General features: G+C 70.7%; 91 protein-coding genes and 4 pseudogenes (1 of these 95 cut by a window edge). 42 read left to right on the top strand and 53 right to left on the bottom strand.

Annotation, left to right across the window (positions count from 1 at the left end; translation table 11 throughout):
* Positions 1-128: 128 nt before the first annotated feature.
* Complete coding sequence (locus tag ACH4YL_RS25755) at positions 129-434, bottom strand: 4a-hydroxytetrahydrobiopterin dehydratase (RefSeq protein ID WP_398509787.1); 306 nt, start codon at positions 432-434, stop codon at positions 129-131.
* Between the two features lie 86 nt (positions 435-520).
* Here ACH4YL_RS25755 and ACH4YL_RS25750 point away from each other — a divergent pair, with 86 nt between their 5' ends.
* Entirely contained in the window at positions 521-1,027 is a 507-nt protein-coding gene (locus ACH4YL_RS25750; RefSeq protein WP_398509786.1) for an FBP domain-containing protein, read from the top strand.
* A 9-nt stretch (positions 1,028-1,036) separates the two neighbouring features.
* Here the strand turns inward: ACH4YL_RS25750 and ACH4YL_RS25745 are convergent, their stop codons facing one another.
* A complete protein-coding gene (locus ACH4YL_RS25745; RefSeq protein WP_398509785.1) occupies positions 1,037-2,575 on the bottom strand; it encodes an ATP-dependent DNA ligase in 1,539 nt (512 codons plus the stop codon).
* A 188-nt stretch (positions 2,576-2,763) separates the two neighbouring features.
* On the opposite strand from ACH4YL_RS25745, the gene ACH4YL_RS25740 reads away from it, so the two are divergent.
* The 3 genes from ACH4YL_RS25740 (at position 2,764) to ACH4YL_RS25730 (ending at position 5,407) form a co-directional block, all read left to right on the top strand.
* Positions 2,764-3,828 carry a phosphatidylinositol-specific phospholipase C domain-containing protein gene (locus ACH4YL_RS25740; RefSeq protein WP_398509784.1) on the top strand — a complete coding sequence of 355 codons (1,065 nt, stop codon included), beginning with the start codon at positions 2,764-2,766 and terminating at the stop codon, positions 3,826-3,828.
* A 273-nt stretch (positions 3,829-4,101) separates the two neighbouring features.
* A complete protein-coding gene (locus ACH4YL_RS25735) occupies positions 4,102-4,521 on the top strand; it encodes an SsgA family sporulation/cell division regulator (RefSeq protein WP_398509783.1) in 420 nt (139 codons plus the stop codon).
* A 52-nt stretch (positions 4,522-4,573) separates the two neighbouring features.
* Positions 4,574-5,407, top strand: a complete 834-nt coding sequence (locus ACH4YL_RS25730) for a helix-turn-helix domain-containing protein (RefSeq protein WP_398509782.1) — start codon at positions 4,574-4,576, stop codon at positions 5,405-5,407.
* Between the two features lie 160 nt (positions 5,408-5,567).
* Here ACH4YL_RS25730 and ACH4YL_RS25725 read toward each other — a convergent pair whose 3' ends face one another.
* The gene (locus tag ACH4YL_RS25725; RefSeq protein WP_361814219.1) at positions 5,568-6,407 is read right to left on the bottom strand and encodes an IclR family transcriptional regulator; all 840 of its coding nucleotides are present in this window, start codon (positions 6,405-6,407) and stop codon (positions 5,568-5,570) included.
* Positions 6,408-6,692: 285 nt separating this feature from the next.
* Between ACH4YL_RS25725 and ACH4YL_RS25720 the strand changes: the two genes are divergently transcribed.
* A complete protein-coding gene (locus ACH4YL_RS25720; protein WP_361814217.1) occupies positions 6,693-7,004 on the top strand; it encodes a hypothetical protein in 312 nt (103 codons plus the stop codon).
* A gap of 132 nt (positions 7,005-7,136) precedes the next feature.
* Here the strand turns inward: ACH4YL_RS25720 and ACH4YL_RS25715 are convergent, their stop codons facing one another.
* Positions 7,137-8,015, bottom strand: a complete 879-nt coding sequence (locus ACH4YL_RS25715; protein ID WP_361814215.1) for an IS5 family transposase — start codon at positions 8,013-8,015, stop codon at positions 7,137-7,139.
* A 64-nt stretch (positions 8,016-8,079) separates the two neighbouring features.
* Positions 8,080-8,484: pseudogene (locus ACH4YL_RS25710) on the bottom strand (hypothetical protein); the annotation flags it as partial.
* A gap of 278 nt (positions 8,485-8,762) precedes the next feature.
* Between ACH4YL_RS25710 and ACH4YL_RS25705 the strand changes: the two are divergent.
* The gene (locus ACH4YL_RS25705; RefSeq protein ID WP_398509781.1) at positions 8,763-9,233 is read left to right on the top strand and encodes a hypothetical protein; all 471 of its coding nucleotides are present in this window, start codon (positions 8,763-8,765) and stop codon (positions 9,231-9,233) included.
* Positions 9,217-9,702 carry a peroxiredoxin gene (locus tag ACH4YL_RS25700; RefSeq protein WP_398509780.1) on the top strand — a complete coding sequence of 162 codons (486 nt, stop codon included), beginning with the start codon at positions 9,217-9,219 and terminating at the stop codon, positions 9,700-9,702. Before ACH4YL_RS25705 ends, ACH4YL_RS25700 begins: the two co-directional genes overlap by 17 nt.
* A 36-nt stretch (positions 9,703-9,738) precedes the next feature.
* Here ACH4YL_RS25700 and ACH4YL_RS25695 read toward each other — a convergent pair whose 3' ends face one another.
* From ACH4YL_RS25695 to ACH4YL_RS25685, 3 genes are all read right to left on the bottom strand, one after another.
* Entirely contained in the window at positions 9,739-10,779 is a 1,041-nt protein-coding gene (locus ACH4YL_RS25695; protein ID WP_398509779.1) for a zinc-dependent alcohol dehydrogenase family protein, read from the bottom strand.
* Positions 10,780-10,860: 81 nt separating this feature from the next.
* The gene (locus ACH4YL_RS25690; protein ID WP_398509778.1) at positions 10,861-12,957 is read right to left on the bottom strand and encodes a phage holin family protein; all 2,097 of its coding nucleotides are present in this window, start codon (positions 12,955-12,957) and stop codon (positions 10,861-10,863) included.
* A 57-nt stretch (positions 12,958-13,014) separates the two neighbouring features.
* The gene (locus ACH4YL_RS25685; RefSeq protein ID WP_398509777.1) at positions 13,015-13,419 is read right to left on the bottom strand and encodes a hypothetical protein; all 405 of its coding nucleotides are present in this window, start codon (positions 13,417-13,419) and stop codon (positions 13,015-13,017) included.
* A gap of 327 nt (positions 13,420-13,746) precedes the next feature.
* Here ACH4YL_RS25685 and ACH4YL_RS25680 point away from each other — a divergent pair, with 327 nt between their 5' ends.
* Positions 13,747-14,517 (top strand): MBL fold metallo-hydrolase, encoded by a 771-nt coding sequence (locus ACH4YL_RS25680; protein WP_398509776.1) that lies wholly within the window; start codon positions 13,747-13,749, stop codon positions 14,515-14,517.
* Entirely contained in the window at positions 14,514-15,179 is a 666-nt protein-coding gene (locus ACH4YL_RS25675; protein ID WP_398509775.1) for a DedA family protein, read from the top strand. Before ACH4YL_RS25680 ends, ACH4YL_RS25675 begins: the two co-directional genes overlap by 4 nt.
* Here the strand turns inward: ACH4YL_RS25675 and ACH4YL_RS25670 are convergent.
* The 3 genes from ACH4YL_RS25670 to ACH4YL_RS25660 all read right to left on the bottom strand — a co-directional run bounded on the left by ACH4YL_RS25670 (position 15,159) and on the right by ACH4YL_RS25660 (position 18,937).
* A complete protein-coding gene (locus ACH4YL_RS25670; RefSeq protein ID WP_398509795.1) occupies positions 15,159-16,172 on the bottom strand; it encodes an MBL fold metallo-hydrolase in 1,014 nt (337 codons plus the stop codon). The two genes, ACH4YL_RS25675 and ACH4YL_RS25670, sit on opposite strands and share 21 nt — an antisense overlap.
* Before the next feature lie 177 nt (positions 16,173-16,349).
* On the bottom strand, positions 16,350-17,567 hold the full coding sequence (locus tag ACH4YL_RS25665; RefSeq protein ID WP_398509774.1) for an aminotransferase class I/II-fold pyridoxal phosphate-dependent enzyme: 1,218 nt from the start codon (positions 17,565-17,567) through the stop codon (positions 16,350-16,352).
* A gap of 143 nt (positions 17,568-17,710) precedes the next feature.
* Positions 17,711-18,937 carry a sulfite oxidase gene (locus ACH4YL_RS25660; protein WP_398509773.1) on the bottom strand — a complete coding sequence of 409 codons (1,227 nt, stop codon included), beginning with the start codon at positions 18,935-18,937 and terminating at the stop codon, positions 17,711-17,713.
* Positions 18,938-19,231: 294 nt separating this feature from the next.
* Here ACH4YL_RS25660 and ACH4YL_RS25655 point away from each other — a divergent pair, with 294 nt between their 5' ends.
* The 3 genes from ACH4YL_RS25655 to ACH4YL_RS25645 all read left to right on the top strand — a co-directional run bounded on the left by ACH4YL_RS25655 (position 19,232) and on the right by ACH4YL_RS25645 (position 22,091).
* Entirely contained in the window at positions 19,232-20,761 is a 1,530-nt protein-coding gene (locus ACH4YL_RS25655; RefSeq protein WP_398509772.1) for a bifunctional phosphatase PAP2/diacylglycerol kinase family protein, read from the top strand.
* Positions 20,762-20,852: 91 nt separating this feature from the next.
* Positions 20,853-21,662 carry a methyltransferase domain-containing protein gene (locus ACH4YL_RS25650; protein ID WP_398509771.1) on the top strand — a complete coding sequence of 270 codons (810 nt, stop codon included), beginning with the start codon at positions 20,853-20,855 and terminating at the stop codon, positions 21,660-21,662.
* Positions 21,663-21,737: 75 nt separating this feature from the next.
* The gene (locus tag ACH4YL_RS25645) at positions 21,738-22,091 is read left to right on the top strand and encodes a VOC family protein (RefSeq protein WP_398509770.1); all 354 of its coding nucleotides are present in this window, start codon (positions 21,738-21,740) and stop codon (positions 22,089-22,091) included.
* Between the two features lie 37 nt (positions 22,092-22,128).
* On the opposite strand, the gene ACH4YL_RS25640 is transcribed toward ACH4YL_RS25645, so the two are convergent.
* The 3 genes from ACH4YL_RS25640 to ACH4YL_RS25630 form a co-directional block, all read right to left on the bottom strand.
* The gene (locus tag ACH4YL_RS25640; RefSeq protein WP_398509769.1) at positions 22,129-24,102 is read right to left on the bottom strand and encodes a DUF5107 domain-containing protein; all 1,974 of its coding nucleotides are present in this window, start codon (positions 24,100-24,102) and stop codon (positions 22,129-22,131) included.
* A 93-nt stretch (positions 24,103-24,195) separates the two neighbouring features.
* The gene (locus ACH4YL_RS25635; RefSeq protein ID WP_398509768.1) at positions 24,196-25,080 is read right to left on the bottom strand and encodes an arginase family protein; all 885 of its coding nucleotides are present in this window, start codon (positions 25,078-25,080) and stop codon (positions 24,196-24,198) included.
* Positions 25,081-25,212: 132 nt separating this feature from the next.
* A complete protein-coding gene (locus ACH4YL_RS25630; protein ID WP_398509767.1) occupies positions 25,213-25,767 on the bottom strand; it encodes a GNAT family N-acetyltransferase in 555 nt (184 codons plus the stop codon).
* A gap of 462 nt (positions 25,768-26,229) precedes the next feature.
* On the opposite strand from ACH4YL_RS25630, the gene ACH4YL_RS25625 reads away from it, so the two are divergent.
* Positions 26,230-26,976: a GntR family transcriptional regulator gene (locus tag ACH4YL_RS25625; protein ID WP_398509766.1), complete on the top strand. Its 747-nt coding sequence runs from the start codon at positions 26,230-26,232 to the stop codon at positions 26,974-26,976.
* A 42-nt stretch (positions 26,977-27,018) separates the two neighbouring features.
* Entirely contained in the window at positions 27,019-28,098 is a 1,080-nt protein-coding gene (locus ACH4YL_RS25620) for an adenosine deaminase (RefSeq protein ID WP_398509765.1), read from the top strand.
* A 96-nt stretch (positions 28,099-28,194) separates the two neighbouring features.
* On the opposite strand, the gene ACH4YL_RS25615 is transcribed toward ACH4YL_RS25620, so the two are convergent.
* The 11 genes from ACH4YL_RS25615 to ACH4YL_RS25565 all read right to left on the bottom strand — a co-directional run bounded on the left by ACH4YL_RS25615 (position 28,195) and on the right by ACH4YL_RS25565 (position 42,904).
* Entirely contained in the window at positions 28,195-29,127 is a 933-nt protein-coding gene (locus tag ACH4YL_RS25615; RefSeq protein ID WP_398509764.1) for an LD-carboxypeptidase, read from the bottom strand.
* Entirely contained in the window at positions 29,124-31,148 is a 2,025-nt protein-coding gene (locus ACH4YL_RS25610; protein ID WP_398509763.1) for a S9 family peptidase, read from the bottom strand. Before ACH4YL_RS25610 ends, ACH4YL_RS25615 begins: the two co-directional genes overlap by 4 nt.
* 12 nt (positions 31,149-31,160) lie before the next feature.
* On the bottom strand, positions 31,161-32,513 hold the full coding sequence (locus tag ACH4YL_RS25605; protein ID WP_398509762.1) for a M20/M25/M40 family metallo-hydrolase: 1,353 nt from the start codon (positions 32,511-32,513) through the stop codon (positions 31,161-31,163).
* Positions 32,506-33,339, bottom strand: a complete 834-nt coding sequence (locus ACH4YL_RS25600; RefSeq protein ID WP_398509761.1) for a M55 family metallopeptidase — start codon at positions 33,337-33,339, stop codon at positions 32,506-32,508. The genes ACH4YL_RS25605 and ACH4YL_RS25600 overlap by 8 nt, the downstream gene beginning before the upstream one ends.
* Before the next feature lie 188 nt (positions 33,340-33,527).
* Complete coding sequence (locus ACH4YL_RS25595; RefSeq protein WP_398509760.1) at positions 33,528-34,280, bottom strand: PIG-L deacetylase family protein; 753 nt, start codon at positions 34,278-34,280, stop codon at positions 33,528-33,530.
* A 30-nt stretch (positions 34,281-34,310) separates the two neighbouring features.
* Positions 34,311-34,931, bottom strand: coding sequence for a papain-like cysteine peptidase (locus ACH4YL_RS25590; RefSeq protein ID WP_398509759.1), 621 nt, complete (start codon positions 34,929-34,931; stop codon positions 34,311-34,313).
* A gap of 22 nt (positions 34,932-34,953) precedes the next feature.
* The gene (locus tag ACH4YL_RS25585; RefSeq protein WP_398509758.1) at positions 34,954-36,111 is read right to left on the bottom strand and encodes an SAM-dependent methyltransferase; all 1,158 of its coding nucleotides are present in this window, start codon (positions 36,109-36,111) and stop codon (positions 34,954-34,956) included.
* A gap of 153 nt (positions 36,112-36,264) precedes the next feature.
* Positions 36,265-37,011, bottom strand: a complete 747-nt coding sequence (locus ACH4YL_RS25580; protein ID WP_398509757.1) for a class I SAM-dependent methyltransferase — start codon at positions 37,009-37,011, stop codon at positions 36,265-36,267.
* A 290-nt stretch (positions 37,012-37,301) separates the two neighbouring features.
* The gene (locus tag ACH4YL_RS25575; protein ID WP_398509756.1) at positions 37,302-39,701 is read right to left on the bottom strand and encodes a SpoIIE family protein phosphatase; all 2,400 of its coding nucleotides are present in this window, start codon (positions 39,699-39,701) and stop codon (positions 37,302-37,304) included.
* Between the two features lie 122 nt (positions 39,702-39,823).
* Positions 39,824-42,217, bottom strand: a complete 2,394-nt coding sequence (locus ACH4YL_RS25570) for an MFS transporter (protein WP_398509794.1) — start codon at positions 42,215-42,217, stop codon at positions 39,824-39,826.
* Between the two features lie 243 nt (positions 42,218-42,460).
* A complete protein-coding gene (locus ACH4YL_RS25565; RefSeq protein WP_398509755.1) occupies positions 42,461-42,904 on the bottom strand; it encodes an SRPBCC family protein in 444 nt (147 codons plus the stop codon).
* Positions 42,905-43,226: 322 nt separating this feature from the next.
* Between ACH4YL_RS25565 and ACH4YL_RS25560 the strand changes: the two genes are divergently transcribed.
* From ACH4YL_RS25560 to ACH4YL_RS25550, 3 genes and pseudogenes are all read left to right on the top strand, one after another.
* Complete coding sequence (locus ACH4YL_RS25560) at positions 43,227-44,267, top strand: Rv2578c family radical SAM protein (RefSeq protein ID WP_398509754.1); 1,041 nt, start codon at positions 43,227-43,229, stop codon at positions 44,265-44,267.
* A gap of 109 nt (positions 44,268-44,376) precedes the next feature.
* Positions 44,377-44,790 (top strand): RidA family protein, encoded by a 414-nt coding sequence (locus tag ACH4YL_RS25555; protein WP_398509753.1) that lies wholly within the window; start codon positions 44,377-44,379, stop codon positions 44,788-44,790.
* A 3-nt stretch (positions 44,791-44,793) separates the two neighbouring features.
* A pseudogene (locus tag ACH4YL_RS25550) lies at positions 44,794-45,261 on the top strand (GNAT family N-acetyltransferase); the annotation flags it as partial.
* 147 nt (positions 45,262-45,408) lie between these two features.
* Here the strand turns inward: ACH4YL_RS25550 and ACH4YL_RS25545 are convergent.
* Positions 45,409-45,975 carry an adenylosuccinate lyase gene (locus tag ACH4YL_RS25545; protein WP_398509793.1) on the bottom strand — a complete coding sequence of 189 codons (567 nt, stop codon included), beginning with the start codon at positions 45,973-45,975 and terminating at the stop codon, positions 45,409-45,411.
* 339 nt (positions 45,976-46,314) lie between these two features.
* Here ACH4YL_RS25545 and ACH4YL_RS25540 point away from each other — a divergent pair, with 339 nt between their 5' ends.
* The 12 genes from ACH4YL_RS25540 to ACH4YL_RS25485 all read left to right on the top strand — a co-directional run bounded on the left by ACH4YL_RS25540 (position 46,315) and on the right by ACH4YL_RS25485 (position 64,082).
* Positions 46,315-48,099 carry a 3-hydroxyacyl-CoA dehydrogenase family protein gene (locus ACH4YL_RS25540; RefSeq protein ID WP_398509752.1) on the top strand — a complete coding sequence of 595 codons (1,785 nt, stop codon included), beginning with the start codon at positions 46,315-46,317 and terminating at the stop codon, positions 48,097-48,099.
* Between the two features lie 121 nt (positions 48,100-48,220).
* Entirely contained in the window at positions 48,221-49,066 is an 846-nt protein-coding gene (locus ACH4YL_RS25535; RefSeq protein WP_398509751.1) for a TetR family transcriptional regulator, read from the top strand.
* Between the two features lie 148 nt (positions 49,067-49,214).
* A complete protein-coding gene (locus ACH4YL_RS25530; protein WP_398509750.1) occupies positions 49,215-50,891 on the top strand; it encodes a hypothetical protein in 1,677 nt (558 codons plus the stop codon).
* 225 nt (positions 50,892-51,116) lie between these two features.
* A complete protein-coding gene (locus ACH4YL_RS25525) occupies positions 51,117-54,005 on the top strand; it encodes a glycosyl hydrolase family 95 catalytic domain-containing protein (protein ID WP_398509749.1) in 2,889 nt (962 codons plus the stop codon).
* A 371-nt stretch (positions 54,006-54,376) separates the two neighbouring features.
* Positions 54,377-55,714 carry a crotonyl-CoA carboxylase/reductase gene (gene ccrA / locus ACH4YL_RS25520; protein WP_398509748.1) on the top strand — a complete coding sequence of 446 codons (1,338 nt, stop codon included), beginning with the start codon at positions 54,377-54,379 and terminating at the stop codon, positions 55,712-55,714.
* A 10-nt stretch (positions 55,715-55,724) separates the two neighbouring features.
* Positions 55,725-57,737 (top strand): protein meaA, encoded by a 2,013-nt coding sequence (locus ACH4YL_RS25515; RefSeq protein ID WP_398509747.1) that lies wholly within the window; start codon positions 55,725-55,727, stop codon positions 57,735-57,737.
* A complete protein-coding gene (locus ACH4YL_RS25510) occupies positions 57,734-58,753 on the top strand; it encodes an HpcH/HpaI aldolase/citrate lyase family protein (RefSeq protein WP_398509746.1) in 1,020 nt (339 codons plus the stop codon). The genes ACH4YL_RS25515 and ACH4YL_RS25510 overlap by 4 nt, the downstream gene beginning before the upstream one ends.
* A 2-nt stretch (positions 58,754-58,755) precedes the next feature.
* Positions 58,756-59,280: a MaoC family dehydratase gene (locus ACH4YL_RS25505; RefSeq protein WP_398509745.1), complete on the top strand. Its 525-nt coding sequence runs from the start codon at positions 58,756-58,758 to the stop codon at positions 59,278-59,280.
* A gap of 2 nt (positions 59,281-59,282) precedes the next feature.
* A complete protein-coding gene (locus ACH4YL_RS25500; RefSeq protein ID WP_398509744.1) occupies positions 59,283-60,488 on the top strand; it encodes an acyl-CoA dehydrogenase family protein in 1,206 nt (401 codons plus the stop codon).
* 180 nt (positions 60,489-60,668) lie between these two features.
* Positions 60,669-61,316 (top strand): phosphatidylserine decarboxylase, encoded by a 648-nt coding sequence (locus ACH4YL_RS25495; RefSeq protein ID WP_398509743.1) that lies wholly within the window; start codon positions 60,669-60,671, stop codon positions 61,314-61,316.
* Entirely contained in the window at positions 61,303-62,163 is an 861-nt protein-coding gene (pssA, locus tag ACH4YL_RS25490) for a CDP-diacylglycerol--serine O-phosphatidyltransferase (RefSeq protein WP_398509742.1), read from the top strand. The genes ACH4YL_RS25495 and pssA overlap by 14 nt, the downstream gene beginning before the upstream one ends.
* 89 nt (positions 62,164-62,252) lie before the next feature.
* Positions 62,253-64,082: an AMP-binding protein gene (locus ACH4YL_RS25485; RefSeq protein ID WP_398509741.1), complete on the top strand. Its 1,830-nt coding sequence runs from the start codon at positions 62,253-62,255 to the stop codon at positions 64,080-64,082.
* 1,248 nt (positions 64,083-65,330) lie between these two features.
* Here the strand turns inward: ACH4YL_RS25485 and ACH4YL_RS25480 are convergent.
* The 6 genes and pseudogenes from ACH4YL_RS25480 to ACH4YL_RS25455 form a co-directional block, all read right to left on the bottom strand.
* A pseudogene (locus tag ACH4YL_RS25480) lies at positions 65,331-65,759 on the bottom strand (GNAT family N-acetyltransferase); the annotation flags it as partial.
* A 48-nt stretch (positions 65,760-65,807) separates the two neighbouring features.
* Complete coding sequence (locus tag ACH4YL_RS25475) at positions 65,808-67,076, bottom strand: ABC transporter substrate-binding protein (protein WP_398509740.1); 1,269 nt, start codon at positions 67,074-67,076, stop codon at positions 65,808-65,810.
* 2 nt (positions 67,077-67,078) lie between these two features.
* Positions 67,079-68,149: a branched-chain amino acid ABC transporter permease gene (locus ACH4YL_RS25470; RefSeq protein ID WP_398509792.1), complete on the bottom strand. Its 1,071-nt coding sequence runs from the start codon at positions 68,147-68,149 to the stop codon at positions 67,079-67,081.
* A 49-nt stretch (positions 68,150-68,198) separates the two neighbouring features.
* On the bottom strand, positions 68,199-69,089 hold the full coding sequence (locus tag ACH4YL_RS25465; RefSeq protein ID WP_398509739.1) for a branched-chain amino acid ABC transporter permease: 891 nt from the start codon (positions 69,087-69,089) through the stop codon (positions 68,199-68,201).
* Positions 69,086-69,865 carry an ABC transporter ATP-binding protein gene (locus tag ACH4YL_RS25460; protein WP_398509738.1) on the bottom strand — a complete coding sequence of 260 codons (780 nt, stop codon included), beginning with the start codon at positions 69,863-69,865 and terminating at the stop codon, positions 69,086-69,088. Before ACH4YL_RS25460 ends, ACH4YL_RS25465 begins: the two co-directional genes overlap by 4 nt.
* On the bottom strand, positions 69,862-70,671 hold the full coding sequence (locus tag ACH4YL_RS25455; protein WP_398509737.1) for an ABC transporter ATP-binding protein: 810 nt from the start codon (positions 70,669-70,671) through the stop codon (positions 69,862-69,864). The genes ACH4YL_RS25460 and ACH4YL_RS25455 overlap by 4 nt, the downstream gene beginning before the upstream one ends.
* 148 nt (positions 70,672-70,819) lie before the next feature.
* On the opposite strand from ACH4YL_RS25455, the gene ACH4YL_RS25450 reads away from it, so the two are divergent.
* Positions 70,820-72,016 carry a PucR family transcriptional regulator gene (locus ACH4YL_RS25450; RefSeq protein ID WP_398509736.1) on the top strand — a complete coding sequence of 399 codons (1,197 nt, stop codon included), beginning with the start codon at positions 70,820-70,822 and terminating at the stop codon, positions 72,014-72,016.
* Positions 72,017-72,117: 101 nt separating this feature from the next.
* On the opposite strand, the gene ACH4YL_RS25445 is transcribed toward ACH4YL_RS25450, so the two are convergent.
* Positions 72,118-73,251, bottom strand: a complete 1,134-nt coding sequence (locus tag ACH4YL_RS25445; protein ID WP_398509735.1) for a glycerate kinase — start codon at positions 73,249-73,251, stop codon at positions 72,118-72,120.
* 179 nt (positions 73,252-73,430) lie between these two features.
* Here ACH4YL_RS25445 and ACH4YL_RS25440 point away from each other — a divergent pair, with 179 nt between their 5' ends.
* From ACH4YL_RS25440 to ACH4YL_RS25430, 3 genes are all read left to right on the top strand, one after another.
* On the top strand, positions 73,431-74,528 hold the full coding sequence (locus ACH4YL_RS25440; protein ID WP_398509734.1) for an ADP-ribosylglycohydrolase family protein: 1,098 nt from the start codon (positions 73,431-73,433) through the stop codon (positions 74,526-74,528).
* 9 nt (positions 74,529-74,537) lie between these two features.
* Positions 74,538-75,029 carry an NUDIX domain-containing protein gene (locus ACH4YL_RS25435; RefSeq protein WP_398509733.1) on the top strand — a complete coding sequence of 164 codons (492 nt, stop codon included), beginning with the start codon at positions 74,538-74,540 and terminating at the stop codon, positions 75,027-75,029.
* A 65-nt stretch (positions 75,030-75,094) separates the two neighbouring features.
* Complete coding sequence (locus tag ACH4YL_RS25430) at positions 75,095-75,820, top strand: SIR2 family NAD-dependent protein deacylase (RefSeq protein ID WP_398509732.1); 726 nt, start codon at positions 75,095-75,097, stop codon at positions 75,818-75,820.
* On the opposite strand, the gene ACH4YL_RS25425 is transcribed toward ACH4YL_RS25430, so the two are convergent.
* The 4 genes from ACH4YL_RS25425 to ACH4YL_RS25410 all read right to left on the bottom strand — a co-directional run bounded on the left by ACH4YL_RS25425 (position 75,817) and on the right by ACH4YL_RS25410 (position 79,881).
* Entirely contained in the window at positions 75,817-76,311 is a 495-nt protein-coding gene (locus tag ACH4YL_RS25425) for a methylated-DNA--[protein]-cysteine S-methyltransferase (protein WP_398509731.1), read from the bottom strand. The genes ACH4YL_RS25430 and ACH4YL_RS25425 overlap by 4 nt on opposite strands.
* A 12-nt stretch (positions 76,312-76,323) precedes the next feature.
* Positions 76,324-77,799: an AlkA N-terminal domain-containing protein gene (locus ACH4YL_RS25420; protein ID WP_398509730.1), complete on the bottom strand. Its 1,476-nt coding sequence runs from the start codon at positions 77,797-77,799 to the stop codon at positions 76,324-76,326.
* Positions 77,800-77,848: 49 nt separating this feature from the next.
* Positions 77,849-78,385 carry an O-acetyl-ADP-ribose deacetylase gene (locus tag ACH4YL_RS25415; protein WP_398509729.1) on the bottom strand — a complete coding sequence of 179 codons (537 nt, stop codon included), beginning with the start codon at positions 78,383-78,385 and terminating at the stop codon, positions 77,849-77,851.
* Between the two features lie 77 nt (positions 78,386-78,462).
* Entirely contained in the window at positions 78,463-79,881 is a 1,419-nt protein-coding gene (locus ACH4YL_RS25410; RefSeq protein WP_398509728.1) for a phytoene desaturase family protein, read from the bottom strand.
* Positions 79,882-79,987: 106 nt separating this feature from the next.
* On the opposite strand from ACH4YL_RS25410, the gene ACH4YL_RS25405 reads away from it, so the two are divergent.
* Positions 79,988-80,761, top strand: a complete 774-nt coding sequence (locus tag ACH4YL_RS25405; RefSeq protein WP_398509791.1) for a nucleotidyltransferase domain-containing protein — start codon at positions 79,988-79,990, stop codon at positions 80,759-80,761.
* Positions 80,762-80,822: 61 nt separating this feature from the next.
* On the opposite strand, the gene ACH4YL_RS25400 is transcribed toward ACH4YL_RS25405, so the two are convergent.
* On the bottom strand, positions 80,823-81,647 hold the full coding sequence (locus ACH4YL_RS25400) for an inositol monophosphatase family protein (protein ID WP_398509727.1): 825 nt from the start codon (positions 81,645-81,647) through the stop codon (positions 80,823-80,825).
* 41 nt (positions 81,648-81,688) lie between these two features.
* Positions 81,689-83,548 (bottom strand): gamma-glutamyltransferase family protein, encoded by a 1,860-nt coding sequence (locus tag ACH4YL_RS25395; protein ID WP_398509726.1) that lies wholly within the window; start codon positions 83,546-83,548, stop codon positions 81,689-81,691.
* A 121-nt stretch (positions 83,549-83,669) separates the two neighbouring features.
* Between ACH4YL_RS25395 and ACH4YL_RS25390 the strand changes: the two genes are divergently transcribed.
* The 3 genes from ACH4YL_RS25390 (at position 83,670) to ACH4YL_RS25380 (ending at position 87,013) form a co-directional block, all read left to right on the top strand.
* A complete protein-coding gene (locus tag ACH4YL_RS25390) occupies positions 83,670-84,455 on the top strand; it encodes a TIGR02569 family protein (protein ID WP_398509725.1) in 786 nt (261 codons plus the stop codon).
* Positions 84,456-84,529: 74 nt separating this feature from the next.
* On the top strand, positions 84,530-85,588 hold the full coding sequence (locus tag ACH4YL_RS25385; protein ID WP_398509724.1) for a biotin/lipoate A/B protein ligase family protein: 1,059 nt from the start codon (positions 84,530-84,532) through the stop codon (positions 85,586-85,588).
* Positions 85,589-85,717: 129 nt separating this feature from the next.
* Complete coding sequence (locus ACH4YL_RS25380; RefSeq protein WP_398509723.1) at positions 85,718-87,013, top strand: FAD-dependent oxidoreductase; 1,296 nt, start codon at positions 85,718-85,720, stop codon at positions 87,011-87,013.
* A gap of 10 nt (positions 87,014-87,023) precedes the next feature.
* Here the strand turns inward: ACH4YL_RS25380 and ACH4YL_RS25375 are convergent, their stop codons facing one another.
* Together ACH4YL_RS25375 and ACH4YL_RS25370 are read right to left on the bottom strand one after the other, a co-directional pair.
* Positions 87,024-87,614 (bottom strand): TetR/AcrR family transcriptional regulator, encoded by a 591-nt coding sequence (locus ACH4YL_RS25375; protein ID WP_398509722.1) that lies wholly within the window; start codon positions 87,612-87,614, stop codon positions 87,024-87,026.
* 5 nt (positions 87,615-87,619) lie between these two features.
* Positions 87,620-89,050 (bottom strand): amidase, encoded by a 1,431-nt coding sequence (locus ACH4YL_RS25370; RefSeq protein ID WP_398509721.1) that lies wholly within the window; start codon positions 89,048-89,050, stop codon positions 87,620-87,622.
* A gap of 55 nt (positions 89,051-89,105) precedes the next feature.
* On the opposite strand from ACH4YL_RS25370, the gene ACH4YL_RS25365 reads away from it, so the two are divergent.
* Positions 89,106-89,897, top strand: coding sequence for an SDR family NAD(P)-dependent oxidoreductase (locus ACH4YL_RS25365; RefSeq protein WP_398509720.1), 792 nt, complete (start codon positions 89,106-89,108; stop codon positions 89,895-89,897).
* Positions 89,898-90,125: 228 nt separating this feature from the next.
* On the opposite strand, the gene ACH4YL_RS25360 is transcribed toward ACH4YL_RS25365, so the two are convergent.
* The 9 genes from ACH4YL_RS25360 to ACH4YL_RS25320 form a co-directional block, all read right to left on the bottom strand.
* Positions 90,126-91,664, bottom strand: coding sequence for an NCS1 family nucleobase:cation symporter-1 (locus ACH4YL_RS25360; protein WP_398509719.1), 1,539 nt, complete (start codon positions 91,662-91,664; stop codon positions 90,126-90,128).
* 11 nt (positions 91,665-91,675) lie between these two features.
* A complete protein-coding gene (locus ACH4YL_RS25355; RefSeq protein ID WP_398509718.1) occupies positions 91,676-92,677 on the bottom strand; it encodes a TIGR03842 family LLM class F420-dependent oxidoreductase in 1,002 nt (333 codons plus the stop codon).
* Positions 92,678-92,689: 12 nt separating this feature from the next.
* Entirely contained in the window at positions 92,690-94,096 is a 1,407-nt protein-coding gene (gene hydA, locus ACH4YL_RS25350; RefSeq protein ID WP_398509717.1) for a dihydropyrimidinase, read from the bottom strand.
* Positions 94,097-94,122: 26 nt separating this feature from the next.
* Positions 94,123-95,406 (bottom strand): aspartate aminotransferase family protein, encoded by a 1,284-nt coding sequence (locus ACH4YL_RS25345; protein WP_398509716.1) that lies wholly within the window; start codon positions 95,404-95,406, stop codon positions 94,123-94,125.
* Positions 95,403-96,245: a nitrilase-related carbon-nitrogen hydrolase gene (locus ACH4YL_RS25340; protein ID WP_398509715.1), complete on the bottom strand. Its 843-nt coding sequence runs from the start codon at positions 96,243-96,245 to the stop codon at positions 95,403-95,405. Before ACH4YL_RS25340 ends, ACH4YL_RS25345 begins: the two co-directional genes overlap by 4 nt.
* A 157-nt stretch (positions 96,246-96,402) precedes the next feature.
* A complete protein-coding gene (locus ACH4YL_RS25335; protein WP_398509714.1) occupies positions 96,403-97,884 on the bottom strand; it encodes a hypothetical protein in 1,482 nt (493 codons plus the stop codon).
* 83 nt (positions 97,885-97,967) lie between these two features.
* A complete protein-coding gene (locus tag ACH4YL_RS25330) occupies positions 97,968-98,348 on the bottom strand; it encodes a PPOX class F420-dependent oxidoreductase (protein ID WP_398509713.1) in 381 nt (126 codons plus the stop codon).
* A gap of 105 nt (positions 98,349-98,453) precedes the next feature.
* A complete protein-coding gene (locus tag ACH4YL_RS25325) occupies positions 98,454-98,711 on the bottom strand; it encodes a hypothetical protein (RefSeq protein WP_398509712.1) in 258 nt (85 codons plus the stop codon).
* Positions 98,705-98,941: a hypothetical protein gene (locus tag ACH4YL_RS25320; RefSeq protein ID WP_398509790.1), complete on the bottom strand. Its 237-nt coding sequence runs from the start codon at positions 98,939-98,941 to the stop codon at positions 98,705-98,707. Before ACH4YL_RS25320 ends, ACH4YL_RS25325 begins: the two co-directional genes overlap by 7 nt.
* 241 nt (positions 98,942-99,182) lie before the next feature.
* On the opposite strand from ACH4YL_RS25320, the pseudogene ACH4YL_RS25315 reads away from it, so the two are divergent.
* The 4 genes and pseudogenes from ACH4YL_RS25315 (at position 99,183) to ACH4YL_RS25300 (ending at position 102,319) form a co-directional block, all read left to right on the top strand.
* Positions 99,183-99,889: pseudogene (locus ACH4YL_RS25315) on the top strand (flavodoxin family protein).
* A gap of 84 nt (positions 99,890-99,973) precedes the next feature.
* Positions 99,974-100,912 carry a hypothetical protein gene (locus tag ACH4YL_RS25310; protein ID WP_398509711.1) on the top strand — a complete coding sequence of 313 codons (939 nt, stop codon included), beginning with the start codon at positions 99,974-99,976 and terminating at the stop codon, positions 100,910-100,912.
* 110 nt (positions 100,913-101,022) lie between these two features.
* Positions 101,023-101,526: a DM13 domain-containing protein gene (locus ACH4YL_RS25305; protein WP_398509710.1), complete on the top strand. Its 504-nt coding sequence runs from the start codon at positions 101,023-101,025 to the stop codon at positions 101,524-101,526.
* Positions 101,527-101,929: 403 nt separating this feature from the next.
* A complete protein-coding gene (locus ACH4YL_RS25300; protein WP_398509709.1) occupies positions 101,930-102,319 on the top strand; it encodes a hypothetical protein in 390 nt (129 codons plus the stop codon).
* Between the two features lie 307 nt (positions 102,320-102,626).
* On the opposite strand, the gene ACH4YL_RS25295 is transcribed toward ACH4YL_RS25300, so the two are convergent.
* The 3 genes in view from ACH4YL_RS25295 to ACH4YL_RS25285 are tightly spaced (at most 52 nt apart) and all read right to left on the bottom strand, a layout consistent with a single transcriptional unit that may run on beyond the window.
* Positions 102,627-102,851: a hypothetical protein gene (locus ACH4YL_RS25295; protein WP_398509708.1), complete on the bottom strand. Its 225-nt coding sequence runs from the start codon at positions 102,849-102,851 to the stop codon at positions 102,627-102,629.
* The gene (locus ACH4YL_RS25290; RefSeq protein ID WP_398509707.1) at positions 102,827-103,390 is read right to left on the bottom strand and encodes a hypothetical protein; all 564 of its coding nucleotides are present in this window, start codon (positions 103,388-103,390) and stop codon (positions 102,827-102,829) included. The genes ACH4YL_RS25295 and ACH4YL_RS25290 overlap by 25 nt, the downstream gene beginning before the upstream one ends.
* Positions 103,391-103,442: 52 nt before the next feature.
* Positions 103,443-103,715, bottom strand: partial view of a hypothetical protein gene (locus ACH4YL_RS25285; protein WP_398509706.1) — the 3' portion only. The gene runs 252 nt beyond the window's last position; 273 of the gene's 525 nt are visible here — the last part of the coding sequence; its start codon lies beyond the right edge, outside the window — the gene reads right to left on this strand; its stop codon occupies positions 103,443-103,445.

Raw genomic sequence — 103,715 nt, 5'->3', positions numbered from 1 at the left:
CGACAACACCAAGCCCGCCTCAGTCACTACAAACGACGCGGACACAGCCCATAAAAACTGCCCAACCGTCACGGCAAACACCGTTGCAGTACTAGTGCGCCGGGCCCCGGTCCGACACCGCGAGGGTGTCAGCTCGCGCCGTGGCCCGGGGCCAGGGCCTCCACCCGGGTCGCCAGGTCGAAGTCCTTCTCCGTCACCGCGCCACCCGCGTCGTGCGTGTGCACCGAGAGGGCCAGCGTGTTGTAGCCGAGCGTCAGGTCCGAGTGGTGGTTCAGCTCCTCCTGGACCTGGGCGATGTGCACGACCATCGCGGTCGCCGCGAAATGCGAGGAGAGACGGTACGAGCGGGCGATCCGGTCGCCCTCCAGCGACCAGCCGGGGAGCTCCCGCAACCGGTCCTCGATCTCCTTCTGCGACAACGGCTCTGTGGGCATGAGCAGGGTCCCTTCACGAAACGGCAGCGACTGCCGCCACCATAAATGGGATGCCCACCCGACGGCGCTCTGTGTACGTTCCACCGGTGGAAGCACTGACCGAAAAGCAGATACGCGGATCCTTCGTGAACTGTACGAAGGGCGAGGCGACCCGGCTGAAGCTGCCCGCCGACTTCGGCGAACTGCCGTGGGAGGACCTCGACTTCCTCGGCTGGACCGATCCGGGCGCGCCGCTGCGGGCGCATATCGTCCTGCCGCGACAGGACAAGCCGGTCGGAATCACGCTGAGAGTGCCTTCCGCCGGACGGACCAGTGCCATCAAGTCGAGCATGTGTCAGGTCTGCCTCACTCCGCACGCATCGTCCGGCGTGACCCTGTTCGCCGCCCCGCTGGCCGGCGCGGCGGGACGGGAGGGAAACACCGTGGGCAGCTATCTGTGCGCGGACCTCGCCTGCTCCCTCTACGTCCGCGGCAGGAGGCAGCCCAAGCTGCGGGCCGGTCTCCATGAGGAGACCCTCACCGTGGACGAGAAGATCACCCGCACGCTCGGCAATCTCACGGCCTTCACCGACAAGGTGATGGGACTGCGCTGACCTGCCGACTCAGGTGCGGGTCTCAAGGACCTGTTCGATCGTGTCGGCCTCCTGCGCGGACTTGTCGGGGCGGTGGCGCAGCACGCGGGCGAAGCGCAGCGCGATCCCGGCCGGGTAGCGGGAAGAGCGCTGCACTCCGTCGTAGGCGATCTCCACGACGAGTTCGGGTCGGACGTTCACGGTGAACCCGTCGTCGTCGACGGCCAGTTCACGCAGCCGCTCCGTCTGCCAGCGCAGCATCTCGTCGGTGAGCCCCTTGAACGTCTTGCCGAGCATCACGAACGTACCGTCGGCGGCGCGGGCTCCCAGGTGGAGGTTGGAGAGCAGGCCGGTGCGCCGGCCGTGGCCCCATTCGACGGCCAGGACGACGAGGTCGAGCGTGTGGACGGGTTTGACCTTGAGCCACGAGCGGCCGCGGCGGCCCGCGACATACGGTGCGTCCAGCGCCTTGACCAGGACGCCCTCGTGTCCGCGGCGCAGCGTCTCGGCGAAGAACTCCTCGGCGGCCGCGATCTGTTCGGCGTCCTGTGGATCGGTGACGACCGTACGGCGGACCCGCATCGGTTTCGGGACGAGACGGGCGAGAACGGCGTGCCGCTCGGCGCCGGAGCGGTCGAGGGTGTCCTCACCGTCGGCGGCGAGGACGTCGAAGAAGACCGGTGACAGCGGAAGCGTGGCACGGGCGGCGTCCACGTCGACACGCGAGCCGACGCGGGAGGCGATCTCCTGGAACGTGACGGGCCGTCCCGTGTCGTCGAGAGCGATGACCTCGCCGTCCAGGATGAACCGGTCGCCCGTCATCCGGCCTGCCGCCGCGGTCACTTCGGGCAGCCGGTCGGTGATGTCGTCGAGCGAGCGGGTGAAGATCCGGATCTCGTCGCCGCGCCGGTGGACCTGCACCCGGATGCCGTCGAGCTTCTCCTCGACCACGCACGGCGCGTCGAGCGTCCGGACGGCCTCGGTGACGGACTTCGCGGTGTGGGCGAGCATCGGGAGCACGGGGCTGCCGACGCGGAGCCGGAACTGCTCCAGCGTGGCGGGTCCGTCGGCGAGCAGCGCGGTGGCCACCCGGGGCAGCGAACCGTCGAGCATCACGGCCCGCCGTACGTCCTCGGCGGGCGCGCCGGCGGCTCTGGCGACGGCCTCCAGCGCGATGGCGTCGAGAGCGCCCTGCCGTACTTCGCCCATCAGCAGCCGCATCAGAAACTGCTGCTCCTCGGCGGTCGCCGCGGCCATCAGCTCCTGCACCAGGCGCCTGCGCCCGGTCTGCGAGCCGGGGCCCTGGAGCTCGGCGAGACGGGTGAGCGCGGCGTCGGTGGCGGAGACGGTGAGGGTCGGGGTGGAGGCAGGGGCCGGGGGCTCCTTGAGCGCGCTCCAGCCGATGCCGATACGGCCCTGAGGCAGCCGGCCCGCGAGATAGGAGATGACGAGGGCGACATGCTCGGGCCGGGTGTCCCCGAACAGCTCGGCGAGCATGGCGATCTTCCGCGACCGCGCGGAGGTGGCGGCGACGTCCCGTGACACGTCGGCAAGTCGACCGAGCAACATGCGGCCATGGTGCACCGCGGGGAGGCGCGGCGCATGTGCTGGACCCGAGCCGCTGGACCCGAGCCCGCAACCGGCGCGTCCGCGACGGCCGGGTCCAGTCTCCCCAAGGTTCACTCAACTCCCTTACTCTTCCTCCGACTTGATCGAAGCGGCGTCGTCGACGCCCTCGACACAGAGGCAGGGGACCCATGGGGAAGCTTTCGCGCGCGGCCGTGACGACGACAGTCGCGGCCGGTCTGCTCGGCGTCGTCGCACTCGCACCGGCTCAGGCGTCCGCCGCCCAGGCTCCGGACCCGGCGCAGCTGCCGTACTCCTCCTCGACCGGGGTCGGCGTCCACAACGCCTACGAGAAGGCGAAGTACACGTACTTCGCCGATGCCCTCGACTCCGGTGCGGGCATGCTCGAACTCGACGTATGGACCAATGTGTTCGGCAGCGGATGGCGTGTCTCGCACAACAACCCGCTCGGCAACAACAACAACTGCGAGAACGCGGCGAACGCTGGCGAGCTGCGCACCAAGTCACGGAACCAGAGCCTGAGCGGCTGTCTCGCCGACATGAAGGCCTGGCACGACGCCCACCCCGGCCACCGCCCGATCCTCGTCAAGGTCGAGATGAAGGACGGCTTCCAGGGCAAGAACGGCCGCGGCCCGGCCGCGTTCGACGCCCTGCTCTCCGCGCGCCTCGGCGACGCGCTGTTCCGTCCGGCCGACCTCGCGGGCGGCCACGCCGACCTCGACACGGCCGTACGGACGAACGGCTGGCCCGCGCGCTCGGCCCTCGCGGGCAAGTTCGTGTTCGAGCTCATCCCTGGCACGGTCGAGGAGGGCAACCCCCTGGACACGCTGTGGACGGACCGTGAGTACGCGAGCTATCTGCGCGATCTCGCGGCGGCGGGCCGGCTCCGTGAGGCGGCCGCCTTCCCTGCGGTCCACCGGGCGGCGGCCGGGGACCCGCGCAGCCGGTACGCCGACGCGGGCATCAGGCCGTGGTTCGTGCTCTTCGACGGAGACGCGGGCACGTACACGGGCGGGTCCATCGACACCGGCTGGTACGACCGGAACCACTACCTCGTCGTGATGACCGACGCGCACAATGTCGCGCCCGCGATCGACGGCACGAACCCGACGGAGACGCAGGCGCGGGACCGCGTCGGGCTGCTCGCGGGCAAGGGCGCGAGCGTGGTCTCGGCGGACTGGTATCCGCTGCCGTCCGTGCTGGCGACGGTGGTGCCGCGGGGCGCCGCGCAGTAGCCGCCGTGGCGCGCGCGTTGCGCACATCACAGCGGACGGAGCGGATTACGCGGAACGTTCCGTGATGGTTTACCGTTCATCTACATGTGGGGCGTGAAGCTGACCGCCCACCGTGTGCCGCCCCGGCCGGATTCCCCCGTCCGGCCGGGGCTTCCTCTTCTTCGTGACGCAGGTCACATCACTCATCGGCGGTTTTCGCGTACTCGCGCGGCACCGCGCTGCGTCGTAGTGGCCAAAGGAGCTGAACCGCACAGCAGCCAAGGAGCCGCTCACATGTTCCCGACCGTTGCACAGTCCGTCCCGGCGAGACTCATCAGCGATGCGCCGCGTGCCAGAGCGATGCAGGTGAGCCTGACGTACAACGCCGACGATCCGCTCGCCGTCCGCATGGTCTTCCCGCCCACGGTGTCACTCAACGGCACCGGCGTGACCTGGACGTTTGCCCGGAGCCTGCTCGACTCGGGGCTGCACACACCGTCCGGCGCCGGAGATGTGCACATCTGGCCGTGCGGCCGGACGCAGACGATGGTCGAGCTGCGTTCGCCCGACGGGGTGGCGCTGCTCCAGTTCGACACGGCCCGACTGCGGCGTTTCCTGCTCCACACGTACGCCACCGTTCCGAAGGAACTGGAGACGCGTGCGATCGACATGGAGCACGGCCTGGCGACACTGCTGCGCGAAGCCCAGGGCTGAGCCCTCGGGCTCGCGGCGGCACACCTGCGACGTGCCGTATTACGGTCTTCGTATGACAACTGTCTCGTCGGGCACGGGAGTAGGTCCGCTGCTGCGCCGCTGGCGCGAGCGGCGGAAGCTGAGCCAGCTGGAGCTGGCGATGCGCGCCGACTCCTCGTCCCGGCACATCAGCTTTGTCGAGACGGGCCGTTCCCGGCCGAGCGAGGAGATGGTCCTGCGCCTCGCGGAGCACCTCGATGTGCCCGTACGGGAGCGCAACGCGCTGCTGCTGGCGGCCGGTTACGCGCCCCGGTACGCGGAGACCTCGCTCGACGATCCCGCCATGGAGTCCCTGCGCGAAGGAATCGAGCGGCTGCTCCAGGGCTATGAGCCGTATCCCGCCGTCGTCGTCGACGGCACGTACACGGTGCTGGCGGCGAACCGCGGCATCGCGATGCTGCTGGACGGCCTGCCGGAACATCTGCTCAGCCCGCCGCTGAACGCCATGCGGATCACGCTCCACCCCGAGGGCCTGTCGCAGCGGATCCGCAATCTGCGGGAGTGGCGCGGTCATCTGCTGGCCCAGATGGAGCGCCAGATCGCGCTCGCCCGCTCCGACGCGCTGCGCGAGCTGTACGACGAGGTCGCCGCATATCCCCTGCCGGAGCCCGCACCGGAGTCCGCCGCGAACACCGCTGCCGACGACGACGGCCTCGAAGTCCCGGCCGCGACCCCGTACTTCGCGCTTCCGCTGCAGATCGAGCACGACGGACGGGTGTTGTCCTTCGTCTCGTCCATCTCCACCTTCAACACACCGATGGATGTGACGGTCGCCGAACTGGCCATCGAGACCTTCCTCCCGGCCGACCCGGCGACGGTCAAGTACCTCCAGTCGCTCACGCCCTAGGGCGTGTCCGATGGGTCCGGTGACAGTCTGGCGCGTGGTTCATACTTGTCGTCGTGCCTCAGTGAAGCGGCCAGGGCCCAGGGCTGATTCAACGTCGTGGTGATTTTGCTGCGGTGCTGGGGTCACCTGACGTCCAGGTGCTTGAGTGGGCGACCTGAAATCACCGCAACTCCCGGCCCTGGGGCGGAATGGTTTCGGTGGCCATGGCTCGGGTGATGGCGCGTGCCACGGCGACGACGGCGGGGATGTGCGTCTCCGGTTGGTTCTGCTCGGACGGGGTGATGACCGAGATGGCGGCGATGGTGGTGTCGTTTCGGTCGAGGATGGGTGCGGCGACGCCGGTCATGTGGGTGTCCCATTGGGGGCGTGAGAAGACCGCGTAGCGGTCGCGGCGGATGGCCGCGAGCCTGGGCCGTAGCGCGTCGGCCGTTTCGTTCGGGTTGTTCTCGTCGGCTGGGTGGTCGGCGGTGAGGAAGTCTTCTTGGACCTGGGTGGGGGCGAACGCCAGCAGGACGAGCCCGGGAGCGGTGGCGTGCAGGGGGAGCCGGCCGCCGACCCGGTACATCACGCGCGGGGCATCTCGTGCGGACAGCCTCTCGACCAGGACGCCTTCCAGGCCCTCGCGCACGACCAGTTGTACGTGCTGGCGGGTGGCGTGCCAGAGGTCTTGCAGGTAGGGCAGGGCGATGGTGCGCAGACCGTGTCCGCGTGGTGCCACGGTGGCGATTTCCAGCAGTCGTAGGCCGATGGTGTAGTGACCGGACTCGGTGCGTTCCAGCGCGCCCTGCTGGGCGAGTTGGCGGGCGATGCGCAGCGCGGTGGCCTTGGGCAGGTCCGCCCGTGCTGCGAGGGCGGTCAGGGACAGCGCCGGTGTGTCCGGACGGAAGCAGGCGAGCATGCGAAAGGCCCGGTCCAGGAGGGGTTCGCCGTGGGCTGGACGGCGTCCCCGGACGGGGGAGTGTTCCTCGTTCCTGCCGTTGCCGTCGTGCGAGCTTTTCACGCCGAGCCCCTGTGGTTCGCGCCGGGTGGGTCCACTCAATGAAACCAGGGGTGCCTCGTCACCGTGACCCGAGCACCGCGGAGTTCCCACCCTTCGTGGCGGCCTCGTCGCGGTATGTCGTAGGCGCGTCACGGGCTCGTCACGCCGCTGTCCCGAAGCACTCGCGGCGGTCCATTCAATGAAACTCCGGGTGGCTGACGGGAGTTGGGGCGGCAAGTATCCCCGTGTCGGCCGCACAGCCCACCGGGCGACGCGGCACCCGCAAAGACAGGAAGGTGAAGTGCCATGCAGAAGCGAGCGAAGATCGGCACCGCTGTTGCCGGAATGATCGCGGCTCTCGCGGTCGCTGGAGCGGTGGCGCCGGCGGCCCATGCCGCGGACGGCGCCCAGCAGCGGTGCTACGCGAACTTGACTGCCAACGCAACGGAGCAGCACACCAGGGCGCACGAACTCGTCCGCGTGGTCCAGGAGCCTCAGCCAGATCCGCGGGAGATCGAGATGGCACAGGCACACCTGACCATGCTGCGCGCGGTAGGGGCGATGATGCGTGAATTCGCCAACCAGGGTTATTGGGAAGAGTGCGCTCGCGTGCGGTGACGCACCCGCCGGCCCATGTCACCGGGCCGCAGTTGCAAGAGACTGGAAGGAGCCGCTTGCGGCTCGTCCCACTCGGCGTACAACGGGTGCTAATCGTTGGCGAGTTCGGCTCAGAGACTATCTGGTAGATCGTCAGCGAAGCCAGAGTCGGATCGAGGCAAGGACGACCGTGCCCTGGAAGACATATGCTCTCTTGTCGTATCTGGTTGCTACGGCCCGGAAACCCTTGAGGGCGTTGATGGATCGCTCGACTTCGTTCCTACGGACGTAGCGGGTCCGGTCGAAGCCGGTGGGTCGGCCGCCGCGGCTTCTACGCCGTTGGCGGTTGGCCCGCTGGTCCCGGCGTTCAGGGATCGTGTGCCGGATCTGCCGTCGTCGCAGGTAACGGCGGTTGCGGCGGGAACTGTACGCCTTATCCCCGCAGAGATGGTCCGGGCGTGTTCGCGGATGGCCTCCAGCCGGTCGCGGGACGCGAATACGGTCCAGAACCGGGATCATCTGCGGGGCGTCACCCCACTGCCCAGGGGTGACCAGGACGGCCAGCGGACGGCGGCCGCCGTCGCTCGCCAGGTGAATCTTGGTGGTGAGTCCGCCGCGCGAGCGGCCGATCGCCTCATCGGGCCGGTGATGGGCAGGCCGCGCGCGTCGGCCTGGTACCCGCGCCGGGCGGTGGTGGGCTCCGGCGGCATGCTGATGGGCGCGGCAGGACGTGGAATCGACGCCGACCATGGACCAGTCGATCCGTCCCTCCGCATCGGCAATGGCCTGAACACCCCGCAGGATCCGCTCCCACGTGCCATCAGCTGACCATCTGCGATGCCGGTCATGAACTGTCTTCCACTTCCCGAACCGTGTCGGCAGGTCCCGCCATGGAATGCCAGTGCGCAGCCGAAACAGGATCCCGTTGATCACTCTGCGGTGACACGACCACCGCCCGCCCCGGCCAGTGTTCTTGGGCAAGTGCGGCTCAAGCCTGGCCCACTCCCGATCCGACAGATCCCCTCGACCCACGCCGACCGGAACGACACCAGCACCGCTCGGTCACGCGACTCGTCGGACACGCCTTAGTACTCGCCGCCCGCAGCGAGGACCACTGGACGAGCGCGAATCCGGCGACGATCAGTGCCTGCAGCCCGATCCAGACGGCGCCGGCGGCCGTCGGCTCGAACCAGAACGCGAGCGAAACGACGCTGAGGACGGCCCAGAGGAGGTTGACGTCGATGACGGCCTTCACGGGCGTCACCGGCGGCTGCGGACGCGAGGCGAGCCAGCCCACGCCGGCCCCGTACAGCGCCAGGAGAATGCCGAGTTCGAGCAGCAGCGTGTCGTCGACACCGAGCAGCCGTCCGACGGGGCCGGCGGCCACGGCGTACGCCACTCCGTTGACGCCGGTGACAACGGCGTCGAGAGCGAGAAAGCGGCGCAGCATCGTGCGCGGCTCGGTGGTGCGGGAGATTCCGGCGAGCAGGGTGGCGGACATGGCGGATCAGCCTCCATCGAGGTCGTCAGGCCTGGTCGGGTGAGCCGGAGCTCGGACGGTGTGCGCCGTCCGAGTTCCGGTGACGCAAGACTGGCGCGAGGTGACGGGTGCGGTCGATTACGCCGGAGGTAATGGCGGCGGCGTGAAGGAGCGCACACACTCCCGGTCCGACGTCTTCGCATCCGGGCCGCATGGCCACCCGCCATGATCACTCGTACGGGTGAGAAAGCGCAGAACCGGACCAAACCCCGGCGGCGCGAGCCCCGAATAGTAGCCGTGTGGCAGCGCACCGGACTGCGGTGCGTCGGACCCGGCTGCTGGGGGCACAGGTGCGAGCGACCGTACGGGTACGTGTACTGGCCATGGACGAGCCACAGGTGTGGATCGCCGTCAGCGGCCGGTTGTCCAGGACCACCGCTCCGGTGCTCGCGTACGCCTTGCGGGCGCGCGAGGAGGAGGGGTTCACCGCGCTGTTCGTGGACGTCAGCACGCTCACCGACGACCATGACGTACCGGCCGATGTGCTGCGGGAGTTGTTCCCGTGCGGTACCCGCATGACGTTCCACATCATCGGCCCGGCGGACGACCTCGGGTTGCAAACAGGCCAAGATCCTCGGTTTGTCTTCCATCCGGGGCCTGCTTCGGCGTGGACTGTGTGGGTGCGCGGCCCGTCCACGAAGGGCCGCAGGGGCGCGCGCCCGTCCGCCCGCACCCGTAGCCGCAGGAGTTCCCTTGGCAGCATCACTTGAGCCCGGCCGACCGGTCGCCGACTTCACCCTGCCCGGTGGGGTCCTCGTCGACGGCGAGTTCGTACGGCGCGACTACACGCTGAGCGAGCACCGCGGTCACCCGCTGGTGCTCGCGTTCTATCCCGGAGACGAAACCGCCGTCTGCACCAAGCAGCTCTGTTCGTACTCCAGCGGTCTGGAGTCCTTCACCGACGTCGGCGCGCAGGTGTGGGGCATCAGCCCGCAGGGCGTCGACAGCCACGAGTCGTTCGCCCGTGCGCACGGACTGCGGATGCCACTGCTCGCGGACGCCGACCGGGCCGTTTCGAAGGCCTTCGGAGTCGCCGCTCCCGGCATCGGTCTGCGGCGCGCGGTTTTTGTCATCGCCGCGGACGGCACGCTGCACTGGAAGCATGTGGCGCTGTTCGGCGCGACGTTCCAGTCGAAGGAGACGCTGGCCCGTCAACTGGCCGCGCTCCAGGACGCGTAGGGCGCGCCGGGCGCGGGGTCCGGGGCGGAGCCCCGGTCACCCGGCCCGTGGCGTGATCACGGTGACGCCCGTGCCCGATGCCGTGCCGAGCGCGGCCAGCGCCGCCGGGACCTCCGCCAGTCCGATCTCCGTCGTCACCAGGAGGTCCGGTCGCAGGGCGCCGGTCGCGACCATCGACATCATCTCCGGGTAGGCGTGCGCCGGCATGCCGTGGCTGCCGAGGATCTCGAGCTCCAGCGCGACCAGCCGGTCCATCGGCATCTGAACACCCTGCGGCAGCAGGCCCACCTGGACATGGCGGCCCTGGCGGCGCAGCGACCCCACGGAGTTCACGCAGGTCACCGGCGCGCCCAGAGCGTCGAGTGAGACATGGACGCCGCCGGCCGTCGCCTCGTGGACCGCCTCCGCGACGCTTCCGGTCAGCGCGGAGGCGTCCACGCACACCTCCGCGCCGAAGCTCCGCGCCAGCTCCAGCGCCGCGGGCGAGACGTCGACCGCGACCACCCGCGCTCCGCACGCCGCGGCGATCATCACCGCGGACAGCCCCACGCCGCCGCAGCCGTGCACCGCGACCCACTCGCCCGGGGCCGCCTTTCCCTGGCCCACCACCGCGCGGAACGCGGTCGCGAACCGGCAGCCCAGGCTCGCGGCAGTGGCGAAGGACATCGAATCGGGCAGCGCGACGAGATTGGTGTCCGCGTGGTGGACCGGGACGTACTCCGCGAAGGAGCCCCAGTGCGTGAAGCCGGGCTGCTGCTGCCGCTCGCACACCTGCTGCGCGCCGCGTGCGCAGGCAGCACAGCGGCCGCAGGCGCAGATGAAGGGCACGGTGACGCGGTCGCCGGGACGCCAGTTGGCGACGTCGTCGCCGACCGATTCGATCACTCCGGACAGTTCGTGTCCCGGCACATGAGGCAGTGTGATGTCGGAGTCGTGGCCCATCCAGCCGTGCCAGTCGCTGCGGCAGAGGCCGGTCGCCTCGACGCGGATCACCGCTCCGTCGCGCGTCGGCACGGGGTCCGGCACCTCCCGGACCTCGAGCGGCTTTCCGAACTCCTCGAACACAACAGCGCGCAACAGGCTCTCCCTCAGACAGCGGACCAGCGGGCCAGGACCAGCAGACCCCGGATCGTGACCACGGTAACCGGAGGCCGGCAGTCAGCCGAGAGGTGTGACGGAGTCCGCGGGCCCGAGCGGTCCCAGCGGCACCTGCGGCCCTTCGCACTCCCGCAGCCAGCGCCGCAGCACCCGGTGCACCCGCTCCGCCCCCACGAGACCCTCGCCGTCGCCGACCGGCGCGGACAGCTCCAGCGGCGAGAGCAGGAAGGGCTGGGACTGCTCGCCGCCGAGGCCGCCGTGCGAGCCGATCTGCTCCTCGAAGGCGTGCACCGTGCCCGTCTTCGGGTCGTACATCGAGTTGACCATGATGTCGGCGACATGCGGGAAGGAGTCGGTGCGGCGTACGGCATCGGCCGCGCCCGGACCGAACCCGGCCAGCGGCCCGTCGTCGGCCAGCCGCGCGATCGGCACCTCGGCGATCGGGGCCTGTGCACCGCCCGCGCCGAGCACCACCGCGCCGTGCTCCTCGCTGCCCACGAGCAGAAAGCCGATGCCAGGGTGGTTGGCCAGCGTGCTCAGCAGGGCCGGGTGGCGGGCCTCGATCTGCTCGCGGCTGAGCCGCTCGGCGACGTCCGGGAAGGAGATCAGCGCGAGGTTCCCGGAGGCGAGGACGATCGGGTCGGAGCCGCGTGCCGGCTGCTCGTCCGCGCCGTCCGCCGGGCGGCGGTGCAGCGCCATGCGCAGCGCGTCGCCGGCCGCGTCGCGGGCCTCGGCGCCGCTCTTGGAGCGCTCCGCCCGGCGGGAGACGGGCAGCCCGCAGCCGGCCCGTACAAGATCCTTGAGGGTGAGTCCGTACGCGCCCTCGAAGGTCTCGCCGGGGCTCTGGCCGTGGTCCGAGAGCAGCACGATCCGGTAGTCGCGCGGCGCGTGGTCGGCGACCTTGGCGATCAGCGCCAGCGAACGGTCGATCCGCTCCAGCACCTGCGCCGCGTCCCGGCTGTGCGGTCCCGAGTGGTGCGCCACTTCGTCGTACGCGACGAGGTCGGCGTAGACGGCGGTACGTCCGGCGAGCATGTCCCCGATCACCGCGGCGACCACGACGTCCCGTTCGACGACCGTCGCGAACGCCCGGATCAGCGGATAGAGACCGCCGCGCCCGATCCGCGGCCGGTCGCCGCGCAGCCGCGCCCGCACCGACTGGCCGATCTCGCGGGCGACTTCGGCGACGAAGGACAGCGCGGTACGCACGGCGTTGGCGGGATCGGAGAAGTACGCGAAGTAGCCGGCCCTCGAGCGGTTGGCCCTGCCGCGCCGGGCGGCCATCGACAGCACGAGCGCCAGCTGGTCGGCGCCGCCGCTGAAGAGATTGCCGCGGCTCGCGCCGTCGACGGTGAGCAGTCCGCCGTCGCCGGTCCGCTCGATGGCGCGGCGCTGCAGTTCGACGGCGCCGGCCGGCCGGTTGCTGACCATGAACCGGCCGCGGTCCTTCTCGTACCAGCGGAAGGCGGGAACGTCGTGATTGGAGCCGTGCAGGATGCCGAGCTGGCTGGCGCCGGTCTGGCTGGACCAGTCGGTGCGCCAGGGCGTGAGCCGGTGAGTCGTGCCGAGCCAGCCGGCGACGGTCGGCATCACACCGTCCTCGGCCGCCCGCCGCAGCACGTCGTGTCCGACGCCGTCGAGCTGCAGAAAGACGGTGCCCGGCGGACCGCTGCGGTCTTCGTCCGCGCCGCGTCTGCGCCGGCGCCGGTCGGCGAGCCGGGAGAGCCTGCGCCGGTAGGCGTTGTCGTCGCGGACGGCGAGCGCGGTGGAGGTGGCCGAGGCCACGGCGGACATCACGGCGGCGACGACGACCGCGGTCTCCGGATCGGCCGCGCCGCGGTCGTCGGGGATCAGCCAGAGGGCGATCAGCAGCAGCGAGCCGTTGAGGAAGAACACCAACAGGCCGAGCACCAGGGCCGGTACGAGCAGCAGGGCGCGTACCACGACCGGCCAGACCAGCGCGGTCAGCAGGCCGAAGGCTCCCGCGCCGTACGCCGCGGTGAGCGCGGTCCTGGTGATGCTGTCGCCGTCGTCGGACTGCAGCTGGAAGTCGGGCAGCAGGCCGGCGAGCGCCAGCATCGTCAGCGTGGACACCGCCCACACGACGATCACGCGCAACAGGGCACTGCCCGCGGTACGCCATCGCCCTTCGACCACGCCGCTCTCCCCTCGCCTCACCTTGAGGTTTCCAGCGTGGCACAGGCGCGGACGCGGTCAGCAGCCGTCGTATCCGGCCGTCGGCATGGAGAGCCTGCGATGCACATTGGCCTTCATGGCCGCGTCGTACACCGGCTCGTCCAGGCCCGCTGTCTCCACCGGCACGCCTCTGCGCCCGCACTCCGCGATGAAGTCGTCGAGGGACGTCAACGCCCGGGCGAGCACGCGCTCGTTGGCCGCGACGAACAGGTCCACCTCGCCCGCCGTCACATCGGTCCAGAGCGCACAGTGGTCGGGGCGCAGCCCGTAGAAGACAAGCTGCCGGGCGACGACGAAGCCCTTGTCGGCGGCCCAGCGGGCGCACATGGCGTGCTGGCTGCGGGTGTCCACCAGGAACGGGTCGCTGTCGAGTTCCTCGAGCGGCGTCAGGCTGGCGATGGCCGCCACGCGTAAACCGTCCATGCGCGTCCCCCAGGGCTCGACGTCGCCGCCGACCCTACTCCGGAACTGGTCCTGTCCGGTCGATCGGGCCGGATCAGTGAGCGGGGTCTGGTGCGTGCAGCTGCAAGGCGGAGGAGGGAGACGACGCGGAGCGTCGGCGACTGACGCAACGCGGCGTGGGGGCACCTCCCGTGCCCGAAGGGCTACGGGGGTGGGGGCACCTCCCACGCCGAAGGCTGTGGGGGAGCGCACCAGGGCACGCGAGCCCGGCCTGATCGACCGGACAGGACCTATGGTCGTACAAGAACCTGGGAGGCGGTTCGCCCAGCGGGAATGAGGAGGCGCTGCGTGCCGGTGGAGGTCACCTGGTGGGGTCATGCCACCTGCACCGTCGAGGACTCCGGTGTACGGGTGCTGACCGATCCGCTGTTCGTGCGCCGGTTCGCGCATCTGCGCAGACGGCGCGGTGAGATTCCGCCGCCCGAGGCCGCGGTCGCCGACGCGGTCCTCGTCTCCCATCTGCACTCCGACCATCTGCATCTGCCGTCGCTGGCGCGGCTGGCGCCGGGCACCCGGCTGATCGTGCCGCGCGGAGCGGCCCGGTCGGTGCCGCGGCTGGCGCGGCTCGGCCTGCGCGTCACCGAGGTGACTCCCGGCGACGAAGTGCAGGTCGGGGACGTGACCGTACGGGCCGTGCCCGCGAGGCACGACGGGCGGCGGCTGCCGGTCGGTCCGCACCGGTCGCCCGCGCTCGGCTATGTGATCGAAGGTGAGGCGCGTACGTACTTCGCCGGTGACACCGGCCTGTTCGACTCGATGGCCGACGAGGTCGGACCGGTGGATGTGGCACTGCTGCCGGTCGGCGGCTGGGGCCCGTATCTCGGGCACGGGCATCTGGACCCGGGCCGTGCGGCGCAGGCGCTCGCCGCGCTCGCGCCGCGCGCCGCGGTTCCGGTGCACTACGGCACGTACTGGCCGATCGGGATGGACGGGATCCGGCCGCACGAGTTCTACGCCCCGGGCGACGAGTTCGTACGCAAGGCGGCGCGGCTGGCTCCCGAGGTGTCGGTGCACCGGCTGGTCCACGGCGAGCGGGTCAGACCGGAGGCTGCCCGGTGAGTTCCAGGCTGACGGAGGCGCTCGGACAGCTGTCGCAGGTGGTCGGGAAGGTGCCGCCGGAGTCGACCCAGCAGGCCGTCGGCTATCCCTCGCTGTTTCTGCTGGTGGCGCTGGGCGCACTGGTGCCGGTGGTGCCGACGGGTGCGGTGGTGAGTTCGGCAGCCGTGGTGGCCTTCCATCAGACAGACCCGTGGGCGCTGCTGTTTGTGTTCCTGGTGGCGTCGTTCGCCGCGTTCCTCGGTGATGTGACGCTGTACTGGCTCGGTCAGCGCGGGGTCGGCTCGAAGAACGGCTCCAAGTGGCTGGCGGCGCTGCGTGAGCGTGCCGCGCCGGACCGGCTGGAGCAGGCACAGCGCAAGCTCGACGAGCACGGCGTGATGGTGCTGGTGCTCTCGCGGCTGGTGCCCGCCGGGCGGATTCCGGTGATGCTGGCCTGTCTGCTCGCCAGGATGCCGCTGCGCGCGTTTGTGCGCGGCGACATCCCGGCGTGCCTGGCCTGGGCGGCGACGTATCAGCTGATCGGCATTCTCGGCGGCTCGCTCTTCGCCGAGCCGTGGCAGGGCGTGCTCGCGGCGGTGACGCTGACGGTGGTGATCAGCGGTGGTCCGGCACTGTGGCGCAGGATGCGGAAGGCGCGCGGGTCACGCAGTCAGCAGGCGTGAGCCGCCGACCGGCAGGTCCCACAGCTGTCCGCGCGGGCGGCCGGTGCGCTGCCAGGCGGCGCGTACCCGGGTGAGCGGTTCGAGCACCGGCTCGGCGGAGAGCACGAAGGTGGCCCAGTGCATCGGCGCCATGTTCCGCGCACCGAGGTCCTCGAACGCCTGCACCGCCTCCTCCGGGTCGGTGTGCACATCGCTGAGCCACCAGCGCGGGTCGTACGCGCCGATCGGCAGCAGCGCCACATCGAGGTCCGGGTGCACACGGCCGATCTCCTTGAACCAGTGCCCGTAACCGGTGTCGCCGGCGAAGTACACGGACTGGCCGAGCCGGTCGGTCAGCACCCAGCCGCCCCACAGCGAGCGGCAGGTGTCGACGAGGGTTCGCCGGGACCAGTGGTGGGCCGGCACGAAGTCGAAGCGGACGCCACCCAGCTCGGCCCCCTCCCACCAGTCGAGCTCGGTCACCCGGGTGAAGCGGCGGCGGCGGAACCAGCGTGCGAGGCCCGCCGGCACGAACACCGGAGTCTGGCGGGGCAGCCGCCTCAGGGTCGGGGCGTCCAGATGGTCGAAGTGGTTGTGGCTGATGACCACCGCGTCGATCCGCGGCAGATCCTCCCAGCGGACGCCGACCGGTGTGATCCGGGCCGGAGTGCCCACGATCCGGCGCGACCAGACGGGGTCGGTCAGGACGGTGAGGCCGCCGACGCTCAGCACCCAACTGGCGTGTCCGGCCCAGGTGGCGGCAACAGTCGCGGCGTCCACGGCCGGCAGCGGCCCAGGAGCGAAAGGGAGCAGCGGAATGTCCCGCAGCCCGTCGGCTCCCGGCCGCACGGCGCCTTCTCGCGCGAGGCGGGCCATGGCGCGCACGCCGGGAAGCGGAGCGGTCAGCCGGTCGGCGAAGGACCGGGGCCAGTGCCGGGTCCCGCCGAGCGGGAGTGTGCGGGTGCGGGGCCGGGTGGCGCTTCCCGCCTTCTCTGCCGGGGCCGCCTGCTCCATCCGGCCTGTCTGTTCCGTCCATCCGGTCTGTTCCGGGCGGCTTGTCTGTTCCGGGCGGCCCGTCTGGGCGGTTGAGGCCGCCGGTTCCGCGGGTGCCTGGTGGCCCGTGTGTGCCGTGGGTGCTGTCCGTCTCGCGTGCTCCGCCTGCTCGGTACGTTCCGTCATCCGGGGCTCCGTTCAACGCAGCTCGTCGAAGGCCGTTCCAAGAATGCTCAACGCCTCGGCGACATGCGGCAATTCCAGAGGTGCCGGTGAGGTGAGTGATTCCTGTCGCTGTTGAGGAGTGGCTCCCAGCAGCGGCCCGGTGGCCAGCCGCACCCGCAGCGCGCCCAGCTCGTCCCCGAACCGGTGCCCGCCGGGCACGGGCGCACCCAGACGGTCGGTCAGGTAATCCTCCAGCTCCATCGAGTCGCTCACGCCGCGCTCGGCGAGCCGGGCGCGCAGCGGGCCGAGGTCCACATACAGATGGCGGCCGGCCTGCGGCGGGCGGGCCAGTGCGCCGGAGGTGAGCACAGCGCGGTGCATCGCGGCCGCCACGCTCGCGTGCAGCGCGGTCGCCTGCGCCGCGCGGGCGGTGACCGGGGCGGGCTCGCCGAGCGCGTGGGCCGCGGCCGCCGCGACGGGTTCGGCCACCACCGCGCCGAGGGCCGTGAGGATGTCGAGGGTGCGGGCCCGGCGTGCGACGCCCTGGTCGCTGGGCGGGAAGCGGGCGACGGCGACCGGCCACGACGCGGGCGTGAGAGAACCCGCCAGATCGGTGATGACGGTGACGTCTCCGGGGCACATCTCGGCCGGGCTGAGCAGCACCGTCTCGTGCGGTCTGTGCAGCGTGTCGCGCCAGGTCTCGTCGCTGATGATGTGCAGGCCCTCGCCGACCGCGGCCTCGCAGGCCTCGCGCACGGTCTCGGGCGGCGCGACGGTCGCGGTCGGATCGTCGGCGACGGAGAGCAGCAGCAGCCGCGGTTCGCCGCCCTCGGCGCGCACTCTGCGCACGGTCTCCAGCAGCGCGTACGGATCGGGCACGCCGCCGCACTCCGCCGGGGTCGGCACATGGTAGGCGGGCCTGCCGAGCAGCCGGACCTGCGGAGTCCACCAGGCGGGGCACGGACGCGGCATCAGCACATCGCCGCCGTACGCGCCGATCAGCGCGAACAGCAGTGGCTGCGCGCCCGAGGCGGCCGCCACCTCCGCGGGCCGGCTGCGCAGCCCGCGCCGCCACCAGTAGCCGACCGCCGCCTCGCGCAGTTCGGGACCGCCGCCGGGCGGTTCGCCGTGCGCCCGGCCCGCCGCGGCCGCAAGGACTTCGGCGAGCTCGGGCAGCACGGGCAGTCCGGGCTCGGGGGCGGCGGGTCCGTAACGGACAGGGCCGCGGCCCTCCGGGGCCGTCCGCTGCATCCCGTCACCTCCGCGTGTCCGCGTCCCGGGTCCGCCGCCCGGCCTGCGAGCGGGCTCCCGGGCCCACGAGCCGTTGGGCCCACGAGCCCTTTATACGGAGGTTTGCGCGAACCCGCCGTGCGGAAGCGGCAGACGGCCGGGCGTCAGACGACGGTCACAGGGTGCCGGACGACCGCGTCGAAGAGATAGCCCTGGGTGTTGTGGACCGAGCGCTCCGGCTGGGTGTTGCCCGCGCGGTCGGTCGTACGGGCCAGCAGCTCGGCCGGGCCGATGGCGTGCGGACGCCAGTCGGCCGTCCAGCGGACCCAGCCGCCGCGGTGCGGGGTGTCACGCAGCCGAGCCCGCTGCCAGTGCGCTCCGCCGTCGGTGCTGATCTCGACCTGCCGTACGGGAGCGGACGCCGACCAGGCACGTCCGGTCAGCCGGTGCGTCCTGCCTGCTCCGACGCTCGCTCCGAGCGGCAGCTCGAAGGCGGCCTTGACGGTCTGGCGGGTCAGCGGCTCGCTGCCGCCGGCGGGATACGCGGCGCCGAACAGGCGGTAGAACTCCGTGGTCCACGGCGAGCTGAGCGGCCGGTCGCTGACCTCGATGTCGCCGAGCCACTTGATCGAGGCGATGCCGACCCAGGACGGGACGATCACACGGACCGGGAAGCCGTGGTCGTACGGGAGGGGCTCGCCGTTCATCTCGTACGCGAGGATCACATCGTCGAGCGCTTTGGCCACCGGCAACGGGCGGCGCACTCTGCCGAGGTTGGCGCCGTCGCTGATGAACTCGTCGTCCAGGCCGCGCGGCAGTACGTCCACGGCGGTCGAGGAGATGCCCGCAAGGTGCAGGACGTCGCGCAGCCTTGCTCCGCGCCAGTGTGCCGCGCCGATCGCGCCGAGGGTCCAGGCCGTGCCGGTGGCGGGCTCGCCCTGCTGGCTGGCGTAGAAGCTGCGGCCGTTTCCGGCGCATTCGAGCACGGCGGTGCGGGTGACGGACGGCAGGGACCGGAGCCGGTCGTAGCTGAACTCGACCGGGCGGCGGCCGTGCAGGCCGCTGCCCCAGACCGTCAGCTTCCAGTCCGCCTCGGCGATCCGCGGTGTGGAGGTGTGGTTGCGGACGAAGAAGCGGTCGGCGGGGGTGAGCGGGCCGGTGCCGCGCAGCGCGGCGAAGTTCGTCTCTGCGTTGGTGCCGCGGATGGTGAACAGCTCGGGCGGGAGCGGTTTGACGACGCCGGGAGCGGCCGCTCCGACGACGGGTGCGGCATCGGCGGGTGCGGCTTCGGCAGGTGCGGCTTCGGCAGGTGCGGCGGCCGCGAACTGGGCCGCGACCGGTGCGGCGGCGAGGAGCTTCAGCAGTTGACGGCGGTCCGGAGCAGGGGACAACAGAGTCCTCCTTCGGGAACGGGATTACGCAGGTGACAGGAGGTTCACGGGTGACGTGACGTACGCGAGTGGCGCGGATGAGGGCGTCTGGGTCAGCAGCAACAGCACAGCGCGCGGCGCGAAACGGCAGCCAGAAGCACGCGGTTGACTATGTCGACGACCATGTTCGCGATCCTAGGCCCCGCGGCCGACGGCGGGCAGGGCCTGCCCGGATGACGGCCGCGGTGTGTCCGAATGGCCGCACATGGCCGTACCCGGGGCGTGGCGGCGCCGACCACGGGGTACCCGCGATCCATGTCCGATCCGCAAGCACAAGGAATCCCGCGGCTCCGCGGCCGGATCCCGGCGCTGCTCAGCCGCTGGGACCGGCGGCTCCTGCACGCCGTCGCCACCCGCGAGTGGCCCGGCGCCGAGCCGGTGCTGCCACGGCTGAGCCGCAGCGCCAACCACGGTCTGCTCTGGTTCGGCGCGGCCGCCGGGATCGCCGCGCTGGGGCGCGACCCCCGCGCTCGCCGGGCCGCCGTACGCGGCGTCGCGTCGCTCGCGGTCGCCTCGGCCGTCATCAACACGGTGGGCAAGCACTCGGTGCGCAGGGCACGTCCGGTGCTCGACGCGATCCCTGTGATACGGCGGCTGAAGCGGCAGCCGTTCACCACGTCCTTTCCGTCCGGGCATGCGGCGTCGGCCGCGGCGTTCGCGACCGGTGTCGCACTGGAGTCGAAGACCTGGGGAGCGGCGGTCGCGCCGGTGGCCGCGGCGGTCGGGCTCTCCCGGGTCTACACCGGTGTGCACTATCCGAGCGATGTACTGGCGGGCGCGGCGCTCGGCGTGGGGGCGGCGTTCGCGGTACGCGGCGTGGTGCCGACGAAGTCTCAGCTGCCGCCACCCGGCCGGCCGCAGGCGGACGCACCGGCGCTGCCCGGCGGCGACGGACTGGTGGTCGTGGTCAACCAGGAAGCGGGATCGTCGGGTTCGGCCGCGACGCTGGTGCGCGATGCGCTGCCGCTGGCGGAGATCGTGGAGTGCCCGCCCGGCGAACTGGCGGCGGAGCTGGAGAAGGCGGCGGGCCGCGGCCGGGCGCTCGGCGTGCTGGGCGGCGACGGGACGATCAACGGGGCGGCGACGGTCGCCGCCGAGCACGGAGTGCCGCTCGCCGTGTTCCCGGGCGGCACGCTCAATCACTTCGCCTACGACCTCGGCGTCGAGTCGGTCCACGACACCTGCCGGGCGTTGGCGCGCGGCGAGGCCATAAGAGTCGACCTCGGGCGCTTCACACCAGGACCGGTCATCGGCCGGACGGACGGCGGGGACGTTCTCCGGGCCGAGACGGGCTACTTCCTCAACACCCTGAGCCTGGGCGTCTATCCGGAGCTGGTCCGCATCCGCGAGGCCTGGTCGCCGCGGATCGGCGACTGGCCCGCCGGCGTACTGGCCGCGGCCCGCGTCCTGCGCGGCGAACATCCGCTGGAGGCCGAGGTCGAGGGCCGCCGCCGGCCGATGTGGATGCTGTTCGCCGGCAACAGCATCTACCAGCGGATGGGCCCGCCCGCCCACCGCATCGATCTGGCGGACGGCCTGCTGGATGTGCGCGTGGTCCACGCGGGCAGACTGCCCGGGCTGCGGCTGCTCGCCGCGGCGCTGGCGGGCCCGCTGAGCCGTTCCCCGGTGCACGCGGCACAACAGCTGCGCAGGGTCCGGATCGGCGGACTCGCGCCGGGCACCCCGCTGGCGTACGACGGCGAAGTGACCGCAGCGCCGCGGAGGTTGGTGATCGACAAGGCCGTGGAGGCGCTCACCGTCTACCGCCCTCAGACACTGCTCTAGCTCGTCCACATTTCAAGACGGCGGTCTCAAAATACGGCACGGCGGCTTACGGTGGTCTCAGGACTCGGGAGTTTCGAGAAGGAGGCCCGCCATGCCGCAGGAGACCGCCGTCTACACGCACGGTCACCACGAGTCGGTGCTGCGCTCACACACCTGGCGCACTGCCGCCAATTCCGCGGCGTACCTCATCGGCGAACTCAGGCCCGGCATGCGGGTCCTGGACATCGGCTGCGGCCCCGGCACCATCACCGCCGATCTGGCCGCGCTCGTCCCCGGCGGTCATGTCACCGGTGTGGACAGAGCACCGGACATCCTGGAGCAGGCACGCGCCTTCGCCGCCGAACGGGGCCTGGCCAACGCCGACTTCGCCGTGGCGGACGTCCACGCGCTGGACTTCGCCGACGACTCCTTCGACGTCGTGCACGCACACCAGGTGCTGCAGCATGTCGGCGACCCGGTTCAGGCGCTGAGCGAGATGCGCCGCGTGTGCCGGCCCGGCGGTACCGTGGCGGCCCGCGACAGCGACTACGGCGCATTCACCTGGTTCCCCGACATCCCGGCCCTCGACGAGTGGCAGCGCCTGTACTCGACGGTCGCCCGAGCGAACGGCGGCGAACCCGACGCCGGACGCCGTCTGCTGTCCTGGGCCCGAGCCGCGGGCTTCACCGACATCACCGCGTCCGCCGCCGCCTGGTGCTTCGCCACAGGGCAGGAGCGCGCCTGGTGGAGCGGCCTGTGGGCGGACCGTACGACCGCGTCCGGGTACGCGAAGATCGCCGTCGAAGGCGGCCACACCACGGCGCAGCAGCTGTCCGCACTCGCCGCCGGCTGGCGGGAATGGGGCGAGCGGCCGGACGCCTGGTTCATGGTCCCGCACGGCGAGATCCTCTGCCGGGCCTAGGGCTGTCTCTCGGATCCTGCTCACAAATGAGGCAACGGATGTTGCCTCCGGCCGCCGCCAACTAGGCTCTTTCGTATGGAGATCCTCGGAACCACGCTCCGTATCTGCGTCGACGACCTGGAGCCCGCGGCGGCCTTCTACGAACGGCTCACCGGCACCACAGCACTGCGCTTCGAGCGCGGCGGAGTCTCGGTCGCGGCAGTCGGCTGCTTCCTGTTGATGAGCGGACCGGAGTCGGAGCTGGAAGTGCTGCGCAAGGTGACGGCGACGATCGCGGTGAAGGATGTGGACGAGGCGTACGCCACGCTCTCCGAAGTCGGTGCGAGGATCGTCGCGGGCCCGATCCCGACCCCGGTCGGCCGCAACCTGATCGCGGTCCACCCGGACGGCGCGGTCTTCGAGTACGTCGACCGCAGGGCGGCTGCCTGAGGCAGGCGGCCGCCCTGCAGTCGCCAACGTCAGCCCCTCAGCCCCTCGGCGGACGCATCCGGTAGTCGTACGCGTCCGGCAGCGGCTCGTCGGTGAGCCTGGACCACACCTCGCCGAGGATCTCCGCCCCTTCCCGCAGGTCCGCCACTTCGAATCCCGCGTCGAATATGGCGCGGGCCTCCTCCGTGCGGCCTTCGGCGAGCAGGAGCCGGGCCTCGATCAGGCGGAAGCGGCCGCGCTGCTGGATCGCCGGGCGGAGGCGGGTCCAGACCGCGCGGGCGTCGGTCGTGCGGCGTGCCGTGAGCAGGGTCTCGATGGTCTCGCGGCCGAGGGCCGCCGTGGCCGCCGTCCAGGTCTCGCCGTCGTCGCGGCGTTCCTCGCACAGGTCGTCGAAGGCCTCCAGATACCTTTCGGCGGCCCGTGCCGCATTGCCGCCTTCGCAGTCCGCGACGGCGAGGCAGCGCAGCAACGGCCAGCGCGACGGGGCCAGTTCAAGGCCGCGTTCCCAGCTGCGGACGGCCTGCGCGAGGTCTCCCGCGTGCCACTGCGCGACGCCGAGGTGGTATTCGGTGAGCGGTTCGGCGGGGGCGGTCTCCAGCATGTCGCGCCAGTGCGGTGCGACGAGCGAAGGACCTGGCGGGTTGACCTTGCGGGGCTCGGGGAGGACGCCGGTCGTCAGCAGTTCGCGCCAGGGTGCCTGCTCTTCGCCGAGCGTCGATTCGTCGAAGGGCGTGCCGGGCAGTTTGTGTCCGGCACGCAGCACCTCCAGCGCGCCCCATCCGGATCCGGTGGCGAGCGGCTGCGTCGGTTCGGTGTCGGCGCAGCGCCGCCATGCCTCGTACGCGGCGTCCACGGCATCTCGCGGGAGCGCGTCGGCGAGCCGTGCCTCGACCTCACCGCGGGCCGCGGCCCAGTCGTCGCCGTGCACCGCGGCGGCGTCTGCGGACAGCGGTCCGTACGACTCCAGCCAGCTGAACTCCTCGCCGCCGTCCAGGCGGATGTGCTCCAGCTGCGTGCGCGCGAGGCCCGCCTGGATCTCTGCGTACCCGACCGTGTCCGGCTCGGTCAGCCACTGCTGCCAGCGCCTGCCGCCGCGCCCCGAGCCCCACAGGAAGAGCTTGCGGCCACGCAGCACATCGGTCGAGGTCTGAACGAGGCCCCGTCCTTCCGCGTCCAGTGAGGCGATCCACTTACGGGACTCGGCCTGCACTTCGTAGAAGTAGTCGGCGGGGTACTCGCTGCGCAGCGGGTACGTACGGTCCGCGTCGTCGAACTCCGGCACGGGCACGCGGCGCAGGCTGCGCTCGTATCCGAAGTGCCAGGCCTCGTCCGCCGGAGCGAGCACGCGCGTTGTCGGGTGTTCCTCGACGGCGATGTTGGACCACCAGTAGACCGGCGCGGGCCGCTCGTGCGGATTGCGGATCCGTACGCCGACGTGCAGGAAGTCGGAGTCCACGGGCAGCCACAGATCGACCTGGAAGGGCAGGTCGCGCAGCCGCTCCCACTCCCAGAGCCGGACCATGTCGGTGCCGTCGGGGCCCTGGACCACGGCGGCGTGCATGGGTGCGCAGGACAGCGTGGTGTGGCCGGTCGCGCCGATGTTCCACTCGATGCCGCCGGAGAACCAGGCGCCGTTGAGCGCGAAGTCGGCGGGCTGGAACACGGGGTTGCGGTAGAGCAGTTCACGGCCGGTCGGCTTGTGGTGCAGCGAGTGGATCCGGCCGCCGAGACCGGGCAGGACGGTGGCGCGCAGCCGTTCGTTCTCGATCACGATCGCGTCGAGGGCGGTCTCGGTGCGCTCGCGTCCGTACCCGTCGAGCACCCGAACCGGCAGCAGCGTGCGCAGCGGCTCGTACCCGATCTGCCGTGCCATGTCGCGGGGCAGATCCTTCTTGGCGCGCTCGTCGACGGAGTGCATCTCGTCCAGCGGCCGCAGCGCGGGCAGTGGGTTCGGCGGTCCGACCGGGGCCCCGGGGAGGGTCAGTACGGCACGGCGCACAGTGGTGGCCAAGGCAACCTCGCTTCGCTCGATGAGGGTTGGGGCAGTGCCTGGTGAGGACGTGAACGTGGTCAGGAGACGAATGCGGTCAGAACGTGAACGCGGTCAGGAGGCGAACGCGGCGACTATGAGGTCCGCGAGCAGCGCGCCCGCCGTGCCCTCAGGGTCGAGATCGGGGTCGTACACCGTCACATTCATCCCCACGCACCGCGGGGACCGCACCAAACCCTTGAGCAGCACGGTCAGTTCGGGTGGCAGCAACCCGTCCGGATCGGGGCTGTCGACGGCCGGCATCACACTCGGATCCAGCACGTCCGCGTCCAGATGCACCCAGAAACCGTCGAGCGCCGACACCTCCAGGGTCTGCACCACGGCCGCCGCGAGCTCCGCCACACCCCATTCGCGCAGCTCCGCCACCGTCATGGTGGGGATCTTCAACTCCGCGAGCTCGGCGCGGTCCTCGTGGAAGCAGTCCCGCATGCCGAGCAGCCGCACATCCTCGTCGCGCAGATAGGGCTCCAGGCCCTCCAGGTCGGTGAGATCCCGCTGGCCCCGCCCGGTCGCGAGCGCCAGCTCCTCACCGGCGGCCGCGCCGACCCGGTCGGAGTTGCCCGGGTGGCGGAAGTCGGCGGACGCGTCGACGGCCGCCAGTCCGTACCGGCCCATGCGGCGCAGCGCGAGCGCCGCGCCGAGCTGGATCGAGCAGTCGCCGCCGAGGACCAGCGGAAAGTCGCCGGCCCGCACATGGTGCTCGATCCGGTCGGCGAGGCGGGGTGTGTACGAGGCGATGGCCGCGGCGTTGAAGACGCCGTCGCCCTCCTGCCAGTCGCCGCGGTCGTAACGCGGAGGCACCACGACCCCGCCGAGGCGCTGCACGATCCGCTGCTCGCGCAGCGCGCCCGCGAGCTTGTAGCAGCCGGGCACGGCCCCGGGAGCCGGGGGCCGCAGGCCCAGGTTGGAGGGAGCGTCGACGACCACGATGTTGTGCATGCCATCCATCCTCACTCCCGTGCTCCGGACGTTCAATGCATCGGCGAGACGTCGCCAAGGTGCCCGGGAGCGGAACCAATTCGGGAGCGGTCAGCCGCCGCCGGCGGGCGGCGGGCGGCGGGCGGCGGGCGTTCAGCGGCCGAGCATCTCGCTGGTGATCGCCCAGCGTTCGTGGTCGCGCCAGGCCCCGTTGATGTAGAGGAAGTCGGGCGAGTAGCCCTCGAGCCGGAAACCCGCGCCGCGCACGAGCCCGATCGAAGCCGCGTTGAGCGGCTGGATGTTGGCTTCCAGCCGGTGCAGGCCCATCGCCCCGAAGGCGTGCCGCACGACGAGGCCGAGGCCCTCCCCCATCCGACCGCGGCCGACGGCGTGAGCGAACGCGCCGTATCCGATCGCACCGCAGCGGAAGCCGCCCGCGACGATGTTGTTGATGTTGACGAACCCGTCGATCCGGCCGGACTCGCGCTCGCAGACCAGGAATCCGGCCCGGGCCGGGTCCTCGATGAGCCTGGTCGCGTACTCGGCGTAGGCCTCGGCCGTGGTGGGCGGGAAGAGCCAAGGCCGGTGGTGCTCGATGCTGTGGCGCGCCTGCTCGGTGAACTCCTCGCTGTCCTCGTACGCGTAGGGGCGTATCGCGACGCGGGGACCCGCGGCGAGCCAGGTCTCGGGGGTGGGCGTTTCGGGCATCGCGCCAGCCTAACCGGGCTCTCTACATGGCACGCCGGTAGAGGAAGCAGGCGCCGGGAGGCACCCCGGCCTTGCCTCTGGCTGACGCCGAGGGGCTGACGCTGCCTTGGGGCTCATGGGACCAGGATGGGCAGATCCTGGTCCCATGGGACCGGTGGGACGGGCCGTACGGGTGAGACGTGCCGCACGCTTGGCGGCGCGGTCGGAACGGTCGCCCTGACATGTCGGCCCCTTTGCCTCGGATGTCTGAGCAGCGCAAGACCCCTGCCTGGCGTGCCTTGTCAGACAACTTATGCCCAGACAGATTGGGATCTACAAGCGTGGAACGTCAAGCGCAGCCGGATGCTTGCGTCCGCGTGAAGCGACATCGCAGCTCACCCGAGATCCGTCGGCCGTTGCCCGGACGGGCGCACTCGCCTAACTTGCTGGCAGGTGGACAGACAACCGAACCAAGGAGAGTCCGTGGCAGTCAGCCGGCAGCAGCGCCGACCGGTCGTCGTGCTGTACGAGCGGATCGCCGACGCCATCCACGACGGCACCTATCCGCCGGGCTCCACGCTCCCCTCCGAGCCGAGGCTCGCGACCGAGCTGGGCGTCAGCCGGCCCGCCCTGCGCGAGGCCCTGCTGCTGCTCCAGGAGGACGGGCTCCTCTCGGTACGGCGCGGAGTCGGCCGGACCGTCAACGACCGCCCGCCGCAGCGCGGTTACGAGCACATCCAGCCGCTGGAGGAGCTGCTGTCCGCCGGCTCCCCGCTCCGGGTGCGGCCGCTGCTGCGCGCGGTGGAGGAGCCCACCGACTTCACCACCCAGCATCTGCTCGCCCCCGCCAGGGCGGAGCTGCGGTTCTGGGAGTCACTGCTGGCCGGGGAGAGCGCCGCCGCGGCGCTCAGCCAGGAGTGGGCGGCCGCCGAGGAAACGCTGAACGAGGCGCATCCGGCCTTCGCCGACGCGCTGCGGGCCGCCCCGGCCCCGGCCACCTCGATGCTCGCGGTGCTGACCGCGGCCTCCCGCGGGGTGGCGCTGACCGCCCACAGCGGGGTGAGCGCCACGCTGCTCGGCCAGCGGCGCGGCGACCAGCTGGGCCGCCCCGCGGACACCTCCGCCGTGCTGATCACCCAGGTGATCCGGGTCGGCGACATCCCGGTCCTGGCGGCCAAGCACATGCTGCCGACGGGTGCGCCGGCGCTTCCGGTGCTCCAGTCCAACTGACGCTCCGGGCCGCCCGCCGTTTCCTTGCCGTACACTCCCGGGATGCACTTGTCTGACATCCTCCGCGCGCCCAAGGCCGTCCTTCACGACCACCTCGACGGTGGTCTGCGTCCTGCCACGATCATCGAGCTGGCCCGCGAGTGCGGCTACCGCGAGCTGCCCTCCGAGGACCCGGCGGCGCTCGCGACCTGGTTCCGTGACGCCGCCGACTCCGGATCGCTGGAGCGCTACCTGGAGACCTTCGCGCACACCTGCGCGGTGATGCAGACCCGTGAGGCGCTGGAGCGCATCGCGGCGGAGTGCGCCGAGGACCTGGCGGCGGACGGGGTCGTCTACGCCGAGGTGCGGTACGCGCCCGAGCAGCATCTGGAGCAGGGTCTGACCCTCGACGAGGTCGTCGACGCGGTCAACGCCGGTTTCCGCGAGGGCGAGCGCCGCACCGGCGGCCGGATCACGGTCCGCGCGCTGCTCACCGGCATGCGGCACACCGAACGCTCCCTGGAGATAGCCGAGTTGACGGTCGCCCACCGCGACCGCGGAGTGGCCGGCTTCGACATCGCGGGCGGCGAGATCGGCAACCCACCGGCCCGTCACCTGCCCGCTTTCCAGCATCTGAAGCGGCACAACTGCCACTTCACGATCCACGCGGGCGAGGCCGTCGGCGCGGAGTCGATCCACGAGGCGGTGCAGATCTGCGGCGCCGAACGGATCGGACACGGAGTGCGCATCACCGACGACATCACCGTGCACGACGACGGCACCGCGGATCTGGGCCATCTCGCTGCCTACGTACGCGACAACGGCATCGCGCTGGAGGTGTGCCCGACCTCCAACCTCCAGACGGGCGCGGCGAAGGACTATGCCACGCACCCCATCGACCTGCTGCGCCGCCTCGGCTTCCGCGTCACCCTCAACACCGACAACCGCCTGGTCTCCGGCACCACCATGAGCCAGGAGTTCCAGCACATGGCGGACGCCTTCGGCTACGGGCCCGAGGTCTTCGAGCAGTTCACGGTCGCCGCGGTCGAGTCGGCGTTCCTGCCGCTGCCGGAGCGCCGGCGGCTGATCGACGAGGTGATCCGGCCGGGGTACGCGGCACTGCGCGAAGCCCGCGGCGCCTAGGGCCTGTCGTCTGGATCTTGCCGGGCTCGCGTGCCCTGGCGCCGCGCCTCGCCGCATTGTCGTCAGTCGGCAACCGCATTGCTCCCCCGTCCCCCGTCAGATCAGCGCAGGCTCGTCCAGCGTCAGTGTCCCCGCGTCCGCGTCCAGCACTGCGGCCACTCCCAGCGGCATCGTCAGCGCCGGCTCGCCGTGCCCGAAGCCCAGTTCCTCGACGACCGGCACGCCCAGCCCGCCGAGCCGGTCCAGCAGCACCGCGCGGATCCGGTCGTACGGACCGCACTGCGCCCAGGAGCCGAGGGCGATGCCCGCGACGCCCTCCAGCCAGCCGGAGCGCAGCAGTTGGGTGAGGATCCGGTCGAGGCGGTAGTCCTCCTCCTCCACATCCTCGATCAGCAGCAGACCGCCGCGGGCGGACCGCCTGGCGTGCGGGGTGCCGATGTCGGCGGCGAGGAGGCTGACACACCCGCCGAGCGTGATGCCCCGGGCCTTGCCGGGGACCAGAGTGCGGGCCGTCTCCAGGCCGAGGGTGCGAACCGACTCGGGCTCCAGCAGCGTGGCGCGCAGCGACTCCTGGGTGCGGCCGTCCTTGAGGAAGGTCTCCGTGCCGACCATCGGCCCGTGCAGGGTGGCCAGGCCCATCCTGGTCGCGAATGCCTCGTGGAGCGCGGTGAGGTCGCTGTAGCCGACGAACACCTTGGGGCCCGCCGCCCGTATCGCCGTCCAGTCGAGCAGATCGACCATGCGCTGTGCGCCGTAGCCGCCGCGCGCGCAGATGACGGCGGAGACCGACGGGTCGCACCAGGCCTCGGTCAGTTCCCTGGCCCGTACGTCGTCGGAGGCGGAGAGATACCAGAACTCCGGGTGCTGGTCGCGGACATGGGGCAGCACGACGGGGTCCAGGTCCCAGCCGCGCAGGATGGCCAGACCCTTGTCGATGCGGTCGTCGGGTACGGGGCCGCTGGGTGCCACGACGGCGACCTTGGCCCCCTGCCGCAGTCGTGCGGGCCGGGTCAGGTGCGTGGGCGTCACTTCTTGAGCTCCAGCAGCGGGATGTCGGGGCGGGTGATGCCGAAGGTCTGTGCGTACAGGGAGAGTTCGGACTCGAGTGCGCGGACCATGGTGTCCGCTCTGCGGAAACCGTGGCCCTCGCCTTCGAAGGCGATGTACGCGTGCGGGATGCCGCGTCCCGCCATCTGCGCCAGGAACCGTTCGGCCTGCACGGGCGGGCAGATCACGTCGTCGAGGCCCTGAAGCAGCAGGAACGGCGAGGTGATCCGGTCGACGTGCTGCAGCGGCGAGCGTTCGCGGTAGCGGCCCGGGACTTCGGCGAGCGGTCCGATCAGCGACTCCAGGTACTGGGACTCGAAGTCGTGCGTCTCGTCCGTCGCCCAGCTCACCAGGTCCAGGACGGGATAGATGATGGTGCCGCAGGCGTAGACATCGGTGGTGGTGAGTGACGCGGCGGTGGTCCAGCCGCCGGCGCTGCCGCCGCGGACGGCCAGCCGGGCCGGGTCCGCGGTGCCTTCGGCGGCCAGTGACTCGGCGACCGCCGCACAGTCCTCGACGTCGACGACGCCCCACTGTTCGCGCAGCCGGTCGCGGTACTCGCGGCCGTAGCCGGTGGACCCGCCGTAGTTGACGACGGCGACGCCGATGCCGCGCGAGGTGAAGTAGGCGATCTCCAGATCGAGGACGAGTGGCGCGCGGCTGGTCGGTCCGCCGTGTGCCCACACCACGAAAGGCGGCAGTTCGTCGTCGGGCGCGATCCGGTCGGGGCTGTGCGGCGGATAGATATGGGCGTGGATCTCGCGGTTGTCCGGCCCGGTGAAGGTGCGGATCTGCGGCTCCGGGTAGTACACCGGGGCCACCGGGTCGTCGTGTGCCGAGCCGATGACCCTGGCCCGTCCGGTGCGGGTGTCCAGTTCCACGATCTCGTAGGCGCTGCGCGGGCTGGCCGCGACGCCGATCACCCGGTCGCCGTGCACGGCGATCGTCGGCGCCCACTCGGTCCAGGGTCCCGCCGTGTCGACGAGTTCGCCGGTGTCCGGGTCGAGGATGCCGAGTGACGTGGCGCCCTTGCCGTGGATCACGGCGATCAGCCCGTTCTCCAGCGGGTGGAACCAGCGGAGGCCGAGCTGCCACAGCGGTCCGCCGAACTCCTCGCCGCGGCCCGGACAGAGGCTGGTGCTCGGCACGACGCCGGGTGCGAGTCCTTCCCTGCCGGGTGCGAGTCCCTCCAGGCGGATCCGTTGCAGGTCCCACCAGTTGCTCAGGTCGGAGACGAAGAGCAGCGAGCCGTCGTGTGCCCAGTCGGCCTGGCAGACCGACTCGTCCGTGTCGCCGACGACGGGCCGCACTGCGGTGAACGGACCGTCCTCGGTGACCTCGCCGAGCATCACCACCGTGCCGTCCCACGGCATCTGTGGGTGGTCCCAGGCGATCCAGGCGGCGTGCCGTCCGTCCGGCGAGAGCCGTGGACCGGTGACAAAGCGGTGCCGGTCGTCGGAGAGCTCCCGCACCGCACCGCGGTCCTCCGCCGCCGAGCCGTCCAGCGGAACGGCGGTGATCACCCGGCGCACGTCCGTGGGCGCCTCGCCGGTGAACTCCTCCAGCACACACCAGACTTCGCCGCGCTCCAGGTGGAGCTGCGGGTCGGCCCAGCGCAGTCCGCCGCCGACCTGCGAGAGGGGTGTGAGCGGGCGTGGCCCGGTCTCCGGCGCGTCCGGTTCGCAGGCGTACAGCCGCTGGTCGGCGAAGTTGACGAAGACGACGAGCGGGCCGCCGTCGGGCCGGTCGGCCCCGGCCCACGGATGTCCGCCGTACTCCATGACTCTGCTGCGGACGTTCCACGGCGCGGGGAGCACCGACTGCTCGTCGCCGTCGGCGCGCCGGCGGACCAGGGCCCGTCTGCCGCCTTCGGTGGGGCGTGGCGCGGTCCACCACACCTCCTCGCCGACCATGCCGAGGAACTCGGGCCGGCCGTCGTGCGAGGCGGCGAGCGCCGCGTCGATCGGCGACGGCCAGGTGCCGAACGCTCCCGTGGGTACCATGACCGACTCCCCCTATGCGGACCGCAGATAGTGGTCGAGGACATGCACGCCGAAGTGCAGGGCCTCGACCGGGACGCGCTCGTCGACGCCGTGGAACATCGCCGCGTAGTCGAAGCCGGGCGGCAGCTTCAGCGGCGAGAAGCCGTATCCCGTGATGCCGAGCCGGGAGAACTGCTTGGCGTCGGTGCCACCCGGCATGCAGTACGGCACGACATGCCCGGCCGGGTCGAAGCGCTCGACGGCGGCGCGCAGTTTGGCGAAGGTCGGCGAGTCGACGGGCGCCTCCAGCGGTACTTCCCGGTGGTGGAACTCCCACTCCACGTCCGGACCGGTCAGCCGGTCCATGGTGTCGTGGAACTCGGCCTCCCCGCCGGGCAGCATCCGGCCGTCGACAAAGGCAGTGGCGTGCCCCGGGATCACATTGATCTTGTAGCCGGCGTCCAGCATGGTCGGGTTGGCGCTGTTGCGCACGGTCGGCTCGACGAGAGCGGCGGCCGTGCCGAGCTTGGACATCAGTGCGTCCGCGTCGAAGTCGGCGGCGTCCACATCGGCATCGATGCCGTGCAGCGCGGCCAGCTCGGCCAGTGCGGCCCGGACGGTGGTGGTGAGCCGCACCGGCCACTCGTGCTCGCCGATCCTGGCGATGGCCCCGGCGAGCCGGCTCACCGCGTTCGCGCGGTTGACCTTGGAGCCGTGGCCGGCGCGGCCGTGCGCGGTGAGCTTGAGCCAGGCCGTGCCCCGTTCTCCGGCGGCGATGGGATAGAGCGTCATGCCGTGACCGGCATGGAAGGTGAAGGCGCCGGACTCGCTGATGCCCTCGGTGCAGCCGTCGAACAGGTCCGGGTGCCGGTCGGCGAGGAACCCCGAGCCGTCGGCGGCGCTGGCCTCCTCGTCGGCCGTGTAGGCAATCACGATGTCGCGCCGGGGCCGGACGCCGGCGCGGGCCCAGGCCCGGACGACCGCCAGGATCATCGCGTCCATGTTCTTCATGTCGACGGCGCCACGCCCCCAGACGACCCCGTCACGGACCTCGCCGGAGAAGGGGTGGACGGTCCAGTCGTCGGGCTCGGCGGGCACCACGTCCAGATGGCCGTGGACCAGGAGCGCGTCGGCCGACGGGTCGGTGCCTTCGAGACGGGCGACGACATTGGTGCGCCCGGGTGTGCGCTCCAGCAGGACGGGCTCGAGACCTGCCGCGGCCAGCCTCTCCGCCGCGTACTCGGCGGCGGGCCGCTCCTGGCAGTCGCCGCCGCCCCTGTTGGTGGTGTCGATCCGGATGAGCTCGGAGGTGAAGGTCACCACCTCGTCGAGCGCCCGGTCGTCGATGGGCGTTGTGCCGTCGATGGGCGTTGTCACGTCAGCCATACTGCTCCTCCACTGCCGCCGAGACGATCGTCGTGACCGCTTTGAAGGTGCGAATGCCCTCATACATGGTCGCGCTGGTGTATGCGACCCGCCGCTCACCGCTGCCCGCGACCCCGGGCACGACGGTGGCGGCGGCCGCGAGATGCTCCGCGTCGAACTCCAGCTCCACGGTGAACGGCCCGCCTCGGACCGGTTCGCTCCGCAGGGCCAGCGCCGTCGCTTCCTTCGCCGCGGCGCGGATGTCGGACGCGGTACGAGCCGGGGTGCGGCACACCGCGGCATACCGCGAGACATGGTCCTTGACCGCGACCTTGCGGGCCTGTGGCGCATAGCCGTCGGCGTCCACGCAGGTCAGATCGTCGCCGGTAACCAGGACCACCGGCACACCGTACTCCGCGACCACCTGCGCGTTCAGCAGGCCCTCGCTCGCGCGGGCGCCGTTCAGCCAGACCCCGGTGATCGAGTTGGCAAGGTAGGTGTGCGCGAGCACTCCTTCCGTACCCGCTCCCGTGTGGTACCCGACGAAGGCGATGCCGTCCACGTCGCCGTGCTGCACGCCTTCGACCATGGACAGCGACTTGTGCTTGCCGGTGAGCATCTGCACGCGCTCGTCCATCCGCTCCAGCAGCAGATTGCGCATGCTCCAGTGCGCCTCATTGATGAGCACCTCATCGGCGCCGCCGTCGAAGAAGCCGAGCGCTGCCGCGTTCACATCCGAGGTGAACATGGTCCGGCAGCGCTCCCACTGGGGCGTGCCGGGCAGCACGTCGGCCGGCCAGGTCACGCCGGTGGCGCCTTCCATGTCGGCGCTGATGAGGATCTTCATGGATCGAAACCGTACGCGTCGCCACGCGGCCCCACCAGCCCTGTGGATAACTGCCGGAGGGTCGCGCCGGCGAGCATGTTTCGCCCTCGTACTGTCGCGCGGTCACGAGAAGCCGCGGATACCGGTCCGCACGGGCCGGCGAGGCCGGCGAAGGCCGGCCGACCACGCGTACGCCGGGTGAACGAAGCTCAGCAGTGGCCCTCGGCGGGTTCCAGGGACCAGATCAGTTCGGCCCGCAGCGGCCCGGTGCGCGCGAGAAAGCTGCCGTGGTCCGCGGCGAGCATCGCGTGCTGTGAGGCGTGACAGAGAACCGCCTCGCGTTTGGCCGCCCACTGCTCGTCCGTGAGGCGCAGATCGTGCCGGACCGTGGCCCGGTGGTCGCGCAGCAGCTCCTGGTACGCGAGGCCCCACTTCTCACTCCCGGCGAGGGCCGCGCTCGCCCGGTCGGTGCCCCATTCCGGCAGATGGCCGGTGTACGGCAGATCGGCGTACACCCACGGCAGCGGCGCGCCCAGGTCGGCGAGGACCCGCGTGGCGCGCAGCCGTACGGTCGCGTGGTCCGGCTGGTTGGTGCCGAGCGGAACGAGCACGCGCGTGCTGGGGTCGAGGCTCTTCAGGAGGCGGTCCAGGCCGGTGAGTTCACCGCTGTCGGCGTACGGGCCGTCCGGGTGGTCGAGTACGACCTGCTCGGCGCCGAGGCGTGCGCAGGCCGCGGCGTCCTCGGCGCGGCGGCTGCGGTGCGCCTCGGCCGGCGAGGAGAAGCCACAGGAGCTGTCCCACCAGGACGTCGGGGCATCGGCGGCCGGTGCGCCGCCGTAGACGGTGACGACGGCGACCGGGCCCGGCAGTGCGAGCAGCAGCCCGCCGAGCGAGAGGGCCGCGTCGTCGAAGTGCGGCGAAAGCACGACGGTGCGCCAGGAGTGAGGTGCGGAGACAGACATGAATTCCTCGGAAATCAGTGGGTGGAACGGTCAGTCGGGCCAGAGCGAGCGCGGGTCCAGCGAGGCGAAGGCGGTGTCCCATGCTTCGTCGTCGCCTTCCCAGCGGCCGGGTACCCCGGCGACAGTGCCCCAGGCGATGCCGGGCGGGAGGGAGTCGGCATCCGCCGGCGGTGTACGGCGCAGCCACAGCAACGCGCACCGGTGGGCCGGGTAGAGAGCGGTGAGCAGTCCGCGCAGCCGCTTCAGATCAGCGGCGCTCAGTTCGTCGAAGGCGTCGTGGTGGACATAGAGCACCCGCTCGGTGGACGCGGTCAACGCGCGCCAGCGGGAGGCGAGATGGTCGAACTTCGCTCGCACCGCCGGGAGCTGCCGGCGGATGTCTTCGGCGGTCAGCGGACCGCCGTCGAAGGAGTGGAATTCATGGAAGAAGCGGATGTCGGAGCCCCGGTCCAGCGCGCAGGCCCCGTCGCTGAACGGTTCGGTCAGCCCGGGACGCAGGACGTTGCCGAAGTCGGCGGCGATCGTCTCGAGTACGGACTCGAATTCGAGATCGAGCCAGTCGAAGAAGTGGGCCCGGTCGCTGCCGGTGATCCGGCGGATCTGGTAGGTCGATTCGCAGTGGTATCCGAGGCCGACACAGACGTCGTACACAGCGTTCTCCGGCGGGACGGCGTCAGCGGGAGGCGGTACGGCGGCGCAGCAGAACGCCGACGCTTCCGCGTTTGCTGAGGAAGGCGCGGCCGCCGCAGACGGACTCGAGGGCCGGGAAGACCAGTTGTGTCTCGGCGGTCCGGTCCCAGACCGCCGAGGTCTCCAGCCAGGGACGCAGCCGTGCGGCGAGCGCTTCCGGCTCCAGGGCGATGAAGACGAGATCGGTCGGCAGACCGTCCAGCAGATCGAGGTCCTGGCCGTAGTAGAGCATCTCGATCAGCAGGTACGCGGCGCCGGGCAGCCGCGGTTCGGCGGCCAGCGCTTCGAGATCGTTCTGGTGTACGCGGACGCCGGGGCCGACGTGTTCGGCCAGCCGGCGGTGGAAGAGCGGATTGGGCTCGGTGGCGTCGACGGTGAAGCCCTTGCCCGCGAGCCTGTCCGTGAGCGCGCCTTCACAGGCGCCGACCTCGATCAGCGGGCCGTCGTCGGGCGCACACATGCCGGAGATCCAGGCGGTGGTGGCGTCCAGCCGTTCCTGCTCGTACGCGGAGGTGGCGAACTCCCAGGGGTCGTCGACCGATGCCGCGGCGTCGTCGAGGCTCGCCAGCAGCGCGAACAGCCGCTCGCGTTCGTCGGCGTCGGCGGTGAAGAAGCGTTCGGTCGCCGGGACTCGCGCGGTTTCGATCCGGTGCTGCGGTGATTCGGTGCGCAGCAGATGGCCGCAGTGCCGGTTGACGAAGTCGAGTTTCGCGCGGATCCGGGCGCGGTCGAGCGGTCGGTCGAGGTCGCTGCTGAACTGGAGGAAGGGCGAGTAGCCGACGGCGTGTTGCACGGGAAGTCCGTGTCCGGCGGCCGCTGCGTCCCTGCCGAGCTGGCCTCTGCTGCGGCGGTTGTCGGCGGGCGAGTGCGTCCACAGGCGCGCGGGCCGGCCGGCGGCGGACCGCTCGATCAGGGCGGCGAGGGCTTTGGGTCCGGGCGAGGCGGCCGCCTCGTCGACGGGCCTCACGTACCCGGCGAGTAAGGCGAGCCGCTCGGTGAGATCGCTCTCCGCCGGCAGAGCGATCTGCTTCACGGCGTCGCCGCACAGCACATGGACTTCCTGGCCCTGGGCTGCGTCGAGCACGGAGAGGAAGTCGAGAACCGCGTCCTCGGCCCTGAGCACCACCACTATGTCGATCACGGACGGGTCCCATCAGCAGAGTTGGCCGGGCATCACGCACCCTAACCGCTCCCGGCCCGCGTGGTCCAGACCAATTTTCCATCGATGGGTGGGGGTCCGAGCTGGCCTGACGCTACGTCAATTCCACTGACAGCCAGGCGACTTCGGACCGACTCAGCCGTTCCGGCCGACGACCAGCCACTTCGACGGCAGCTCGATACGCGAGCCGTCCGCCTCGTACTCCGTCGTCGTCAACGGCAGATCGCCGCTCGCCAGGACCGACAACCCTGCCGTACTGAGGAAGTCGACGACCTCCGCGTCGGCCACCGCGCCCGGCACGATGCCGTGCCGAAGCACCGGCTGAAGCTTCGGCGGCGGCCCCGACGGCGACTGCGCCAGCCGCATCAGCTTTCCACCGGCCGCCTCCGCGAGCTCCACCACGAAGCCGCGCCCGCGCTCGCCGAGCAGTACGGCAATCGCGTCGGCCAGCGGCTGCCGGTCCTGCGGTTCCAACTGGTGGAGCACGCCGCGCATATAGACGTTGCAGTCGCCCAGTTCGGTGTGCAGCTCCGCGACCGACTGGCCGTCGACCGCGTCGAGCTCGAGGAAGTCCAGCTCGCCCGACGGGATCGCGCCGCCCGCGGACTTCTCCTGGCCCCTGGCGAGCTCGATCGCCGCGGCCGCCAGATCGACCCCGACCGCCTTCGGGAAGCGGTCGGCGAGGAAGCGGGTCTGCGTGCCGTTGCCGCAGCCGAGGTCCAGAAGCGGGAGCGTGGGGCTGTCCACATGCGGTTCGTAGAGCGCCAGATGCAGTCCCGCGGTGAGCGCAGGCTCGGCGTCCCAGAAGACCGCTCCCTGTTCGCCGGACGCCTCTCGCCAGAATCCTTCCCAGGCGTCCTTGTACTGACTCGTCACGCTCATGACCAGCTCCCCAGGGTGTGACACGACGTCAAGATCGGTCTATCGCTCCCGGGTTGCGGCGACAAGGACCTGATGCATTCCTTCACGCGGCGTTCGACCCGGGGACCGGGCTCTCACACAACACGGCGCCAGGGCCTGTCGTCTGGATCAGGCCGGGTCAGTGAGCGGGGTCTGGTGTCGTGGATCGCAAGGCGGAGGAGGGAGGCATGGCGGAGCCATGCCGACCGACGACAACGCGGCGAGGCGCGGTGCCAGGGCACGCGAGCCCGGCAAGATCCAGCCGACAGACCCTAGGGCAGCGCAAGCTCGAACCAGACCGTCTTGCCGTCGGTCGTGCGGCTCGTGCCCCACTCCCGCGCCAGACGGCTCACCACCCGCAGCCCTCGGCCCACTTCGTCGGACGGACGGGAATCCAGCAGCGTCGGCAGCGTGTGGTCCTCGTCGGCCACCTCGCACAGCAGCGACTCCGCCCGGACCAGCCGCAGCTGACCGCGTCGGCCGCTCGCATGCCGTACGGCATTGGTGACCACTTCGCTGACCAGCAGCTCCGCCGTCTCCCTCAGATCGCCGAGCCCCCAGGAGGTCAGCTGCTCACGGACCAGCCGGCGCGCGCGGGCCGCCTCCAGCGGCTCCAGCGACAGCTCCCAGACGGCAACCGACTCGTCGGCGATGCCGTTGAGCCGCGCCATCAGCAGGGCCACGTCGTCCTTGCGCCCGCCTCTGGTGTTGAGCGCGCGGATGATGGTGTCGCAGGCGTCGTCCATGGAGGCCGCGGGGTGCGCGGCGGACTCGCAGAGCGTCGCCAGGCCGACTCCTATGTCCTCGCCGCGCACCTCCACCAGTCCGTCGGTGCACATCACCAGCCGGTCGCCGGGCCCGACGGGCACGCGGACGCTCTCGAACGGCACGCCTCCGACGCCGATCGGTGCTCCGGTCGGCAGTTCCAGCAGCTCGCTGCGCCCCTCTGCCGCGCGGACGATCACCGGCGGCACATGTCCCGCGTTCGCCATCTGCAGTTCGCCGCGGATCGGGTCGTAGACCGCGTACAGGCAGGTCGCGAGGTAGTGCTCGCCGAGGCGCTGAGCGAGATCGTCGAGATTCCGCAGCAGTTGCTCGGGCGGCAGATCGAGAGCGGCCATGGTCTGCACGGCGGTACGCAACTGGCCCATCATCGCGGCCGAGTTCAGGCCGTGGCCCATCACGTCGCCGACCACCAGCGCGGTACGCGAACCCGGCAGCTTCACGGTGTCGAACCAGTCGCCGCCGACCCGGCCGAGCAGCGTGCCCGGCAGATAGCGGGTGGCGGTGTCGCAGCCCGGCATCCGGGGAGTGACCTGCGGCAGCATCGAGTCCTGGAGCGTCTCGGCGACGTTCTCCTGGTAGGTGTACATCCGGGCGTTGTCGAGGACGAGCCCGGCGCGGGCTGCCAGTTCGGCGCCGGTGACCCGGTCCATGTCGTTGAACACGGCCCGCCGCGGGTGGCGCAGCAGAACCATGAAGCCGAGGACCACATTGCGTGCCTTCAGCGGCACGACCAGCATCGAACGGCCGTTGATCAGTGGCCGGATGTCGCGCTTCTCGAACTGCGAGGCGATGGCCGTGCCCATCTGCTCGCTGATCCGCGGCACCAGCACCGGGTCCCCGGTGGTCATGCACTGGAAGAACGGCGTGTGTTCCGGGAACGGCATCGACTCGCCGACCGGCACCACATCGTCCCAGCGGCCCGGCTCGTCGACATGCTCGACCGCGACCCGGTGCCACAGCGTGGTGGCGTCCGGCGGACCGTCCGGGAAGCCTTCACCGGCGATGACCTGCTCGCGCAGATAGGTGCCCGCGACATCGGTGAAGCGCGGCACGACGGCGGCGCTGACTTCCTGGATCGTACGGGAGAGGTCGAGCGAGGAACCGATGCGGCCGCTCACCTCGTTGAGGAACTCGAGCCGTTCGCGCACCGCCGCGTACTCGAGGTCCTGCTCCAGGTCGGCGGCGTCCACCAGCTGCCCGGCGGCTACGGCCTTCTCGGCCCTGCGCTGCCGTGCGATGCGCTCCGCCCGCCTCGGCACACCCCAGTCCGGCGTGACGGGCACCCGGTCGTGATGGCTGAACTCCAGCACGGGATAGCCGAGATCGAGGACCTGCGAGACGATCCGCGTCGACTCCTGGACGCTCATGCTCGGCAGGATCTCCGGGAGCCTGCGCGCCAGTTCGTCGGAGCCCGGGAATTCGGTGTGCAGCGCGAACCCCGGCGCTATGCGCTCGACGCTCTCGTCCTCGCCGGTGAACTGGTCGGCGTCCGCGGCCAGTACGAGCAGCCGCTCCTCGCCGGGTCCGACCATCGGATACGCCCACCACAGCACGTCGATCCGGTCGCGCCCGGGGTCGGAGAGGCGGGCGCGTCCCGCCGCGGGGTAGGAGGTGAGCCCGTTCAGCGAGGCGTCGAGGCCGGGGCCGAGGCCGCCGCAGCCGTCGTACGACTCGTACTCGTACTCGTCGGCGAGCGCTCCGGAGACCGGGAGTAACTCGGCGGCGGGCTGTCCCACCGCCTCCTCCTTGGCCGGGCCGAACAGCCGCCGGGCGCCGGTTGACCAGTGCGAGACCAGTCCGTCACCGTCCACGACGACCACGGCAAGCGGAATCCGGCCGGCCACTGCGTACTGCTGTGGCGGTGTCGGCGGAACACCACTGTCCATGGGTGGAGGCTCCTTCCCCGCCGCTACTCTCTGCGGCCTTGCCACCACCGTACGGCGGCGCGGACACGGGGCGCCGGGCAACGGCCGAATAGGTCGTGCGCCCGCGCGAAACTGACCATCGGTCAGTCCTCGTGCCCCAGTTGGAGATCGCGTTCCGTGCGCCCCCCGCCCGCCACCTGCAGGACTGTGGCCACCGGCGGATAGCCCGCCGCGATCACCGTGTACTCGCCGGACGACAGATCGACAAACCGGAAGGTGCCGTCGGGGCCCGTGGTGAGCGTGTCCACCACATTCCCGGCGGCGTCCAGCAGTGTCACGCGCGCCTCCTGGACCGGTCGGCCGCCGCCGGCCCGCACGGTGCCCTTCAGCACCGCCCCGCCGGCCAGTTCGATGTCCTGCCGCGTCTCGCGGGCCGCCTGCACGCTCACCGGAAGCGCGGCCGGCCGGAACGCGGGGGAGCTCGCGGCGAGCGTGTACTCCCCCGCGACCAGTTCCGTGATCACATAGCCGCCCTCGCGGCCGCTGCGCGTGGTGGCGACCACGTCGCCGCGTACGTCGGTGAGCGTGACCGCGGCATCGCGCACGGGCGTGCCGTCCGCGGTGACGACACTGCCGGCGAGCCGGCCGGCACCGCCGAGTACGACGTCGAGCTCCACGGTCCGCTCGCCGACCACGACGGTGACGGCCTGCGGCTGGTGTCCGCCGGCCGCCGCGATCATGACGTACGAACCCGGTCCTGGCACGCTCAGCGCATAGCGCCCGTCCTCGCCGCTCGCGCCGCGTCCGATCTGGTGTCCCGTCACGTCGATGAGGGTGAGGGCGGCGCGCGGCACGGTGCTGCCGTCGTGGTGCTGGACCGTGCCGCAGACCGGCAGACCCGAGATGTACGTGGGCGCGCTGCGGGCCTGGGGCACCGTAGCGGTCCCCTCGGCGGATGCGTTGTGGGACACCAGCGGTTTCTCCTTGAGAAAGAAGGCGATGAGCAGGCCGACGACGAGCACCGGCACCAGGTAGAGGAAGATCCGCGGCATCGCGTCCGCGTACGCCTGGACATAGCCGTCGCGTACGGCGGGCGGCATGGCGTGGACGAGTTGCGGAGTGATGGACGAGGCCTCGGCAGATGTCCCGTCCGGGAGGCCCGTGCCGTCCGGCAGGCGGTCGGCGAGTGCGTCGGTGAGCCGGTTGGCGAAGAGGGTGCCGAAGACGGCCGCGCCGACGCTGCCGCCGATCTGCCGGAAGTAGTTGTTGGCGCTGGTGGCGGTGCCGAGGTCGGCGGGCGGCACGGAGTTCTGCACGGCGAGGATCAGCACCGGCATGACCAGTCCGATACCGACGCCGAGAACGGCCTGCCAGATGCTGTACTCGAGCCTCGGTGTGTCGGTCTCCAGACGCGACAGCAGCCACATGCCGGCCACGGAGATCGCGCTGCCGAGCAGGGGATAGATCTTGTAGCGCCCGGTGCGGCTGATCAGCTGGCCGGAGACGACGGAGGCGACGACGATGCCGCCCATCATCGGCAGCATCAGCAGCCCGGACTCGGTGGCGCTGGCCCCGTCGACCATCTGCAGGAAGGTCGGCAGATAGCTCGCCGCGCCGAAGAGCGCGACGCCGACGACGGCCCCGACGAGGCTGGTGACGGTGAAGACCGAGTCGCGGAACAGCCGCAGCGGAATGATCGGTTCGGGCGCGAAGGACTCGACGGCCAGGAAGAGCAGGGTCGTTCCGGCGGCGCCGGCGGCGAGGCCGAGGATGACGTCCGAGTCCCACGCGTACTCCGTGCCGCCCCAACTGGTCAGCAGGACCAGGCAAGTGGAGGCCCCGGCGAGGAAGAGAGCGCCGAGCACGTCGAACCGGCCCCGGGAGGCGGGCTTGGGGAGTTTGAGGACGGCGGTCACCACGATCAGGGTGACCAGGCCGAACGGAACGTTGAAGTAGAAACACCAGCGCCAGGAGGCATGGTCGGTGAAGAAGCCGCCGAGGAGTGGTCCGGCGACCGACGCGAGGCCGAACGCCGCGCCGATGAGGCCCATGAAACGGCCGCGGTCCCTGGCCGGGACGATGTCCGCGATGATCGCCTGGACGCCGATCATGAGGCCGCCGGCGCCGATGCCCTGGATGGCGCGGAAGGCAATGAGCTGGTCCATGCTGCGTGACCAGCCGGCCAGCGCGGAACCGACGACGAAGACGACGATCGCGAACTGGAAGACGCCCTTGCGGCCGTAGAGATCGCCGAGTTTGCCGTAGACGGGCAGGCCGATGGTGGCGGTCAGGAGATAGGCGGTGATCGCCCAGGGCATCCGGTCGAGGCCGTGCAGTTCTCCGACGATCTTCGGCAGAGCGGTGGCGACGATCATCTGCTCGAGCGCGGCGAGCAGCAGCGCGAGCATGAGGCCGCAGAAGACAAGGCGTACGCGGCGCGGGCTGAGCGCGGTGACCTCGGCCGGTTCAGCAGGAGGCGGCGGTGCGGCCGCGGCCGGAGCGGCCTGCCCGTCCTTCACCAGAGTGATCCCGCCCACGTCACTGCTCCCCTCGTCGCGGCTGCGCGGCGTCATTCTTCGCATTGCACGCCAACGGGGAGCAAGCGGGACGTTATCCGGAGCAGGGGCGCGCCGTAGGGCCCAACTGCCCCTGACGGGGCGCGCGTCAGGCGCTCATCAGGGGCTTTCCCGCGACCCGTGGCGCGCGGGGCGCGTCACGACGCCGCGGGGAAAACCACTCGTAACGGTGAGAGTTGGAGCAGGCGGGACGGTGGACGTGGGCTACTTCTCGACCTCGGCCGCGAGCTTGGCGAGCACCGCGTCGTAGATCCGGCCGAGTCCCTTGGGGGCGAAGGTCTTCTCGAAGAATCCGCCGATGCCGCCCGCGCCGTTCCAGACGGTGGAGACGACGACCCGGGACTTGCCCTCGCCGGCCGGGGTCACGGTCCAGGTGGTGACCATCGAGGAGTTGCGGTCCTTCTCGACGAGCTGTCCGTCGGTCGGCTCGGACACCTCGAGGAGGCAGTCGCGGATGCGCTTGCTGGTCGCCTGGAGCTTCCAGTGGACGAGGGTGCCCTCGCCGTCGCCGCCCTCACGGACCTCGTACTCGCTGAAGTGCTCGGGCAGCACCTTCGCGCGGGTGTTCGTGTAGTCGGCCAGCGCGTCGAACACCTTCTCCGCGTCCGCCGCGATGATCCGTTCCGTAGTGGCCTCGACCTGCGCCATCGCCGTTCCTCCAGCACTCGTTGTTCGGGGGTGCGGCAGGGCCCTGTCCAGTCGATCTTGCCGGGCTCGCGTGCCCTGGCACGCCCGCTCGCCGCGTTGTCGTCAGTCGCCGACGCTCCGCGTCGACTCCTTCCTCCGCCTTGCGATCGCACGCGCCAGACCCCGCTCACTGATCCGGCCTGATCAACCGGACAGGGCCTAGCCAATCACCTTGGGTGCGGGGGCCCAAATCCTGGGTTCCGGCACCACCCGGGCTCAGGGGTTGCGGTGATCATGGGAACACGTGTTCTATTCTGAGGTCAGTGCCAACCAGGAGGCGACCATGCGCTGGGACAATCTGGTCGAGAACCCCACCACGGCCGGGGACACCGCGCTTTTCGGTACGTCCGCCGTGACCACCAGGACCTTCGACACACCCGAGTTCCGCGGCATCACGTTCCACGAGATCCGCGCCCGGTCGATCCTGAACCGGGTGCCGGGCGCCTCGCGGATGCCGTTCGAGTGGACCGTCAATCCGTACCGCGGGTGTTCGCACGCCTGCGTGTACTGCTTCGCCCGCAAGACCCACAGCTATCTGGACCTCGACACCGGTCTCGGTTTCGACTCCCAGATCGTGGTGAAGATCAACGCGCCCGATCTGCTCCGCCGCCAGCTCGGCTCCCGGCAGTGGCAGGGCGCGCATGTCGCGATGGGCACGAACGTCGACTGCTACCAGCGGGCGGAAGGGCGCTACCGGCTGATGCCGGGCATCATCTCGGCCCTGCGCGACCACGCGAATCCGTTCTCGATCCTCACCAAGGGGACGCTGATCCTGCGCGATCTGGACCTGCTGCTACAGGCGGCGGAGGTGACCGAGGTCGGCATCTCCGTGTCGGTCGGCTTCACCGACCAGACGCTGTGGCGCACGGTCGAGCCGGGCACACCCGCGCCCGAGCGCCGCCTGGACGTCGTACGCACGCTCACGGACCACGGGATCGGCTGCGGAGTGCTGATGGCGCCGGTGATTCCGTTCCTCAGCGACCACCCCGACCAACTGCGGGCGACGGTACGGGCGATCGCGGCGTCCGGGGCGACATCGGTGACGCCGCTCGTGCTGCATCTGCGGCCCGGTGCGCGCGAGTGGTTCATGGCGTGGCTGGCGCAGCACCATCCGCATCTGGTGCCGCGCTACGAGCGGCTGTACGCGGAGGGCTCGTACGCGCCGAAGTGGTACCAGCGCCGGATCACCCGCCATGTGCACGAACTGGCGGCGGAGTTCGGGATCGGGCCGGCGGACCGCGGGATGCCGCGGCGGATCAGGGCGGTGCGGGAGACGGACGCGGCCGAGACGGTGTCCGAGCCGACGCAGCTGACGCTGCTGTAGCCGCCGCCGGAGCCGCCCACGCGAGAAGTTCGGAGCCGTCCACCGGCACCGCCCACCGGACGGCGATATCCGCTCGGGGATTGTCAGTGGTGTGCGCAAGGATGCACACATGACTACGCGACTCACTCATGTGCGGGCCCCCGAAGGCGTCGCTCCCGGCACCGGCTACAGCCATGTCGTATGGGGCAGCGGCCGGTTCGTCGCCATATCCGGGCAGTGCGCGTTCGACGAGGACGGCAAGGTCGTGGGCGAGGGCGATCCGGCGGCGCAGGCGCGGCGGGTGTTCGAGAACATCAGGCGCTGTCTGGCCGCGGCGGGCGCGGGTTTCGAGGACGTGGTGAAGCTGACGTACTTCGTCACCGATGTCGCGCACCTGCCGGCGGTGCGCGCCGCCCGGGACGAGGTCTTCGACGCGGAGCGGCTGCCGGCGAGCTCGGCGGTCCAGGTGGCGGCGCTGTTCCGGCCCGAACTGCTGGTGGAGATCGAGGCGTTCGCGCTCGTCGGCGAGACCGGGGAGAGCTGACGGATGGATGTCCGCATCAGGGACATGACGGTCGAGGACTGCGAGGCGGTCGCCGCGGTGCGGGTGCGGGGCTGGCAGCACGCCTACGCCGGGCTGATGCCGCAGCCGCATCTGGACCGGATGAGCATCGCGGAGGACGCGGAGCGGCGCCGGGGTTTCTTCGCCGAGGGCGGCGGCGCGGTGACCAATGTCGTCGCCGAGCGGGACGGGACGGTGGTCGGCTGGGGCTGCTTCGGTCCGGGCCGGGACGAGGACGCGACCGCGGACCAGAGCGAGCTGTACGCGATATACGTGCTGCCGGAGCAGGTGGGGACGGGTGTGGGCAGGGCGCTGATGTCCGAGCTGACCGCCCGCGCGGGTGCGGACGGCTTCCGGCGGATGCGGCTGTGGGTCCTGAAGGAGAACGACCGGGCGCGCCGCTTCTACGAGAAGGCGGGCTTCGCGCCGGACGGCGCGGAAGAGCCGTACGAGGTGGACGGGGTCGCGGTCCCAGAGGTCCGGTACGCACACGGGATCTCGCCGGTTAGCCGGGAACGCGGCAGCAGCGGCCGACTGAGCCGCGCGCGACTGCGGCAAGGCCCACGCTTCGCCGGTGCCGTGACCGCGCTCCCGCGGCCTTCAGCGCAGGCGGGCCAGGGACGCCTCCGCCGCCGCCGTCAGGCGCGGGTGAGTGCGGGCCGTCTTGAGTATGTCCGCCGCTCGTTTGTCGCCGAGCGCGCCCAGGCCCTCCACGCAGGCCAGTGCCACCCGCCAGTGCGGGTCGCCGGGGGACAGCCTGCGGCGGAGGACGGTGATCAGCGCCGGGACGGACTCCGGTGCGCGCAGGCGGGTGAGCAGGCGGACCGGGACCAGTGCGTAGGCGACGCGCAGCTCGTTCGTGGCGAGCGCGGCCGCCGCGCGGGACGTACGGGGGTCGGCCAGCCTGGCCAGCGCATGGGCCGCGGAGACACAGCGCTCTGGGTCGCGGTGGTTGAGCAGCAGGACCAGCGATTCGAAGGCCCGCCGGTCGCCCGCGCAGCCGAGCCGGAACGCGGCCATTTCCCTTGCCCACAGCGGCCGTTCAAGTTCGGTGAGGACGCCCGCGAGTTCCTCGCCGTCTTCCGTGGCCAGCAGCCGTTCGTACGCCACCGAGCCGCCCGACTCCCGCCGCAGCCGCTGCGCCAGCGACCGTAACTCCTCGTCCATGCCGCCGAGCGTAGCGGCGACCTCGGCGATCCAGATCACACCCGCCCAGGTCTGGCGCGCTCGTTACTGGCGAGTTAATCTCAAGTGAGCGGGTAACCCCCCGCACAGCTCCGGTGGCCTGGTGACGCAGCCACCGCGAGTGCAGTCGGTTAGGCAAAGCACCGTGGTGTGCAGTTCCGCACCACACACGACGTGACTCCGGGACAGAGTCCGTCAGCCCTGCACCACGACCCGCATTGACGTGCGCCGTGCGCCATTCGGCATGTGCCCTCCGGCACCCGAGGCGTTTCCCCCGCGCGCACCTCCCCCTCAGTCGTCACTCATCCCTGGAGTCCCCCGATGGACATCCCTCTCCACACCATTGCCGTCGTCGGCCTCGGAACCATGGGCACCGGCATCGCCGAGGTCCTCGCCCGCGCCGGCCGCGAGGTCATCGGCATCGACATCAGCGACGCGGCCGCCGGTCTGGCCGTCCGCTCGCTCGAAGCCTCCACCGCGCGTGCCGTGGAGCGTGAGCGGATCACCGAGGAGGAGCGCCGCACCACCCTCGCCCGCTTTCGCACCTTCTCCGACCTGCAGGCCGCCGCCGAAGCGGATCTTGTGATCGAGGTGGTGTCCGAGTCGTACGAGGCCAAGCAGCAGGTCTTCCGTGCGCTGGACGGCATCGTCCGCCCGACCGCCATCATCGCCACCGGCACGAACGCCCTGTCCGTGACCCGGCTGGCCGCCGACTCCGCCCACCCGGAGCGCGTCCTCGGCCTGCACTTCTTCAACCCGGCTCCCGCGATGAAGCTGGTCGAGGTGGTCTCCTCGGTGCTGACCGCGCCGCACGCCGTCGAGGCCGTCACCACTCTCGCCCGTGAGCTCGGCAAGGAGCCCGTCGCGGTCGGCGACCGGCCCGGGTTTGTCGCCGACGGGCTGCTCTTCGGTTATCTCAACCAGGCCGCGGCGATGTACGAGGCCAAGTACGCGTCCCGCGAGGACATCGACGCCGCGATGAAGCTGGGCTGCGGGCTGCCGATGGGCCCGCTCGCGCTGCTCGACCTGATCGGCATCGACACCGCGCGTACGGTCCTGGACGCGATGTACTCCGAGTCCCGCGACCGGCTGCACGCGCCCGCACCGATCCTCAAGCAGCTCAGCGAGGCGGGCCTGACCGGCCGCAAGGCGGGCCGCGGCTTCTACACGTACGCCGGGCCGGGCACCTCGGTGCTGGTGCCGGACGCCCAGACCCCGCAGCCGGCGGGCGGGACGACGAGCGGCAGTCGTGAGGTCCGTACCGTCGGCGTGGCCGGTTCCGGCACCATGGCGAGCGGTATCGCGGAGGTCTTCGCGAAGGCCGGTTACGACGTGGTGCTCGCCGCCCGCTCCCTGGAGAAGGCGGAGACGGCCAAGTCCCGTATCACCAAGTCTCTTTCGCGCTCTGTCGACAAGGGCCGGATGACGGCCGAGGTCGCCGAGCAGACGCTGGCCCGGATCACTCCGGCCGGTTCGCTCGACACCTTCGCGGAGGTCGATCTCGCGGTGGAGGCCGTCGCCGAGGACCTGGAGATCAAGCAGCAGCTGTTCGCGACCCTCGACAAGGTCTGCAAGGAGGGCGCGGTTCTCGCCACCACGACCTCCTCGCTGCCGGTCGTGGCCTGCGCCCGCGCCACCTCGCGCCCGCAGGACGTGATCGGCATGCACTTCTTCAACCCGGCTCCCGCGATGAAGCTGGTCGAGGTGGTCCGTACGGTGCTGACCTCGGACGAGGTCCACGCCACGGTCCGCGAGGTCACCACGAAGATCAAGAAGCACCCGGTGGACTGCAGCGACCGCGCCGGCTTCATCGTGAACGCGCTGCTGTTCCCGTACCTCAACAACGCGATCAAGATGGTCGAGGAGCACTACGCGTCGCTGGACGACATCGACGCCGCGATGAAGCTGGGCGGCGGCTATCCGATGGGGCCGTTCGAACTGCTCGACGTGGTCGGTCTCGACGTCTCGCTCGCGATCGAGAAGGTGCTGCACCGCGAGTTCCGCGACCCGGGTCTGGCGCCGGCGCCGCTGCTCGAGCATCTGGTGGCCGCGGGCTGCCTCGGCCGGAAGACGGGCCGTGGCTTCCGCGAATATGCCAGGCGCTGACAGCACCGCGGACTGGGGCGGGCTGCTCGGCCCTTCGAGCGGCCCGCCGCCCGCCCCGGAAGGGGGCGCGGTCACTCACCCACAGGCGCGCTCTCCTGCACGAATGCAGTACGTTCAGGTCATGCCCCAGCCCGCCAAGCCCAGCCGTTCCCGCGCCACGACCGACGCCCCGGAAAGTGCCGCAGGCAGCCGTGCCGCCGCGCAGCGCCTCAAGATGCGGCGCGAGCTGGCGGCGGCGGCCATGGAACTCTTCGCGACCAAGGGGTACGAGGCGACAACGGTCGACGAGATCGCCGCCGCGGCCGGGGTCGCACGCCGGACCTTCTTCCGGCACTTCCGCTCGAAGGAAGAGGCGATCTTCCCGGACCACGACGACACACTCGTACGCGCCGAGGCGGTGCTCAACGCGGCGCCGGCCCACGAGCATCCGCTCGACACGGTGTGCCGTGGCATCAAGGAAGTCATGAAGATGTACGCGGCCTCGCCCGCGGTCTCCGTCGAGCGCTACCGCCTCACCCGCGAGGTGCCGACGCTGCGCGAGCGCGAGATCGCCTCGGTGGCCCGCTACGAGCGGCTGTTCACCCGCTATCTGCTGGGCCATTTCGACGAGCGCGACCACCACGACGGCAATGACGACCCGCTGCTGGCGGAGGTGGCCGCGTCCGCGGTCGTCACCGCGCACAACCATGTGCTGCGCCGCTGGCTGCGGGCGGGCGGCCAGGGCGATGTGGAGACCCAGCTCGACCACGCGTTCGCGATCGTCCGCGACACCTTCGGCAGCGGAATCGGCGCGGGCCGCACGCCGCAGGGCGAGCGCGCCGAGCCGGCCGAGCGAACGGGGCCGGTGGCGGTGTCGGCGCGTACCAGCGGCGACGTACTGGTGACGGTGGCGCGTACCGACGCTCCTCTCGACGAGGTCATGCGCACGATCGAGCGGGCGCTGGGCGACGGCAGGACTGACGCCTGAGCTGAAGGTCCGCGGAATGGTCCGGCGATCCGGAGGGGCTGTCTGACGCCGCCTCAGTACAACCCGGTCGACGCATCGGGTGTCCAACTGGCACGGGGGCAACAGGTGTTGGTCTCCGTCTTCGTCAGTTGGAGAGGACCGGAACCAGATGAATTCTTGGAAGACCTGGCGTGTACGCCGCGTCGCCGTCGGCGGCGCGGCGCTCGCCATGCTCGGGGCAGGTGCGGTGATCGCGCCGCCCAGCCACGCGGAGGAGCCGCTGCCGGCCGTCCTCCAGCTGAGCGGATGGCAGCCGCAGGGAGCGCTGCCACGGGCCGCAGGAGCACTCACCGAGGCGCACTACCGGACGTATGAGCTGGGCATCTCCGGCGAGCGCCCGGACAAGAAGCCGATCACAGGCGTCGAGGTCGTGATCGACACGAGCGGCGCGAAGCAGATGGCGGAGTTCCGGTTCCGGTCGGAGTGCAAGGTCGTGGGCGATGTCGCCACCTGCCCGGTGAAGATGCCGGACGGCCTGGGCGACCCGGAGGCCTACGTGCCGTTCTTCGCCCGTCCGAAGCTCGGTACGACCGTGCAGGACAAGGGCGTCATCACCTACCGGACGGAGGCCGACAACGCAGCGATGGCCGAAGGCCCCGGGAAGCTCGATGTGACCGTCGCGGACAAGGACCAGCTGGTCGTCGGCGGATTCCCCGCGTCGTACGGCGTCGATGTCCCGACCGGAGGACGTGCCCCGATCCCCTTCGACGTCACGAACATCGGGGCGAAGACGCTGCGGGGCCTGCGGGTGACCATCAGCGGTTTCGACGGCGACGGCACGGTGGTGCTGCCCGGCGACCACAAGAACTGCTGGTACTGGCTGAAGGACCCGAAGAACCCGAAGTCGCCGCGGACCGGCGCGGTGTGCGAGTTCAACACACCGATCCTGCCCGGCACGACGTACGAGGTGTCTCCGGCGCTCGCGTCGGCGCTGGTGCGGTACACGACCGCGGGCCGGGCGGAGATCAGCGTCGAGGAGGCGAACGGGAAGCAGGCGCGCCATGTACAGGGCAAGTCCGCTCCCGCGAAGCTCGCGACCAAGGCGCCGTCCACCGTGCCGAGGGTGCCGCGCCCCGTCGACCCGGACCACATCTGGGACCACTATGTGATCCTCGGCTTCCACAGCCCGAAGGGCCCTGATCTCGCGGCGGTCGCCCCCACGGTGAACACGCAGGTGGGCAAAGAGATCGGCGCCGAGGTCGGGATCAAGAACCGGAGCGGCAAGACGGTCCCGGCCGGGCAGACGACCGTCTACGCCGAGATCCCGAAGGGACTCACGGTCGTCCGGGCCGGCGAGGGCTGCGAGAAGGCCGCTTGGCGGGACGAGTGGACCGGCATGGCCGTGCCGACGGGCACGGTCTACCGGTGTGGCGGATCTGCCGAACTGCCTTCCGGCAAGCAGCAGTTGTACGCGTTCACCCTGAAGGCGACAGAGCCGCTGGCGAACGTGAAGGGCGTGGTCCTCGCGGTCGCTTCGAGCTCGAAGACCAACAGCACGGCGCGGCTGACGGTGACCGCGAAGGCGGCGCCCGGCGGCTCGACCACGGGCGGAACGGGCGGTTCGGGCACCTCTGGCGGCTCGGTGGCCGGCGGCTCGGCGGGCGGCTCCACCAGCGGCTCGTCGTCGAGCGGCGGCTCCAGCGCCACGGGCGGCACCGGAAGCACAAGCGGCGGCAACCTCGCCGGCACGGGTTCCGCCATGCTCGTACCGGCCATAGCCGCGGGTTCCGCGGTCGCGCTCGGCGCGCTGGCGCTGGTTCTCGTCCGCCGGCGTCGCGTGCGGTAGCAGGAGGTCGCTGGGCCCGCCGACGTGCTCATCGAGCCCGTCGGCGGGCCCAGCGCGTTGTGGCCGGTGGCCGCGCTGGGCGGCGATCCGTTGGACGGCTCGCACCACACCGCCTCAGTCCCCCGATGATTCCGCCGTCTTGACGCCACACTGGTCTCTTCCTACGCTCCACGAGCATTCAGTCATCGGATCAATGTGCACGTCTTTGGACGGAGTTGATCAGTGGTGCCCGTAAGCAGACGTGGATTCCTCGGAAAGGTGGCCATCGGGGCGGCCGCCGGTACAACGGGCGGAATGGCGGCAGGCGAGGCCGTCGCCGCACCCGCCGCCAACGCAACCGCCGCCGACACCTCACAGCGCTGCGGACCGCTCCGCGGCATGCGCACCGACCGCGAGTGGGAACGTTTCCTCGCCGGCCAGGACCTGATCTGGAAACGGCTGCCGCGCACCTGGTACGAAGGCCCGTTCCTCGGCAACGGGCTGCTCGGCTCGATCGTCTACGCCGAACCCGGCGAGAACGCCCTCCGCTTCACCGTCCACCACAGCGAGGTCCAGGACCACCGGCCCGCTTTCGGCAACGAGTGGGGCGTGGCCCGGCTGCCCGTCGGCAATCTGGTCCTCACGCCCGTCGGCACCATCACCGGCGTAGACCTCCGGCTCGATCTGTGGAACGCCGAGATACGCGGCACCGTCACCACCGACAAGGGCACTCTGAACTTGCGTGCGGTCGTCCACAACGACCGCACGCTGCTGCTCGCGACCGTCGAGGCGAGCACGGGCGAGGAGGACTTCCGGTGGGAGTTCCGCCCCTCCCCCGCGGTCAGCCCGCGGATCGTCCGCGAGGACCCGCCGAAGAACTTCCCGCCCAATCCGCCGCCCGTCACCAGGGACGAGGACGGTATCGGCGTGGTGACCCAGCCGCTGTACGCGGGCGGGCAGACGGCATCCGCCCACACGGAGCGCCGCAGGGGCCGCGAGCGGACGTTCCTGCTGGCCGTGGCGCATTCGTACCCCGGCACGGACGCCGAGGGCCGGGTGATCACCGCCGTACGCAAGGCGGCCGCGCTTCCCGACTCCAGCCTGCTGCGCACCCACCGGGAGTGGTGGCACCGCTTCTACCGCAAGAGCTTCGTCTCCGTGCCGGACCAGATGCTGCAGAGCTTCTACTGGATCCAGCTCTACAAGCTCGCGTGCGCGGCACGTGAGCACGCGCCGGTGATGGCGACGACGGGCCCCTGGCTGGAGCCGACTCCATGGCCGAGCGTGTGGTGGAACCTCAACGCCCAGCTGGAGTACTGGCCGGTGTACGGCTCCAACCACCTTGAGCTGGACGCCATTCCGCGCACACTCGCCGAGAACACCGACATCCTGATCGACGCGCTCAAGCCGGAGTACCGGCACGACTCGGCGGGCCTGCGACGGTCCACCGACGCGCAGTGCGACGACGCGGGCAGCGTGGGCGTGCCGGGCGTCGGCGATCCCGAAGTCGGCGATCTGCCGTGGGCGTTGCACAACGTGTGGCTGGCCTACCGGCACACCATGGACCGGGGCGTTCTGGAGGATGTGCTCTATCCGCTGCTGCGCCGCTCCACCAACTACTACCTGCATTTCCTCACGACGGGCGCGGACGGAAGGCTGCATCTGCCGAAGACCTTCTCGCCGGAGTACGGCAGCGCACCCGACTGCAACTACGATCTCGCGCTGCTGCGCTGGAGCTGTGCCACGCTCCTGGAGGCGGTCAGGCTGCTGAAGAAGACCGATCCTCTGGAGTCGAAGTGGCGTGAGGTACTGGCGAAACTCACGGACTTTCCGGTGGACGAGAAGGGCTTCATGGTCGGCGCCGGTGTGCCGTTCGCGAAGTCGCACCGCCACTACTCGCACATGCTGGCCGTCTATCCGCTCTACCTCGTCAACTGGGACCAGCCGGAGAACCGCGATCTGATCGCGCGCTCGCTCCACCACTGGATCAGCTTCGAGGGCGCGCTGCGCGGCTACAGCTTCACCGGCGCCGCCTCCATCTCCACGCAGATGGGCCGCGGCGACGACGCGCTGACCCATCTGCGGGAGCTGGTGGCCCGGTTCATCCAGCCCAACACGATGTACTACGAGGCCGGTCCGGTCATCGAGACTCCGCTGTCGGGCGCGATGACCATGCACGACATGCTCTGCCAGAGCTGGGGCCCGACGATCCGGATCTTTCCCGGAGTGCCGGGCGAGTGGCGGGACGCGGTGCTCCATGACTTCCGTACGGAGGGTGCGTTCCTGGTCAGCGCGGTGCGGCGGGGCGGCACCACACGCTGGGTGCGGGTGCGGAGCCTGGCGGGCGAGCCGTGCCGCGTCCGGCACTCGATCACCGGCCCGGTCACCGTCTCCGGCATCGGCGGCCCGGCTCCGAAGTGGCGCGATCTCGGCGGCGGCGAGGTGGAGCTGGAGCTCGGCCGGGACGACGAGGCGGTCGTGCATCCGGCGGGCTCACGCCCGGATCTCACGGTCGAGCCGGTACGGATCACCCGGCCCGCGGAGCCGTGGGGCCTGCCGCCGCTCGGGCAGACGGGCGGAGTGAGCCAGGTCGATCTCACCGGGCATTTCGACAATGACGCGATCACCACCGAAATGTTCTACGGAGACGGCGACTTCGACGGCAGCGGCCGCACCTATCCGATGGCGCAACTGCCGCAGACCGGCCGGACGGTGGACGACGGGATCGCCTTCTCCTTCACCAACGGCAGCGAGGGCTCCCACAACAATGTCGTGGCCGCGGGCCAGAAGATCACCGTCCCGGCCGGCGCGTATGCCCGGCTGCATGTCCTGGGCGCGGGTGACACCGGCAATGTGACGGCCCCGGCGACCCTCTCGTACGCCGACGGCTCGACGGTCACCGTCGAGATCAGGCTCACGGCCTGGCTGTCGGGCCCGGCGAACGGCGAGACCGAGGCGGTACGCACCAGCCAGATCCACACCCGTACGGGAGCTGTCGGCACCAAGGCCGCGATCTTCCACCAGACGGCACCGCTGGACCCGGCGAAGCAGCTCGCCTCGATCACGCTGAACGCGCCGGCCGGAGGGACGGCGCGGGCGCATGTCTTCGCCCTTTCCGTGGAGAGCGCGAACTGATCGCACACAACCGCACACGCAAGGTGACGGCCGCTCCGCTCCGGGGCGGCCGTTGTTGCTCATACGTGCCAACGGGATGACACTTGAGAGAAATTACTGGCACGCAGTGTCTTGCGAGCTGGCACAGCGTGCCATACGTTGAAGGAGTCCGGGCGGCCGGCGTGCAGAGACCTCTCGTACGCCGGCTGTCCCCTCAAACCATCGGTTCGAGCGCCCGGACGCCTGCGTCACAGGCAACCTCCCGCGCACACCCGCGCTGCCACCGCTCCACCCCCGCCGAAACCGACGGCACACCTCCACAGCAACACCCGAAGCAGCACCCCGACGTACCCCTCAGCGTTCCCAAAAACGCGCTTCGCCGGAGGCACACCGTGAAGGAAATCCTGGACGCGATCCAGTCGACGGACAGCACGTCCGCCGACTTCGCCGCAATTCCCCTGCCCGACTCGTACCGCGCGGTCACCGTGCACAAGGACGAGGTCGAGATGTTCGCGGGTCTCGAGACCCGCGAGAAGGACCCCCGCAAGTCCCTCCACGTCGAGGACGTGCCGGTGCCCGAGCTCGGACCGGGCGAGGCACTGGTGGCGGTCATGGCCAGCTCGGTGAACTACAACTCCGTCTGGACCTCGATCTTCGAGCCGATGGCCACCTTCGGCTTCCTGGAGCGTTACGGAAAGCTCTCCGAGCTCACCAAGCGCCACGATCTGCCGTACCACATCATCGGCTCCGACCTCGCGGGCGTCGTCCTGCGCACCGGCCCCGGCGTGAACGCCTGGCGGCCGGGCGACGAGGTCGTCGCGCACTGTCTCTCCGTCGAGCTCGAGTCGAGCGACGGACACAACGACACGATGCTCGACCCCGAGCAGCGCATCTGGGGCTTCGAGACGAACTTCGGCGGTCTCGCCGAGATCGCGCTCGTCAAGTCCAACCAGCTGATGCCCAAGCCGCAGCACCTCAGCTGGGAGGAGGCGGCGGCGCCCGGCCTGGTCAACTCCACCGCGTACCGCCAGCTCGTCTCGCGCAACGGCGCGGGCATGAAGCAGGGCGACAACGTCCTGATCTGGGGCGCGAGCGGCGGACTCGGCTCGTACGCGACCCAGTTCGCGCTGGCCGGCGGGGCGAACCCGATCTGTGTCGTCTCCAGCCCGCAGAAGGCGGACATCTGCCGTGCGATGGGCGCCGAGGCGATCATCGACCGCAACGCCGAGGACTACAAGTTCTGGAAGGACGAGCACAACCAGGACCCGCGCGAGTGGAAGCGGTTCGGCAAGCGCATCCGTGAGCTCACCGGCGGCGAGGACGTGGACATCGTCTTCGAGCACCCGGGCCGCGAGACCTTCGGCGCTTCGGTGTACGTGACGCGCAAGGGCGGCACCATCGTCACCTGCGCCTCGACGTCCGGCTACAACCACGAGTACGACAACCGCTATCTGTGGATGTCGCTGAAGCGGATCGTGGGCTCGCACTTCGCCAACTACCGCGAGGCGTGGGAGGCCAACCGTCTGGTCTCGAAGGGCAAGATCCACCCGACGCTGTCGAAGGTCTACTCCCTCGACGACACCGGCCAGGCCGCGTACGACGTGCACCGCAACCGCCACCAGGGCAAGGTCGGCGTGCTCGCGCTCGCCCCGCGCGAGGGCCTCGGCGTCCGCGACGAGGAGCTGCGCGAGAAGCACATCGACGCCATCAACCGCTTCCGTAACGTCTGAGGGCCTCCAGATGACAGAGCGCCAGAAGGACCGGCCGTGGCTCATGCGGACGTACGCCGGTCACTCCACCGCCGAGGCGTCCAACGAGCTGTACCGGCGCAATCTCGCCAAGGGCCAGACGGGCCTGTCGGTCGCGTTCGACCTGCCGACGCAGACGGGCTACGACCCGGACCACATCCTCGCCCGCGGCGAGGTGGGCCGGGTCGGGGTCCCCGTCTCGCACCTCGGTGACATGCGGCGGCTGTTCCAGGACATCCCGCTGGAGCAGATGAACACCTCGATGACGATCAATGCCACCGCCATGTGGCTGCTGGCGCTCTACCAGGTGGTCGCCGAGGAGCAGGGCGCGGACAGCGCCAGGCTCCAGGGCACGACGCAGAACGACATCGTCAAGGAGTACCTGTCGCGCGGAACGCATGTCTTCCCGCCCGGCCCGTCGCTGCGGCTCACCACCGACATGATCACGTACACGGTGGCCCACATCCCCAAGTGGAACCCGATCAACATCTGCAGCTACCACCTGCAGGAGGCGGGAGCCACTCCGGTCCAGGAGATCGCGTACGCGATGTCCACCGCGATCGCCGTACTGGACGCGGTGCGCGACTCGGGCCAGGTGCCGGCCGAGAAGTTCGGCGATGTGGTCGCGCGCATCTCCTTCTTCGTGAACGCGGGCGTCCGCTTCATCGAGGAGATGTGCAAGATGCGCGCCTTCTCGCGCATCTGGGACCAGGTCACGCGTGAGCGGTACGGCATCGAGAACGACAAGCAGCGCCGCTTCCGGTACGGCGTGCAGGTCAACTCGCTCGGCCTGACCGAGGCCCAGCCGGAGAACAACGTCCAGCGCATCGTCCTCGAGATGCTGGCCGTCACCCTCTCCAAGGACGCGCGCGCCAGGGCCGTACAACTCCCGGCGTGGAACGAGGCGTTGGGGCTCCCTCGCCCCTGGGACCAGCAGTGGTCGCTGCGTATCCAGCAGGTGCTTGCGCTCGAGAGCGACCTGCTGGAGTACGAGGACATCTTCGCCGGCTCGCATGTCATCGAAGCCAAGGTGGCGGCCCTGGTCACGGAGTCGCTGGCCGAGATGGCGCGGATCGAGGAGATGGGCGGCGCGATGGCGGCCGTCGAGTCCGGCTACCTCAAGTCGCAGCTGGTCTCCTCGCACGCCGAGCGCCGGGCCCGGATCGAGTCGGGCGAGGAGAAGATCGTCGGCGTCAATGTCTTCGAGACCACCGAGCCCAATCCGCTCACCGCGGACCTGGACGAGGCGATCATGACGGTCGACCCGGCGAACGAGGCGCGCGTCGTGGCCAAGCTCCACGAGTGGCGCGACAACCGCGACGAGGCCCGGGCGACCGAGGCGCTGGCGGCGCTGAAGAAGGCCGCCGCCGGCACCGAGAACCTGATGGCGGCCACCGTCGAGTGCGCACGCGCCGGAGTCACCACCGGCGAGTGGTCCTGGGCGCTGCGGGACGTGTTCGGCGAGTTCCGCGCGCCGACCGGCGTCTCCAGCGCGCCGGTCGCCGTCACCGCCGAGGCGGGCACTCCGCTGGCTCTCGTACGCGAGAAGGTGTCCCGCACCGCCGACGAACTCGGCTCGGGAAGGCTGCGGCTACTGGTCGGCAAGCCCGGCCTGGACGGGCACTCCAACGGTGCCGAGCAGATCGCCGTACGGGCCCGTGACGCGGGCTTCGAGGTGGTCTACCAGGGCATCCGGCTCACGCCCGAGCAGATCGTGTCCGCCGCGCTCGCGGAGGACGTGCACTGTGTCGGTCTGTCGATCCTGTCCGGCTCGCACTCCGAGCTGGTGCCGGACGTACTGGACCGGCTGCGCGAGGCCGGCGCGGCCGATATTCCGGTGATCGTCGGCGGGATCATCCCGAACGCCGACGCCGCCGATCTGAAGGCGGCGGGTGTGGCCGCCGTGTTCACCCCGAAGGACTTCGGCATCACCGAGATCATCGGCCGTATCGTCGACGAGATCCGGAAAGCGAACAAGCTCGACCCTCTGGAGGTCCCCGCATGACTCCCCGCCCGTCTCCCACCACCGCCCTTCCAGCGAGCGGCTCCGCCGCACACCTCCCTGCTGTGAACCGTCTGCGTCCGCGACGCTCCTGTCTGGCCGTGCCGGGCAGCAACCCGCGGTTCCTGGAGAAGGCCCAGGGCCTCCCGGCCGACCAGGTCTTCCTGGACCTGGAGGACGCCTGCGCGCCGCTCGCCAAGCCGGAGGCCCGGCACACCATCGTGAAGTTCCTCAACGAGGGCGACTGGACGGGCAAGACCAGGGTCGTACGGGTCAACGACTGGACCACCGAGTGGACCTACCGCGACGTCGTCACCGTCGTCGAGGGCGCGGGCCCGAACCTCGACTGCATCATGCTGCCGAAGGTCCAGGACGCCCAGCAGGTCGTCGCGCTCGACCTGCTGCTCACCCAGATCGAGAAGACGATGGGCTTCGAGGTCGGCAAGATCGGCATCGAGGCGCAGATCGAGAACGCGCAGGGTCTCAACAACGTCAACGAGATCGCGCAGGCCTCCCAGCGGGTGGAGACCATCATCTTCGGCCCGGCCGACTTCATGGCCTCCATCAACATGAAGTCCCTCGTCGTCGGCGAGCAGCCGCCCGGCTACCCGGCCGACGCGTACCACTACATCCTCATGAAGATCCTGATGGCCGCCCGCGCCAACAACCTCCAGGCGATCGACGGCCCCTACCTGCAGATCCGCAACATCGACGGCTACAAGGCGGTCGCACAGCGCGCCGCGGCCCTCGGTTTCGACGGCAAGTGGGTGCTGCACCCGGGCCAGGTCGAGGCGTCCAACGAGATCTTCTCGCCGTCCCAGGAGGACTTCGACCACGCCGAACTGATCCTGGACGCGTACGACTACTACACGTCCGAGGCCGGCGGCAAGAAGGGCTCGGCGATGCTCGGCGACGAGATGATCGACGAGGCCAGCCGCAAGATGGCGCTGGTCATCTCGGGCAAGGGCCGCGCGGCCGGCATGCAGCGCACCTCCAAGTTCGAAGCGCCGGAGGCCTGATCATGCAGTTCGGACGCACCTACGAAGAGTTCGAGGTCGGCGCGGTCTACAAGCACTGGCCCGGGAAGACGGTCACCGAGTACGACGACCACCTCTTCTGTCTGCTCACCATGAACCACCACCCCCTCCACATGGACACCAACTATGCGGAGAAGACGACCGACTTCGGGAAGAACGTCGTCGTCGGCAACTACATCTACTCGCTGCTGCTCGGCATGTCCGTGCCGGACGTCTCCGGCAAGGCCATCGCCAACCTGGAGATCGAGTCGCTCAAGCACGTCGCCCCGACGTTCCACGGCGACACGATCTACGGCGAGACGACCGTTCTCGACAAGACGCCGTCGCGTTCCAAGAACGACCGCGGAATCGTCTATGTCGAGACGAAGGGCTACAAGCAGGACGGCACCCTCGTCTGCGTGTTCCGGCGCAAGGTGATGGTTCCCACCGAGACGTACATCAAGGAGCGCGGCGGCGAGCAGCCCGGTCGGCCCGAGCTCGTCGAGCCCCCGAAGAAGCAGGAGAAGTAGTCATGGCGCGACTCGCCCAGACCGCCGGTCTGACCGACGTCCAGCAGGAAATCCTGTCGACCGTACGGGACTTCGTCGACAAGGAGATCATCCCTGTCGCGACCGAGCTGGAGCACCGCGACGAGTACCCGCAGCAGATCGTCGACGGCCTCAAGGAGTTGGGCCTCTTCGGCCTGATGATCCCCGAGGAGTACGGGGGCCTGGGTGAGTCCCTTCTCACGTACGCGCTGTGCGTGGAGGAGATCGCGCGCGGCTGGATGTCGGTCTCCGGCATCATCAACACGCACTTCATCGTGGCGTACATGCTCAAGCAGCACGGCACGCAGGAGCAGAAGGAACACTTCCTTCCGCGCATGGCACTCGGCGAGGTGCGTGGCGCGTTCTCGATGTCGGAGCCGGCTCTGGGCTCCGATGTGTCGGCCATCACGTCCAAGGGCGTCAAGGACGGCGACGAGTACGTCCTCAACGGCCAGAAGATGTGGCTCACGAACGGCGGAACGTCCAATTTGGTCGCCGTTCTGTGCCGGAGTGACGAAGGACACCCCGAGGGCACCGCACCCCACAAGTCGATGACGACCTTCCTCGTCGAGAAGGAGCCCGGCTTCGGAGAGGTCCGCCCCGGCCTCACCATCCCCGGCAAGATCGACAAGATGGGTTACAAGGGCGTCGACACCACCGAACTCATCATGGACGGACTGCGCATTCCGGCCAATCGGGTACTCGGCGGCACCACCGGCCGAGGGTTTTACCAAATGATGGACGGCGTCGAAGTCGGCCGCGTCAATGTCGCGGCACGTGGCTGCGGAGTCGCACAGCGTGCCTTCGAGCTGGGGGTCTCCTACGCCCAGCAGCGCCACACTTTCGGCAAGCCGATCGCCCAGCACCAGGCGATTCAGTTCAAGCTGGCCGAGATGGCTACCAAGGTCGAGGCCGCTCATGCGATGATGGTCAACGCAGCACGCAAAAAGGACTCCGGGGAACGAAACGACCTGGAGGCAGGGATGGCGAAGTACCTCGCCTCCGAATACTGCAAGGAAGTCGTCGAGGACGCCTTCCGTATCCACGGCGGTTACGGCTTCTCCAAGGAGTACGAGATCGAGCGCCTCTACCGCGAGGCTCCGATGCTGCTCATCGGTGAAGGTACCGCCGAGATCCAGAAAATGATCATTGGTCGTCGGCTGCTCGAGGAGTACCGGTTCCAGGGTTGATTGTCGTGCTTGAGCCGGTTCGGCTGCGAAGCAGGTCACACCCTGGAGTTGTGTGCAGAATGTTTCGAGCCGTCTGACTCGGCTGCTGGCTTTCCCAGTTGCGCCTCGCAACCGATAACATCCACGGAAAGCCGCCGTCCCCCGTTGCCAGCGCGGCATCATCCGCTACGAAGGTCATCCATGCCCCACAGCCAAACCTCTGCACCACGCGGCCGCGTCCGCCTTGCGCGCGGAGCATCGCCGTGGCTTCTGCCGACCGTCGCCACTGCTGCACTCAGCCTGGCCCGCTCGCGCCGCTCGCGGCGCGCGGCGGCCATCGCCGTGCCCGCCACCGCGCTCGCGGCGGGCATGCTGTGGTTCTTCCGCGACCCCGAGCGCGAGATCGCCCCGGGCAGGGTCATCTCCCCGGCCGACGGTGTGGTGCAGAGCATCATGCCGTGGAAGGACGGGCGCACCCGCGTCGCGATCTTCATGAGCCCGCTGAACGTACACGTCAACCGCGCTCCCCTCGCGGGCACGGTGACCTCCGTGGAGCACATCCCCGGCGGCTTTGTACCGGCGTTCAACAAGGAGAGCGAGAACAACGAGCGCGTTGTCTGGCACTTCGACACCGAGCTCGGTGACATCGAGATGATTCAGATCGCGGGTGCCGTCGCCCGGCGCATCGTTCCTTACATGCCCGAGGGCACCAAGGTCGAGCAGGGTGACCGCATTGGCCTGATCCGCTTCGGCTCACGCGTCGACATCTACCTGCCGGAAGGTGTCGATGTCGCTGTCGAGGTCGGTCAGACCACGACCGCGGGGGTGACTCGAATTGACCGTGATTGATCCTGACACACAGGCCGGCTGGGTGGCCGAGGCCGAGACCGAAGTGGACGACGACGCGGAGGACATGCCGCTGTCGCTCCGGCTCTCAATAGCGGACACCCTCACGCTCGGTAACGCGACCTGCGGATTCATGGCGGTGTACTTCACCACCACCGGAATCCTCATCCCGCACCTCACGGGCAGCAACGAGAGCGGCATGGCGCGCAACAGCGCGGCGACCGCCGTGATCCTGATGCTGCTGGCCGCGATCTTCGACCTCTGCGACGGGCTCGTGGCGCGCAAGCTGCGCAGCTCGCCGATGGGCGCGGAGCTGGACAACCTCTCCGACCTGATCAGCTTCGGGCTCGCCCCGGCCTATTTCGTGCTCGTGTACGGAATGGTCGCGGACGACGCCCAGCAGAAGGTCTCGGCGGTGGCCGCGATCGTGGTGCTGCTGGCGGTGGTGCTGCGGCTTGCCAGATTCTCGTGCGTGACCATGAAGGACGGCATGTTCCAGGGCATGCCGAGCCCCTTCGGCGCGCTCACGGTCGTCTCGATCGTGCTGCTCGAGCTGCCGTTCATCCCGACGCTGCTGGCGATCATCGGCACGGCATGGCTGATGGTGAGCCGGGTCGAGTACCCCAAGCCACGAGGCGTTCTCGCGGTGGCGATGCTCGGCTGGATCGTGGCGGCGATGGGTCTGCTGGCTGCCTGGGCGTTCGACGCGCCCGCCGGTCAGCTGCTGCTGCAGACCGGCTGTGCGCTGCAGATCGTGATGGCGGCGACGATCCCGCTGTTCGCCACGGCGCGCCGGGTGAACACGTTCCGTGACAACCGTCGCGAGGCGAGGGCCGCGCAGCTTCCGTAGAACAGTCACTGAAGTACGAGAGGGCCCGGGTGCGAACCGCACCCGGGCCCTCTCGTCATCTCCCGCCGCCTCTGGAATGATCGTTCGCCATGTCAGGGGGAACGCTTCACCAGCTGTTCGAAGACCGGGTACGGACCGAGCCGGACCGTACCGCCGTGATCACCGACCGCACCAGGCTGAGCTATGCGCAACTGGACGCCCGGGCCAACCGGCTCGCCCGGCATCTGACCGAGACCGTACGGCTGCCGCCCGGGAATCTGGTCGCCATCCGCACCTTACGCACCCCGGATGTGCTGGTCGCCGTCCTGGCGGTGCTCAAGGCGGGCGGTGCCTACACCGTCGTCGGGCCCGATCAGAAGACACACCCGGTCGTCGCCGATGCGCGGGCCGTCATCACTCATCAGCGGCATCTGGCCCGGGTCGACGACGGCAAGGACCGGCCCGTCATCACTCTGGACGGCGACGCCGCGGCCATCGAGGGCCGCTCCGGTGCGCCGTTCACCGAACCCGCCGCCGTGGGCTGGCGGGCCGGCGTGCTGCTCACGGCCGGGACCACAGGTGTGCGCCGCCCGGTGGGCATCTCGCACGAGCGGCTGAGGGCCGCGTACGACGCCTGGGCGGAGGTCTACCGGCTCGACGCCGGGGACCGGGTGCTGGTCACCGCCGCCCCGGACACCACCGAGTTCACCGCAGGCTGGATACGGGCCCTCGGCTCCGGCTCGACGCTGGTGTTGTCCCGGCGCGAGTCCTTCACCGTCGCCGACACCGATCCGGTGACAGCGGCGCGGCTGCTCGACAACAAGCGCAGTGTCTCGGGGCTGCGGCTGCTCGCGGTGGCAGGTGAACGGCTGCTGCTCGACGAACAGGTGCGGCTGGAACAGCGGCTCGCCCCGGGCGCACGGCTGATCAATGTGTACGGTCCGACGGAGGTCGCGGGATGCGGCACCTGGTTCGAGACCGGTCAGCTGCCGGGTCCGGTCGAGGACCCCGAGCAGCACGCGTACCTCGGCCTGCCGTTCCCCGGGTGCCACGCGCAGATACGCAAGGGACAGATCTGGCTGACGCCGCCGGACGGCGGGGACGCCGTGCCCACAGGGGACCTGGGGAGACGAGAGGGCGACGGGCCGCTGGAGTTCCGGGGCCGGACCGCGGACCGGGTCAAGGTGGGCGGCCGGACCGTCGACACCTACCGCGTGGAGGCGGCGCTCGCCGGGCATCCGCGCATCCGCGACAGTGTGGTCAGCGAGGACGGCGGGCAGCTGATCGCCTATGTGCTGCCGCACTCGGGCAGCGCGCCGAGCACAGCGGCCGTACGGAGCCATCTCACCGGGGCCGTACCGGCGGCGGACATCCCGAGGCAGGTGGTGCCGATCACGACGCTGCCGCGCAACAGCGCCGGGAAGGTGGATCGCAAGGCGCTGATACGGCCGCCGGTCCGGGCCGCGGGCAGCACGTCCGGAAGCAAGGGCGGCGGGGAACCGCTGGACGCCGAGGACTGGGCCGTCATCGGGCTCTTCGTCGCGGTTCCGGTGGCGATCCTGTCCTTCTTCTTCACGAACCCGATCTGGCCGGGCTCGACCGATCTCTCGCTGGTGCCCGGTCCCTGGGCCGGGTTCTTCCGCGGTCTGTACGTCTTCGAGAGCCTGGCGTTCGGGGCGGGCGTCGGCTTCCTGATCGGCGGCCGGCCGATGATGGCGAGCCGCGGCAAGCCGCGCGGGCTGACCACTGCGGCCCATCTGGCGATCGTGTGGCTGCTCGCGTCCTGGTGGCCGCAGGACAATCTGTACCGTCTTGCGGCCAAGCAGGACTGGCCGCGGCAGGCGGTGCTCGTCTACACCTTCAATGTGCCGCTGATGATCGCGGCGGGGGTGGTGGCGGCGTGGGCGGTCTGGGGCGCGACGAAGGCCAAGGCCAAGTGATCACCGGAACACGCCGCCCAGCTCGCGGCAGGCGGTCCGCACGAGTGCGTCACAGGCGTCCAGCCGGTCGGGCGTAAGGGCCGCGAGAAGCACACCGGCGTACGGATCCGGTGCGTAGCCGGCGGTCGGGATCGACGGGATGAGCACCGCGTCGATCCCGGCGCAGCGGTTTGTCAACTCCCTCAGGAAGGCGATCAGTTCGGCCTCGGGAAGGCGTGCGCCGAGCGGGATGCGGTCGACGGCCCGTACGAGATGGTCACCGCCACGGGTCTCGTCGAGCCGCAGCTTGACCATGAAGGCGGCGGACGGCCCGGTGAGGCGGAGGTTGGTCTCGGTCGGTGCGAGGCGGCCGTCGGGGCCGGTCACGAAGTCCACGTCGTACCAGCCCCGGTAGCCGTTCGCGGCGAGCTCACGGCCCACGGCGTGCCCGAACCGCACGGCGGGCGCGGCGAGTTCGCCGGGAACGGCGCCGGGGCCGACGGTCGCGCCGCGGTAGACGGTGTCGGCCACGTCCATGGCCGCGACGCCGACGTCGTGGACCTCGCCGTCGGTGGCCACCAGGCCGTCGTACGTCAGGTCGCCGGGCGTCTCGCCGCCGGTGACGAACTCCTCCAGGAGCAGGGGCCCGCGCGGCAGTGAGTGCGCGAAGACGCGGCCGGTCAGCACCCGTGTGCCCGAGCCTCCCGCTCCGTGCTCCGACTTGGCGACGGTGGCGTCGCCGGACCGGGCCCTGGCGGTGATCAGCCGGGCCGCCTCACGGCGGGTGGCGGGTGTCCACCGGTCGGGCACCGCAATGTGCGGATGGCCGGGAGCCAGGTGTGTGAAGAGGTCGTGGGAGGCGCGTTTGGACTCGTGCCGCAGGGCGTGGGGCGGGAGTCGTAGCCCTGACAGTTCGGCGGAGGCGGCGGTGTGGCCCCACGGGACGAAGGGCAGCCCGAGGTCGCGGAGCCGGCGGACGAGTGCGGGGCGGGCAAGGAGTCCGGACTCGGTGACCCCGTCGTACATCTCGACCTGTGCCCAGCCGAGCTGCCGCGCCACCATGCCGATCCAGCCGGCGGGCACGGGGTGCGGCAGGACGACGGCGGCGGGATGAGGGCTCGCGAAGAGGGCGAGGCAGGAGTAGTGGCCGGCTGCCCGCCGCGACTCGTCCGTCGCCTCGCCGAACTGGCCCTGGAACTCGGCGACATTGCCCAGATGCACCGCCCGCCGTCCGTCCGTCCAGGCCTGCGCCCAGTCGGCGCGCGGTGCCAGCCCCACCTCCAGGCGCGGCAGCGCCCGCCCGGCGCCCGGGACGGGGCGTGCGCCCATGGCCCGGTAGAAGGGCTCGGCGTTCGGATCGGCGTCGATGGCCAGCCGCTTGAAGCCCAACTGGCGTGCGGTGTCGAGGACATGCGCGTACAGGCTCCTGCCGACTCCGCCGCCGATCGCCCACGGTTCGACGAACAGCAGGCCCAGCTCACCGTCGGGTACCTCGCCCTCCAGAGACGCGACGCCGAGCACCGCGGTGTCGTTCTCCGCGACGACGATGCGGCGTGCCGTCAACTCACCCTCCCGGATGGTGAGTTCGTCACGGCACGCCGCCAGAAATGCCTCGTCGTAGCCCCAGTACGCCTTGGAGCGCACGACCAGGGCGGTCAGGGCGTCGGCTTCATCGGGGCGGGCGTCACGTATCCACACACGACGACCCTAGGCGTCCCCCGCGGCTCCCGCCCCGGACCCCGCCCCTCAGCCACCCGCCTTGTACGACTCCGCAGCCTTCGCCACGGTCGCCGGCTGGACCACCTTCAGACCTCCCGGGACCTTGCTGTCCGGCTTCATGATCAGGCTCTGCCGGGTCGAGGCAGCGGCGGGGTCGGAGAAGTTGTGCGCGATGCCGAAGCCGCTGTCGTACGAGGACAGGGTCAGCAGGGCCTTGTCGATGCCCGCCCTGGTCAGGTCCTTGGCCGCACACGCCTTCTTGAGCACCTCGCCGTAGACGCTGGCGGCGGTGTAGCCCGCGACCACGCCGTTGTCGAGCCCGTCCTTGGGATAGGCGGCCTTGTACTCCTTGGCGAGCTTGGCGGGACCGGCGCCCGGGTCACCGATGGGGAGGGTGGAGGCGGCGACGTAGTAGTCCTTCGTCAGTGCGGGTGCCGCCGGGGTGGCCAGCAGCTGCGGCGCGAAGGCGGAGTTGTTGCCGATCATGGGGACGTTGAAGCCGCCGGCCGCGGCGACGCCGACCAGCGAGGCCGCCTGCCGTGGTCCCGCGCTGATCACGACCGCTTTGACGCCTGCCTTCTTGAGCGCGGCGACCTGGGCGGTCATGTCGTTGTCGGTCGGCTTGATCTTCTGCTCGACGACGGTCAGCCCGGCCTGCGCGGCCGCGTACTTGGAGCCCGTCAGGGCGTTCTCGCCGTAGTCGCCCTCGAAGTAGACATGGCCGATCTTGTCGCCCTTGGCGATGCGCTTCTGGGTGAGGAGATAGTCGACCGCGTTGATCGTCTCGATGTCGTACGTGGCTCCCACGACCCGGATGTACGGGCTGCCGAGCAGCGAGGCCGACCAGGCCTGCGGCAGCACAAGTCCCTTGTCCTGGCCGTCGATACGGCCCTTGACCGCGGCGACGAAGGGTGAGCCGATGAACTGGGCGAAGCCGAGCACCTTCGGTTCGAGTTCGGTGTACCCGGCGACGGCCTTCTGCGGGTCGTAGCCGTGGTCCCGGACGGTGAGCTGGATCGTGCGGCCGCAGATGCCGCCGGCCGCGTTGGTCTGCTTCGCCCACAGCTGCTGCGCCTGCGTGACGCTCTTGCCGAGCGAGGCGTAGACGCCGGTCATGTCGGTGAGCACGCCGAGGGTGATGGTCTTGGCGGTGACGCCTTCGCCGGTCTTCACCCCTCCGGCGTCCTTCTCACCTCCGCCGCCGTCGGTGGCCTTCGAGCTGCATCCGGCGAGGCCGGCACCGGTCAGGGTCAGGGCGGCGGCCAGCGCCACCGCTGCGCTCAGACGTGACTTCATGTCTACTCCCGTGGGGTCTTGCGTGAGGTGATGAGACGGGTGAGTCCGCCGGGCAGGAAGAGGACGGCCGCTACGACCGCGGCGCCGTACAGATAGCGCGATGCCTCGCCGGGCGAGACGCCGCCCGTGCCGGGGGCGGAGACCAGCGGCAGGGTGTCGCTGTAGTGGGTGAGGAGCTGGGGCAGCAGAGAGACGAAGGCCGCGCCGACGACGGCGCCGGCGACCGTTCCGAGGCCTCCGATCACGATCATGGCGAGGTATTCGAGGGAAAGGATCACACCGAAGTACTCGGGGACAGTGCGCTGGAAGACCAACGCGATCAGTACGCCGGCGAGGCCCGCGTACATCGAGGACAGGACGAAGACGGCGGCCCGGTAACGGGCGACCGGGACGCCCATGACACCCGCGGCGATGCGGTGGTCGCGGATGGCGTTCATGGCCCGGCCGGGGCGGCTTCGCAGCACTCCGCGGGCGAAGAGGCCGCAGCCGAAGAGGGCGAGCAGTGCCACGTACCAGAGCTTCTCGGCGGACTGGAAGGGGACGGCCGCGACGACCGTCTCGCTGTCGTCGAAGTCGATGCCGAAGAGCGAGAGGGGCGGCACCGCGCGGCCGTTGAACCCTCCCGTCAGGTCACCGGCGTTGAAGAGGACGTGCTGGCCGATGAAGATCAGCGCGAGCGTGGCGATGCCGAGATACGCGCCGCGCAGCCGGCCGGCGATGGGGCTGAACAGGCCGCCCGCCGCACCCGCGACGAGCACTGCCAGCACGGCTGCGAGCCAGGTCGGCAGGCCGAGGCCGATGAGGCGGTGGCCGTTCTCGACGCCGCTGTCGCCCGCGAGGACGCAGTAGCTGTAGGCGCCCACCGCCAGGAAGAAGGCGTGCCCCATGGACAGCTGCCCGGTGGCGCCGGTGAGGAGGTTGATGCCGATCGCGCCGATCGCGGCCGCCATCGCGAAGAGTCCGGCCTGCAGCCAGAAGCGGTCGAGGTAGAAGGGCAGGACGAGGAGCAGGATGCTGCCGGCGATCCAGACGTACGCCTTGGGACTCTTCGCATGCGCCCAGGGACTCTTCACGTACCCCTTGAGGCTCTTGGCCACGATGGTCTTGGGGTTCTTCAGCGTCTCAGACACGGACGGGCTCCTTTGTGCCGAAGAGTCCGGCAGGCCTGAGCAGCAGGACGAGCACCATCACGAGATACGGCGCGAGATCGCCGATCCCCCGGCCCAGGAAGGAAAGTTCGCTCTGGTAGCCGGTGGCGAAGGACTCGGTGACACCGACGATCAGGCCGCCCGCGAGCGCCCCGGTGGTGGAGTCGAGCCCGCCGAGGATCGCCGCCGGGAAGGCTTTGAGCGCGGCGAGCGAGGTGGCGCGTTCGAGCCCCGGAGTCGGGAACACGGTGAGGAAGAGCGCCGCGACCGCGGCGAGCGCACCGGCGACCGCCCAGGCGGCGAGCGACACCCGGCCCAGGCGCACCCCCATCAGCGCTGCGGTCTCGGGGTTCTCGGCCGCCGCGCGCATCGACACGCCCCAGGAGGTGTACCGGAACGCGAGCAGGAACGCGGTGATGAGCAGGGCCGCCGAAACGAAGGCTGCGATACGGGTCTGCGCGATGGTGATGTCCCCGATGGTGACGACACGGTCGCCCCATGGGTCGCCGAGTGCGAGGACGTCCGTGCCGATACGGCGGGTGAGTTCGGTGGTCAGGAGGATGTCGACGCCGATGGTGACGATGGCCAGGACACTGTGGTCGGCGCCCCGGTAACGGCGCATGACGAGGAATTCCACGGCCGCGCCGACGACGGCCGCGCCCGCGATGCCGACGGCGAGCGCGGCCCAGAAGCCGATGTCGTCGTGGAGCACCGCGGTGACATAGCCGCCCGCGAGAAGCAGCGACGCATGGGCGAAGTTGACGACTTCGGTCGCCTTGAAGATGACGACGAAGCCGAGCGCGATCAGCGCGTAGACGGCGCCGATGGACAGTCCGCCGAGGAGGAGTTCCGTAAAGGTCGTCATGCCTGGGCCTCCGTTCCTAGGTAGGCCTGCACGACGGCCGGGTCGTTCTGCACCTGCGCGGGTGTGCCGTCGGCGATCCGGCGCCCGAAGTCGAGTACGGTCACGGCGTCCGCGAGCCGCATCACCACCCCCATGTCGTGTTCGACGAGCACAATGGATATGCCGAGGCTGTCGCGTACGCCCGCGATGACGGAGGCGGTCTGCCGCCGCTCGTCCGCGGTCATGCCGGCGACCGGCTCGTCGAGCAGCAGCAGCTGCGGCTCCATGCACAGGGCGCGGCCGAGTTCGACGAGCTTCTGTTTTCCGTACGGAAGGGCTCCCGCGGGCCGGTCCAGATCGCCGCCGAGCCCGACGAACTCGGCGATCTCCCGTACGCGCTCGTAGTGTTGGCGCGCCTCGCGGGCGGCGGACGGCAGCCGGAGACCGGCGGCGACAAAACCGGTGCGGCTGAGCCGGTGGCGACCGAGCAGCAGGCTGTCGGCGACGGTGGTGTGGGGCGGCAGGGCCAGGTTCTGGAAGGTGCGGGCAATGCCGAGCCCGGCGATGCGGTGCGGCGGCAGGCCGGTGAGTTCGGCGGCGCCGAATCCGACACTGCCGGAGGTGGCCTGGTAGACGCCGGACAGGACATTGAAGCAGGTGGACTTGCCTGCGCCGTTGGGGCCGATGACGGCGTGGACACTGCCGGGCTCGACGCTGAAGGAGACGGCGTCGAGGGCGGTGAGCCCGGCGAAGCGGACGGTGAGAGCACGGACCTCGAGGGTGGGGGGCGCTGTCATGCGGACCACCTGCGCAGGGTTCGTGCCTCGGCGCGCACCGCATCCTCCGCGGCCGTTTCGTCGACCACGCCCAGATAGCGCCGGCGCACCTCGTCCGAGGCGGCGAGCCGGTCCGCGGGCCCCTCCAGGGCGACCTCGCCGACGTCGAGTACGTACGCCGTCGAGGCGAGCCGCAGCGCGATGGCCGCGTTCTGTTCCACCAGCAGGACCGAGGTGCCGCTCGCGTTGATCTCCTGGACCGTCTCGGCGATCCGCGCCGCCATCAGCGGGGCGAGGCCGAGCGAGGGCTCGTCGAGCAGCAGCAGCCTCGGCCGGGCCATCAGCGCCCGGCCGAGTGCCAGCATCTGCTGTTCGCCGCCCGACAGCAGCCCGGCGCGCTGGTGGGTCCGGTCGGCGAGGACGGGGAACAGTTCATGCACGCGGGCGAGCGCCGCAGCGGTCTCCCGCCGCCCGCCGCGCACGCCCAGCGCGCCTGCCCGCAGATTGTCGGCCACGGTCATCCGTGCGAACACCTGGCGCCCCTCGGGGACTTGGACCACGCCGGCAGCGACGACCCGTGCGGGGCTCAGCCCGTCGAGAGAGCGGCCGTCGAAGCGGATACTGCCGGTGGCGCTGCCGCGCTGGAAGGCGAGCGTGCGGGAGATGGCGCGCAGCAGTGTCGACTTACCGGCGCCGTTCCCGCCGAGGACGGCGACGATCTCGCCGTCGGGTACGTCGACGGAGACATCGCGCAGTGCCTTGACGGGTCCGTAACCGACGGTCAGCCCGCGTACTTCGAGCGACGCGGCGACTGCGGCTGCGGCCATGCGGTACCCCTTTCTCCGGCTTGTCCTGTGAGGGCACACATCAGCACCGGGGAGGCGCACCGTCCACGCCGGACGGCCGAAACGTTGCCGATGACCAGCGTGCAGCGCGAGCATTGTGCTCCGGCACAAGGGCTGGCATCCTCCCGTCATGGGTGGCCACAGAGCGCGCACCGAGCGTGAATGGTCCGTCCTGGTGAGCGCCTCCGAGGTGCTGATGGAGCGCGTGCCGAGGCTGACGGACCAGCTCATCGAGGAACTCCGGTCCCATTCACAGCAGTTCGATCTCGCCGTGCCGCCCGACGAGCACTGGCAGCAGATCAACGAGGCGATGCGGTACGGCATCGAGGCGCTGGCCTCGCCGCGTTCGGCGCCGCGTCGGGACCTGAGCTATGCGCAACAGCTTGGCCGGCGGCGCGCGGAGCAGGGGCTGCCGCTCGATCTGGTGCTGTACGCGTACCGGCATGCGGGCTACCTCGTCTGGGACGAGCTCCTGGAGATCGTCTCGGACAAGGGACCGGAGGGGCTGCCGGTGCTGGTGCATCTGGCGTCCCACATGTGGGCCGGGGTCGACCGGCAGGCGTCGACGGTCGCGGACGCGTATCGCGGTACTGAGCAGGAGATGCAGCGGCGCAGCGACGAGCGGGTGCAGGCGCTGCTGGACGCGCTGCTCGAGGGCCGGTCCACGCCGGGCCTGGCGGCGAGCGCGGCGGCGGGTCTGGACCTGCCGGAGCAGGGGCGCTACGCGGTGGTCGTGGTCCGGGTGGAGCGCACGGCGGGGCGTGAGCCGTTCCACCGTGTCGCGGCGGCGGAGGGCATGCGGTTCTTCTGGCGGATGCGTACGGAGTACGAGGTCGCCGTGGTCGCACTGGAGGAGGCGGGGCTTACGGAGCTGGCGGCCGTGCTGCACCGGCACTGCCAGGGCCCGGGCGGGATCAGCCCGGTGGTGTCGGGCCTGGCGGACCTGGGCCTGGCCCGGCGCCTGGCGGAGACGGCACTGCGCACCTGCGGCCCGGACGCGCACAGGATCGTGCGCCTGGACGAACGCCTCCCGACGGCACTGGTGGTGAGCCAGCCGGAGCTGTCGGCCCGGCTGATCGCGGACGTGTTCGGCCCGCTGCTGGACCTGGACCCGGCGGACAGGGCGGTGCTGCTGGAAACGCTGGACGCCTGGCTGGACTGCGGCGGCTCGGCGGGCCGCGCGGCGACGCGGCTGTACTGCCACCGGAACACGGTGTTCAACCGCTTGCGTCGCTTGGAACAGCTGACGTCGCGGTCACTGGGACGCCCGCGGGACCTGATCGAGATGACCTTGGCGCTGGACGCGTTCCGCCTGACACCGGGGTGAGGGGGCATCGGCCGGGGGTGCCGCGCCGCGCCCGCAGTTGCGGGAAGGGGCGGGGAGGAGGCACCTCCCCGGGCCCACCCCGCCCGTCACGTCACGTCACGTCACGTCAGGAAGTCCCGCGCAATCCCCTCCGCCACCCGCTCCAGCAGCGGGCCCGCCTCCGCCATGCTCCTCGCCGGGTCCTTTTCCAGTTCCGTCAGGGCGTAGGCGCGGCGGATGCCCGCGCGGCCCAGGGCCTCCGGCGGGAGGGCGAGGCGACCGCAGACCGCGATGACCTCTTTGCCGGCCGCGCGGGCCGCGGACGCGACGCCCGCGGGGGCCTTGCCGTGGAGGGTCTGTTCGTCCAGAGACCCCTCGCCCGTGATCACCAGGGTCGCCCGGGCCAGCGCCGGGGCGAAGCCGAGGACGTCGAGCATGACCTCGATGCCCGGGCGGAAGCTCGCTCCGAGTGCGACGAGCGCGCCGTAGCCGATGCCGCCGGCCGCGCCCGCGCCGGGCAGGTCCGCCTGGGAGGGGCCGAGGACGGAGGCGTAGTGCGCGAGGGCCGCGTCCAGCGTGGCCACGTCGTCCGGGGTCGCGCCCTTCTGCGGGCCGTACACCGCCGGTGCGCCCTTGGGCCCGGTGAGCGGGTTGTCGACGTCGCTGGCGAGGACCAGCTCGACCTCCTTGAGGCGCGGGTCGAGCCCGGTCAGGTCCGCCGTGTCGAGTTCGCGCAGACCCGCGCCGCCCGGCGGGACGGGCGCGCCGCCCGCGTCCAGGAAGCGGGCGCCGAGCGCGGCGAGCATGCCCGCGCCGCCGTCCGTGGTCGCGCTGCCGCCGACGCCGAAGACGATGGTCCGCGCTCCCGCGTCGAGCGCGGCCAGCAGCAGCTCGCCGGAGCCGTAGGTCGTCGCGGTGAGCGGTGCGAAGACGCCTTCGGGGAGGTGCTGGAGGCCGGAGGCCTCCGCCATCTCCACCACCGCGGTGTCGTCCCGCAGCGCGTACGCCGCGGTCACGCTCTGCCCGAGCGGCCCGGTGACCTGCACTTCACGGCGTTGGAAACCGGCCGCCACCGCCGCCGCGACCGTGCCGTCGCCGCCGTCGGCGACGGGCAGCGTGTCGACCGCCAGACCGGGAACGACCCGCTGGAGCCCCGCCTTGACCCGCTCGGCGACCTCTACGGCCGTGAGCGAGCCCTTGAACTTGTCAGCCGCGACGAGCACTCGCGCGGGCTGAGTAACTGCTCCGTCCGTCACCTTGCTATCCCTTGCTTTCGAACAGGCAGTCGCGCCGAGGCGACCTTATCCGCCAGGTCTCCGGAGGTGCCACCCCCACCGAGCCCTAAAACGGGTCATAACGATAGAACCTGCCACGTCGGCGAATTCTCTGCGCCCACCACCGCGCGATTCGGCCGCCCTTTCGGTAAACCGGACGTATGGGACTGCATCAAGCGGAGCTCGCCGACCGGATTCTCGGCGGCTGGCTGGGCAGAATCGCGGGCAACATGCTCGGCAAGCCCGTGGAGCGCGGTGATCACTGGACGCGCGAGCGCATCGACCGCTATCTGCGCCGTACCGACGCACTCCCGCTGAACGACTACCTTCCCGGGCCACCGGCGGACGCGGCACCCGGCGAGTTCGAGCTGCGCCCGGAGTGGCGGCAGTGCGTGCGGGGCCGCATCCACGGCAGTTGCCGGGACGACGACGTGGACTACGCGATCCTCGGGCTGGATCTCCTCCAGACGCACGGCTTCGCGTTCACCACCGAGCAGGTGGGCGAGTTGTGGCTGCTGCGGCTGCCGTTCCTGCAAACGTTCACCGCCGAGCGGGCCGCCTACCGCAATCTCGCGAACGGCCTCAAGCCGCCGCTGACCGCCTCGTACGACAACCCGTACCAGGAGTGGATCGGCGCTCTCATCCGCGCCGACATCTTCGGCTGGACCAGTCCGGGCGACCCGCAGCGCGCCGCCGCGCTCGCCCGCCGCGACGCGGTGCTCTCGCACACCGGCAACGGCGTGTACGGGGCGATGTGGGCGGCGGCCATGATCGCCGCCGCATTCACCGCGCGCGGTCCACGGGAGGCCGTCGAGACGGCGCTGGACCGCATCCCGGCAAGCAGCCGCCTCGCCCGCACCGTCCGCCACACCACGGCGCTGTACGACTCGGGCACATCCTGGTCCGACACGCTCACCGAGCTGGAGGTGCGGACCGGCGGCCTCGGCTGGATCCACACCGTGCCGAACGCCGCGGTTCTGACGGCCGGACTGCTGTACGGCGCCGGTGACTTCAGCAGCACGATCGCTCTCACGGTCCGCGGCGGCCTGGACACCGACTCCAACGGGGCGACGGCGGGTTCGGTGGCGGGCGTACTGTGCGGCGCGGCCGCGATCCCTGCCCAGTGGACGGACCCGCTGGAGGACCGGGTAAGCAGTGCGGTGTTCGGATTCGACGGGGCCCGGATCAGCGAACTGGCCGAACGCACCCTCAGGTTGGCCACGGCGACCGATCAGGCGTCCGGTCGGGCGGCTGGTTAGGCTTCCGGCGTGACCACATCGGACTACGCCACCTACATCGCCTCCCTCCCCCGGATTCTCGCCGGCGCCGCGGTGCTGCTGCGCGACGACCGGGAGCGCGTGCTGATCGTCGAGCCCAACTACCGCAAGGGCTGGGCCCTGCCCGGCGGAACCGTCGAGTCCGACCACGACGAGACGCCGCGGCAGGCGGCCCGGCGGGAGACGCTGGAGGAGATCGGGCTGGACGTGGTGCCGGGCGCGCTGCTGGCGGTCGACTGGGTGCGGGGCAACGCGCGGCCGCCGATCGCCGCGTATGTGTACGACGGCGGTGTGCTGACCGAGGAGCAGCTCCAGGCGATCCGGCTCCAGGAGGAGGAGCTGCTGTCCTGGCGGCTGGTCCCGCGCGACGAGGTCCGCGCGTACCTGCTGGGATCGCTGGGCCACCGTGTCCTGGCCTCGCTCGACACGCTGGCCGCGGGGACCGGGCCGGTGGAACTGGTGGACGGCCTGCCGCCCGCCTGACGGCCGCCGCCCCAGGGCCGTCTATTGGCTCGCGGCCGCCACCGCGCGCTGCGTACGCTCACCGCATGACTCTGGTCGCGATCCTCAGCGGCGCCGGCATCTCCACCGACTCCGGCATCCCCGACTACCGCGGGCCCAACGGTCTGTGGCGTCGCGACCCGGAGGCGGAGAAGCTTGTCACCTACGACTACTACATGTCCGATGCGGACATCCGGCGCCGCTCCTGGCAGATGCGGCGCACCAGCCCGACCTGGCGCGCCGAGCCGAACGCCGCACACCGGGCCGTCGCCGAACTTGACCGGCGGCCCGGCTTCGCCGTCCGGGTGATCACGCAGAACGTCGACGGGCTGCACCAGCTCGCCGGCATGCCGGACCGCAAGGTGCTCGAACTGCACGGCACCTCAAGGACGGTGGTCTGCACCCAGTGCCACGACCGCTCCTCGATGGAGGAGGCGCTGAAGCGGGTCGAGGCGGGCGAGGAGGACCCGCCGTGCCGTGTCTGCGGCGGGATTCTGAAGTCGGCGACGGTCATGTTCGGGCAGCGTCTCGACCCGGAGGTGCTGGGCCAGGCGCTGGCGATCGCCAAGGCCAGCGAGGTGTTCATCGCGGTCGGCACCAGTCTGCAGGTGCAGCCGGCGGCGTCGCTGGCGGGCATCGCGGCGGAACACGGTGCGCGGCTGATCGTGGTCAACGCCGAGCCGACGCCGTACGACGAGCTGGCGCAGGAGATCCTCCGCGAGCCCATCGGGACGGCTCTGCCGACGCTGCTGCAAGGGCTCGAAGCGGGCTAGAACAGGGCGTTGTCCGGGGTCCCGGACTCGAACGCGAGCAGGCGCTGCTTGCGGTCGAGTCCGCCCCCGTATCCGACGAGGCTGCCCGTCGAGCCGATCACCCGATGACACGGGACGATGATCCCGATCGGGTTCTTCCCGTTGGCCAGACCGACCGCGCGGGATGCGCCCACGTTGCCGAGCGCCTCGGCCAGTTCGCCGTAGGTCCGGGTCTCGCCGTACGGAATCCGCCGCAGCTGCTCCCACACCCGCTGCTGGAAGTCCGTGCCGTGCAGCCGCATCGGCAGGTCGAACTCCGTCAGCTCACGGGCGAAATACGCCTCCAGCTGGCGGATCGCCTCGCCGAAGGGCGCCGGGTCCTCAACGCCGAAGGTCTCCTCGTCGGGCCGGTGACGCTGCTGGACCATGTAGAGGCCGCTCAGCTCCCCGTCGGTGGCGACGAGGGTCAGCGGGCCGTAAGGGCTGTCGACGACCGTGTACTGCTTGGTCATGGCTGAACTTCCTTATGCGGGGAGGCGGTTGATGGGGTGATCGTCGGTGGCCCAGAGGTACTGGACGGCGTACGCCCGCCACGGCCGCCAGGCCGCGGCACGCTCGGTGAGCGCGGCCGGGGTCGCGGGCATGCCGAGTTCGGCGGCCGCGCGGCGCATCCCGAGGTCGCCGGGGAGAAAGGCGTCGGGGTCGCCGAGTGCCCGCATCGCGATCACCTCGACGGTCCAGGGGCCGAAGCCGGGCAGCGCGGTCAGCCGCGCGCGGGCCTCGTCCCAGTCGCTGTCGATGCCGAGCCCCAGCGATCCGTCGGCGAGGCCGGCGACCAGGGTCGTGAGGGTGGTGCGGCGGCTCCGGGGCAGCGCCAGGGTCTCGGGGTCGAGTGCGGCAAGCGCTTCGGAGGACGGGAAGAGGTGGGTGAGGCCGCCCTCGGGGTCCTCGATCGCCCGGCCTTGGGCGGTGACCAGCCGCGCGGCGTGCGTGCGGGCAGCGGCCGTCGAGACCTGCTGGCCGAGCACCGCCCGTACGGCGAACTCCGCCGCGTCGACGGTGCGTGGCACCCGCCTGCCCGGGGCCTTGTCGACCAGCGGTGCGAGCTGTGGATCCGTACGCAGCTGGTCGTCGACGGCGACCGGGTCGGCGTCCAGGTCGAGCATCCAGCGACAGCGGCTGATCGCGATGGTCAGATCGCGCGGGTCGGTGAGCGAGAGCCGGCAGGCGATGTGGTCGGGCTGCGGCGTGAGGGCGACGATGCCGTGGCCGTACGGAAGGCTCAGCGTGCGCCGGTACGCCCCGTCCCGCCACTCCTCGACGCCGGGAACGCCCGTCGCGGCGAGATGACCGAAGAGGTTGCTGGGGTTGAGCGGTGCGCGGTACGGCAGCCGCAGCGCGATGACTCCAGGAGTCTGCGGCGGTGCGCTCCTGCTGCGGGCCGCGCGGGCGCGCAGGTCACCGGGTGCGAGCGCGAAGACCTCGCGGACGGTGTCGTTGAAGGTACGGATCGAGGAGAAGCCGGCCGCGAAGGCGATCTCGGCCATGGCGAGAGCGGTGGTCTCGATGAGGAGACGGGCGGTCTGGGCGCGCTGGGCGCGGGCCAGGGCGAGCGGTCCCGCGCCCAGTTCGGCGAGGAGCTGGCGCTCGATCTGGCGCGTGGAGTAGCCGAGGCGGGCGGCGAGGCCCGGTACGCCTTCGCGGTCGACCACTCCGTCCCTGATCAGACGCATGGCGCGGGCGACGGTGTCGGCGCGGGCGTTCCACTCCGGCGACCCCGGGCTGGTGTCCGGGCGGCAGCGCTTGCAGGCCCGGAATCCGGCCTGCTGGCAGGCCGCGGCGCTCGGGTAGAAGACCATGTTCTCGACCTTCGGCGGCACGACCGGGCAGCTGGGGCGGCAGTAGATCCCCGTGGTCAGCACGGCCGTGAAGAACCAGCCGTCGAATCGGGCGTCCTTCGACTGGACGGCGCGTACGCAACGCTCGGTGTCGGTGTGCATGGGTCAAGCATCGGGCACAGCGTGTGCTCGGGCTGGCGAGAAAACGACATCAACCTTCCGCTGCCAGGGCCGCGGCGAACTCCTCGTACGCCCGCTCGTCGAACAGTACAAACCGCACCTCGGAGACCGGCGCGGCGGCGGCCTCGCGGACGGTACGGATCGCGATCCGCGCGCCGTCGTCCATCGGCCAGCCGTAGATCCCGGTCGAGATGGCCGGGAAGGCGACGGTGCTCGCCCCCAACTCCCGTGCCACGCGCAGCGATTCGCGGTAGCAGGAGGCGAGGAGGCCGCTGCGGTCCTGTGCGCGCGACCAGACCGGCCCCACGGTGTGGATCACATGCGCGGCGTCGAGACGGCCTGCGGTGGTGGCGACGGCCTGGCCGGTGGGGAGGCCCTTGCCGTAGTGGGACGCGCGCAGAGCGCGGCACTCGGCGAGGATCTCGGGGCCGCCGCGGCGGTGGATGGCTCCGTCGACTCCGCCGCCGCCGAGCAGCGAGGAATTGGCGGCGTTGACGATGGCGTCGGCCTGCTGCTGCGTGATGTCGCCGCGGACGAGGACGATGGCGACCTGGCGGTGCGGTGTCATACGTCCATCATCGCGCGGGCACCACCCCGCCGGCCCGCGTTGCCGAGCCGGGCCGCGCTGCTCAGTGGCCGCGTTGGTCAGTGGGCCGCGCGCAGGACGCGCCACACCGCCTTCGCCGCGTGGTGGCCGGACATCCCGTGCACGCCCGGGCCCGGCGGCGTCGCGGACGAGCAGAGGAAGACGGCGGGATGCGCGGTCGCGTACGGCACGCGGGCCAGCTTGGGCCGCAGGATCGTCTGGAGCCCCGCGAAGGCTCCGCAGGCGATGTCCCCGCCGACGTAGTTGGCGTTCCGCGCGGCCAGTTGGGGCGGTCCCGCCGTCGCGCGGGCGAGCACGAGGTCGCGGAATCCCGGCGCGAAGCGCTCCAGCTGCCGCTCGATGACGTCCGTGGCGTCTCCGTCCCAGCCCGCCGGGACATGGCCGTACGCCCACAGCACATGCTTGCCGGCCGGGGCCCTGGACGGGTCGATCACGCTCGGCTGCGCGGTGATCAGGAAGGGGACCCTCGGGTCGCGGCCGCTCACCGCGGCGGTCAGGGCCGAATCGATCTCGCCGGCGGTCGGCCCGATGTGCACGGTCCCGGCCGCGCGGGCCTCCTTCGCGGTCCACGGGACGGGTCCCGACAGCGCGTAGTCGATCTTGAAGGCGGCCGCGCCGTAGCGATAGTGGTCGTACGACCTGCCGAGGCCCGCGATGCGGGCGAGCGCCGTCGGCGAGGTGTCGAAGATGTACGCGCGGGCCGGCGGCAGCTCGTCGAGCCGCTTGACCTCGGCGCCGGTGTGGATCGTGCCGCCCTGCTCGCGCAGATACGAGGCGAGGGCGTCGGAGATCGCCTGCGAACCGCCGCGCGGCACGGGCCAGCCCTTGGCATGCGCGGCCAGCGCGAACATCAGGGCGATGCCGCCGGTGGCGAGGCCCGAGGTGGGCGCGATGGCATGGGCGGCGAGCCCGGCGAACAGGCCACGGGCGCGCTCGCCGTCGAAGCGGCGCGAGAGCCAGGTGGCGGGCTGGAGCGCGGTCAGCCCGAAGCGTGCGAAACGATACGGGGCGCGGGGCAGCCCGTCCCACGGCGTACGCAGGAAGTCGGCGGCGAGCGAGTCCCAGTGGCCGAGATAGGGCGCGACCAGCCGGCGGTACGCACCGGCGTCCGTGGCCCCGAGCGACATCGCGGTCTCACCGACCGAGCGGCTGAGCACGGCGGCGGTGCCGTCCGGGAACGGGTGCGCGAGCGGCAGATCGGGCTGGAGCCACTCCAGCCCGTGCCGCGCCAGGGGCATCGCGGCGAACGCGGGCGAGCCGATGCCGAGCGGGTGTACGGCGGAGCACGGGTCGTGGCGGAAGCCGGGGAGGGTGAGCTCCTCGGTGCGGGCGCCTCCGCCGACGGTGTCCAGGGCTTCGTACACCGCCACCGAGAAGCCGCGGCGGGCCAGTTCGACAGCGGCGGTCAGCCCGTTGGGTCCCGCCCCCACGACGACGGCATCGAGCATCGACGGCACCTTCGGACTCCTTTGTCAGCCGATGGCCAAGGGCCCCAGGATATTCCGGCGCACCGACAGCGTCGGCGGCGGTAGCGTCCCGTCGGTGAACACCCTGATCGAAGCGATGTCCCAGCAGCTCATGGGCGTGCCCGGAGTACGGGCCGTCGCCCTGGGCGGCAGCCGGGCCCGCGGGACGCACCGCCCGGACTCCGACTGGGATCTGGGTGTCTACTACCGCGGTCCGGTGGATGTGGCCGGGCTGTCGTCGCTGGCGCGCGAGCTGACGGGCGCGGACGTGGAGGTCGCCGGGCCCGGCGGATGGGGCGCATGGGTCGACGGGGGTGCGTGGCTGTCCGTGGACGGCATGCGGATCGACTGGATCCTGCGGGACCTGGACCGGGTGGAACGCGTCTGGGCGGACTGCCGGGCGGGCCGCTACGAGACGGGCGTGCAGCCGGGGCATCCGCTGGGCTTCTGGTCGCCGGCGTACGCGGGCGAGGTGGCGCTGTGCGTTGTACTGGCGGACGCGGAGGGCGAGTTGACGGCGCTGCGGGCCGCGGCACAGCAGTACCCGGAGCCACTGCGCAGGGCGCTGATCGACGCGTCGTGGGAGGCGGACTTCTCCGTCACCGCGGCGTCCAAGTCGGCGGCGACGGGAGACGCGCTGCATGTGTCGCTGTGCCTGTCCCGCGCGTTCGGCATCCTGACGCAGTCGCTGCACGCGCACCACCGGGTGTGGTGCGTCAACGAAAAGGGGGCGCTGGCCTCGGCGTGCCGGCTGCGGGACACACCGGTGGACTTCCGCGCTCGGGTGGAGTCCGCGCTCCGGTCGCTGACGCCTGGGGCGGTCGCGGCAGCGGGGGAGCTGGTGGACGACGTACGTGCGGTGCTGCGCTGAGGCACCCGGTTTCGGTGAGCTCCCCGGGCCACAGGAGCCCTAACCCGCCCGTCCCCGGGTCTCACTGGCCCCGGAGCAGGTCCCTGATGCGCCCCGCCGTGGCCGCGTCACGCGCCGCCGTGAACGGGAGCGTATTGCCGCCCGCTATGCGGAATTTGTCTCCGGCGACCGTCACATGCGTACCGCCCGCCTCCGACACCAGCAGCAGACCAGCCGCGTGGTCCCACGCGTTCTCCCACGAGAAGGCGACCGCGTCCAGTGCACCGCGGGCGACCGAGAGGTACTCCAGGCCCGCCGAGCCGCACGGCCTGCCCTCGACCCCCGGGACGTTGAGACCGAGCAAAGCCCGCTTCTGGTCCGGCGTCGTGTAGTCCGGGTGCGACATGGCGACTTCGAGCACCGCGCCCGGCGCGGGTGAACCGGAGCGTATCGGCGTGCCGTTGAGCCGGGCACCGCCGCCGCGGACCGCGATGGCCATTTCCTCCAGCACCGGTGCGTACGTCCAGGACGCCAGCACCTCGCCGTGGAGCGCGAGAGCGACGAGCGTGCAGAACCCCGGCTCGCCGCGGACGAACTGCCGTGTGCCGTCGACCGGATCGACGATCCAGACCGGCGCGTCCCCCTTCAGCGCCTCGTACACGGACGGGTCAGCGTGCACCGCCTCCTCGCCGACCACGACGGAGCCCGGCAGCAGCGCCGTCAGGGACGCGGTGAGGTGCTCCTCGGCATTGCGGTCGGCCGTCGTCACCAGGTCGTGCGGACCGCTCTTCTCGACGATCTCGTGTGCGGCGAGCTGTCGGTAGCGGGGCGTGATCTCGGTGGCGGCCGCCTTGCGGACCGCCTCCTCGACGTCGGACAGGTCACCGGCCAAAAAGTCATCGATCATATGTCCAGCTAAGCATGGTCCGCTGACATCGTGCTGTCCGCTCAGCGCCCCACCGCGTAACCCTGCATTCCTCTCGGGTTCGCCGCGGAGGAGAGGATTCCGGTGTGTGGATCCCTGGCGACCGCGCACAGCCTGCCCTCCGACCAGGCATCACCGACGGTGACAAGATGACCGCGCCGCCGCAGCTCGGCGATGACATCGGGGCCGATCCGGGATTCCACGGTCACGCTCCCCGGCCGCATTCCGCGCGGATGGAAGGAGCCGGGAAAACTGTCGTTGTGCCAGTTCGGCGCGTCGATCGCGCCCTGCAGGTCGAGCCCGCCGCGTACCGCGGGGCGCAGCGCGACGGCCAGGAAGAAGTGCAGCTGCCACTGGTCCTGCTGGTCGCCGCCGGGTGTGCCGAACGCCATGACCGGTACGCCCTCACGCACCGCAATGGACGGCGTGAGTGTGGTGCGCGGCCTGCGGCCGGGGGTGAGTGAGTTCGGCAGACCGGGGTCCAGCCAGGCCATCTGGAGCCGGGTTCCGAGCGGGAAGCCGAGCTCGGGCACGACCGGGTTGGACTGGAGCCAGCCGCCGCTCGGCGTGGCGGCGACCATGTTGCCCCAGCGGTCGACGACATCGATGTGACAGGTGTCACCGCGGGTGCCGCCGTCCGCGGCGACGTCGGAAGCGAAAGCGGCGACGTCCGAGGCGTCCGACGCGAACCCGGCGACCGTCGGCTCCCCCGCGCCCGCAGCGGGAATCCCCATCGCGTCGTACCCGGGCTCCCCCGCGGCCACCGCGGTGGCGTGGGCGCTCATCTTCGGAGTCCGCCCGCCCGGGCTGCCCGGCCGGAGCTCGTACGAGGCCTTCTCGCCGACGAGCGCGCGCCGCGCGGCGTTGTACGGCTCGGAGAACAGCTCGTCGAGCGGGACCTCGGCCGCGTCCCCGTACCAGGCTTCCCGGTCGGCCATCGCCAACTTGCAGCCCTCGACGAGCAGATGGACGTACTCCCCCGATCCGTACTCCGGAAGCTCCTCGGGAAGCAGCGCAAGCTGCTGGAGCAGCGCGGGACCCTGGCTCCAGCCGCCCGCCTTGCACAGGGTCCAGCCGTTCCAGTCGAAGGTCGCGGGCGCTTCGTAGGCGGCGGAGAATCCGGCGAGGTCGGCGGCGGTCAGGGTGCCGGTGTGCCGCTTTCCGCTGGTGTCCATGGTGGCTTCGGACGCCTGCCGGACCAGCGCCTCGGCGATGAAGCCCGCACGCCACACCCGCCGCGCCGCCTCGATCTCGGCCACCCGGCCGCCGCCCGCGGACTCGGCCGACGACTCGGCGATCAGCCGCCGCCAGGTCGCGGCGAGGGCGGGGTTGCGGAAGAGCTCACCCGAGACCGGCGCGCGGCCGCCGGGCAGATAGACGTCGGCGGACGAGGTCCACTCGGTCTCGAAGAGTTCGCGGACACTCTCCACGGTCTGGCCGACACGCTCGACCGGCGGATGTCCGTCCTCCGCGTATCCGACGGCGTAACGCAGCACATCCGCAAGGGACTTGGTGCCGTGGTCGCGCAGCAGCACCATCCAGGCGTCGAACGCTCCCGGCACCGCGGCGGCCAGCGGCCCGGTCCCCGGCACGAGGTCGAGCCCGAGCGAACGGTAGTGCTCGATGTTCGCGCCGGCCGGCGCCGGCCCCTGCCCGCAGAGCACCTGCACCTCGCCGTCGGCCGGCGCGAGAATGATCGGCACCTCGCCTGCGGGACCGCACAGATGCGGTTCGACGACATGGAGGACGAACCCGGCGGCCACGGCCGCGTCGTAGGCGTTGCCACCGTCCTCGAGCACGGCCATCGCGGACTGGGAGGCGAGCCAGTGGGTCGACGACACCATGCCGAAGGTGCCCTGGAGCGTGGGGCGGGTGGTGAACATGAAGCCAGCCTCTCGCAGATCCTGCACCCACGGTCCTCGAACTTCCGCGGCACCCCGAATTCATCGGGCACGACGCAGGAGTTCGGCGTTCGTGCAGGCCGACCGCCTACGCTTCCGCGCCATGAGCGACTCTCCCGCCCCTTCCGCTTCCGCACTCTCCGCGTTCGGGGCAACAGGCCCGGCGACCCGTCTGCCCGGCGGCCAGGGGTCGACCTGGCGCTCGGACAAGCTGGTGCTCAAGCCTGCCGCGCTCGCGTCCGAGACGTCGTGGCGTGCGGGCGTGATGTGCCATCTGCCCGAGGCCGACGACTTCCGTGTGGCCCGCCCGGTCCCGGCCCGGGACGGCGCCTGGTCGGCGTCGGGCTGGGAGGCCTGGCGGCTGATCGAGGGAGCGGCCCCGGATCCGCGTCGCGCCGACGAGGTGATCCGGGCGGGCGAGGCGTTCCACGCCGCCATCGCGCATCTGCCGCGACCGCGTTTCCTCGGCGTACGGGACGACGCCTGGGCCCACGCCGACCGGCTGGCCTGGGAAGAGAGCGACGAGGCCCCGGACTTCGCGGTGCTGAAGCCGCTGCTCGCCGCGCGCCGCCCGGTCTCGGCCCCGGCTCAGCTCGTCCACGGCGATCTGCTGGGCAATGTCCTCTTCGCGGACGGCCGCCCGCCCGCGGTCATCGACTGGCCGCCGTACTGGCGTCCGGCGTCCTGGGCCTCCGCGGTCGTCGCCGTCGACGCCGTCTCCTGGCACGACGCCGGGCCGTCGCTGCTCGAGCGCTGGTCACATCTGCCGGACTGGCGTCAACTGCTCGTCCGCGCGCTGATCTTCCGTATCGCGACCCACGAATCGCTGGACGGCGGGACGGAGAGCACCTACCGCAAGGCCACGGACCTGGTTCTCGCAACTGCCTGACCCCGCACCGCTCCGGAGTACGATTTGCCCTGATCACCGCCGGCGTGCGGCGCGTCGAGCCGGAGGACTCAAAGATGCACGGCGAGTACAAGGTCCCGGGCGGCAAGCTCGTTGTCGTCGACCTCGACACGGTGGACGGGATTCTGCGCAACGTCCGGGTCGCCGGGGACTTCTTCCTCGAGCCCGACGAGGCGATCCTCGCCATCGACAGCGCGCTGGAAGGCGCGCCGGCCGACACGGGCGCGTCAGCCCTCGCTGCCCGTATCGACGCGGCGCTGCCGCCGGGCACGGAGATGTACGGGCTGACCACCGAAGGCATCGGCGTCGCCGTACGACGGGCCCTCGCGCACGCCACCGACTGGACCGACTACGACTGGCAGCTCATCCACGAGGAACCGCAGCCGCCCGCCCTGCACATGGCGCTCGACGAGGTCATCACCGCCGAGGTCGCGGCGGGCCTGCGGCCGCCGACGCTGCGGGTGTGGGAGTGGGGCGCGCCGGCGGTGGTGATCGGGAGTTTCCAGTCACTGCGCAACGAGGTCGATCCGGCGGCCGCCGAGCGGCACGGCATCACCGTCGTACGCCGGATCAGCGGCGGCGGCGCGATGTTCATCGAACCCGGCAACACGATCACGTACTCGCTGTCCGTCCCGGACGCGCTGGTCTCCGGCCTGTCGTTCGCGGACAGTTACGCCTATCTCGACGACTGGGTGCTCGGCGCGCTCGGCGAGATGGGCATCAAGGCCTGGTACCAGCCGCTCAACGACATCGCCACCGAGGCCGGGAAGATCGCGGGAGCGGCGCAGAAGCGGGTGGTGGGCAGCGGCGAAGGGGCCGTGCTGCACCATGTGACGATGGCGTACGACATCGACGCCGACAAGATGCTCGAAGTGCTGCGCATCGGCCGGGAGAAGCTCTCGGACAAGGGAACGAAGAGCGCGAAGAAGCGCGTCGACCCGCTGCGGCGGCAGACCGGTCTCCCGCGCGAGGTCGTCATCGAGCGGATGATCGACTCGTTCCGCGGGCGGTACGGGCTGTCGGACGGCAAGGTCTCGGACCAGGAGATGTCCAGGGCACGGGAGTTGGTCGCGAAGAAGTTCGGCACGCGGGAGTGGACCGCGCGCGTGCCGTAGCCGAGAAGGCGTCCGGGGCCGGAAACCGGTCGCCGTGCTTGACGCATCGCACATACCGCCGCAATCGTCGGCGATGGTCGCTCTCCTGGCCCTCCATCACGGACGATCGACGATCAAGGCGGTCCACAGATGCACATCGTGATCATCGGTGCCGGAATCGGCGGGCTGAGCCTCGCTCAGGGACTGCGGCGCGCGGGCATCGACGTCGCCGTGTACGAGCGCGACCGCACCCGTACGGAACGGCTGCAGGGCTACCGGATCCACATCGCGCCCTACGGCTGCCGCGCCCTGCACGCCTGCTTACCTCCGGATGTCTACGACCTGTTCGTGTCCACCAGCGGCCAGGCCAACAGCACGCTCGCCTTCTTCACCGAGAAGCTCGACGAGTTGATCACCTTGAACACCACCGAGATCGGCATGGACACCGATCATCCGACGGACACCTTCAGGTCGGTCAGCCGCATCACGTTCCGCGAGGTCCTGCTCGCCGGACTCGGCGACGTCGTGCACTTCGGCAAGTCCTTCACCCACTACACGCACGAGGCCGACGGCCGTGTCACCGCGCATTTCTCGGACGGTACGCACGCCACCGGCGATGTCCTCGTCGGCGCGGACGGCACCAACTCGGCCGTCCGCACGCAGTATCTGCCACAGGCCGCTCACCGCGACACCGGAGCGGTCGCCGTCTCCGGCAAGGTGCCGCTGGAGAGCGAGGCCGCGCGGCGGCTGCCGCGCCCGTTCAGCACCGGCGGGGCGATGGTCCTCGCGCCACACGGCTGCTCGGGCTTTCTCGCGGTGCACGAGTTCCGCCGCGACGAACGCGGCCGGGCCCTGAGCATGTCGCCGGACTACGGCATCGATCCTCAGCTGCTGTTCGACAACACCACCGACTACGTCATGTGGAATGTGCTCGCCAAGTGGGAGAAGCTCGGCGACCGCAAGGCGGTCACTGCGATGACGGCCGAGGAGACCCGGGCCCTGGTGCTGCGTACGGTCGCCGACTGGCATCCGGACCTGCTGCGGCTGATCGAGGAGTCCGACACCGGCACCGTCTCGGTCCATCCGCTGCACACGTCGCAGCGGCCCGACCCGTGGCAGCCGAGCAATGTCACCGTGCTCGGCGACGCGATCCACGCCATGCCGCCGACGGCCGGCGCGGGCGCGAACACGGCGATCGTCGACGCCGATCTGCTGTGCCGCCGGCTGATGGCCGCCGCTGACGACAAGGACCTCACCAGCGCGGTCGGCGCGTACGAGAAGGCCATGCTGGACCACGCCTTCGCGAAGGTCGCGGCGGCCAACCGGAATCTGGAACAGGGCGTGGCGGACAACCGGTTCGCGCTGGCGGGCTTCCGCACGTTTCTGCGGCTGGCGAGCACGATCGGCCCGATCCGCCGGAAGATGACCACCGCCATCGCGCAGTAGAGCCCGGCGCCTACAGTCCCGCCTCGTGGTGGTCGACCGCTCCCCGCGCGACCAGCAACAGCGAGTCGACGAGGTCGTCCGCCGTGCTTCCGGTGGCGAGGCGGCGCAGTTGGAGGCCCATCACCAGCGCGACCGTCGTCGACGCGAGGCGTTCGGCGTCCGGGACGCCGAGGCCGGTGAGGATCTGCGCCGCAAGACGGTCGTACGCCGCGAACGCCTCGGCCGCCGCCTCCCGGAGCCGCTCGTCCCTGCCTGCCTCGACATACAGCTCGAACGGGGCGATGTGTTCGCTGTCGAAGGCGGTGCCGCCCGCCACCTCGCCCGCGAGCGCGGCCGCGCCGCCGATGTCGATGCCCTCGCTCTGGCACTGGTCGGCCATCGCCGTGAAGCGGCGGGTCTCCTCGCGCACGAAGTGCAGCAGGCTCTCCCGCAGCAGCTCGTGCTGGGTCTCGAAGTGGTACGTGACCGAGCCGAGCGAGACCCCGGCCTCCTTGGCGATCCGCCGGTTCGTGACCGCCGCGACGCCGTCCTTGCCGATGATCTGGAGGACGGCGGTGATGATGCGCTGCCGGGTCGGACCGGAGCGGGCGGCGTTGGACATGACGGTCATTGTTCCACCGGTGCGCTCCTCAGCGTCGCGGGGGCGGGCGGGCGCTTCTCGTACCAGCGCCGGTCGGCCTCCAGTTGGGCGGCGAGCGAGATCAGCTTCTCCTCGCTGCCGGCCGGGCCGAGCAGCTGAGCGCCGACGGGCAGTCCGTCGGCGGTGAGTCCTGCCGGGACGTTGACACCGGGCCATCCGAGGACGTTCCAGGGCCAGGCGTACGGACAGGCCGCCGCCATCGTCGCGTTGGTACGCCAGGTGCCGAGTCCGTCGAAGGTGCCGATGCGCGGCGGCGGCGCGGCGGTCGTCGGCGCGAGGACCACGTCGTAGGTGTCGAAGATCGCGCCGATCCTGGCGTGCTGGCGGATCTCGCGGGCGCGGGCGGCGCGCACCACGCGGCCGCCGAGCCGACGGCCGGAGCGCATGGCGTTGCGGGTGCGCGGGTCGAGGAGTGCGGGCTCGGGGTGCAGGGCCGCGATCTCGGCGATGCCGGAGGTGGCGCGCGGTACGAAGGCGAGGCCGATGAGCCCGTAGCGCGGGCGTGCCTCCTCGACATGGTGGCCGAGCGCCGCGAGTGCTTCGGCGAGTTCGGTGACGGCCCGGCGGACCTCGGGGTGCGGGGCGGTGCGGGTGAGGGTCAGCGGGGGCCGCCAGGCGAGCGCGATGCGCAGCCGGCCGGGGTCGCGGCGGGCGGCGGCCGAGGCGTCGACGGCGTCCGGCCGGTGCAGGTCCTGGGCATGCGGGCCCTGCACGACATCGAGGAGCAGTGCGGCGTCGGCGACAGTGCGGGCCAGCGGGCCGTTGACGGCAAGGCCCTGGAAGGCGTCGGAGTACGGGTGCAGCGAGACGCGGCCGCGCTGCGGTTTGATGCCGACGAGATGGGTCCAGGCGGAGGGGATGCGGATGGATCCGGCACCGTCCGAGCCGAGCGCGGCGGGCACGAGCCCGGCGGCAACGGCGGCGGCCGATCCACCGGACGAGCCGCCGGGTGTGTGGTCGGTGGACCAGGGGTTACGGGTCGCGCCGAAGGCGGGCCCTTCGGTGAAGGGCCACTGGCCGAGCTCGCAGGAGTTGGTCTTGCCGACGATCACGGCTCCGGCTGCCCGCAGGCGGCGGGCCGATTCGCCGTCCACGGCGGCGGGTTGGGCCTCGCCGCGGCAGCCGAAGAGGGTCGGCAGACCGGCCACGTCGGTGTCGTCCTTGACGGCGATCGGCACGCCGAGCAGGGGCAGCCGCTCCCCCGCGGCCAGCCGCCTGTCCGCCTCGCGGGCCTCGGCGAGTGCCTGTTCGCCGCGGACCCAGCGGAAGGCGTTGATGGTGCTCTGACTGGCCTCGATGCGTTCGACGGCCCGCGCGACCAGGGACTCGGACGTGATGTGGCCGTCCCTCAACTCCCCCGCGAGTTCCGCCAGTCCGCCGAAATCGTCTGTGGACACGACCGCCCTGCCTCTCTATTGTTCGTTCGAACGAACAGAACTGGAGGGTAACCAGATGCGCATCACCGGAGCAACCGTCCTGCTCACCGGAGTCACCGGAGGCATCGGCGGAGCGCTCGCCGCCGAACTGTCCGCCAAAGGCGCGAAGTTGGTGGTGTCCGGACGTCGCGCCGACGCGCTGGCGCCGTTCGCGGACCGCTACGGCGCGCGGACGATCCTCGCGGACCTCGGCGACACCGACGATGTCCGCCGGCTCGCCGACGAGGCCGCCGGTACGGACATACTGATCGCCAACGCGGCGCTGCCGTCCAGTGGTGATGTGCTCGACTACACGCCGGAGCAGATCGACCGGGCCCTGGCCGTGAACCTCCGCGCGCCGGCGATGCTGGCGCGGCTGCTTGCCCCGGCGATGGTGACCCGGGGCCAGGGCCATGTCGCCTTCGTGGGCTCCCTCTCCGGCAAGGCCGCGACCAAGTCCTCGTCGCTGTACACCGCGACGAAGTTCGGCCTGCGCGGTTTCGCACTCGCCTTCCGCCAGGACCTGCACGGCACGGGCGTCGGCGTCTCGATCGTCCAGCCGGGTTTCGTACGGGACCTCGGCATGTTCGCGGCGACCGGGTCACCTACGCCGGGCGGTGTGCGCACGGTCTCGCCGGAGCAGGTCGTGCGCGGAGTCGTACGGGCGGTCGAGCGCAATGTGCCCGAGATCAACGTCGCGCCACCGGAGTTGAGGCTGCTGACGGCGATCGCCGCGCAGTTCCCGGGCTTCGCGGAGAAGGTGCAACGGCGGGCGGGCGCGGAGCCGACGGTCCGCGGCATCGTCGAATCCCAGCGCGCCAGCCGCTGATCGCGGGGGTCGCCCGGATCCGTCTGATGCCCGCGCCTCCCGGCGGCCCTGGCCCGCGCGACCGGGCCGGACCGCCGGAGCGGGACCGCCGGAGCCGGACCGCCGGAGCGGGAATCCGGCACCGGCCGGACCAGCGGCTGCCCGCCCGAGCCAGTCGCGTCAGGCTCCGGCGCGCGCCCGCCCCGGCCGGGGCGGGCAAGCCGAACGGCCGGGCGGGCCGACGAGCCCTTACCGCGCCCCCATACCCGCGCCTCCGGCGCGGACCCGCATCAGCACCATGTACAGCGCCATCGACGCCGCCAGCCCCACCGCCCAGCCGTAGTCCGCCAGCGGCTTCAGGAAGGGGATCAGCCCGTCCTGAGGGAACGGGCCCTTGCCCGGTTCCGAGTGCGAGCCGCCGATGGCCAGAACGCCGCCGACCACGAATGCGGCGACCGCGCGCAGATTCCAGCCGGACGTGTACCAGTAGCGGCTGCCTGGCGTGTACAGGCCCGCCAGGTCGAGCACCGTGCGGCGGATCAGCCAGTAGTCCGCGATCAGGATGCCCGCGACCGTGCCGAGCAGGCCGCCGACCACGCCGAGCCAGGTGAAGATGTACAGCTCCGGCGTCTCCGTGAGCTTCCACGGCATCATCAGTACGCCGACGACACCCGCGATCAGCGCTCCCGTACGGAAGTTGATCAGCTTCGGCACGAGGTTCGCCAGGTCGTAGGCCGGCGACACGACGTTCGCCGCGATGTTCACCGAGATCGTCGCGATCAGCACGGTCACCAGGGCGAAGAGCAGACCGAAGACATTGTCGGTCTTGGCGGCCAGCGCGACCGGGTCCCAGACCGCCTCCCCGTACACCGCCTGCGAGCCGGAGGTGACAAACACCGACAGCAGCGCGAAGAGCGTCATCGTGGTCGGCAGACCGAGCGTCTGGCCCCAGATCTGGGCGCGTTGTCCCGCGCCGAAGCGGGTGAAGTCCGGGATGTTCAGCGACAGCGTGGACCAGAAGGCGATCATGCCCATCAGCGACGGGAAGAAGACCGGCCAGAAGTCCGCGCCCCAGCCCAGCTTGGACGGCTGGTCGAGCAGCGGGCCGAGGCCGCCCGCCTGCACGGCGATCCACACGAGGAGCACCAGCGCGCCGACGATGACAAACGGCGCCGCCCAGTTCTCGAACCGCCGCAGCGTCTCCATCCCCCGGTAGATGATGGCGAGTTCGAGCACCCAGAAGATCACGAAACAGACCCACAGCGTCCACGGCTGCCCGCCGATCTCCGCCGCCTTCGTCCAGCCGCCGAAGATCTTGCCGAGCAGGATGAAGATGCCCTGGCCGCCGATCCAGGTCTGGATACCGAACCAGGCACAGGCCACGGCGGCCCGGATCAGGGCCGGCAGATTCGCTCCGCGCAGGCCGAACGACGCACGCGCCAGCACCGGGAAGGGAATGCCGTACTTCGGTCCGGCGTGCCCGGTGAGCAGCATCGGCGCGAGCACGATCAGGTTGGCCAGCGCGATGGTGAACACCGCCTGCTTCCAGTCCATACCGAGCGCGACCAGACCCGATGCCAGCAGCCAGGACGGGATGTTGTGCGCCATCCCGACCCACAGTGCCGCGAAGTTGTAGGTGGTCCAGCGGCGCTTTGCGACGGGGACGGGCAGCAGATCGTCGTTGACGAAGCGGTTGTCGGAGAGGACCGTGCCGGGCGCGAGCTCGACACGGTCCCCATGATCCGCTATTGGGCCCTCCGAGGGGGCGGGCGGTACGGTCGCTGTCATGGAGGGCCCCTTCAGCGGTTGAGTGCCGGGATGATCTCGGAGCCGTACGCGTCGATGGTCGCTTCCTTCGCGTCGTGCATGTTGTAGACGGCGAACTGGTCCACGCCCAGCTCGCGCAGCGCCGTGAGCTTCTCGATGTGCGCCTCGGCCGGGCCCAGCAGACAGAACCGGTCGACGATCTCGTCCGGCACGAAGTCCGTGGACGGGTTTCCGGCACGGCCGTGATGGCTGTAGTCGTAGCCCTCGCGCGACTTGATGTACGAGGTGAGCGCCTCGGGCACCAGGTCGGAGTGCTCGCCGTAGCGGGCCACCAGATCGGCGACGTGGTTGCCGACCATGCCGCCGAACCAGCGGCACTGGTCGCGGGCGTGCTCCAGGTCGTCGCCGACATACGCGGGGGCGGCGACGCAGATGGTGATGGACGCGGGGTCGCGTCCGGCGTCGGACGCGGCGGTGCGCACGGCCGTGACCATCGACTCGGTCAGATACGGGTCGGCGAGCTGGAGGATGAATCCGTCCGCCTTCTGGCCGGCGAGCGCCAGGGCCTTGGGTCCGTACGCCGCCATCCACACCGGCAGCTTTCCGTCCCGCACCCACGGCAGTTTCAGGTTCTGCCCGCCGACGTCGGCCTCCCGCCCCTCGGCGAGATCACGGATCACGCCGATCGCCTCGCCCACCCTGGCAAGCGTGTTGGGCTTGCGGCCGGCGACGCGCATCGCCGAGTCGCCGCGCCCGATGCCGCACACGGTGCGGTTGCCGTACATGTCGTTGAGGGTGGCGAAGGTGGAGGCGGTGACCTCCCAGGTCCTGGTGCCCGGGTTGGTGACCATGGGTCCGACGATGAGCTTCTGGGTGTGTTCCAGGATCTGGCTGTAGATGACGAAGGGCTCCTGCCACAGCACAGCCGAGTCGAAGGTCCAGCCGTAGCGGAAGCCGTTTCGCTCCGCGCGCCGCATCAGTGAGACGACGGCGGAGGCCGGCGGGTCGGTCTGCAGGACGAGTCCGAAGTCCATGACGGGGAGCTCCTAGTTCAGGTACTGGCAGGTGCCTCGGGGGGTGTACTGGCCGTGTCCGGCCCGGCCGGTGAACTCCCGCTGGTCGATGACCACTTCGCCGCGCGACAGGACGGTCTCCACCTGGCCGGTGATCCGCTTGCCCTCGTACGCGGAGTAGTCGACGTTCATGTGGTGAGTCTCGACCGACAGGGTCTGTTCGGCGTGCGGGTCGTAGATGACGACGTCGGCGTCCGCGCCGGGCGCGATGGTGCCCTTCTTCGGGTAGAGGCCGAACATCCGGGCCGGTGTCGCGCAGGCGATCTCGATCCAGCGGCGGCGGGTGATGTGCCCGTCGACGACGGCCTGATGGAGGAGATCCATCCGGTTCTCCACGCCGGGCAGCCCGTTGGGGATCTTCGAGAAGTCGCCGCGGCCCAGCTCCTTCTGCCCGACGAAGCAGAAGGGGCAGTGGTCGGTGGAGACCACCTGGAGGTCGTTGGTCCGCAGTCCGCGCCAGAGGGCCGCCTGATGTTCCTTGGGCCGCAAGGGAGTCGAGCAGACGTACTTCGAGCCTTCGAAGTCCGGCTCGGCGAGGTTGTCGGTGGAGAGGAAGAGATACTGCGGGCAGGTCTCGCCGAAGACGTTGAGCCCCTTGTCGCGGGCGGTCACGAGCTCGGCGACGGCTTCCTCGGCGGACACATGGACGACGTACAGCGGCGCTCCGGCGACCCGTGCGAGCTGGATGGCGCGGTGCGTGGCCTCGGCCTCGAGCAGCACTTTGCGTACCTCGCCGTGGTAGCGCGGGTCGGTCTCACCGCGCGCCAGGGCCTGTTCGACGAGGACGTCGATGGCGATGCCGTTCTCGGCGTGCATCATGATCAGCCCGCCGTTGGTGGCCGAGCGCTGCATGGCGCGCAGGATCTGGCCGTCGTCGCTGTAGAAGACGCCGGGATAGGCCATGAAGAGCTTGAAGGAGGTGATGCCCTCCTCCACCAGCAGATCCATCTCCTTCAGCGACGACTCGTTGACGTCGGAGAGGATCATGTGGAACGCGTAGTCGATGGCGCACTTGCCGTCCGCCTTGGCGTACCAGGCGTCCAGCCCCTCTCGCAAGGCGCGTCCTTGGGACTGCACGGCGAAGTCGACGATGGTGGTGGTGCCGCCCCAGGCGGCGGCCCGGGTGCCGGTCTCGAAGGAGTCCGATGCGAAGGTGCCGCCGAACGGCAGCTCCATGTGCGTGTGGGCGTCGACGCCGCCCGGGATGACGTACTTGTTGGTCGCGTCGATGACGCGGTCCGCGGTCCAGGACTCGGCGACGGCGGAGCCGTGCGCGGCGAGCGCGGCGATCCGGCCGTCCTCCGTCAGCACGTCGGCGTGGATCTCGTCCGCGGCTGTGACGACCAGGCCGCCGCGGATCAGGGTGCGGGTACTGCTCATTGCTGGTGCGCTCCCTTACGTACGGTCTACTGGACGCTGCGCAGGGCCCTTTCGAGGATCGCCGCGCCCTCTTCCGCCTCTGCGACGGTCAGGGTCAGCGGCGGGGCGATGCGCAGCACGCTGGTGTTGTGGCCGCCGCCCTTGCCGATCAGCAGCCCGCCTTCGCGGGCAGCCTCCAGCACGGCGGAGGCCGCTTCCGGGTTCGCCTCGTCGGTGCCCGGTTTGACGAGTTCGATGCCGACCATCAGTCCGCGGCCGCGGACTTCCCGCACCAGTTCGCTGCCCGCGCCGATCGCACGCAGCCGCTCGATCAGCAGTCCGCCGACGCGGCGTGCGTTGCCCTGGAGGTCGTGCTCCAGCAGATACGAGAGGTTGGCCAGGCCGGCGGCCATGGTGACGGGTGAGCCGCCGAAGGTCGAAATGGAGTTGGCGTCCAGCGAGTTCATGACATCGGCCGAGGCGACGACGCCGCCGATGGACATGCCGTTGCCGATGCCCTTGGCGAAGGTGAGTATGTCCGGCGGGCCGTGCTCGGCGTGTGCCTGCCAGCCCCAGAAGTGTTCGCCGGTGCGGCCCCAGCCGGTCTGCACCTCGTCGGAGATCCACAGGATGCCGTGCCGGTCGAGGACTTCGCGGAACGCGGCGAACAGACCGTCGGGCGGTGAGGTGAAGCCGCCGACGCCCTGGACGGGTTCGGCGATCAGCGCGGCGACGTCGCGGGTGTGGCCGAGCAGGTCTTCGAGATCGGCCACGCAGGCCTCGATGAACCGGTCGTCGGACAACTCGGCGTAGGGACCGCGGGTGCGGACGCCGCCGTGCACGTACAGCGTCTGCAGCGGCGAGAGGTTGGTGGGCGACCAGGCGCGGTTGCCGGTGATGGAGACCGCGGAGAAGGACCGGCCGTGGTAGCTGTTGCGCATCGCCAGGATCTGGTTGGAACGGCGGTAGCCGGTGGCCAGCAGCAACGCGGTGTCATTGGCCTCGGTGCCCGATGTGGTGAAGAAGACCCGGGCGTCCGGGATACCGGAGAGGGTCGCGATGCGCTCGGCGAGCTCGACCATCGGGCGGTTGAGATAGAGCGTGGACGAGTGGATGATCCGGCCCGCCTGCTCGCTCACCGCCTTGGTGACCTCGGGCAGCGCATGCGCGGTCATGGTGGTGAGGATGCCGCCGAAGAAGTCGAGATAGCTGTTGCCGTCCGCGTCCCAGACATGGCGGCCCTCGCCGTGCGTGATCTCGATGGGCTGCCGGTAGTAGAGCGCCACCCAGTCGGGGATGACGGCCTTGTGCCGGTCGTACAGGTGGGTCACGGCTGGACCAGCCCCTCGTACGCGTCCGGCCGGCGGTCCCGGTAGAAGGCCCACTGCTGGCGCACGACGTCGATCAGGTCGAAGTCGAGGTCCCGTACGACCAGTTCCTCCTCCTTGTCGCTGGCGACATCGCCGACGAACTGGCCGCGCGGGTCGACGAAGTAGCTCGTGCCGTAGAAATCGTTGTCGCCGTACTCCTCCTGGCCGACGCGGTTGATCGCGGCGATGAAGTACTCGTTGGCGACGGCCGCTGCGGGCTGCTCCAGCTGCCAGAGATAGCTCGAAAGGCCGCGCGAGGTGGCCGACGGGTTGTACACCAACTGGGCGCCGTGCAGGCCGAGTTGACGCCAGCCCTCAGGGAAGTGGCGGTCGTAGCAGATATAGACGCCGACCCTGCCGACCGCGGTGTCGAACACGGGCCAGCCGGCGTTCCCGGGCTTGAAGTAGTACTTCTCCCAGAAGCCCTTCACCTGCGGGATGTGGTGCTTGCGGTACTTGCCGAGATAAGAGCCGTCGGCGTCGATCACGGCGGCGGTGTTGTAGTAGAAACCCGCGCCCTCGATCTCGAACACCGGGACCACGATCACCATGCCGGTCTCGCGGGCGAGCTCCTGCATCCTGCGGACGGTCGGCCCGTCCGGGACGGGCTCGGCCCAGCGGTAGTGCTCGGGCTCCTGGACCTGGCAGAAGTACGGAGCGTTGAAGACCTCTTGGAAACCGATGACCTTGGCGCCCCGGCGGGCCGCCTCGCGGGCATGTTCCTCGTGCTTGGCAATCATGGATTCGGTGTCGCCGGTCCAGGTCGCCTGGACAAGTGCGGCGCGTACGACAGTGGCCATGAGCTGCTCCTTCGGCGCGGCGTCAGAGAGCTTCTACGCACGTAGACAAGTGCGTAGGAGGAGAACGTAAGCCCCGTCACACACTGGGGCAAGACCATCGTCGTTAACCGGCAGAGTCGATCATGTTTCACACCCGAGCGGTCCACAACGGACGGCTTCAGCCTCCGAGGTGGCCCGCCACGCGCAGCGCATGGACAAGATCGCGTTCATGGTCCGGTGACTGGATGCGGGCGACGGCCAGCAGATGCGGTACGAGCCGGTGCGGATCGAGGTCGGCGATGGCGGCCACCTCCTCTGCGGTGTGCAGCTGTGCGAACGCGGTCAGTAAAGCCCGCGCTTCCGGGCCTCGAGTCTCATCTTCCAGCGCGAGCACGGCTTCCGCGATCTCACCGGCGGGCCGGGCCATGCCCTGGCGCAGCAACTGCCTGCTGTCCTGGGTGTGACCGGCGGCCGCGAGCGCTCCGGCGGCCGCGGCAAGACCGAGGACCGGCTGCGAGGCGGCCTCCCAGAGCAGGGTGGCCCAGTCGGCCTCCAGGCCTGCGCGGTGCAGTTCCGCGGCGAGCACGGGCAGCCAGGGCGCGGGCAGTGCGGCGGCCTCGCAGAGCACGGCGTGCGCCTCGCCGCCGCGGCCCTCGGACCGCAGCCGCACGAGCGCGGCAACGGTGTCCTGGGCGGCGCGGCGGGCTTCCTCGACGGCAGCGGCGGACGGGAAGGCCGCGGCCGGCGTCTCCTCGGCGGGGGCGGCGCCCCCGTATCGCGCACCCCGGGGCACGTCGTCGGCGACGGGCAGCACGGGCACGGCGACGATCTCCACGCCGCCATCCTCCACCTCCTCCTCGACCCCGGCGAACCGGGCTCCCCCGCGGGGCCTCCGCTTCTTCCTTTTGGCGGCGGGGGCGGGCGGGTCCGTGCGCTCGGGACCGGAGCGCGTCGCCTGCGGAGGCACGCGCTCTCCGGCCGGTTCAGCGGCCGCGGCCTGAGGCCGGAACCATCCGTCCGGGACCGCCGGCTCGGGCCACGAGGTGTGCGTCTCGCGGACAGGTTCCGGCGCGGGCCGGAACCACTCCTCGGAACTCGGGTGACCGCCGGGGGCCCCTCCAGGGTCGCGGGTGTGCTCGGCGAAGGCGCGGTCGTCCGGGAGGGCCCCGAGCCTGGCGCGGAGTTCCGCGACCCGGGCCGTCGCCCTCGCGTGGTCGTCGCGGATCCATTCCAGCTCGTTGACCTGCTGCTCCGCCTTCGGCGTACCCGCCGGTTCGGTGGCCAGGCGGCGCATCAGTTCCTCTTCGCGGCCCATCGCGTAGATCAGCTCGCGGCGCATCAGCTCAAGCCGTTCCGCCAGCGCCTCACGCCCGCCCGGCTGTCTGTCGTACGCCGCTGCCGACGCCGCGTGCAGTTGCCTGGCGCGAGGCGTCTCCTGCGCCGCGAACGCCGTTCCGCGCGCCATCGCCAGGTCCTGGAACAGCGATTCGACCACGTCCCACGGCGGGATCTCCACGCCTTCGAGGCATGCCCTCATGCCCTCGGGGTCGCGCCCCCAGAAGACGCCGTACCAGCCGCCGTCGGGGTCGAGCATCGCGACCAACCCCTTGAGGTATCGCGCGAACACTCCGGTCTCCACCGGAAGTTGATGCACCGTCACCGCCGCCCCACCTGCCTGCCCGACTGCTACCAGTCAAGCGGCATTCGACATCAGTAGTGTTACGGCCCTGCTACGCGCTGTTTTCAGATGGTTACGGCGATCCCGGTGTGCGGTCGCTTGCCGAGCCGCGCGAGGGTGGCGGGCCAGTCCACCAGCCAGAACTGCCAGGTGTACTTCCGGGAGAGAAGTTTGCGGATCGCCGCCGTACCGGCCGCGTCGAGGAGTTCTGCCGTGCCTTCGGCGGTCAGTGCGCCCTCGGCGATGCGGCCGCGTGCATCGCACACCGACACGACCACGCGCTGGTCGTTGCGCAGCCGCTTGACCTTCCACGAGTCGGTCCGGCTCCAGACGTACAGCTTTCCGCCGTCCTCCACGAACCAGACAGGAGTAGGGACACCCGTTCCGTTCTTGCGGAACGTGGTGACGCTGATGTACCGGGCGGTGGCGAAGTCCTCGGAAGTCACGGCGCGAGACTACTCCGAGCCCCTGCTCGCGACAGCCCCCGGGCTCATGACGACGGCGCCCGGCCGCGGCGGGACGCCACGGCCGGGCAGGGAGCCGGGAGAGCGTCAGGACGTGGCGGTGATCGTCGAACCGCAGTCGAAGCGGCTGGTCTTGCCGTTGACCGTGTTGCTCAGGCAGACGGTCAGCTTGACCGTGCGGCCCTCCCACAGGTCGGCGTGCGTGTAGTTCGTGCAGTTGCCGTTGCCCGGCGTGAAGTACTTCTCGAAGGTGCCGGTGTACGGCACGTCGTTCAGGCCCACGGGCCAGGTGGCAGTGCCCTTCAGCCAGACACCGAGAGCCCTGGTGTCACAGGCTGTCAACATGCCCCGGCCCCAAAGGACAGGACTTGAAGGTAGCACCCAACTGGCTGCTGGGTTGGCTCCTCCGTCCAGACACCCCTATGGGGTGGCAGGGGCGCGTGACTCACGCCCCGCAGTCCACACGTCTCGCCGCGTGCGGCAATGTTGTGGGACGCGTTGTCGTCCGCGTTCGCCAGGAACCCGCAGGCCCGGCACGCGAACGTTGCTTGATCGACGCGGTTCTTCCGGTCGATGCGGCCGCACCTGGAGCTTGCGCCGCAGGTCGAGCTGGCGCTTGCGGTGCCGATTCAGGCCGCGCCCGGCGGCACGGTAGCCGGTGGACGTGGTGGCGATGTTGACGATACCCAGGTCCACGCCGATGAACCCGTCCGGGTTCTCATTGACCGGCGGTTCGGGAATGTCGCACACGGGGCACACGTCTCAAATCCCGGGTCGTCACTTGTAACGTTCCGCGCCCTCGCCGCACTGAGGGGTATGAGCTACGACGACCTGCGTGCGCTGTTCCTCAACTGCACGCTGAAGAAGAGCCCCCAACCCAGCCATACGCAAGGCCTGATCGACGTCAGCGCGCGGATCATGGAGAAGCAGGGCGTACGGGTCGAGCACCTGCGCCCCATCGACCATGAGATCGCCACGGGCGTATGGCCGGACATGACCGAGCACGGCTGGGGCGCGACGCCTGGCCTGCGCTCTATGAGCAGGTGATGGCCGCCGACATCCTCGTGGTTGGCGGGCCGATCTGGCTGGGCGACAACAGCTCGGTCGCCAAGCTGGTCATCGAGCGGCTCTACGGATGCTCCGGCCTGCTCAACGAGGCCGGGCAGTACGCGCATTACGGACGCGTGGGCGGATGTCTGATCATCGGCAACGAGGACGGCGCCCAGCACTGCGCCATGAACGTCCTCTACAGCCTGCAGCACCTGGGCTACACGATCCCGCCGCAGGCGGACGCCGCGTGGCTGGGCGAGGCGGGCCCCGGGCCCTCGTATCTCGATCCCGGCTCCGGCTCCGGCGGTCCCGACAACGACTTCACCAACCGGAACGCCACGTTCATGACGTGGAACCCCCTACATATGGCGCGGCTGCTCAAGGACGCCGGCGGTATTCCGGCGCACGGGAACCAGCGCTCCGCGTGGGACGCAGGGTGCCGGTTCGATTTCGAGAACCCTGAGTACCTCTGAGCCGTAGTCGTGGGTGCCGCCGCCGTACTGCGGCGCAAGCACGTCGCCTGAACCCCGATTCAATTCACCTGTGAAAGGCCGATCATGACCGTCGAATCTGTGGAGACAGTCACCCCCTGCGCGTACCCCGGCTGCGACATGCCGGCTGGGCCCTCCGCGCCGGGAGCCCAGGCCGCTGCACCGAGGTACTGCGACCACCCCGAGCACAACGCCCTCGGCGCGTTCCGGAAGTTCCGCGCCAAGCGCAAGGAGCGCAAGGAGGAGAAGCGCGTGGCCTCCGAGTCCAAGAAGGCTGCCAAGGAAGCGGAGAAGGCGGCGAAGGCTGCGGCCGTCCCCGCTCAGTCGGTACCTACGGGGTTCGCGCAGGTGCCGGGCGCCGAGGCCGTGCCTTCGCAGCCGCAGCAGACTCCCGCTGTGCCGGCGTTCGAGCTGGCGATCGAGCACGTGCCGGTGGAGGACATGACCAGTGAACTGGCGCCCGCCGACGAGGCATCTCTCGTGGATGACTTGGCCGCGATGCCGACAGCCGGCGCCACCAGCGCGACCCACTCCCGCGATGACATCGTCGCGCTCATCGAGCAGCTCTCCGCCGATCTCCCGGTCTACATCGAGGAGTTGGCGATCATCACCGACTCTGCGGCCGCCGAGGCCCGGATCGAGACCGTCACCCGCGCCTCCGCGCAGCGCATCATCGCCGCCGAGGGGCGCGCTGCTCTCGCCGAGGAAGCGGCCGACATGGCCGTCGCCGGGCTCGACCTGGCTCAGGAGAAGTTCGACGCGGAGACCACCGCGATCCGCGAGGAGGCGGACCGCAAGGTGGCGGACGCCGAATTCGTACGGGCGGAGCTGGACCGCTACCGGGTGCGGGTGAGCGAGCTCGAGGTCCGCCTCGATGCCGTACGCGACGAGGCCGATGCGCTGCGCAGGGAGCGGGCCGGAGGCGTTTCCCTAGACAAGCAGCCGGCTTCCGAGGAGCAGCACGCGGACTCCGAAGAGCAGCACATGGGCTCCGAGGAGCAGTAGACCTCGACCGCACGCGAACGGCACCGCGGAACTCCCTTCCGCGGAGCCGTTTTCCTCCGACCGCCCTCCTCCTCCCCCCGAACATCTCGTATTTCAGAAACGGAACCCTCATGAGCCGAACCAAGCGCCCTGTCCTGTGGATCACCACCGCGGTGGTCGTCGTCGTGGCGGCCGTCGGGCTCTATCTCTTCCAGCCGTGGCGGCTGTTCACCACGAACACCGTGAACGAAGCAGCCCCCGTCGCCAGCGGCCAACAAGGCGCCCCCTCACAGCCGTTGGCCGTCGGCGACTTCATCTCCCATGAGCACGAGACCAGCGGGTCCGTGGAGATCCAACTCTTGGCCGACGGCACGAAGAACCTGCGTCTGACGAATCTGCGTACCTCCGACGGCCCGGCGCTGCACGTCTGGCTCAGCGACCAGCCGGTCGAACCGGACGGTGGCGGCAACTTGGACGACGGCAGCCACGTCGATCTCGGCGACCTGAAGGGCAACGAGGGCAACCAGAACTACGCGATCCCGGCGGGCACCGACCTGAACAAGTACTCCACCGTGACGATCTGGTGCGAGCGCTTCAGGGTGTCGTTCGGTGCGGCCCAGCTGCAGGACGCCTGACAAGCCCGCACGTGAAAGCAGTGGGGCCGGTGGCGGTCGCCACCGGCCCCACTGCTTTCACGCATTGGACCGTGCATCGAAGAGTAGGTCCGGCAGCTGATCGACGGCGTACCACAGGGCACACGAACCCCGAACGGGACCAATTCGCGTTCGAGGGAGGCGTTACGCCGGAATACGGGGAGCACAAGAACTCCGTGAGCAGGCAGCTCGTATAGCAGGCTGGCATGAGGGACCAGCGACCTAAGGGTGACGGACACTGCGCGTCACTGTGGTGAGGGCTGCGCTTGCCGGATGAGAGCAGCTGAACGCAAGATTCGGACAAGAGCGTTCCTGGATGCTCGCCACTGTGCGCCGGCCCGACCTGCGGCCGGTGCAGAGGCGTTGACTCCGACAGAGGGAAACTATGCAGAAGACCGCTCTCAAGACATGGTCCGCCCGTCTGGCGGCCACCACGGTGATTGCGGCGACAGCCGCGCTGATCCCTGCAGGCTCTGCCCAGGCGGGAACTCCCCATATCTTCGCGCTGTGCAACACCGGACGGAACTACGACGTGCGGGTAGACATCAGGAGCTCCAACCCCCGCGTTCAGAGCGTCACCCAAACCGGAATCAAGCCCGGCAAGTGCTGGAGCGCTCACCGGCCGTTGGGCACTTCGGACCACGTCGTGCTGACGTCGAGCAACGGATTTGGTCAGAGGCACGTGTTCGGCTGGTTCGACTACGACCCCCGCCAGGGCGTCAGCGTGCACACCAGGAATAGCAACTACCTGACTGTCGCCTTCAGCAAGTGGTGATGGAGAGCCGGGGTCGGACCACCGGGTGACACGTGCCGGAACGAACGCGAGAGGAGTCCCGCGCACATCGCGGGACTCCTCTCGCGTTCAGAAGAGGGGACGGCCGGCGCAGCGGCCTGTCCCGAGAGCCCTGCGGGCTTCTCAACTGTGGTGATCGGGGACGTGGCGGACGGAGGGGATGCAGTGTTGATCACCGCACGGTCCCGGAGCGCCCGGTGTCCAGCCCGATGTGCGGGACGCTGACCGACGCCCCGCCACGCGAGGAAGGCACCGACTTTCCCGCCAGTACAACCCCGCGCAACATCCTTTAGGCCACCAGCACGGGAACGAGCAGCGCCACGCAGATGATCAGGCTCCACAGTGCCGGCGACTCGGTCAGGGTCTGTGTGTGCCGTGCCGCCGCACGTGCCGCGCTCGCTTCGCTGCGGGTCAGGTACCAGGGGCTCACCCGCTGCTCCAGACGCTGATAGGAGAAGCCGAGGACCGCCCCGTACGCGAGATGGCCGATCAGCGAGGGGAAGGACAGCGCCAACGCGCCGGCGCTCCACTGGATCTCGGCGCCGAGCAGCAGGGGAAGCAGCGTGACGTTGCCGAGGATCCACCAGAGGAAGCCGTACGAGGCTCCCCAGCCGATACCCGAGGCCGGTCGAAGCTGCGACGGCGGAAGAACAACGCGTTGGTGATGCCGATGAGTTGGGAGATCAGCAGGTGCAGGACAACTCCTACGGCCGTCGAGTCCGAGCCGACCAGGGACGCGACGGTCGGCAGGAATCCCACGGCGACCAAGACTCCGGTGAAGATGATGCCGCCGGCCAGACCGGCGATGACGCCGTGCCAGAGCGAGATCACCCGGCCGCCGGTCAGGCGTGCCTCGCGGTTGCGCCGTACATCATCGGAGAACACCGCACGTGACAGCCCGCCCAGCCGGCAGATCAGCAGGGCCGTGCCGGCGCCGAGCAGCACATGGCCCGGAAGTTCGGCGGTGGCGGTGCGCACCGCCGTCGCCGACCACTGCAGACCGCGGCCGTCGAGCAGCGGCTCGGCCGTCACCGCCGCGAGCAGCCACCACACGAATCCGAAGGCCGCGCCGCGGATGAGGGCGGGGCCGGTGCCCTCGCGGGAGTCACCGAAGACGATTGCGTACGAGGCTCCGAGCAGGGCCCGGCCACGAGGGCCCGCCAGGAGAGGCCGAGCACGGGGGCGACGAGGATTCCGGCGATCGTGGCAAGCACAAGAAATTCAAGGCTGAACTTTCTTTTCCTGCCTGCCAGAAGAACGAGCACGGCACCGTTGCGGCTCCGTAGGCGAGGTGGCCGAGGAGGCTGGGGATCAGGGCACGGGCCGTGGCCACATCCCAGGCCACCGGGTCACCGAGCAACACCGGCAGCAGGGTCAG

Source organism: Streptomyces sp. NPDC020681 (assembly GCF_044334895.1).
Classification (GTDB): domain Bacteria; phylum Actinomycetota; class Actinomycetes; order Streptomycetales; family Streptomycetaceae; genus Streptomyces.
Note: the sequence above shows the minus strand (reverse complement) of the source record. Positions and strands in the feature narration are given on the sequence as shown.

Bases quoted from the DNA above. Each gene is read 5' to 3' on its own strand.
- ACH4YL_RS25740 (WP_398509784.1), top strand. From the start codon at position 2,764: ATGGGGAAGCTTTCGCGCGCGGCCGTGACGACGACAGTCGCGGCCGGT.
- ACH4YL_RS25735 (WP_398509783.1), top strand. From the start codon at position 4,102: ATGTTCCCGACCGTTGCACAGTCCGTCCCGGCGAGACTCATCAGCGAT.
- ACH4YL_RS25560 (WP_398509754.1), top strand. From the start codon at position 43,227: ATGCGCTGGGACAATCTGGTCGAGAACCCCACCACGGCCGGGGACACC.
- ACH4YL_RS25485 (WP_398509741.1), top strand. From the start codon at position 62,253: ATGTCAGGGGGAACGCTTCACCAGCTGTTCGAAGACCGGGTACGGACC.
- ACH4YL_RS25670 (WP_398509795.1), bottom strand. From the start codon at position 16,172: ATGGAGCAGGCGGCCCCGGCAGAGAAGGCGGGAAGCGCCACCCGGCCC.
- ACH4YL_RS25545 (WP_398509793.1), bottom strand. From the start codon at position 45,975: ATGGACGAGGAGTTACGGTCGCTGGCGCAGCGGCTGCGGCGGGAGTCG.
- ACH4YL_RS25665 (WP_398509774.1), bottom strand. From the start codon at position 17,567: ATGCAGCGGACGGCCCCGGAGGGCCGCGGCCCTGTCCGTTACGGACCC.
- ACH4YL_RS25325 (WP_398509712.1), bottom strand. From the start codon at position 98,711: ATGTTGACAGCCTGTGACACCAGGGCTCTCGGTGTCTGGCTGAAGGGC.
- hydA (WP_398509717.1), bottom strand. From the start codon at position 94,096: ATGAGCAGTACCCGCACCCTGATCCGCGGCGGCCTGGTCGTCACAGCC.
- ACH4YL_RS25415 (WP_398509729.1), bottom strand. From the start codon at position 78,385: ATGACACCGCACCGCCAGGTCGCCATCGTCCTCGTCCGCGGCGACATC.
- ACH4YL_RS25300 (WP_398509709.1), top strand. From the start codon at position 101,930: ATGCAGAAGACCGCTCTCAAGACATGGTCCGCCCGTCTGGCGGCCACC.
- ACH4YL_RS25565 (WP_398509755.1), bottom strand. From the start codon at position 42,904: ATGGCGCAGGTCGAGGCCACTACGGAACGGATCATCGCGGCGGACGCG.
- ACH4YL_RS25355 (WP_398509718.1), bottom strand. From the start codon at position 92,677: ATGGACTTCGGACTCGTCCTGCAGACCGACCCGCCGGCCTCCGCCGTC.
- ACH4YL_RS25430 (WP_398509732.1), top strand. From the start codon at position 75,095: ATGACTCTGGTCGCGATCCTCAGCGGCGCCGGCATCTCCACCGACTCC.
- ACH4YL_RS25460 (WP_398509738.1), bottom strand. From the start codon at position 69,865: ATGACAGCGCCCCCCACCCTCGAGGTCCGTGCTCTCACCGTCCGCTTC.
- ACH4YL_RS25495 (WP_398509743.1), top strand. From the start codon at position 60,669: ATGCCCCACAGCCAAACCTCTGCACCACGCGGCCGCGTCCGCCTTGCG.
- ACH4YL_RS25365 (WP_398509720.1), top strand. From the start codon at position 89,106: ATGCGCATCACCGGAGCAACCGTCCTGCTCACCGGAGTCACCGGAGGC.
- ACH4YL_RS25535 (WP_398509751.1), top strand. From the start codon at position 48,221: ATGCCCCAGCCCGCCAAGCCCAGCCGTTCCCGCGCCACGACCGACGCC.
- ACH4YL_RS25600 (WP_398509761.1), bottom strand. From the start codon at position 33,339: ATGAAGATCCTCATCAGCGCCGACATGGAAGGCGCCACCGGCGTGACC.
- ACH4YL_RS25645 (WP_398509770.1), top strand. From the start codon at position 21,738: ATGGAGATCCTCGGAACCACGCTCCGTATCTGCGTCGACGACCTGGAG.
- ACH4YL_RS25385 (WP_398509724.1), top strand. From the start codon at position 84,530: ATGCACGGCGAGTACAAGGTCCCGGGCGGCAAGCTCGTTGTCGTCGAC.
- ACH4YL_RS25450 (WP_398509736.1), top strand. From the start codon at position 70,820: ATGGGTGGCCACAGAGCGCGCACCGAGCGTGAATGGTCCGTCCTGGTG.
- ACH4YL_RS25620 (WP_398509765.1), top strand. From the start codon at position 27,019: ATGCACTTGTCTGACATCCTCCGCGCGCCCAAGGCCGTCCTTCACGAC.
- ACH4YL_RS25475 (WP_398509740.1), bottom strand. From the start codon at position 67,076: ATGAAGTCACGTCTGAGCGCAGCGGTGGCGCTGGCCGCCGCCCTGACC.
- ACH4YL_RS25610 (WP_398509763.1), bottom strand. From the start codon at position 31,148: ATGGTACCCACGGGAGCGTTCGGCACCTGGCCGTCGCCGATCGACGCG.
- ACH4YL_RS25605 (WP_398509762.1), bottom strand. From the start codon at position 32,513: ATGGCTGACGTGACAACGCCCATCGACGGCACAACGCCCATCGACGAC.
- ACH4YL_RS25515 (WP_398509747.1), top strand. From the start codon at position 55,725: ATGACAGAGCGCCAGAAGGACCGGCCGTGGCTCATGCGGACGTACGCC.
- ACH4YL_RS25720 (WP_361814217.1), top strand. From the start codon at position 6,693: ATGCAGAAGCGAGCGAAGATCGGCACCGCTGTTGCCGGAATGATCGCG.
- ACH4YL_RS25405 (WP_398509791.1), top strand. From the start codon at position 79,988: ATGTCCCAGCAGCTCATGGGCGTGCCCGGAGTACGGGCCGTCGCCCTG.
- ACH4YL_RS25555 (WP_398509753.1), top strand. From the start codon at position 44,377: ATGACTACGCGACTCACTCATGTGCGGGCCCCCGAAGGCGTCGCTCCC.
- ACH4YL_RS25440 (WP_398509734.1), top strand. From the start codon at position 73,431: ATGGGACTGCATCAAGCGGAGCTCGCCGACCGGATTCTCGGCGGCTGG.
- ACH4YL_RS25360 (WP_398509719.1), bottom strand. From the start codon at position 91,664: ATGACAGCGACCGTACCGCCCGCCCCCTCGGAGGGCCCAATAGCGGAT.
- ACH4YL_RS25400 (WP_398509727.1), bottom strand. From the start codon at position 81,647: ATGATCGATGACTTTTTGGCCGGTGACCTGTCCGACGTCGAGGAGGCG.
- ACH4YL_RS25630 (WP_398509767.1), bottom strand. From the start codon at position 25,767: ATGCCCGAAACGCCCACCCCCGAGACCTGGCTCGCCGCGGGTCCCCGC.
- ACH4YL_RS25655 (WP_398509772.1), top strand. From the start codon at position 19,232: ATGTCCGATCCGCAAGCACAAGGAATCCCGCGGCTCCGCGGCCGGATC.
- ACH4YL_RS25395 (WP_398509726.1), bottom strand. From the start codon at position 83,548: ATGTTCACCACCCGCCCCACGCTCCAGGGCACCTTCGGCATGGTGTCG.
- ACH4YL_RS25575 (WP_398509756.1), bottom strand. From the start codon at position 39,701: ATGGACAGTGGTGTTCCGCCGACACCGCCACAGCAGTACGCAGTGGCC.
- ACH4YL_RS25420 (WP_398509730.1), bottom strand. From the start codon at position 77,799: ATGCACACCGACACCGAGCGTTGCGTACGCGCCGTCCAGTCGAAGGAC.
- ACH4YL_RS25390 (WP_398509725.1), top strand. From the start codon at position 83,670: ATGAGCGACTCTCCCGCCCCTTCCGCTTCCGCACTCTCCGCGTTCGGG.
- ACH4YL_RS25635 (WP_398509768.1), bottom strand. From the start codon at position 25,080: ATGCACAACATCGTGGTCGTCGACGCTCCCTCCAACCTGGGCCTGCGG.
- ACH4YL_RS25340 (WP_398509715.1), bottom strand. From the start codon at position 96,245: ATGGCCACTGTCGTACGCGCCGCACTTGTCCAGGCGACCTGGACCGGC.
- ACH4YL_RS25595 (WP_398509760.1), bottom strand. From the start codon at position 34,280: ATGTCTGTCTCCGCACCTCACTCCTGGCGCACCGTCGTGCTTTCGCCG.
- ACH4YL_RS25425 (WP_398509731.1), bottom strand. From the start codon at position 76,311: ATGACCAAGCAGTACACGGTCGTCGACAGCCCTTACGGCCCGCTGACC.
- ACH4YL_RS25310 (WP_398509711.1), top strand. From the start codon at position 99,974: ATGACCGTCGAATCTGTGGAGACAGTCACCCCCTGCGCGTACCCCGGC.
- ACH4YL_RS25305 (WP_398509710.1), top strand. From the start codon at position 101,023: ATGAGCCGAACCAAGCGCCCTGTCCTGTGGATCACCACCGCGGTGGTC.
- ACH4YL_RS25580 (WP_398509757.1), bottom strand. From the start codon at position 37,011: ATGAGCGTGACGAGTCAGTACAAGGACGCCTGGGAAGGATTCTGGCGA.
- ACH4YL_RS25530 (WP_398509750.1), top strand. From the start codon at position 49,215: ATGAATTCTTGGAAGACCTGGCGTGTACGCCGCGTCGCCGTCGGCGGC.
- ACH4YL_RS25650 (WP_398509771.1), top strand. From the start codon at position 20,853: ATGCCGCAGGAGACCGCCGTCTACACGCACGGTCACCACGAGTCGGTG.
- ACH4YL_RS25755 (WP_398509787.1), bottom strand. From the start codon at position 434: ATGCCCACAGAGCCGTTGTCGCAGAAGGAGATCGAGGACCGGTTGCGG.
- ACH4YL_RS25465 (WP_398509739.1), bottom strand. From the start codon at position 69,089: ATGACGACCTTTACGGAACTCCTCCTCGGCGGACTGTCCATCGGCGCC.
- ACH4YL_RS25500 (WP_398509744.1), top strand. From the start codon at position 59,283: ATGGCGCGACTCGCCCAGACCGCCGGTCTGACCGACGTCCAGCAGGAA.
- ACH4YL_RS25510 (WP_398509746.1), top strand. From the start codon at position 57,734: ATGACTCCCCGCCCGTCTCCCACCACCGCCCTTCCAGCGAGCGGCTCC.
- ACH4YL_RS25745 (WP_398509785.1), bottom strand. From the start codon at position 2,575: ATGTTGCTCGGTCGACTTGCCGACGTGTCACGGGACGTCGCCGCCACC.
- ACH4YL_RS25380 (WP_398509723.1), top strand. From the start codon at position 85,718: ATGCACATCGTGATCATCGGTGCCGGAATCGGCGGGCTGAGCCTCGCT.
- ACH4YL_RS25505 (WP_398509745.1), top strand. From the start codon at position 58,756: ATGCAGTTCGGACGCACCTACGAAGAGTTCGAGGTCGGCGCGGTCTAC.
- ACH4YL_RS25730 (WP_398509782.1), top strand. From the start codon at position 4,574: ATGACAACTGTCTCGTCGGGCACGGGAGTAGGTCCGCTGCTGCGCCGC.
- ACH4YL_RS25685 (WP_398509777.1), bottom strand. From the start codon at position 13,419: ATGGACGGTTTACGCGTGGCGGCCATCGCCAGCCTGACGCCGCTCGAG.
- ACH4YL_RS25455 (WP_398509737.1), bottom strand. From the start codon at position 70,671: ATGGCCGCAGCCGCAGTCGCCGCGTCGCTCGAAGTACGCGGGCTGACC.
- ACH4YL_RS25375 (WP_398509722.1), bottom strand. From the start codon at position 87,614: ATGTCCAACGCCGCCCGCTCCGGTCCGACCCGGCAGCGCATCATCACC.
- ACH4YL_RS25540 (WP_398509752.1), top strand. From the start codon at position 46,315: ATGGACATCCCTCTCCACACCATTGCCGTCGTCGGCCTCGGAACCATG.